This is a genomic window from Trichococcus collinsii, assembly GCF_900107505.1.
GTDB classification, from domain to species: Bacteria; Bacillota; Bacilli; order Lactobacillales; family Aerococcaceae; genus Trichococcus; species Trichococcus collinsii.
In genome coordinates, this window is the sequence record NZ_FNQH01000001.1 from 769,854 (window position 1) to 863,067 (window position 93,214).

General features: G+C 44.3%; 109 protein-coding genes, 6 tRNA genes, 1 pseudogene, 1 riboswitch and 1 other annotated feature. Of the genes and pseudogenes, 23 read left to right on the forward strand and 93 right to left on the reverse strand.

Annotation, left to right across the window (positions count from 1 at the left end):
* Positions 1-56: 56 nt before the first annotated feature.
* On the reverse strand, positions 57-596 hold the full coding sequence (locus BLV66_RS03790; protein ID WP_086986810.1) for an ATPase, T2SS/T4P/T4SS family: 540 nt from the start codon (positions 594-596) through the stop codon (positions 57-59).
* Positions 597-762: 166 nt separating this feature from the next.
* Between BLV66_RS03790 and BLV66_RS03795 the strand changes: the two genes are divergently transcribed.
* Entirely contained in the window at positions 763-1,653 is an 891-nt protein-coding gene (locus BLV66_RS03795) for a YitT family protein (protein WP_245826708.1), read from the forward strand.
* Positions 1,654-1,759: 106 nt separating this feature from the next.
* Here BLV66_RS03795 and BLV66_RS03800 read toward each other — a convergent pair whose 3' ends face one another.
* The 4 genes from BLV66_RS03800 to BLV66_RS03815 form a co-directional block, all read right to left on the reverse strand.
* Positions 1,760-2,056, reverse strand: a complete 297-nt coding sequence (locus BLV66_RS03800) for a hypothetical protein (protein WP_086986812.1) — start codon at positions 2,054-2,056, stop codon at positions 1,760-1,762.
* A gap of 45 nt (positions 2,057-2,101) precedes the next feature.
* A complete protein-coding gene (locus BLV66_RS03805) occupies positions 2,102-2,611 on the reverse strand; it encodes a DJ-1/PfpI family protein (protein WP_086986813.1) in 510 nt (169 codons plus the stop codon).
* Positions 2,612-2,860: 249 nt separating this feature from the next.
* Positions 2,861-3,598, reverse strand: coding sequence for a YebC/PmpR family DNA-binding transcriptional regulator (locus BLV66_RS03810; RefSeq protein ID WP_086986814.1), 738 nt, complete (start codon positions 3,596-3,598; stop codon positions 2,861-2,863).
* Between the two features lie 66 nt (positions 3,599-3,664).
* Positions 3,665-4,162 (reverse strand): VanZ family protein, encoded by a 498-nt coding sequence (locus BLV66_RS03815; protein ID WP_086986815.1) that lies wholly within the window; start codon positions 4,160-4,162, stop codon positions 3,665-3,667.
* A gap of 108 nt (positions 4,163-4,270) precedes the next feature.
* Here BLV66_RS03815 and BLV66_RS03820 point away from each other — a divergent pair, with 108 nt between their 5' ends.
* A complete protein-coding gene (locus tag BLV66_RS03820) occupies positions 4,271-6,079 on the forward strand; it encodes a M3 family oligoendopeptidase (protein WP_086986816.1) in 1,809 nt (602 codons plus the stop codon).
* A 52-nt stretch (positions 6,080-6,131) separates the two neighbouring features.
* On the opposite strand, the gene BLV66_RS03825 is transcribed toward BLV66_RS03820, so the two are convergent.
* A complete protein-coding gene (locus tag BLV66_RS03825; RefSeq protein ID WP_086986817.1) occupies positions 6,132-7,031 on the reverse strand; it encodes a diacylglycerol/lipid kinase family protein in 900 nt (299 codons plus the stop codon).
* A 173-nt stretch (positions 7,032-7,204) separates the two neighbouring features.
* Here BLV66_RS03825 and trhO point away from each other — a divergent pair, with 173 nt between their 5' ends.
* Positions 7,205-8,185 carry an oxygen-dependent tRNA uridine(34) hydroxylase TrhO gene (gene trhO / locus BLV66_RS03830; protein WP_086986818.1) on the forward strand — a complete coding sequence of 327 codons (981 nt, stop codon included), beginning with the start codon at positions 7,205-7,207 and terminating at the stop codon, positions 8,183-8,185.
* Positions 8,186-8,329: 144 nt separating this feature from the next.
* Entirely contained in the window at positions 8,330-11,083 is a 2,754-nt protein-coding gene (locus tag BLV66_RS03835) for a transglycosylase domain-containing protein (RefSeq protein ID WP_086986819.1), read from the forward strand.
* Between the two features lie 172 nt (positions 11,084-11,255).
* Here BLV66_RS03835 and ccpA read toward each other — a convergent pair whose 3' ends face one another.
* A complete protein-coding gene (gene ccpA, locus BLV66_RS03845; protein WP_086986821.1) occupies positions 11,256-12,266 on the reverse strand; it encodes a catabolite control protein A in 1,011 nt (336 codons plus the stop codon).
* 226 nt (positions 12,267-12,492) lie between these two features.
* Between ccpA and BLV66_RS03850 the strand changes: the two genes are divergently transcribed.
* Positions 12,493-13,602, forward strand: coding sequence for a M24 family metallopeptidase (locus BLV66_RS03850; RefSeq protein ID WP_086986822.1), 1,110 nt, complete (start codon positions 12,493-12,495; stop codon positions 13,600-13,602).
* A 91-nt stretch (positions 13,603-13,693) separates the two neighbouring features.
* Here BLV66_RS03850 and BLV66_RS03855 read toward each other — a convergent pair whose 3' ends face one another.
* Both BLV66_RS03855 and BLV66_RS03860 read right to left on the reverse strand, forming a co-directional pair.
* Entirely contained in the window at positions 13,694-14,158 is a 465-nt protein-coding gene (locus tag BLV66_RS03855; protein WP_176974118.1) for a YtxH domain-containing protein, read from the reverse strand.
* Positions 14,159-14,198: 40 nt separating this feature from the next.
* Entirely contained in the window at positions 14,199-14,672 is a 474-nt protein-coding gene (locus BLV66_RS03860) for a DUF948 domain-containing protein (protein WP_086986824.1), read from the reverse strand.
* A 268-nt stretch (positions 14,673-14,940) separates the two neighbouring features.
* On the opposite strand from BLV66_RS03860, the gene BLV66_RS03865 reads away from it, so the two are divergent.
* Positions 14,941-15,846 (forward strand): mechanosensitive ion channel family protein, encoded by a 906-nt coding sequence (locus tag BLV66_RS03865; RefSeq protein ID WP_093114547.1) that lies wholly within the window; start codon positions 14,941-14,943, stop codon positions 15,844-15,846.
* A gap of 90 nt (positions 15,847-15,936) precedes the next feature.
* Here BLV66_RS03865 and cbpB read toward each other — a convergent pair whose 3' ends face one another.
* The 4 genes from cbpB to racE all read right to left on the reverse strand — a co-directional run bounded on the left by cbpB (position 15,937) and on the right by racE (position 18,488).
* Complete coding sequence (cbpB, locus tag BLV66_RS03870) at positions 15,937-16,437, reverse strand: cyclic-di-AMP-binding protein CbpB (protein ID WP_086986826.1); 501 nt, start codon at positions 16,435-16,437, stop codon at positions 15,937-15,939.
* A gap of 67 nt (positions 16,438-16,504) precedes the next feature.
* A complete protein-coding gene (locus BLV66_RS03875; protein WP_086986827.1) occupies positions 16,505-17,023 on the reverse strand; it encodes a metallophosphoesterase in 519 nt (172 codons plus the stop codon).
* On the reverse strand, positions 17,024-17,647 hold the full coding sequence (locus tag BLV66_RS03880; protein ID WP_245826709.1) for an XTP/dITP diphosphatase: 624 nt from the start codon (positions 17,645-17,647) through the stop codon (positions 17,024-17,026).
* A gap of 19 nt (positions 17,648-17,666) precedes the next feature.
* Positions 17,667-18,488, reverse strand: a complete 822-nt coding sequence (gene racE, locus BLV66_RS03885; protein WP_086986829.1) for a glutamate racemase — start codon at positions 18,486-18,488, stop codon at positions 17,667-17,669.
* A gap of 213 nt (positions 18,489-18,701) precedes the next feature.
* Here racE and BLV66_RS03890 point away from each other — a divergent pair, with 213 nt between their 5' ends.
* The gene (locus BLV66_RS03890; protein WP_086986830.1) at positions 18,702-19,010 is read left to right on the forward strand and encodes a P-II family nitrogen regulator; all 309 of its coding nucleotides are present in this window, start codon (positions 18,702-18,704) and stop codon (positions 19,008-19,010) included.
* 618 nt (positions 19,011-19,628) lie between these two features.
* Positions 19,629-20,054, forward strand: a complete 426-nt coding sequence (locus BLV66_RS03895; protein WP_086986831.1) for a YslB family protein — start codon at positions 19,629-19,631, stop codon at positions 20,052-20,054.
* A gap of 74 nt (positions 20,055-20,128) precedes the next feature.
* On the opposite strand, the gene trxA is transcribed toward BLV66_RS03895, so the two are convergent.
* From trxA to BLV66_RS03915, 4 genes are all read right to left on the reverse strand, one after another.
* Complete coding sequence (gene trxA, locus BLV66_RS03900; protein WP_086986832.1) at positions 20,129-20,440, reverse strand: thioredoxin; 312 nt, start codon at positions 20,438-20,440, stop codon at positions 20,129-20,131.
* Between the two features lie 75 nt (positions 20,441-20,515).
* On the reverse strand, positions 20,516-22,891 hold the full coding sequence (locus BLV66_RS03905; protein ID WP_086986833.1) for an endonuclease MutS2: 2,376 nt from the start codon (positions 22,889-22,891) through the stop codon (positions 20,516-20,518).
* An 83-nt stretch (positions 22,892-22,974) separates the two neighbouring features.
* A complete protein-coding gene (locus BLV66_RS03910; RefSeq protein WP_086986834.1) occupies positions 22,975-23,520 on the reverse strand; it encodes a CvpA family protein in 546 nt (181 codons plus the stop codon).
* A gap of 29 nt (positions 23,521-23,549) precedes the next feature.
* Complete coding sequence (locus BLV66_RS03915) at positions 23,550-24,323, reverse strand: cell division protein ZapA (RefSeq protein ID WP_086986835.1); 774 nt, start codon at positions 24,321-24,323, stop codon at positions 23,550-23,552.
* Between the two features lie 221 nt (positions 24,324-24,544).
* Here BLV66_RS03915 and rnhC point away from each other — a divergent pair, with 221 nt between their 5' ends.
* A complete protein-coding gene (rnhC, locus tag BLV66_RS03920; protein WP_086986836.1) occupies positions 24,545-25,495 on the forward strand; it encodes a ribonuclease HIII in 951 nt (316 codons plus the stop codon).
* Positions 25,496-25,606: 111 nt separating this feature from the next.
* Here rnhC and pheT read toward each other — a convergent pair whose 3' ends face one another.
* The 5 genes from pheT to BLV66_RS03945 form a co-directional block, all read right to left on the reverse strand.
* On the reverse strand, positions 25,607-28,021 hold the full coding sequence (gene pheT / locus BLV66_RS03925; RefSeq protein WP_086986837.1) for a phenylalanine--tRNA ligase subunit beta: 2,415 nt from the start codon (positions 28,019-28,021) through the stop codon (positions 25,607-25,609).
* A gap of 4 nt (positions 28,022-28,025) precedes the next feature.
* A complete protein-coding gene (gene pheS, locus BLV66_RS03930) occupies positions 28,026-29,072 on the reverse strand; it encodes a phenylalanine--tRNA ligase subunit alpha (RefSeq protein ID WP_086986838.1) in 1,047 nt (348 codons plus the stop codon).
* A gap of 329 nt (positions 29,073-29,401) precedes the next feature.
* A complete protein-coding gene (locus BLV66_RS03935; protein ID WP_086986970.1) occupies positions 29,402-29,716 on the reverse strand; it encodes a winged helix-turn-helix transcriptional regulator in 315 nt (104 codons plus the stop codon).
* A 336-nt stretch (positions 29,717-30,052) separates the two neighbouring features.
* Entirely contained in the window at positions 30,053-30,811 is a 759-nt protein-coding gene (locus tag BLV66_RS03940) for a TrmH family RNA methyltransferase (RefSeq protein WP_086986839.1), read from the reverse strand.
* 117 nt (positions 30,812-30,928) lie between these two features.
* Complete coding sequence (locus BLV66_RS03945; RefSeq protein WP_245826710.1) at positions 30,929-32,233, reverse strand: murein hydrolase activator EnvC family protein; 1,305 nt, start codon at positions 32,231-32,233, stop codon at positions 30,929-30,931.
* A gap of 250 nt (positions 32,234-32,483) precedes the next feature.
* On the opposite strand from BLV66_RS03945, the gene BLV66_RS03950 reads away from it, so the two are divergent.
* A complete protein-coding gene (locus tag BLV66_RS03950) occupies positions 32,484-32,663 on the forward strand; it encodes a YjzC family protein (protein WP_086986840.1) in 180 nt (59 codons plus the stop codon).
* A 112-nt stretch (positions 32,664-32,775) separates the two neighbouring features.
* Here the strand turns inward: BLV66_RS03950 and BLV66_RS03955 are convergent, their stop codons facing one another.
* Positions 32,776-33,207 carry a GatB/YqeY domain-containing protein gene (locus BLV66_RS03955; protein ID WP_086986841.1) on the reverse strand — a complete coding sequence of 144 codons (432 nt, stop codon included), beginning with the start codon at positions 33,205-33,207 and terminating at the stop codon, positions 32,776-32,778.
* A gap of 268 nt (positions 33,208-33,475) precedes the next feature.
* Between BLV66_RS03955 and BLV66_RS03960 the strand changes: the two genes are divergently transcribed.
* The 3 genes from BLV66_RS03960 to BLV66_RS03970 all read left to right on the forward strand — a co-directional run bounded on the left by BLV66_RS03960 (position 33,476) and on the right by BLV66_RS03970 (position 35,380).
* Positions 33,476-34,222 carry a YwaF family protein gene (locus BLV66_RS03960; protein ID WP_086986842.1) on the forward strand — a complete coding sequence of 249 codons (747 nt, stop codon included), beginning with the start codon at positions 33,476-33,478 and terminating at the stop codon, positions 34,220-34,222.
* A 300-nt stretch (positions 34,223-34,522) separates the two neighbouring features.
* Positions 34,523-34,711, forward strand: a complete 189-nt coding sequence (locus BLV66_RS03965; protein ID WP_086986843.1) for a hypothetical protein — start codon at positions 34,523-34,525, stop codon at positions 34,709-34,711.
* Between the two features lie 33 nt (positions 34,712-34,744).
* Positions 34,745-35,380, forward strand: a complete 636-nt coding sequence (locus BLV66_RS03970) for a hypothetical protein (RefSeq protein WP_086986844.1) — start codon at positions 34,745-34,747, stop codon at positions 35,378-35,380.
* Positions 35,381-35,852: 472 nt separating this feature from the next.
* Here the strand turns inward: BLV66_RS03970 and BLV66_RS03975 are convergent, their stop codons facing one another.
* The 55 genes and pseudogenes from BLV66_RS03975 to BLV66_RS04205 form a co-directional block, all read right to left on the reverse strand.
* Positions 35,853-36,677 (reverse strand): DUF3037 domain-containing protein, encoded by an 825-nt coding sequence (locus BLV66_RS03975; protein WP_086986845.1) that lies wholly within the window; start codon positions 36,675-36,677, stop codon positions 35,853-35,855.
* On the reverse strand, positions 36,670-37,467 hold the full coding sequence (locus BLV66_RS03980; RefSeq protein WP_086986846.1) for a HipA family kinase: 798 nt from the start codon (positions 37,465-37,467) through the stop codon (positions 36,670-36,672). The genes BLV66_RS03975 and BLV66_RS03980 overlap by 8 nt, the downstream gene beginning before the upstream one ends.
* Before the next feature lie 184 nt (positions 37,468-37,651).
* Positions 37,652-38,821 carry a peptidoglycan recognition protein family protein gene (locus BLV66_RS03985; RefSeq protein ID WP_086986847.1) on the reverse strand — a complete coding sequence of 390 codons (1,170 nt, stop codon included), beginning with the start codon at positions 38,819-38,821 and terminating at the stop codon, positions 37,652-37,654.
* A gap of 1 nt (position 38,822) precedes the next feature.
* Positions 38,823-39,065 (reverse strand): holin, encoded by a 243-nt coding sequence (locus BLV66_RS03990; protein WP_086986848.1) that lies wholly within the window; start codon positions 39,063-39,065, stop codon positions 38,823-38,825.
* A complete protein-coding gene (locus BLV66_RS03995; protein WP_086986849.1) occupies positions 39,055-39,393 on the reverse strand; it encodes a hypothetical protein in 339 nt (112 codons plus the stop codon). The genes BLV66_RS03990 and BLV66_RS03995 overlap by 11 nt, the downstream gene beginning before the upstream one ends.
* A gap of 72 nt (positions 39,394-39,465) precedes the next feature.
* A complete protein-coding gene (locus BLV66_RS04000) occupies positions 39,466-39,654 on the reverse strand; it encodes a hypothetical protein (protein WP_086986850.1) in 189 nt (62 codons plus the stop codon).
* Positions 39,655-39,894: 240 nt separating this feature from the next.
* A complete protein-coding gene (locus tag BLV66_RS15895) occupies positions 39,895-40,122 on the reverse strand; it encodes a helix-turn-helix domain-containing protein (protein WP_176974119.1) in 228 nt (75 codons plus the stop codon).
* Positions 40,123-40,487: 365 nt separating this feature from the next.
* A complete protein-coding gene (locus BLV66_RS15530; protein WP_176974071.1) occupies positions 40,488-40,631 on the reverse strand; it encodes a hypothetical protein in 144 nt (47 codons plus the stop codon).
* A gap of 10 nt (positions 40,632-40,641) precedes the next feature.
* Positions 40,642-40,989 carry a hypothetical protein gene (locus BLV66_RS04010; protein WP_086986852.1) on the reverse strand — a complete coding sequence of 116 codons (348 nt, stop codon included), beginning with the start codon at positions 40,987-40,989 and terminating at the stop codon, positions 40,642-40,644.
* A gap of 12 nt (positions 40,990-41,001) precedes the next feature.
* A complete protein-coding gene (locus BLV66_RS04015; RefSeq protein WP_086986853.1) occupies positions 41,002-44,313 on the reverse strand; it encodes a BppU family phage baseplate upper protein in 3,312 nt (1,103 codons plus the stop codon).
* Between the two features lie 12 nt (positions 44,314-44,325).
* Positions 44,326-45,189 carry a hypothetical protein gene (locus BLV66_RS04020; protein WP_086986854.1) on the reverse strand — a complete coding sequence of 288 codons (864 nt, stop codon included), beginning with the start codon at positions 45,187-45,189 and terminating at the stop codon, positions 44,326-44,328.
* Positions 45,190-46,170, reverse strand: a complete 981-nt coding sequence (locus BLV66_RS04025; protein ID WP_086986855.1) for a Gp37-like protein — start codon at positions 46,168-46,170, stop codon at positions 45,190-45,192.
* Complete coding sequence (locus tag BLV66_RS04030) at positions 46,161-46,952, reverse strand: phage tail family protein (RefSeq protein ID WP_086986856.1); 792 nt, start codon at positions 46,950-46,952, stop codon at positions 46,161-46,163. Before BLV66_RS04030 ends, BLV66_RS04025 begins: the two co-directional genes overlap by 10 nt.
* A 41-nt stretch (positions 46,953-46,993) precedes the next feature.
* Positions 46,994-50,290 (reverse strand): phage tail tape measure protein, encoded by a 3,297-nt coding sequence (locus BLV66_RS04035; RefSeq protein ID WP_086986857.1) that lies wholly within the window; start codon positions 50,288-50,290, stop codon positions 46,994-46,996.
* 21 nt (positions 50,291-50,311) lie between these two features.
* The gene (gpGT, locus tag BLV66_RS15535) at positions 50,312-50,449 is read right to left on the reverse strand and encodes a phage tail assembly chaperone GT (RefSeq protein ID WP_176974120.1); all 138 of its coding nucleotides are present in this window, start codon (positions 50,447-50,449) and stop codon (positions 50,312-50,314) included.
* 47 nt (positions 50,450-50,496) lie between these two features.
* The gene (gene gpG, locus BLV66_RS04040) at positions 50,497-50,847 is read right to left on the reverse strand and encodes a phage tail assembly chaperone G (RefSeq protein ID WP_086986858.1); all 351 of its coding nucleotides are present in this window, start codon (positions 50,845-50,847) and stop codon (positions 50,497-50,499) included.
* 250 nt (positions 50,848-51,097) lie between these two features.
* A pseudogene (locus tag BLV66_RS04045) lies at positions 51,098-51,973 on the reverse strand (hypothetical protein); the annotation flags it as partial.
* 12 nt (positions 51,974-51,985) lie between these two features.
* Positions 51,986-52,627: a major tail protein gene (locus tag BLV66_RS04050; protein WP_086986860.1), complete on the reverse strand. Its 642-nt coding sequence runs from the start codon at positions 52,625-52,627 to the stop codon at positions 51,986-51,988.
* Between the two features lie 17 nt (positions 52,628-52,644).
* A complete protein-coding gene (locus BLV66_RS04055) occupies positions 52,645-53,025 on the reverse strand; it encodes a gp17 family tail completion protein (protein WP_086986861.1) in 381 nt (126 codons plus the stop codon).
* Positions 53,025-53,417 carry a hypothetical protein gene (locus BLV66_RS04060; protein WP_086986862.1) on the reverse strand — a complete coding sequence of 131 codons (393 nt, stop codon included), beginning with the start codon at positions 53,415-53,417 and terminating at the stop codon, positions 53,025-53,027. Before BLV66_RS04060 ends, BLV66_RS04055 begins: the two co-directional genes overlap by 1 nt.
* Positions 53,417-53,785: a phage head-tail adapter protein gene (locus BLV66_RS04065; RefSeq protein WP_086986863.1), complete on the reverse strand. Its 369-nt coding sequence runs from the start codon at positions 53,783-53,785 to the stop codon at positions 53,417-53,419. Before BLV66_RS04065 ends, BLV66_RS04060 begins: the two co-directional genes overlap by 1 nt.
* Positions 53,782-54,090: a phage gp6-like head-tail connector protein gene (locus BLV66_RS04070; protein WP_218131790.1), complete on the reverse strand. Its 309-nt coding sequence runs from the start codon at positions 54,088-54,090 to the stop codon at positions 53,782-53,784. Before BLV66_RS04070 ends, BLV66_RS04065 begins: the two co-directional genes overlap by 4 nt.
* Positions 54,091-54,106: 16 nt before the next feature.
* The gene (locus tag BLV66_RS04075; RefSeq protein WP_086986864.1) at positions 54,107-55,303 is read right to left on the reverse strand and encodes a phage major capsid protein; all 1,197 of its coding nucleotides are present in this window, start codon (positions 55,301-55,303) and stop codon (positions 54,107-54,109) included.
* Between the two features lie 18 nt (positions 55,304-55,321).
* Positions 55,322-55,993, reverse strand: a complete 672-nt coding sequence (locus tag BLV66_RS04080) for a head maturation protease, ClpP-related (protein WP_176974121.1) — start codon at positions 55,991-55,993, stop codon at positions 55,322-55,324.
* Entirely contained in the window at positions 55,977-57,116 is a 1,140-nt protein-coding gene (locus tag BLV66_RS04085; protein ID WP_218131791.1) for a phage portal protein, read from the reverse strand. Before BLV66_RS04085 ends, BLV66_RS04080 begins: the two co-directional genes overlap by 17 nt.
* 25 nt (positions 57,117-57,141) lie before the next feature.
* Positions 57,142-58,863, reverse strand: coding sequence for a terminase TerL endonuclease subunit (locus BLV66_RS04090; RefSeq protein WP_086986866.1), 1,722 nt, complete (start codon positions 58,861-58,863; stop codon positions 57,142-57,144).
* A 1-nt stretch (position 58,864) separates the two neighbouring features.
* The gene (locus BLV66_RS04095) at positions 58,865-59,407 is read right to left on the reverse strand and encodes a helix-turn-helix domain-containing protein (protein WP_245826711.1); all 543 of its coding nucleotides are present in this window, start codon (positions 59,405-59,407) and stop codon (positions 58,865-58,867) included.
* Between the two features lie 165 nt (positions 59,408-59,572).
* Positions 59,573-59,890: an HNH endonuclease gene (locus tag BLV66_RS04100; RefSeq protein WP_086986868.1), complete on the reverse strand. Its 318-nt coding sequence runs from the start codon at positions 59,888-59,890 to the stop codon at positions 59,573-59,575.
* 383 nt (positions 59,891-60,273) lie between these two features.
* A complete protein-coding gene (locus BLV66_RS04105; RefSeq protein ID WP_086986869.1) occupies positions 60,274-60,624 on the reverse strand; it encodes a hypothetical protein in 351 nt (116 codons plus the stop codon).
* 66 nt (positions 60,625-60,690) lie between these two features.
* Entirely contained in the window at positions 60,691-60,876 is a 186-nt protein-coding gene (locus tag BLV66_RS04110; protein WP_143033093.1) for a hypothetical protein, read from the reverse strand.
* A gap of 18 nt (positions 60,877-60,894) precedes the next feature.
* Positions 60,895-61,203 (reverse strand): MazG-like family protein, encoded by a 309-nt coding sequence (locus BLV66_RS04115; RefSeq protein ID WP_086986871.1) that lies wholly within the window; start codon positions 61,201-61,203, stop codon positions 60,895-60,897.
* The gene (locus tag BLV66_RS04120) at positions 61,200-61,445 is read right to left on the reverse strand and encodes a hypothetical protein (RefSeq protein WP_086986872.1); all 246 of its coding nucleotides are present in this window, start codon (positions 61,443-61,445) and stop codon (positions 61,200-61,202) included. The genes BLV66_RS04115 and BLV66_RS04120 overlap by 4 nt, the downstream gene beginning before the upstream one ends.
* A gap of 12 nt (positions 61,446-61,457) precedes the next feature.
* Entirely contained in the window at positions 61,458-61,646 is a 189-nt protein-coding gene (locus tag BLV66_RS04125) for a hypothetical protein (RefSeq protein WP_086986873.1), read from the reverse strand.
* 107 nt (positions 61,647-61,753) lie between these two features.
* Complete coding sequence (locus tag BLV66_RS04130; protein ID WP_086986874.1) at positions 61,754-62,089, reverse strand: hypothetical protein; 336 nt, start codon at positions 62,087-62,089, stop codon at positions 61,754-61,756.
* 11 nt (positions 62,090-62,100) lie between these two features.
* On the reverse strand, positions 62,101-62,853 hold the full coding sequence (locus BLV66_RS04135; protein ID WP_176974122.1) for a hypothetical protein: 753 nt from the start codon (positions 62,851-62,853) through the stop codon (positions 62,101-62,103).
* Positions 62,854-62,870: 17 nt separating this feature from the next.
* A complete protein-coding gene (locus BLV66_RS15540) occupies positions 62,871-63,047 on the reverse strand; it encodes a hypothetical protein (RefSeq protein ID WP_176974123.1) in 177 nt (58 codons plus the stop codon).
* Between the two features lie 246 nt (positions 63,048-63,293).
* Positions 63,294-63,818 (reverse strand): single-stranded DNA-binding protein, encoded by a 525-nt coding sequence (ssb, locus tag BLV66_RS04140; protein ID WP_086986875.1) that lies wholly within the window; start codon positions 63,816-63,818, stop codon positions 63,294-63,296.
* The gene (locus tag BLV66_RS04145) at positions 63,815-64,027 is read right to left on the reverse strand and encodes a hypothetical protein (protein ID WP_086986876.1); all 213 of its coding nucleotides are present in this window, start codon (positions 64,025-64,027) and stop codon (positions 63,815-63,817) included. The genes ssb and BLV66_RS04145 overlap by 4 nt, the downstream gene beginning before the upstream one ends.
* On the reverse strand, positions 64,024-64,191 hold the full coding sequence (locus BLV66_RS15545) for a hypothetical protein (RefSeq protein WP_176974124.1): 168 nt from the start codon (positions 64,189-64,191) through the stop codon (positions 64,024-64,026). Before BLV66_RS15545 ends, BLV66_RS04145 begins: the two co-directional genes overlap by 4 nt.
* Positions 64,175-64,513 (reverse strand): hypothetical protein, encoded by a 339-nt coding sequence (locus tag BLV66_RS04150; protein WP_086986877.1) that lies wholly within the window; start codon positions 64,511-64,513, stop codon positions 64,175-64,177. Before BLV66_RS04150 ends, BLV66_RS15545 begins: the two co-directional genes overlap by 17 nt.
* Positions 64,503-64,673 carry a hypothetical protein gene (locus BLV66_RS15550; protein ID WP_176974125.1) on the reverse strand — a complete coding sequence of 57 codons (171 nt, stop codon included), beginning with the start codon at positions 64,671-64,673 and terminating at the stop codon, positions 64,503-64,505. Before BLV66_RS15550 ends, BLV66_RS04150 begins: the two co-directional genes overlap by 11 nt.
* Positions 64,674-64,693: 20 nt before the next feature.
* On the reverse strand, positions 64,694-64,888 hold the full coding sequence (locus BLV66_RS04155) for a hypothetical protein (protein ID WP_086986878.1): 195 nt from the start codon (positions 64,886-64,888) through the stop codon (positions 64,694-64,696).
* Between the two features lie 102 nt (positions 64,889-64,990).
* Positions 64,991-65,185 carry a hypothetical protein gene (locus tag BLV66_RS04160; protein ID WP_086986879.1) on the reverse strand — a complete coding sequence of 65 codons (195 nt, stop codon included), beginning with the start codon at positions 65,183-65,185 and terminating at the stop codon, positions 64,991-64,993.
* Entirely contained in the window at positions 65,182-65,985 is an 804-nt protein-coding gene (locus BLV66_RS04165; RefSeq protein ID WP_086986880.1) for a hypothetical protein, read from the reverse strand. The genes BLV66_RS04160 and BLV66_RS04165 overlap by 4 nt, the downstream gene beginning before the upstream one ends.
* Complete coding sequence (locus BLV66_RS15555; protein WP_176974126.1) at positions 65,951-66,124, reverse strand: hypothetical protein; 174 nt, start codon at positions 66,122-66,124, stop codon at positions 65,951-65,953. The genes BLV66_RS04165 and BLV66_RS15555 overlap by 35 nt, the downstream gene beginning before the upstream one ends.
* Positions 66,117-66,284, reverse strand: a complete 168-nt coding sequence (locus tag BLV66_RS15560; protein ID WP_176974127.1) for a hypothetical protein — start codon at positions 66,282-66,284, stop codon at positions 66,117-66,119. The genes BLV66_RS15555 and BLV66_RS15560 overlap by 8 nt, the downstream gene beginning before the upstream one ends.
* A gap of 5 nt (positions 66,285-66,289) precedes the next feature.
* Positions 66,290-67,081 carry a putative HNHc nuclease gene (locus BLV66_RS04170; RefSeq protein ID WP_086986881.1) on the reverse strand — a complete coding sequence of 264 codons (792 nt, stop codon included), beginning with the start codon at positions 67,079-67,081 and terminating at the stop codon, positions 66,290-66,292.
* Positions 67,078-67,986, reverse strand: a complete 909-nt coding sequence (locus BLV66_RS04175; protein WP_086986882.1) for a phage replisome organizer N-terminal domain-containing protein — start codon at positions 67,984-67,986, stop codon at positions 67,078-67,080. The genes BLV66_RS04170 and BLV66_RS04175 overlap by 4 nt, the downstream gene beginning before the upstream one ends.
* A gap of 69 nt (positions 67,987-68,055) precedes the next feature.
* A complete protein-coding gene (locus BLV66_RS04180; RefSeq protein WP_086986883.1) occupies positions 68,056-68,313 on the reverse strand; it encodes a hypothetical protein in 258 nt (85 codons plus the stop codon).
* Entirely contained in the window at positions 68,313-68,585 is a 273-nt protein-coding gene (locus tag BLV66_RS04185; protein WP_086986884.1) for a hypothetical protein, read from the reverse strand. Before BLV66_RS04185 ends, BLV66_RS04180 begins: the two co-directional genes overlap by 1 nt.
* A complete protein-coding gene (locus BLV66_RS04190; protein ID WP_086986885.1) occupies positions 68,566-68,817 on the reverse strand; it encodes a hypothetical protein in 252 nt (83 codons plus the stop codon). Before BLV66_RS04190 ends, BLV66_RS04185 begins: the two co-directional genes overlap by 20 nt.
* Entirely contained in the window at positions 68,804-69,076 is a 273-nt protein-coding gene (locus tag BLV66_RS04195; protein ID WP_086986886.1) for a hypothetical protein, read from the reverse strand. Before BLV66_RS04195 ends, BLV66_RS04190 begins: the two co-directional genes overlap by 14 nt.
* A 13-nt stretch (positions 69,077-69,089) precedes the next feature.
* Entirely contained in the window at positions 69,090-69,215 is a 126-nt protein-coding gene (locus BLV66_RS15740; protein WP_256327592.1) for a hypothetical protein, read from the reverse strand.
* A 38-nt stretch (positions 69,216-69,253) separates the two neighbouring features.
* The gene (locus tag BLV66_RS04200; protein ID WP_086986887.1) at positions 69,254-69,547 is read right to left on the reverse strand and encodes a helix-turn-helix domain-containing protein; all 294 of its coding nucleotides are present in this window, start codon (positions 69,545-69,547) and stop codon (positions 69,254-69,256) included.
* A gap of 5 nt (positions 69,548-69,552) precedes the next feature.
* A complete protein-coding gene (locus BLV66_RS04205; RefSeq protein WP_086986888.1) occupies positions 69,553-69,744 on the reverse strand; it encodes a helix-turn-helix domain-containing protein in 192 nt (63 codons plus the stop codon).
* Positions 69,745-69,910: 166 nt separating this feature from the next.
* Between BLV66_RS04205 and BLV66_RS04210 the strand changes: the two genes are divergently transcribed.
* Entirely contained in the window at positions 69,911-70,261 is a 351-nt protein-coding gene (locus tag BLV66_RS04210; RefSeq protein ID WP_086986889.1) for a hypothetical protein, read from the forward strand.
* A gap of 42 nt (positions 70,262-70,303) precedes the next feature.
* On the opposite strand, the gene BLV66_RS04215 is transcribed toward BLV66_RS04210, so the two are convergent.
* Entirely contained in the window at positions 70,304-71,074 is a 771-nt protein-coding gene (locus tag BLV66_RS04215) for a Rha family transcriptional regulator (RefSeq protein ID WP_086986890.1), read from the reverse strand.
* Between the two features lie 61 nt (positions 71,075-71,135).
* Between BLV66_RS04215 and BLV66_RS04220 the strand changes: the two genes are divergently transcribed.
* Entirely contained in the window at positions 71,136-71,600 is a 465-nt protein-coding gene (locus BLV66_RS04220) for a DUF2321 domain-containing protein (protein ID WP_086986891.1), read from the forward strand.
* A gap of 166 nt (positions 71,601-71,766) precedes the next feature.
* Here BLV66_RS04220 and BLV66_RS04225 read toward each other — a convergent pair whose 3' ends face one another.
* Complete coding sequence (locus tag BLV66_RS04225; protein ID WP_086986892.1) at positions 71,767-71,994, reverse strand: helix-turn-helix transcriptional regulator; 228 nt, start codon at positions 71,992-71,994, stop codon at positions 71,767-71,769.
* Positions 71,995-72,137: 143 nt separating this feature from the next.
* On the opposite strand from BLV66_RS04225, the gene BLV66_RS04230 reads away from it, so the two are divergent.
* From BLV66_RS04230 to BLV66_RS04240, 3 genes are all read left to right on the forward strand, one after another.
* A complete protein-coding gene (locus BLV66_RS04230; RefSeq protein ID WP_086986893.1) occupies positions 72,138-72,773 on the forward strand; it encodes a LexA family protein in 636 nt (211 codons plus the stop codon).
* Positions 72,774-72,811: 38 nt separating this feature from the next.
* Entirely contained in the window at positions 72,812-73,480 is a 669-nt protein-coding gene (locus tag BLV66_RS04235) for a hypothetical protein (protein WP_086986894.1), read from the forward strand.
* Positions 73,481-73,552: 72 nt separating this feature from the next.
* Complete coding sequence (locus tag BLV66_RS04240; protein ID WP_086986895.1) at positions 73,553-74,227, forward strand: hypothetical protein; 675 nt, start codon at positions 73,553-73,555, stop codon at positions 74,225-74,227.
* On the opposite strand, the gene BLV66_RS04245 is transcribed toward BLV66_RS04240, so the two are convergent.
* On the reverse strand, positions 74,205-75,014 hold the full coding sequence (locus BLV66_RS04245; RefSeq protein ID WP_086986896.1) for a hypothetical protein: 810 nt from the start codon (positions 75,012-75,014) through the stop codon (positions 74,205-74,207). The two genes, BLV66_RS04240 and BLV66_RS04245, sit on opposite strands and share 23 nt — an antisense overlap.
* A 177-nt stretch (positions 75,015-75,191) precedes the next feature.
* Here BLV66_RS04245 and BLV66_RS04250 point away from each other — a divergent pair, with 177 nt between their 5' ends.
* Entirely contained in the window at positions 75,192-76,352 is a 1,161-nt protein-coding gene (locus BLV66_RS04250) for a tyrosine-type recombinase/integrase (protein WP_176974128.1), read from the forward strand.
* A 174-nt stretch (positions 76,353-76,526) separates the two neighbouring features.
* Here the strand turns inward: BLV66_RS04250 and pepV are convergent, their stop codons facing one another.
* The 3 genes from pepV to BLV66_RS04265 form a co-directional block, all read right to left on the reverse strand.
* On the reverse strand, positions 76,527-77,930 hold the full coding sequence (gene pepV / locus BLV66_RS04255; protein ID WP_086986898.1) for a dipeptidase PepV: 1,404 nt from the start codon (positions 77,928-77,930) through the stop codon (positions 76,527-76,529).
* 101 nt (positions 77,931-78,031) lie between these two features.
* Entirely contained in the window at positions 78,032-78,775 is a 744-nt protein-coding gene (locus BLV66_RS04260) for a pseudouridine synthase (RefSeq protein ID WP_086986899.1), read from the reverse strand.
* 60 nt (positions 78,776-78,835) lie between these two features.
* Positions 78,836-80,494: a putative polysaccharide biosynthesis protein gene (locus BLV66_RS04265; protein WP_176974129.1), complete on the reverse strand. Its 1,659-nt coding sequence runs from the start codon at positions 80,492-80,494 to the stop codon at positions 78,836-78,838.
* Between the two features lie 327 nt (positions 80,495-80,821).
* Between BLV66_RS04265 and BLV66_RS04270 the strand changes: the two genes are divergently transcribed.
* A complete protein-coding gene (locus tag BLV66_RS04270) occupies positions 80,822-82,231 on the forward strand; it encodes a LysM peptidoglycan-binding domain-containing protein (protein ID WP_176974130.1) in 1,410 nt (469 codons plus the stop codon).
* A 95-nt stretch (positions 82,232-82,326) separates the two neighbouring features.
* Here BLV66_RS04270 and leuS read toward each other — a convergent pair whose 3' ends face one another.
* Positions 82,327-84,741, reverse strand: coding sequence for a leucine--tRNA ligase (gene leuS, locus BLV66_RS04275; RefSeq protein ID WP_086986901.1), 2,415 nt, complete (start codon positions 84,739-84,741; stop codon positions 82,327-82,329).
* An 89-nt stretch (positions 84,742-84,830) separates the two neighbouring features.
* Positions 84,831-85,037: a binding site (T-box leader), on the reverse strand.
* Positions 85,038-85,125: 88 nt separating this feature from the next.
* Positions 85,126-88,236, reverse strand: a complete 3,111-nt coding sequence (locus BLV66_RS04280; RefSeq protein WP_281251194.1) for a LysM peptidoglycan-binding domain-containing protein — start codon at positions 88,234-88,236, stop codon at positions 85,126-85,128.
* 324 nt (positions 88,237-88,560) lie between these two features.
* Here BLV66_RS04280 and mnmL point away from each other — a divergent pair, with 324 nt between their 5' ends.
* Positions 88,561-89,553 (forward strand): tRNA modification radical SAM protein MnmL/YtqA, encoded by a 993-nt coding sequence (mnmL, locus tag BLV66_RS04285; RefSeq protein ID WP_245826713.1) that lies wholly within the window; start codon positions 88,561-88,563, stop codon positions 89,551-89,553.
* Positions 89,522-90,103, forward strand: coding sequence for a tRNA 5-(aminomethyl)-2-thiouridylate-methyltransferase MnmM (mnmM, locus tag BLV66_RS04290; RefSeq protein ID WP_086986904.1), 582 nt, complete (start codon positions 89,522-89,524; stop codon positions 90,101-90,103). The genes mnmL and mnmM overlap by 32 nt, the downstream gene beginning before the upstream one ends.
* A 53-nt stretch (positions 90,104-90,156) precedes the next feature.
* On the opposite strand, the gene metK is transcribed toward mnmM, so the two are convergent.
* Positions 90,157-91,353, reverse strand: coding sequence for a methionine adenosyltransferase (gene metK, locus BLV66_RS04295; RefSeq protein WP_086986905.1), 1,197 nt, complete (start codon positions 91,351-91,353; stop codon positions 90,157-90,159).
* Positions 91,351-91,427: riboswitch (SMK box riboswitch) on the reverse strand. It overlaps the preceding gene by 3 nt.
* A gap of 235 nt (positions 91,428-91,662) precedes the next feature.
* Here metK and BLV66_RS04300 point away from each other — a divergent pair.
* Complete coding sequence (locus BLV66_RS04300) at positions 91,663-92,469, forward strand: hypothetical protein (RefSeq protein ID WP_086986906.1); 807 nt, start codon at positions 91,663-91,665, stop codon at positions 92,467-92,469.
* A gap of 96 nt (positions 92,470-92,565) precedes the next feature.
* Here BLV66_RS04300 and BLV66_RS04305 read toward each other — a convergent pair.
* From BLV66_RS04305 to BLV66_RS04330, 6 genes are all read right to left on the reverse strand, one after another.
* Positions 92,566-92,637 (reverse strand) — tRNA-Glu (locus tag BLV66_RS04305).
* Positions 92,638-92,662: 25 nt separating this feature from the next.
* Positions 92,663-92,735: transfer RNA gene (locus tag BLV66_RS04310), tRNA-Val, on the reverse strand.
* A 46-nt stretch (positions 92,736-92,781) separates the two neighbouring features.
* A tRNA-Ile gene (locus tag BLV66_RS04315) sits at positions 92,782-92,855 on the reverse strand.
* Positions 92,856-92,923: 68 nt separating this feature from the next.
* Positions 92,924-92,996, reverse strand: a tRNA-Met gene (locus BLV66_RS04320).
* A gap of 32 nt (positions 92,997-93,028) precedes the next feature.
* Positions 93,029-93,100 (reverse strand) — tRNA-Glu (locus BLV66_RS04325).
* 26 nt (positions 93,101-93,126) lie between these two features.
* A tRNA-Ser gene (locus BLV66_RS04330) sits at positions 93,127-93,214 on the reverse strand.

Consider the following 93,214-nt stretch of genomic DNA (forward strand, 5'->3'; position numbering starts at 1 on the left):
ACTCTGCCCCTTTTCTGCCCCTTAACACTTTGATTATCATCCTAGGTGTTGTCATATCAACGGACGCGCCCAAAAACAAATACTTCCATCGTAATGATCTGCAGCGGTTCATCGGCATATTTTCTGCGCAACAAATGATAGATGGTGGTCGTTTTGCCGGAGCCGGTAGGACCGGAAAACAGCACCAGCCCGCTCTTGTGGTCCAACAGTTCGAGCAACTCCGCCTCTTGGGCCGGAAAAAATGCATGCAAACTCGGCTCTGAACCCGGATTGGCATACAGCATGCGGATGACGAGCGACTCTTGGTAGCGGAAATTGGCGATGGTGGACAGCCTCAGTTCAATTTTTTTGCCGTTCAGCCGGTACCTGACAGCTCCGGATTGTGGTTTTCGCCTTTCTCCCACATTCATGTTCGAAAGAAATTTGAAATAGGAAATCAGTCGTTCACCCTTTTCGATTGTATACTCGGATACTTTCGACAATCCGGTACTTACCCGGAAAAAGAGTTCATAATGGTCTTCGTAAGGGAGCAGATGGATATCGGAAACACCCAGCCGCATCGCATCCGCCAATAGGCTCTCTGCTTTTTCTTCCATATCATCACCTCATTTCTATTTTGCCGTCACTTATAGCTTCTGCGAAATCCTCCCGTCTGCTCTTTATCCGACGGGAAACTTAGTATAAAATATGTTATATTGGCTTAAATAGCGGTCTCATAAGCAAAAACATAGAAGACCACTCAATACAATGGAGGTGAATTGTTTGAAAAAGAACGTTGCTGGATCGATTTTTTTGATTACGATCGGAACATTTCTGTTCGCGGTGGGCATCAATATGTTTTCCGTTGCGAATCATCTTGGCGAGGGTGGTGTGACTGGTATTAGTTTGTTGGCCTTTTATACGATGGATATCCCTGTAGCCATCACGAGTTTCGTTTTGAACGCCATCATCCTGGTCATTGGATTCCGCTTTTTGGAAAAATCGACCATGAGACTGACGCTTCTGGCCACGCTATTGATGTCGGTGTTTCTCTATCTGACGGCGGTTTGGCGCTACCCGATGGAAACAATCATTCTGGCACCGCTTTGCTCCGGATTTTTGGTTGGGACAGGCTTGGGCCTTGTGATGCAGGCGGGCGGTTCCACGGCCGGGACCGACATCATCGCTTTGATTTTCAATAAATATCTCGGTTGGAGCACTAGTGTCGCACTGGTCGTATTGGACCTACTCGTCGTCGGACCTTCCATTTTCGTTATCGGCCTTGAGAATGTCGTTTTGACTGTCGTGCATCTCTATGTGCAAACGAAAGTGCTGGATTTCATTCTGGAAGGGTTCAATCCGAAGAAGCAGGTCTTGATCATCTCGGAGCGGCATCAGGAAATCGCTGAGGCAATCGATAAAAAAATCGGCCGCGGTATGACCTTTTTGGAAGGGGAAGGCTATTACTCCAAAAGTCAGAAGAAGGTAATTTTAATTGTCGTCAATAGACAACAGTTGATGCCTCTCAACCGGATTGTGACGGCCATCGATCCGAAGGCTTTCTTCACCATTAGTGAAGCTCAAAGCGTCATCGGCGAAGGATTTTCGTATTTGATTTCGGATGAGCATTATCAACAAAAAATCAACGACTTCATCGACGAGCAGTCGGAATGATCACAAAAAAACTGCATAAAAAAAGATCGGTGAGGACATTTTGAATGGTCCCTTTCCGATCTTTTTCGTTTTGAACGATATCTTGTTTTAAAAAAAGTTTACCTTGTCAGGAAAGCAGAAAAACGACGGTCTTCATGATGTCCATTTTTTCCACCGCAGCGGTGTAGTTCAATCTGGCAACCTTCAGGTTCTGTTCTTCCTCGCGCATAACGGCAAGGTTCTCATCCGAATTATCTTTGATCCATTCGCCTTTCACATCCGCAAGGGCGATTTCCTGCAGCTCGACTGCTTTCTTCGCTTCTAGCAACTCGAACTTCAGCAATCCGTACTTCCTTTCTAGGTCCTGCATTTTGACGGGATCCTTTTCCTTCAACAGCTCGATTCTGGCTTTCAGCTCTTCCATATCCCTTGCCGCCTCCAATTCCTCACCAACAGCCGTGTTTCCGCTTTAGCCCGCTAAAAACTTGCAGATTTCCAGCCCAAACTGTTTTGCTTGATCCGGACCGCTAGCAGTGATGAGATTGCCGTCCACTGTCACACCCGACTCAGAATAAAATGCCCCTTTGGCTTCGATAGCTGCTATCTCGGATTCGAAAACAGTCGCATTCTTCTTTTTCAGCAAACCGGCGTTCGCTAAGATGACCGGTGCGATGCAGATGGCTGCAACCATTTTGCCTTGTCCATTCATCGCCTGCGCCAACATCCAAGCGTGCGGATCGTCAAAGAAAACGCGGCTTCCTTTTCCCCCAATGAACACCACTCCATCAAAAATGGTCGTATCGACATCCTCAACCAATAGATCTGACTGCGCAATCCCGCCATGCACACCCATACAAGTCCCGGTCTTGTGGCTGGCGATCCACATCTCATGTCCGCATTTTGCAACTTCTTCCTGAGTTATGAATAATTCTTCATCGCGGAAGTCCTCAGGTGCAATCACAAATATTACTTTTGCCATACGGCTATTCCCCCATTCGTTGTTTATCCCGATCGGATAATGATAGTTACTCTTTAAGAGCCGTGATCGAAAAGTCCAAGGAAAACTCGACTTTGGCTACCTAAATTATACTACAAGCCAGACGAGAAAGCGATTTCAGGACCAGAATTGGCGCTTCGAGGTACCCCGGCAGCATCCGAAGAAAAAACCGGTTGCCCTTCATAGTCATTTGACAAAGAAGGGCAACCGGTTTTGATTTTCTGCAAAATATTATTCTTCGTCGTCCAAATCAGCGTTGTGGAATACTTCGGAGACGTCATCATCTTCTTCCAGCTTTTCCAGCATCGTTCTGAATTGCGTTTCTTTATCTGCTGCGATAGCCGACAAAGTTTGCGGAACCATCGTGACTTCCGCTTCGGCCAGCATGTAGCCTTCTGCCTTCAATGCTTCACAAACCGCATCAAATTCGGTAGGATCTGTGTAAATCTCGAATACTTCATCGCTCGTCTGCAACTCTTCCCCGCCGGCTTCCAACACGCTCATCAACATCGTGTCTTCATCCACTTCCAAGTCTTCGCGCTCAATTGCGATATAACCTTTGCGGTCGAACATGTAGCTGACCGAACCGGATTCTCCCAAAGATCCTCCGTTTTTGTTGAAAGCGACTCTGATGTTTGTGGCGGTGCGGTTGCGGTTGTCGGTCAAAGCATGGACCAAAACAGCCACACCGTTAGGGCCGTAGCCTTCATAAGTGATTTCTTCATAGTTTTCGCCTTCTCCAGCAGATGTTGCTTTTTTGATGGCGCGTGTGATGTTGTCGTTCGGCATGTTCGCCGCTTTCGCTTTATCGATGATCATGCGCAGGCTCGGGTTAGATGAGGGATCCGGACCGCTGTTTTTTGCAGCCATATAAATTTCTTTCGATAATCTCTGGAAAATTTTACCTCGTTTTTGATCTGCAGCGCCTTTTGCGCCTTTGATTTTACTCCATTTTGAATGTCCTGACATTCAGATCCCTCTTCTCATCTATTAATTTACTCAATCATTTTATCAAAAGTAACCGCTTATGGCAATTCACTTTCTGCCTTTTCTGGCTGTCAGGAAGAACCAACCCGCGATTATCGCCAAAATTGCTCCTGTGCTTGCCAAAACAACGTCTTCTTTCATCGCAAATGTCGGAGACACAAACGACTGGTGAAATTCATCTGCAGCCGCATAACTGACGGAAAGCAACAGCGCCACAATTATTGGCGTAAATGCATCCCGCATCTTACCGGAAAGTCCGCCGTACCAAAGGTAAGCCAAGATTGAATAGGAAAGGAACAACCAGATTTTGCTGCCGAAGAATCCCAAAAAACCGAAATAGCCCAATGCCTCCATGCTGATCAACTGCTCCCCGTATCGGAAGGTGAACGTTGCGAAAAAGCCGGAGAGTGGTTGCGACTGCAGAAGATTCGAAATTATATTCGGTAAAGTATAAAAATCTTGTTGGAAAGTGGCGCGATAATAGAGATAACCCATAATCAAAACTGCTCCCACTATGTATGAATTGCTCTTCTGTTCTCTTTGCATGTAGTTTTTTCCTTCCCTAATGAGAATTCCTTATTTATTTTTGGTGAAAATGGATATAATGTATTTATGGCATTAAGTTAGACAATTCAGCCTGAGAGGATGAAAAACATGAAATATAGCCTTAACTGGGATCTGGACTCATTTTTTGAAGGCGGAAGTTCTTCACTCGCACTCCAAGAAAAGATACAATCTATTCAAGCCGGATTGAAGGATTTTGGATCCGCTGCAAACGCTTGGGATCCTGAACAAGATAAACCGGAATATCCTGTTTTTCAGGATTTGCTTCATTACGAAGAACTGTACGCAAAAGCCTTGATGCAATGCAACAGCTACATAACGGGTATCCAATCAGCCGATGTCTCGGATTTGAATGCGAGCGCAATCCACGCGCGAATAATTCAATTGTACAGCAAATTAACGATTATTCAAACGACACTGAAGAAAAAAGTAACCGGAATCAAGGGAAACGATTGGGATCTATTGGTGGAAAAACCCGCCTTTTCAACACTTGCATTCGCCCTGTCGGAATGGCGCCAACAAGGCAGCCGACTTTTATCAGACGGGGAAGAAGCCTTGCTGGCAACTTTACGTGTCGATGGTTTCAATGGTTGGAGCGCGCACTATGACACGCTCGTATCCTTCATCAAAATTCCCTTTGAGGAAGTTGACGGAAATTTGAGTGAACTGTCCGCCGGCCAAGCAATGAACCGGATGTATGCCGACCCCGATCCGAGCGTGCGCGAAAAAATTTTCGTCGAATGGGAAAAAGCTTGGGGATCCCTTGCGCCTGCATTCGCCGATACACTGAATCACCTGCAAGGATTCCGTTTGGCGGATTTTGAGGCGCACCAGGATAAGGATTTCTTGGCGGAGCCTTTGCGTTACAACCGTATAAAACGCGAGACCTTGGATACGATGTGGCAAGCCATCAGCGCGAACAAACAGCCTTTCCTTTCTTTTCTGGACCGCAAAGCCGCCCTGATGGGCAAGGATAAATTGGCTTGGTATGATGTCGATGCCCCTGTTTCGCTCGGCAGTTTCCAATCAAAAACCTTCAGCTTCGACGAAGCAGTCGATTACATCATCGAACACTTTGCCTCCTTCGGTCCCAAACTGGCTGACTTTTCCTTGGAGGCCGTCAAGAACCGATGGATTGAAGCCGAAAACCGATCCGGGAAAAGACCTGGCGGCTATTGCGAAGATTATCCGGAATCGAAAGAATCGCGCATTTTCATGACCTTTACGGGTTCTGCAAGCGATATGAGTACATTGGCCCATGAACTTGGTCATGCCTTCCATTCCCACGTGATGCGCGACCTGCCTGATCTGAACACGCGCTACGCCATGAACGTTGCCGAAACGGCATCGACTTTTGCGGAAACAATCATCAGCGCTGCTACTGTCAGGGAAGCAAACAGCGATGAAGAAAAAATTTCCTTGCTCAATACGAAGCTCGAAAATGCGACGGCCATGTTCCTGAATATCCATGCCCGTTATCTTTTTGAAAAATCATTCTACACCGAAAGGATGAACGGCTTTGTCACGGCAGAACGTTTGTCCGGTCTGATGGAGGCTGCCCAGAAGGAGGCTTACCAAGAGAATTTGAGTGACTATCACCCCCTATTCTGGGCGAGCAAGCTGCATTTTTTCATCGATGATGTACCATTCTACAACTTCCCTTACACGTTTGGCTTCCTGTTCAGTCTTGGTATTTACGCACAATCGCTGAAGCAGACCGATAATTTTGAAGAAACCTACATTTCACTGCTGCGGGATACCGGATCTATGACGACGGAAGAGCTGGTGATGAAGCATCTTGCTGCCGATATCACGCAACCGGAGTTCTGGAACCAAGGCTTGGAGATCATGGCGGGAGACGTGGAAGAATTTCTGCGTTTGACCGAAAAATACATCTGAGGACAAAACAAATCCCTACGACCTTAATTACATCGGTCGTAGGGATTTGTTTTTATACAAAGGCTGCCGGCCCGTAAACTTTGATGAAGGAAGGCAGTATCTCGATTTTTAGCGGAAATGAAGGGCCTTTATCACCGTCGACATTGGTGATCAAACTGTCGCTATCTTCAAGAGCGATAGTGGCCTGTTTGAATGATTTGTAGATGACAGAATCTGAATTTTTGATTTCGCCTCTGATGATTTTCGGCAATAATTTCATCGAGTCCAGCAGGTTAAACCCCTTGAAAACAACCATTCTAATCTTGCCGTCATCGACTTTTGCTTGTGGCATGAAACTTTCAAAGCTGGCGATTGAATTTGTCAGAGCAATCAGAATGAGTGGCGATTCCTGTGTAAAGGTCTCTCCATCCACTGTAATGCGGAAGCGATGCATGGTCTGTTTCGCTAATGCTTTTCCACCTTCTATGAAATAAGCCAGCGGACCATATTTTGTTTTTTCTTCTGCGCTGACCCCTTCGACAGCCTCGGGGATCGCACCAGCAGCGACATTCGACACAAAATAGCGATCATTGACCTTGCCGATGTCCAGATCGATCAAGGCTGCATTCTCCAACATTGCGATAGCCTGTTCCGGTTCCAAAGGGATACCAATCGCTCTTGCAAGGTCATTTACAGTACCTAATGGAACAAACCCGAAAGATACGGTTTTCCCGGCATACGCCAACCCATTAATGGTTTCATTGACTGTTCCATCACCACCCATGCAGAAAACCGCGTTATGGCCGTGGTTTGCCGCTTCATATGCAAACTGTTCGGCATCTCCCTGTTTTTTGGTGTCTTTGACGGTGACCTCTTCAAACATTTCGCTCAACTGCGCCCGCATCAAGTCCAAATAGCCAGTAGCTTGTTCGCCGCCGGACGACGGATTTACGATCAGTGTACAAATGCCCATATTACTATCCCTCGCTTTCTTAAAATGTCCACTGTAAGTTTAGCATGCAACATCTCCCCTATAAAGCGTGACGTTCTTTTTTCGTCACTGAGCATATTCTTGGCTTTCCGCTTACAAAATGTGTATAATTTCATAACGTTCGAAGTAAAGCACATTGAATTAGGGGGAGCAGTATGACAAAAGAATATCGTGTCCTACTCTATTATAAATATACACCGATAGAGGATGCAGAAACATTCGCGCAAGAACATCTACGATTCTGCAAAGAAATCGGCTTAAAAGGAAGAATTTTGGTCGCACCAGAAGGCATCAACGGAACCGTTTCTGGGACGATTAAGCAGACGCAAGCGTACATTGAGCACATGAACGCTGATTTCCGCTTCAACGACATCACCTACAAAATTGATGAGACGGACGGCCATGCGTTCAAAAAGATGTTTGTCCGTCCTCGCCAGGAAATCGTATCGCTACACCTAGGAGGAGACGACCTTGATCCAAACGAAATGACTGGCGCATACTTGTCCCCGGAAGCGTTCCGTGAAGCTATCCTTGACGAAAACACAGTCGTCATCGATGCCCGCAACGACTACGAGTTCGACCTTGGCCACTTCCGCGGCGCTGTCCGTCCCGATATAGAAAACTTCCGCGAATTGCCGCAATGGATTCGCGAAAACAAAGAAAAATTCATGGAAAAACGCGTCGTGACCTATTGCACCGGCGGAATCCGCTGCGAAAAATTCTCGGGATGGCTCGTCAAGGAAGGTTTTAAAGATGTCGGTCAGCTGCATGGCGGGATCGCAACCTACGGGAAAGACGAAACGGTCAAAGGCGATCTATGGGATGGAAAAATGTATGTATTTGATGAACGCATAGGTGTTAATATCAATCGCATCGAACATGTCGTAGTCGGAAAAGACTGGTTCGACGGAACGCCATGCGAACGCTACGCGAATTGCGCCAATCCAAGTTGCAACCGTAGAATGCTGTGTTCCGAGGATAATGAACACAAATATATGCGCAGCTGCTCGCATGAATGCCGCGTTCACCAGCCGAATTATTATGTTCAGCGCAATCAATTGACGGAGTCTGACTTGGCGGAGCGCTTGGCCGCAATCGGAGAGACATTAGAGCGTTCAATCGCACCAACAGCATAATAGCAACTGAATCAGCCAGGAGACTATTCCTTGCTGATTTTTTGGTTTCCTCCGACTTAGTGATTGTTCATGCTATGTAATAGTCAGGGCAAAGCTTTTTTGTTATACTGATAAGTGACCACCTGAAAAGGAAAGAGGGAATATATGAACAATCCAGATGGAAATAAAGCAGAAAAATGGCTGAAAAAGACCGGCGATTTTTTTAAACGTCTTGGGCAATCGATAAACGGTAGCCTCCAGCGGATTTTCACAAAAGAAAATGCTGCAAAAACAAAGGATAAAGCCTTGCTTTGGGAGCAAAAAACTCACAAACGTATAGATCAAAGCAAAGTAACTTTTCGTAGAATGAAACGGAAACTGGAAACGGAAACAAACGTGAAACCTCTTCTTTCAAAAGGAGCGTTCGGTTTCAATGTTTTTTTTGGTGTTATCCGGAACATTTCAACCGGAATCATATTATTGGTGCTCCTGTTGGGCATATTTGGCGGTGGCGTAGGATTGGGGTACTTTGCCAATTTGATTTCAAAAGAGACTGCTCCTACATACGAAAGCATGGCGGAAGACATCGGTAATGTTGAACTTGTTTCCACTATGTACTACGCAAACACCGAAGCCATTTCAGAAATACGGACCGACTTGGTCAGGACCACTATCGGATCGGAAAGCATCTCTCCGATCATCAAAGAAGCGCTCATTGCAACGGAAGACGAAAATTTTTATGAGCATAATGGGATTGTGCCGAAGGCAATTTTGAGGGCGCTAGTGACTGAGTTGACCGGATTCGGTAGCCAAAGCGGTGGTTCTACCCTGACACAACAACTCGTCAAACAGCAGATATTGACGAATGAGGTAACCTTTTCCCGCAAAGCTAATGAAATTTTATTGGCTTTGCGGCTAGAGAATTTCTTTACAAAGGATGAAATCCTGACAGCTTACCTGAACGTCTCACCTTTTGGACGAAACAGCAGCGGTTCCAATATCGCAGGAATAGAGGAAGCCGCCAACGGCATATTTGGCGTCCACGCAGCCGATGTTTCCTTGGCCCAGGCTGCATTCTTGGTGGGGATTCCGCAGAATCCTTATACCTACACCCCTTTCACGCAATATGGCGAAAGAAAGGAAGATTTGACTGCAGCCTTGAACCGCAAAAATACAGTGCTTTTCCGGATGCTCAGCGAAGGCTACATCACGCAGGAAGAATATGATGCTGCAATCGCATACGACATAACCCAAGATTTCGTAGCTGCCCATGCTACGCAAGAGGACAGGAACAGTTACCTCTATCAAGCCGTCGAACGTGAGGCGATCCTCGTGCTGATGGAGCAGGCAGCTGCCGGGAATGACCTTACCTTGGAGGATCTGGAAGCGGACACCGAACTGTACAACGAATATTACGCTAATGCGGACAACACGTTACGTTTGTCAGGCTACAATGTGTACAGCACAATCGACAAAGACATCTACAATGGAATGCAGGAAGTCGCATCAGATTACGGGCAAATTTTGGGAGAAACATTCGTGGATACTTATGTTGATGCAGATGGGGTTACGCAGGAAGTTACTGAGCTTGCCCAAACAGGTAGTGTATTGATCGAGAACCAGACCGGGAAAATCATTGGGTTCATTGGAGGCCGTGATTTCTCGGTCAATCAAGTGGACCACGTTTTCAGTACCAACCGCTCCCCTGGCTCCACAATCAAGCCGTTGCTTGTCTATGCACCGGCAATCGAACAAAACCTGATCTACCCTGCTTCGATGGTGCCTGATACAAAAATTAGCATCAAACAGCCCGATGGCACACTATGGGAGCCTACAAACTTTGGCGACACCATTTCCAATACTTATATGACCGCTCGCCAAGCGCTATACCAATCAAAAAACAACCCCACAATCAAGCTCTATGTCGCTATGAACGACAAAGGGATGAATCCTGGGCAATATTTGGAAAAAATGGGCATCACCTCGATCGACGAATCAGAATACGGCAATCCATCCTTGGCGATCGGAGCAACAAATGATGGCCCTACCGTTTTGGAACAAACCAGCGCATTCACGACCTTCGCAACCGGAGGCGAGCATATTTCGCCTTATCTGATCGAAACGATTACGGACAAGCACGGGGACGTCGTTTATCAGCACGAGTCCGAAGCGACTGAGGTTTTCTCGCAAGACACCGCTTATCTGACTTTGGACATTCTGCGCGATGTCATAACCGATGGTACAGGTCGGTCGATAAACAATTATCTCAATTTCAGCGCTGATTGGGCCGGAAAGACCGGAACATCGGAAGCTAACCGCGACATCTGGTTCATCGCCAGCACCCCTACCATCACGCTTAGTTCTTGGATGGGTTATGACAATTACAAAGGGGAACATGTCTTTTATGACCCTAACAATCAAGGACTTCCGACCGGGCGAAATCTGAATTACTGGTCCCAGATCGCCAACAAGATCTATAGTATCAATCCGGGCATTCTCGGCACTGATCAGACACATCAGCAACCGGAAGGGATTGTCGAAAAATCAGTACTGGCTGAAACAGGAACGTTGGCGGGAACCGTTTCGTTTGCGAACGGATTGTCCGTCACCCTTAACGGCAGTACAAGGACTGATCTGTTCAAAGCTGATGATTTACCGAAAACAATCTCCTACTATTTCTCTCCCGGCGCTACAGATAAAGACCTGGAAGACTTTTGGGACAACTATCTGGCTGAAGCAACAGCAAGGCGCAATGCGGCCGCAGCATCGTCTGCTTCAGCGGCAAACCGAAATAACGCTGCAGATAATGCTGCTGAAGAAGAGGCACCTGCCGATCCGGAGACCGACGCTCCAATTGAAGAAACAGAAACTGAAGCAGAATCCCCGCAGACTGAAGAAACGCCTGCAACTGAAGAATAAGCTAATGGCTGTCCCAATCGGGGCAGCTTTTTCATTTGCTGTTCCCTACTTACTTGGTCTGTCGAAACAACAGTACTTCCAGCCAATCCTTTTCTGTAAGGGACAGAAAAAAGCCCCACATCTATTTCGGATGCAAGGCTTTTTGGGCTTGATTGTCTTTCGGACGGACCGATTACTTTTTAGGTAATGTTGTTCCTCTGTTGACGATTTTGTAAGGAAGGATGATGGATTTTTCATCAATCTCTTCTTTGTTCATGATTTTAGTCAACAAACGCATCGCAACAGCGCCGATATCATACAGCGGCAACATGATGGACGTCAATTTTGGACGCGCCATTTCAGTAATGCGGGAATTGTTGCTGGCAGTGACTTCAAACTCCTCAGGGACGTTGACACCTGCATTGATGATAGCATTTAGTAGGCCGATGGCAAGTTCATCACCAGCTACATATGCTGCATCCACTCCGGCTTCAAGTAATTGTTCAGCCAATAGTTCCCCATTTTGAAGAGTCGGCTCGCATTCAAAGACCAGAGCCTCATCAAAAGCAATATTTGCATTGACCAAAGCATTCTTGTATCCCTTCAGGCGATGCTGACCATTGATTGGATTGGAAAGCGATGCTGATACGAAAGCAATATTCTTCTTGCCGTTCGCAATCATGTTCGCTACAACTTCTTCGGTTGCGCCGATGTAATCGATATTGACGCTTCCAACTTGTTGTTCAGGATCGATTGTTCCCGCCAGAACGACTGGCGTTTTGGAACGAGAGAATTCTGCGCGCAACTCATCTGTGATCTTGTTTCCCATGTAGATGACGCCATCCACTTGTTTAGCAAGTAAGGTGTTCAATACTTGAATTTCTTTCTGGTCATTCTGATCAGAGTTCGCTAAAATGATATTATATTTGTACATTGTTGCGATATCATCGATTCCGCGTGCCAAAGATGCGAAGAATAAGTTAGTGACATCAGGGACAATAACCCCTACTGTAGTTGTTTTCTTGCTTGCCAAACCACGGGCAACAGCATTCGGTCTGTAATCCAAACGTTCAATGACTTCCAATACCTTTTTCCTTGTGGATGGTTTTACGTTGGGATTACCGTTCACTACGCGGGAAACAGTTGCCATGGAGACATTTGCTTCGCGAGCGACATCGTAAATTGTAATCGTTTGTTTTTCCATTTATGTTGCTCCTTATCTCAATTGTTTTCAATTTTTTATTTTCCATTATTCAACATAATGTTGTAAATATTGATTGTTTTACAAGCTTATAAAGAATTTACCATTGTTTCATGAGATATGCAAGCGTTTTATAAAAGTTTTCATGAAAATTTCACATTGCAATTATCAAAAATCGAACCCTCATTATATGCTATAATACTAAAGAAAGGAAGGTGTCATATTAAAAATGCCTTTAAACTCCATTATCAATTTAATGAAAAAACAAGATATCGATATCGTGTTTCTTAATGACCCTAAAAATGTCTTTTACGTTTCTTCATACAAAAGCGATCCACATGAAAGGATTTTGGCGGCCATTTTATTTAAGGATGCAAAACCCCTGCTGTTTGTCCCTGCGCTGGAAGAAAATGATGCGCGGAATACCGCTGCTGATTTTGATGTGGTCAGCTACATGGATACGCAAGATCCTTGGACTGTGCTGGCAACCAGTATAAAAGAGCGTCATTCGCCGCTATCGGACTGGTCCATCGAAAAAGATTTCTTGACTGTTGAACGCATGGAAGCTTTGCAGACAAATTTCCCGACAGCAACTTTTGAGCATAACATCAGCGAAACGCTTCAAAAAATGCGCCTGATCAAGACGGAACATGAGCTAAGCTTCATGAAGGAAGCGGGCCAATGGGCTGACGAAGCACTCAAAATAGGCGCTAATACGCTACGCGAGGGCATCACTGAACTGGAAGTCGTAGCAGAAATTGAATACCAACTGAAAAAAAGAGGCGTAGCCGAAATGAGTTTCACCACCATGGTGCTGTTCGGCGAAAATGCAGCCAGTCCTCACGGGGTTCCCGGCGACACCAAGCTCAAGCTAAACCAGTTTGTGCTGTTCGATCTGGGAACCATGCACGAGGGCTATGCCAGTGATGTGACACGCACGCTCTTCTTTGGTGACAAGCCATCTGTGCACCAACAAGAGCTCTACGATTTGGTGTTGGCGGCCCATGATGCAGCGATGGCTGCAGTTCGCCCTGGCATAACCGCAGGCGAATTGGATGCCACAGCGCGGAAGATTATTGCGGATGCGGGCTACGGCCGCTACTTCAACCATCGTCTGGGTCACGGTTTAGGTCAAGGCGTACATGAATACCCATCCATCATGGAAGGCAATGAAATGGTTCTCACTGAAAGCATGTGTTTTTCCATCGAGCCAGGCATCTATATCGAAGGGGATATCGGGGTCAGAGTCGAGGATTGCGGATTTGTGAGTGCGGATGGCTTTGAATCCTTCACGCATACGCCCACTGGCATCGACGCCTATTCAAAACTAACCAATTAGTTGGTTACACTTGCACAGCGGAATAACTCCTCAAATGATACAATATAACACACAAAAAAACAGGCAGCATGCCTGTTTTTTTGTGTTGCTTTTAGATATTTTCCACGCTGTCTTTGACTTCTTCAACTTTTTCTTCCACTGCGGCTTTTTTCTCTTCCGTAACAGCTGCAGCTTCTTCTTTGCCTTCCTCAGCGATAACGGATGCAAACTCTTTCACATCAGTGGCTTTCTCTTTGATTTCGTCCTTCACTTTCTTTAAATCATCACCGACATGTTTGGTCGTTTCCGTGAATTGCGTTTTGATGGAAGAAGTGGTGTCTTTCAAGTTGATTTTAATGTCTTCCGAAGTTTCTTTGGCAACATCCATGAACTCATTGCCCTTCTCAACAGCGATGTCTGCGTAATCACGTGCGGTATCAAGCAGATTATTGACTTCCTCAGTGATGTCATCACGCAATTCTTTACCTGGTTTTGGCGCAAACAATAGTGCAGTTATAGCTGCTGCTGCCCCACCGATGATTGCCCCTAATACAAATCCGCCTTTATTTTTTGTCATAATATTCATTCTCCTTTTTGTTTATGATTTGGTTGGCTCTTTAGTAAGTTTTGAACTTTGTGTCCTTCGTGTCCTTCGTTTCTTTCTTCGCTTGCCGTTGGCGGGCAATTGCCATTGCCGTCCGCCCAAGCTTTCCGACAGTAGAGGAACCCGATGTGCTTTTTACGCCTTTTCCTCCGCCTTTAAGTGATACTGCCAAATTTCTGGTTGATTGGTTAACATCGGAAACGGTCACACCCAAATCGCCGATTGCGGTGAATAAGGGATCTGTCTTGCTGATTTTTCCGTTCAGGTCGTCCACCAACGTGTTGGCTTTATTCAGTAAGCCTTCAACTTCGATTGACAAGTGATCGACATCTTTTGTGATGACCGCCAGGCTTTTATTGGCTTCCTGGGTAACTTTTTCAACTTCGCCTAAGATGTCAGTGACTTTTCTCAATGCCAAGATGATGAAAACCACCAATACCGCAAAAGCTAGTGCAGCAATCAAAGCTGCAATTTCACCATATCCCATTATTTGTACTCACTCCTTCTTAATTCATACTAACATCTGTCAAAGCATTGTACGAATTTTTATAAGATTTATTTCATTTATAATAAAATGATACCATAGACATTTCCGATATGCTATTGAAACCCCTTTAGATAATGCCAAATCGGCTGTAAATGGATTTCTCCGCTTTAGACATGCTTTCTTCAAAGAAACGTAATCCTATCTTCATTTTCATAAACCTTGTAATTTGATACAATGGAAACAGCTGTTTTAGAAATGAGGGATATAAATGATTGATGCAAGTATACAAGACAGTGCTCTTGCACAAGATTTAATAGAGGAAGTGGTAACGAATCCAAACATTTTTGTCAAATGGTGGAACAGCATCGCCTGGGAAGAGATTGTGGGCCTGTTTATTTCGAAAGGCATAACCCTGATTTTTTTGTTGCTCATCTTTTTTGCTTTGAAACGTTTATCCAATTACGTGTTGCACCGGACTTTCGAAAAACAAATCTTGACCAAACATATCACGCAGAATCGCGCTACCACCATCTATAAAATAGCTGAAAATGGTTTGCGTTATCTTCTGTTTTTCTTTTTGACCTACGGAGTCCTTTCCATTATGGGTGTTCCGATCGCTACATTGGTTGCCGGTGCTGGTCTTGCGGGTCTGGCTATCAGTCTGGGCGCACAACAGTTCATCAATGATATCGTCAATGGATTCTTTATTATCCTGGAATCCCAATTTGATGTCGGCGATCATGTTGTCATCGGCGGAATCGATGGCACTGTCGTAAACGTAGGACTACGGACGACCCAAATCAAGAGTTTTGATGGAACATTGCATTTTTTGCCGAACCATACCATAACGACCATCAGCAATTTGTCGCGAAATGATATGCGGGCAATGATTGATATTCTCTTGTATCCGGATACCGATTTCGATACCGTCGATCAGGTCATCCATGCCGTCAACGAGAGGATTGTTCCTGAACATCCGGAGATCGTCAAAGGTCCGAATGTTGTCGGCATTACCGATAAAGGGAATGGCCAACTTGCCTATCGGGTGGTTTTTTATACATTGAATGGGCAGCAGTTCACCATTCAAAACCTGTTCCTGGGAAGCTACCGCTCAGCCCTGTTGGAAGCTGGCATCCAAATTCCGGCTATGCCGTACACCGCGCCGAAAGCATAAGCTGCTTAACAAAAAAGTGCGCATCGCCAAATGATTTGGCGATGCGCACTTTTTTTGTTGTGGGGTGGGTGCTGAAGGAGACAGCCACATCTATCTTTCGGATACCACTTCTTCCTTCTCCTCGATTTTCTCAAATTTATAGAGGCGATGGAGGCCGTGTACCAAGTGATTCACTCTTGTCAGAATTTCTTTACGCGTGATGATGCCGATAAACTTGCCGTCATCTTCGGTAACGCAAAGGAAATTGTAATCGATCAGATAGTTCAGGATATCCTCAAGGTCAGTCCATGGATGGATGGTCTGTACATTACTGTCCATCACATCTTCCACTTTGAGTGTTTCCATTTTGTCATAGCGGATCGCATCGATTTCCGTGATGGCCTTGATGATCATCGGTATGGAAATCAGTCCTTTGATGCGGGACTTCGAATCCAAAACGGGAATGACAGAATACTTCACTTGGGACAGTACTAAAAATGCATGGTTCAGGTTATTCGAAGAATGCACATTGGCGACATTTTCGCCAAGGATCATCAGATCCCCGCACGCGTCATTGTCCAGTAATAACCCGGCTACTTCGCTACTAATCATTTTAAATTCCTCCTAAAAGGTATTCATCCGGCGTCTGAGACGTCAGTGCCACCTTTATTGCATGTGATCAAAGCATTTGAAATTGTTTGTTCAGGTCGACCATCTCCTGATGGCGATCATTGTAATAGGTCACTGTGACAGAATGAACATCTATTGTGACGATGCAATAGGTCTTTTCAGTCAGTGTGCCTCGCGGTTGGCTGATGCTGCCCGGATTGATGAACAGGATGCCCTCTTCTTGTTCCGCTTTGGCGATGTGGGTATGTCCATAAAATACCAAGGAAGCGTTCGCTTGCTTGGCTGCTACTTTCAAACCGGCTACGGAGCCTCTCACAGAATGACGGTGCCCGTGCACCACCAGCACATTTTTGTCGCCGGCCTGGAATCGGTATTCGTCGTTCATTTGATAATCATAATCGCAATTACCCATCACGGTGGACATGATCCCCCAGATTAGATCGGAACTGCTCAATTCCGAATCGCCGCAGTGGACAAAATGATCCACCCGATTTGCATACCGCAAGGCCAATTCGTTCAGAATATCTTTATTGCCGTGGCTGTCGCTGACTGCAAGTATTTTTATCATCTAATCTGCTTCCTTTTCCAGCCAGGCAGCCCAACTCTTTTCCAGATTTTTCAAGGCGTTGGCGCGGTGACTGATCTGATTTTTTTCAACATCGCTCAATTCCGCCATCGTCTTGCCTAACTGAGGCAAATAAAACAATGGGTCATAGCCGAAACCATTGTCTCCGCTCGGAAACTCGGCGATTTCGCCCGCGACATCTCCTTCGACAACCAGACTCTCCCGATGCGGATTTGCCAACACCAGAGTGCAATGGAAGTGTGCTTTTCTGGACGGGTTCTTCTGGGATCCCAGCATCGCAAGAACCTTTGCATTATTGGCGGCGTCACTTTTCATTCCACCGGCGAAACGAGCTGAAAACACACCTGGTTGGCCATCTAATGCATCGATGCAGATACCTGAATCGTCCGCCAAGACTGTCATGCCCAACAATCGAGCGATCGTCTCAGCTTTCTTCCGCGCATTGGCTTCAAACGTATAACCGGTTTCCTCAACATCCTCTATCTCGGGATAATCCAACAAAGTCACGACTTCATAGCCTTTCGGTTCGAAAAGTACCGCGAAATCCCTGGCTTTCCCCGGATTTTTGGTTGCTATCACTATTTTCTTTTTTTCAGTTGCGTTCATTCTATCCCTCATTTCTCAATCATTTTCCGGTCAAATTGGCCAGGTCAACTTTTCCAACAGTAAAATTGCTCTGGCCGAGCCAATTTTCTGCAATATCCGAGAATAGTTTGGGCGAACCCGTCGTATAAAAATGGTACTCCGACGGTTCCTTGTTGTGCGAGCTTTCAGCCAAGTGGAAATAATCCAACAGCGTACTCACTTCAGAAACCGTTTCAGCACCGGAATCGATAAGGGTCACCTGAGGCCCCATCACATTTTGGATGAGCGGTGTCAAAAGCGGATAATGCGTGCACCCTAGAATCAAGGTATCGATGCATTCCTTCAGTAAGGGGGTCAACGTTTCCGCAACTACTTTTTTGGCGATTGAGCCGTTGTATTGGTTGCTTTCCACAAGCGGCACAAATTTGGGGCAGCTCATGCTGATGACAGAAATGCCCTTGTCTTTGTCTTTAATCGTTTTTTTGTAAACATCGCTGTTGATGGTGCCTTTTGTGCCGATCACGGCAATGCGTTCATTTTTCGAATGTTTGATGGCCGCGCGGCTGCCGGGATTGATGACGCCGATCACCGGAATGTCAACGCGCTCTCGGATGATGTCCAAGGCAGCGGCGGTCGCTGTGTTGCAGGCGATCACCAGCATTTTGATATCTTTCTTCAGCAGAAACTGTGTCATTTCCCATGTGTATTGAATCACTTCTTCTTTGGGCCTTGGTCCATAGGGGCATCTGGCGGAATCCCCCAGATAATAAATGGATTCATTGGGAAGTTGTTTCATTGCTTGTTTCACGACGGTCAAGCCGCCGACACCAGAGTCAATAAAACCGATTGCTTTTTTGCTCATGCAGTAACTTCCTTTATTTGTTTTCGTATCTCTATTTTACCTTAAGATGCACTGTTTTGGTGAAAATGAGGCAAATTTCATCCGAAATTGCTTCTCTTTTACGGAAACTAGGGTTTCTTTTTCCCATGGCCACTGCCGATTATTGGCCGTTCAAAAATATCTATGCTACAATTGGCTCAATTTCAATAATCAGGAAAAGGAGTGAACACACAGATGAGTTATCAATCAATCGTAACCGTAGTCGACAAAGGAATGATCGATCGCGTATTCGAGAGCGCGCGCTCCGAAGAGTCCTACTGCGGCACTATCATTGCCGGCCGCGGATCCGGAATGCACGAGAACAAGAAGCTGTTCAATTTGGCTTTGGAACCGGAAAAGGAAATTCTACTGGTATTGACCCAGGAAGAACATTCCGAACAAATCATCAACCAAATCGAGGAAGCGGTAAACATAACTGCACCCGGGAACGGCATTCTTTTTGGGCTAAACATCAATAGAGTGCATGGTATTAGGTCTGAATAAGAAAAGCGGAGCGGGTTCATTCACCCCTGAAAGAATTTTAGGGAATCGTTCCGTATGAGCATCGCAGAGCGCAATATGCTGAGAGACTTCCTGCGTCAGCAGTTTAGTCGAACAGTATCCTTGGCTCGCAGAAACAATGGGTTCCTTTATCCTTTCCGAAGGGGTAATCCGTGAAGTTAGCCATCACTATTGGATGCCTGGAATATTTTCCAACTTGTAAATCACCCATGGTGATGCACTTTCCCATTTGAAATATCGTATACTTTACTACTTAATCACAAACGAAACTCGTTATATCGCGTAATGCGGTATAACGAGTTTTCATTTCAAGTATAGATGGAGAAGCCTGTTCAGCTATTCAGCAAACGGCGTTGCTCCTCTTCTTTTTTCCAGTCCGAGATATATTTGAAGACCGGAATCAATAGCAGCAGCAATCCCAAAGCTTTCTTAGCATTCCACATAAGCATCTTCCTTTCAAGTTGAGTATTGGATTTCTTAACCCTATTATGCCTGATGTTGAAAAAAAACGCCATTGATAGGCATCGCCGAAAAATAGGCTCTAGTCACTATTTAAAATACGTGTATAATGAAGTGTACAATTAAGGGGGGGAAAATCAATTGAATCCTGAAAATGAAAATGCCCGTATTATCGATAACGAACACTTCTCCTATTTATTGATAAGGGATTACCTTCTGGGAAACATCCTTGGTGAACATACCAATGAAATATTGTATTGGGCCGGAAAAGATTTGGCTCGGCAGTTCCCGTTAAAAAGTCAGGTAGATCTGTATGAAGCGATGATTTACTGCGGTTTCGGACAGCTGGAACTACTCAAAAAAGAAAAAAATGCGCAACAATACCGTCTGGATAGTGATTTGGTCACTGTCCGCACCCAAAACGATCAGGCCTCCTTTCAACTGGAAGCTGGATTTTTGGCACAACAGATCCAGATGACGACCGGTCTCCCCTGTGAAGCTAAAGCAGAAATCATAGTCGGAAAAGACAAGAAAAAAGAAGTCATCATCACACTGTTCGTTGAATGAATAGGAATACCCAAAGAAAAAAGAGTTGCCGAAAATCCTGAAATACCAGGACTCCGGCAACTCTTTCTTATTGTTTAGATATATTTTTCAAGCGTTTCTTCAAGCATTTCTTTTGCATGGTAGCCGACTAATTTTTCTACGACTTGGCCATCTTTTTTTACCAACAATGTTGGGATTCCCATGATGCCGAATTGGCTTGGCGTTTGCGGATTAGCATCCACATCCATTTTAGCGAAGATTACTTTGTCGCCGATTTCTGCATCCAATTCATCGATGATTGGTGATTGCATGCGGCAAGGTCCGCACCAAGTTGCCCAGAAGTCCACCAACACGACCCCATTTTTTGTTTCTGTCTCAAAATTTGCATCTGTTAATATTTTCACCATTGTATTTACTCCCTTCAAATTCTTTCTTTATGTTCCAATTATAGCAGAGGTTTTGCTCAGTACCAATCAATCTGCTCAGCCGCGGAACGTTACAATCGTCGCACCGTTTCCCCCAGCGTTCATCGCTGCATACTCGTAGGACAACACTTGCGGGTGACGCTTCAACAAATCCCCCACTCCTTTGCGGAGGGCGCCTGTCCCTTTTCCGTGAACGATTGTTACTTGCGGATAGCCGGCCAATAAAGCGGCATCCAAATACTGATCGACTTCAGCCAAGGCTTCTTCATAGCGTTGGCCTCTGAGATCAAGCTGCGTCGAAACATGACTGGATGAAGCCGATTTGACAGTGGCGATCTGCCGTTGCCTGCTTTGTTGTTGTGGCTCTTCTTTGATCAGTCTGAGGTCCGATTCCGGCAATTTCATCTTCATGATCCCCATTTGTACGACCCATTCGGCATTGCCTTTCTTTTCAACGAGCGTGCCCCGCTGGCCATACGTCTCCGTCATGACTTCATCGCCGGGTTTGAACATTTTTTTCTCTTTTTCTTTGCGCAGCACTTTGTTTTTGACCAAAGATTCCTCTTGGCGCAGATCGTTGAATTGTTTACGCAGATCAATCAGTTCGTGTTCTTTGATGCTGCCGGAAGTCCCCATGTTCAGCTGCATTTCGCGGATTTCCTGCAACAGCAATTCCGCTTCTTCTTTCGCAGTCTCGACCAACTTGTTGGCCTCTTTTTTGGCATCTTCGATGACTTTTTCCTTATTGGTTTCCAGCTTTTCGTTGGCGCGCTTCAGATCCGCCAACAACTTGTCGGATTCTTCCAACTGTGCTTGGAGCTGCAAGGATTCTTTTTCGGTGACGCGTCTCTTCTGTTCCAGATCCGCGATCATCTCGTTCAAGTTTTGACTGTCCACGTCAATGAAACTGCGCGCCTGATCGATGATGCTTGGCTTAAGCCCAAGTCGCTTTGAGATATCGAAGGCATTACTTCGCCCGGGAACGCCTATCTGCAGACGGTAAGTCGGAGCCAACGTCTCTCCGTTGAATTCCATGCTGGCATTGATCGTGCCGGAGCGATTGTAACCGTAGGCCTTCAGTTCTGGGTAATGGGTGGTGGCCATGACATAGCTGCCGATGCCGCCGATGTAATCCAAAATCGAAATGGCCAACGAAGCCCCCTCTTGCGGGTCCGTTCCGGAACCTAACTCATCCAAGAGCACGAGACTTTTGTCATCGATCTGATTAAGGATCGAAACGATATTGGTCATATGCGAAGAGAACGTACTCAGGCTCTGTTCGATCGACTGTTCATCGCCGATGTCCGCAAAAATTTCCGTGAAAATGCCGATTTGGCTATCCTCATCCGCCGGTATCTGAAGCCCGGATTGGCCCATCATCTGGATGATCCCAAGTGTCTTCAGCATGATCGTCTTACCGCCCGTATTCGGACCGGTAATGACGATTGCTTGGTACGCTTCGCCGAGTATCAGATCGTTCGCGACAACGTCATTCTGATCGATAAGCGGGTGTCTGGCTTTCCAAATGGCGATATGGTTCTCTTTGCTGATGATTGGGCGTGTCGCTTTCAGAGAATCAGCATAGCGCGCTTTTGCGTTGATGAAATCCAGAGTCGCCAACACTTCACTATTCCCGTATAATTCCTGCGTAAATGGCTCGATTTCCATCGATAATTCATACAGGATTCGCTCGATCTCCGCTTTCTCTTGTGCCGCCAGCTGGCGTAGATGATTATTCAGATCCAGGATGGCTTGTGGCTCGATGTAAAGCGTCTGACCCGTTGAGCTTTGATCGTGGACAATCCCGCCGAACTGATTGCGGTATTCTATCTTGACCGGAATCACAAAACGGTCATTACGGATGGTGATAATGGCATCACTGAGGTAGGACGCTTTGTTGCCTCTAATTATATCATCCAGTTTGGTACGGATATTCTGTTCGCCCTGCTTGATTCCTGTGCGGATCCCTTTCAATGCCGGTGAGGCATCGTTCTGAATTGTGCCGTCATCGTAAATGGTTGCCTGGATCTTTCTTGTGATTTCAGGTAATACGACCAGCCTGTCCACCAGTTCATCCAGTACAAAGAAGGTAATCTCATTATCATCGAACCATTGGAAGAATTGGATAATTTCTCGTGTAGTCGACAAAACCCGACCGATTTCGGCGATTTCTTTTCCGTTCAGTGTTCCGCCTATCTCAAGTCGCTTAAGATGGCTGCGGATGGACTTCAGCCTTGGCATCGGAATCCCGCCCTTCAGGCGCAACACCTTTCTCCCGTCTTCCGTTTCATTTTGCAATGCAACGACTTTTTCCGGATCAGTTTCGGGCCGCAATGCCTGAATCTCATCTTTTCCTTGGTCGGTTGCGGCAAAATTCTGGAGTTGTTGTTTTATTTTTTCGAACTCTAATGTTTTACTTATTTTATTATTCATCTTATTCTCCTAAAAAGTGCTTCTCCAAAAAAACGGGACGATATAGCACACTATAAAGTCCCTTCCGTTAACTTAACATTCTGTTACTGAATGATGCCGATCCACCAGTCGTAGATCAACCGTGAGAAATATGGCGTTTCGGATACCATCCAAGCCGCAAGATCACTTTCGACATAAAGTTGTTGGATGAAATCCAGCGGAATCATCGATGCGAGTGTCAGCAACAGGAAGATCCCGATGTATTGCATCAGGAATCCGAGTATGCCGCCGCCCAGCTCATTCAGCTGTTTGATGATCGGGAAGAATGCCAAAGAGTTCAGCATGCTCCCGATAAATCTCGTGACAAGCCAACCTGCGAATAACAACAGGATGAATGCCAATCCATTATAAAACGCCTGATCCAGGACAAAGGATACCTGTTCAGAGTAAAATATCAGTTCTTTGCCGAACTCTACGGATGGGTACGGAACCAACAAATCGATTTTTTCCGCAACGACGGCATAGTATTCTCTAGCGACCAAGAAAGAAATGAAATATCCTACGGTGTAGACAACCTGCAGAATAAGTCCTCTTCTGACGCCAGTATAGATTCCCCACAATAATGAGAGCACTATTATCAACGTAAGCATTATTTCACCTGATTTCTATAGTCTTTTTTCTACTTTTTCCCATCATGTTCTTGATTTTTAGTGTAAGGGGGAATGGCATTCTCAGCATTCCTGTTGACACCCAATGCCGAACGCACTTGCGTCCTGTGTTGAGCCCGTTTCAACGCTGCCTCGGAAGCGGTTATCGTCTTCGTCAATTTTGAATTGGATTTTCTGGCCGGCAGGTCGTTAGCTTCACGGGCAGCTTGCTGCAGTTCACTGATTGTCGCTGGCATAGCAGTCACGGTTTGGCTCTCGTTATCGCGCTTTTTCCCAGCAAAATTAGCCACTGCCTTCTTTGTTGGAGCATTCCCTGTGATCTTTTCAGGCGTTACAACGGCTGCTGCTTCGATTTTTCTTGCTGTTTTAGGAGCTTTCTCCTCCGCAAGAGGAACGGCTTCTGTATTTTGTTTGACGTCGGCAACCATTTGGTTGTGGGGCGCCTCGGCTGAAGATATCTCTGCTTCGGCCTGTTCTATTTTGTCAATGGGAGCAGCTTGTACAACAACGCTTTGGCTTTCCTGTAAAGCTTTCTCGAGTGCCGCCACTTTCAACAGCAACTCTTCAATCGCCAATTGTTTCGTGATCTGATCGGAAATGGCATTCACGGCTACGAGAATGCCGCGCTCCTCCCGTCCAAGCGCCGGAGCTGCCTGTTTGATCTGTTCCAACTGCGCATTGACCAATTCCGATACCGCAGTCAAATGCTCAGGTGCTTTATTGCCCACAATCGTATAGGTCTTTCCTGCTATGATTGTTTTAAATCTTCTTTTGTTTTCCGTCATATTCAAAGACCTCCATTAAAAAACTGTCTAATATATTTTAACATAAATCTTGCAGAATGCAGTATAAACCTCTTCCTGTTCGCAAACCTGCCCATTTTGTCGAAAATATCAGTTCATTCCCATCACATTTCACCATCAAGAATTGCCTCTCCTGTGATAGAATAAAGGATGCTACGATTAAGAAGTTGTATAGAAAAATTAAATAGAGCAAGGATGAGAATATGTCGAATGTCGTATTGAAATCAACGACGAGCCAACTGAAAAAGATGGCCGTCTTTTATCAAGATTATGCTGTGAAACCAGTGCCCCACAGCCTTTTCACAGCAAAAAAGAATCAAACCACCATCACTGGTTACAATTCTGGAAAAGTGTTGTTCCAAGGCCAGAATGCTGAAAGTGAAGCGGCACAGTGGCAAGCGGCAAGCGATAATGTTGGAGATCAAAAAAATCCTGTTGCAAAAATGGGTATTAACAAAGAAGCCCCCAGTAAAATCGGTCTTCCTTCAGGCTTTTCCGGCTGGTCCGTCATCGGCAGCGACGAAGTCGGCAACGGCAGCTATTTCGGCCCATTGACGGTCTGCGCGGTCTACGCGTCTGCCGAACAATTGCCCTTGCTGAAAAGCATGGGGGTCCAAGACTCAAAAGCGCTGACCGATGTCCGCATCATCATGATCGCAAAGCAATTATTGAAGTGTGTCCCTCATAGCGTCATCAACTTGATGCCCGAAAAATACAATGAAGTCCAGCCGACGATGTCCCAAGGGAAAATGAAGGCTTTGCTCCACAACCAAGTCCTCGATCAACTGTTGAAGAAAATTGCTCCGGAAAAGCCGCAAGCGATCCTGGTCGATCAGTTTGAATTGCCTTCGACGTATTTCAAGCATATCGCCGATCAAAAAGTGCAAGTGAAGGAGAACATTCATTTTCAGACTAAAGGCGAATCCCACCATCTAGCGGTGGCTGCGGCTTCCATCATCGCTCGCTACTACTTCCTGAAGACATTGGTGGACATGACCGTAGCCTCCGGTTATCCTATCCCTTCAGGCGCTGGCGCCAACGTCGACCTGATTGCTGCGGAAATGTACCGTGAGGGCGGCCTGGAACTGCTGGACAAATACACGAAGCTTCACTTCGCCAATACCCAAAAAGCCATCCGACTGGCGAACAGATAATAACAAAAGCGGAACGGTTTCGTGAGGCTAGCCTATACAAAAAACGATTCGCCGCATAAACGGCGAATCGTTTTTTTAGTGTTGTTCAGTAAAAGGAAGCCCACTGATCCCTTAACGGATCGCAGCTCCGCATTCGGTTTCCAGAGCCGCAACCAATTTGGTGAAGGCTTTGTTGATGTCTTCATCGACAAGCGTCGCTTCAGGGTTCAGGAATGACATGGAATAAGCAACCGACTTCTTGCCGTCCTCGATGCCTTTGCCTTGATAGATGTCGAACAGATGGACATCCTTCAGGAATTTTCCGCCGTTTTCCTTGATAGTCTTGACAATCTGTTGGTGTGTGACGGTTTCATCCACCAACAAAGCTACATCGCGGCTCACGCCAGGGAATTTAGGGATCGGCTGTTGCGTGATCACTTCCTTCGGTGCGGCGATGATCGCTTCGAAATCGATTTCGAAAGCATATGTTTCCTTCAGGTCATAGGCATTTGCCGTTGCCGGATGTACTTGGCCGACATAACCGATATAGGCATCGCCCAGATAGACGGCAGCTGTTCTGCCTGGATGCATCCATTTCAGGTCTTTGGCAGCTTCAAAACGGATCTGATCGCTCAGACCCATCGTCTCGAAATACCCATCCAATACTCCTTTGGCGTGGTAAAAGTTGACGGGTTCTGCAGCCAGTTGCCAATCTTTTTGGTAGGCCATTCCTGTCATCACGCCGGCCAAACGTTCTGCCTCAATCGGCAAAACGCGATCAGCTGACGGGAAGAACACCCGGCCAATTTCGTAAAATTGGATATCCGTGTTCTTACGGGCAGCGTTGTAAGCGGCATTGTCCAGCAGCGTACTCAACAAGTTCATCCGCAGTGTGCTGCGATCTTCGCTCATCGGCCATGCCAAACGGATGCCTTCCTTGTCTTCGACTGCGTATTCTCTCGCTTTTTCAGCGGTAGTCAAGACATAGCTGATGTTCTGGGTCAGTCCTGCACCTTCCATAAATCTTCTGGTGATGCGCATCGTGTGTTGTTTAGGCGTCAATGCAGTAGGCAAAGCTGGTGTGATCGGCAATGTTTCCGGCAAATTGTCATATCCGTAGATACGTGCGACTTCTTCCAGGATGTCCGCATAAATGGAAATATCCCACCTTCTCGGCGGTACAGCAACGGTGAAAGTTTCGCCGTCAAACGTTGATGCAAATCCCAACTGATTGAAAATGGCAGTCACTTCATCGCTGGAAATGGCAGTCCCTAACGAACGGTTGATTTTTTCCAAAGTGATGACCACTTCCGTATCCTTCACTTCTACCGTATCAACGGAAGCCGTACCGGCAACAATTGTGCCTCCTGCCAACTCACGGATGAGTTCAGCGGCATGTTGTCCGGCTGTGCGGATTGTCGCTACGTTAATACCTTTTTCGAAACGGGAACTGGATTCGCTGCGCAAGTTGAACTTCCCTGCTGTTTTGCGGATCAAAACCGGGTTGAACAATGCCGCTTCCAATGCGACAGTCACGGTTTCATCGGTGATTTCTGAATCCAGACCACCCATGACGCCCGCCAATGCAATCGGCGCAGTGCCGTTCGTGATGACGATGTTATCTATGTCCAACGTTCTTTCGACCCCATCCAGCGTCGTCATCGTTTCGTTCGCTTTGGCACGGCGGACGATGATTTCCTTGGAACCGATTTGGTCATAATCGAAAGCATGCAGCGGCTGGCCGTATTCCAACAGGATATAATTCGTGATGTCGACTACGTTGTTAATCGGACGGATGCCGCCGTTCATCAATTTGTTCTGCAGCCAAAGCGGACTTTCCTCGATTTTTACGTCTTTGATCACTTGGATATGGTAGGCAGGTGCATCGTCCGTGTCCTCAACGGAAACTTTGATGTAATCCGCAACAGAACCTGTTTTTTCAGAGACAGGAGCCTCCGGGAATTTCAGAGCTTTGTTGTAGATTGCTGCGACTTCATAGGCGGATCCGCGCATGCTTAAAGCATCGGCACGGTTCGGCGTGATGTCGATGTCCAGGATTGCATCATCCAGATCCAACAAGTCAACAACTTCCGTTCCGGGAACTGCTTCAGCAGGCAGGACAAAAATCCCATCCGCATATTTTTTGGAAACAACACTTTCAGAGTAGCCCAATTCAGCCAACGAACAGATCATTCCATTCGATTCCTGGCCGCGCATCTTGCCCTTTTTGATTTTTGCATTGCCCGTGATCCGCGCGCCATGCAAAGCCACGATTATTTTCTGACCGGCAGCCACATTTGGCGCGCCGCAGACAATCTGGATCGGTTCCTCAGCCCCGATATTCACTTGGCAGACATGCAGATGGTCCGAATCAGGATGGTCGACCACGGACAATGTTTCACCGACAACGATTTTCGACAAGCCTTTGCCAGGATAGACGACGTCGTCCACCTCGATACCCGTGCGGGACATTTTTTCAGCCAATTCTTCAGGTGTTACATCAGATAAATCTAAATACTCTTTTAACCATTTATAGGAAACTTTCATTATGTTACTCCTTTACATCGAATTGACTTAAGAATCGGATATCATTTTGGTAGAAATGACGGATATCATCAACACCATATTTCAACATCGCTACACGTTCTTGGCCTAGACCAAATGCGAACCCAGAGTACTTCGTTGAGTCAATCCCAGACATTTCTAAAACATTGGGATGGACAATACCTGAACCCAATATTTCGATCCAACCGGTTTGCTTGCAAACATTGCAGCCGGATCCGCCGCATTTGAAGCAGCTAACATCGACTTCGACAGATGGTTCCGTGAACGGGAAGTAGCTTGGACGCAAACGAATTTCGCGTTCTTCTCCGAACAATTTTTTGGCGAAGACGGCAAGTGTGCCTTTCAAATCAGCCAAAGTGATGTTCTCGCCGATGACCAACCCTTCAATCTGATGGAATTGGTGTGAATGGGTCGCGTCATCGCTGTCGCGGCGGTAAACTTTCCCCGGGCTGATCATCTTCAATGGTCCTTTGGAAAAGTCATGTTTCTCCATCGTGCGCGCTTGTACCGGTGACGTATGCGTTCGCAATAACAATTCATCGGTAATGTAGAAAGTGTCTTGCATATCGCGGGCAGGATGATCCTTCGGAAGATTCATCTTTTCGAAATTGTAGCTGTCCTGTTCCACCTCTGGACCGTCCACGATCTTGTAACCCATGCCCAAAAACAAATCCTCGATTTCTTCGTTGATCTGCGTCAAGACGTGTGTTGTACCTTGCGCGATTTTCTTGCCTGGCAAGGTGACATCAATCGTTTCAGCTGCTATTTCGGCTTCCATTTTTTTGATTTCCAGCGCATCTTTTTTGGCTTGGATGGAGGCCTCGATATCGTCACGCAGTTCATTTGCCAAGGTTCCGATGACGGGACGCTCTTCAGGGCTTAAATCCTTCATCCCTCTCAAAGCTTCTGTAATCGGCCCTTTTTTCCCCAAATAGGAAATGCGGACTTGATTCAATGCCTGCAGATCCTCGGCAGATTCGACTTGCTGTAAGGCATCTATACGTAATGTTTGTAATTTTGCTTTCAATTCCATGTTCTGTCCCCTTTTCATAAAAAATGCAAAAAAATCCCATCCCTGGTAAGGGACGAGATTTTCGTGGTACCACCCTTGTTTCGCTGCAAGCAACGACACTTCATTTGTTTAACGGTAATAAACCGGAACTTTATTCATTGCACGGGGCAAATCCCAAAGTCAGCTCGGGGAGTGAAAAAACACAATCGGCTTCTATAAAGGCTTGCAGTCAATGGCCATTATTCCCTGAAAAAAGCTGCAGATCGTGAAGGTTCCCTTCAACGCTTTTCATATTCATTTTACTTACTTTGCCAGTTTACCCGGAAATGCCGTTTCCGTCAAGTTCAGATTCAGACCCAAGCATCCGACCAATTTTGAATTTCCAGCATCACATTGTTCAAAGCTTTCCCTTTTTCGGACAATCCGTACATCACTTTGATTGCCGCCGCAGGATTTTCGGTTCTTACCACAATTTTTTCATCTTCCAGCTCTTTTAAGCGTTCAACTAATACTCGATCACTGACATTAGGTATCTGCACGGCCAATTCCTTGAATCGTTTATCTCCATCCATCAAGACTTCGATGATTAAGCCGGTCCATTTTTTCCCTAAAATAGAGAATGTTTTTTCAAACTTTGGACAAATACATTTTTTTACTTCCAGCATTTCATTCACAGCCTTCACCTCTTTGACCTATTATAAACACCCTCATTTCCCCTGTCAAAGGGAATGTGCCTTTTGTCACAAAATGTTTACAAAAAATAAGCATCCTGTTTCGCAATTCGCATTACCTGAAGAAGTCCCTCAGAAAAATACTTATAGCCGCCAGTTCATTCCATCCGAATAAGAAAATAATCACGAATGATGTGCGTGAAGAATTCCACAGCTAGCATGCAAGCGTACAAAAAGTTCATGTCTGTTTCCTATAATAGGATAGGAATTTCACAAAGGCAATACTTTTTCACATTTAATTGAAAATATAACGTTTTTTTATGCATTTCTTCAGCCAACGAAGTGATAAAGCAGAATGCCTGCCGCAACTGCGACATTCAGAGACTCCGCTTCACCGAAAATCGGAATATACAGATTTTGATCCGTCAGTTCCAATACTTTTTTTGAAACGCCATTTCCTTCGTTACCGAGCACCAACGCAACTGCACCAGTCGGGGAAACGGTCCGGTAATCGACAGCCGCTTCATTCAGTTCGGTTCCATAGACCGGGATACCGTTGCTCTTCATTTCGGGGATCAACTCTTGCAGATCGCCACGATAAATAGGCAGATGGAAATGACTTCCTTGCATAGAACGTAGCACTTTGTCATTGTAGAGATCCACCGATCCCTCCCCTAAAATGACCCCTGTATACCCGGCAGCATCCGCAGTTCGGATAATGGTGCCGACATTTCCTGGATCCTGAACCTGATCCAAAAGGATGTATTTGCCTCTGTATTCCAAAATCGGAGCGGTTTCGGGAATCCGGACGATCGCAACGACTCCTTGCGGCGTCTCGGTCTGGGCCAAGCTGGCGAGGATTTCCTGGGAAACGATGATGATGTCCCTCTCCTCAATCTGCAAATCCGACTGTTGGTGAAAGGTTTCTGTCATCAAGACTTCTTGGATATGCGCATCTGCTTTGATGGCCTCCTTCAAAAGATGGGTTCCCTCGATCAAATAAGCCCCCGCCTCTTTCCGGCCTTTAGCGGTCTGCAGTTTTTTCCACTGTTTTACTTTTTGATTTTTCATCGATGCTATCTTTTCCATTTTGTAACTCCTCAGTTCAACATATGCCTTATTATACTTCATTTATAATGCCTTTTTCATCTAAAGGTAGAAAAAAAGAGACTGGGGACTCCCAATCTCTTCGAAATGTTAATTATATTAGCCACCAATATAGTTCAGTGGATCTACTAGGCCACCATTTTCATGAACTTCAAAATGGAGATGAACCCCGGTTGAATCACCTGTTGTACCCATTATTCCAATTTGTTGACCTTGACTGACGGTTTGTCCAGGCGCGACCAATAATCCTGGTTGCATATGTGCATATAATGTTTCAACGGTCACACCATTGATTGTACCATGGTTGATTACTACATAATAACCAAAGCTAGCGTGATACGTTGCTGTTACAACAGTCCCGGATTGTGCAGCAGAAATGGCTCCACTGCCCGCGATATCTTGCCCTCTATGCAGTTCAGAGCCACCGGTGATCGGTGAAAGACGATATCCGAACGGGGATGAGTAGTACCCACTTGCTGGTTTTATGAAACCACTTGAGTTTACAGTATAACTGCTGGATGCAGTTGTAGTTGGTGCTGCTGATGCAGTCAAATTGTTAGCTGCCGTTGCTGCTGCTGCAATTGCTGCAGCTTCAGATGCTGCTTGTTCGGCTGCCGCTCTTTCTGCTGCAATTCTTACTTCTTCAGCTGCCATGTCATTGCTGATGGTTTCTGTTTGTGCAGCCAAGTCAGCTTTGGTTGTTTCCAAGCCATTTTTCTCGGCTTCAGTCAACTCGTAGTTCTCGATGACTTGCGCGATTTGGACGTCGATTTCAGTTTTTTGGGCTACGACATTATTTTTTGAAATCAGAATGTCTTGTCTCAATGCTTCAGCAGCAAGTTTTTCATCTTCAACAGCCACTTTGCTGTCTTCAACTTTCTGCTGATCCGCTTCCTGTTGTTCCACAATATCCTTATTGGCAGTCACAATTTTTGAAACGACCGTGATTTTTCCGACCAAGTCAGAAAAATTCTCTGAAGACAACAACATTGAAGCTATATCCGTAACGCCCGCATCTGTTTGAATGTAACGAGCCTGTGTATTTAATTTTTCGGTTCTTTGGTCAATGACAACCTGTAATGCTTCGATTTCAGCTTGCAATTCCAAAATTTTTGATTCGATATCAGCTAATTTTTGCTCTTGAGCCTCTAATCGGTTCATCAATTCATCCAATTGCGATTGAAGTTCATTTACCTTTGTTTCCAAATTTGATTTTTCGGATTCCAAAGTATTCAATGAATTTGATTTTTCTTCAATCTGAGATTGAATCGTATTCGTTTCTAATTGCAAAGCATCTTTTTGTTGTTGCAACTCTTCCAACGTAGCCGCTTGAGCAGTAAATCCACCTGCAATCGGACTAAGCAATAAGATTGATGTGAACAACGCGATATGTTTTTTTCCCAATTATACTTCTCCTCCTGTTTCTTCTACGAGATGAAGTATATCAAAATTAAAATACCATTGCATGATAGAAATATGACAATTGTATTTCAATTTGTTACGACAGGCGGAAATCCTGAAATGTTGATCATATTTACACAATCCCTTCCGAAGACAGTCAGCATTTGATTGTTCGCGCTTCCAACGATATACTTAAGCTGTACCAAGCCCTACCTCCGCCTTCGCGTTTACAGGAAAGAAAGGAGCAAAAAGCATGAAAATCGATCAAAAAAATTTACACAAACCAGGCACGGATAATCTTCCTCCTGGCATCTACAAAGAAGTCGGCCCTCGAGGGGGCAAAATCACCGGCAGCAAAGAAGTACACATCGTCGAAGGACACAGACTTCCCCCTACAAACAAAGCCGGAAACAAATGGATCAAAAAAGACTGATTGTTCGCTTGTAACTGATCACTTGAACGATTCTGGGCGGAGGAACTTTGGTTTTCACTTCATAAAAGGACCGTGCAGCTTAAGCCGCACAGTCCTTTTATTGTCTCAAGTATTATTTCGCCAACAGTTCTTTGATGATTTTGGACACGAGCGCTTTGTCGGCTTTTCCGTCTAGTACCTGCATCGCGAATTTCATCGCATCCTTTAATGACATTTCGGCTATGCCGTTTTCAGCCAAAAAGAAACGGACTTCTCTTTCATCCATCATTTTAGGAACGTAAGCCTCCAGAATGGCCAATTTCTTCTGGTTCTCCTCAATCAGATCCGCGCGTTCGGCTTGCTTTGCAAATGCGATCGCTTCATTGGTCTTTTTGATGTCCTTCAGAAAAACATGGATTTCCTCTGCTTCGGTCATGGCACGTTTGTTGTCGATCAAGAAAGAATCATACTCCGTTTTAATGAGACGCAGGACATCCGCCTTCAATGTGTCTTTGTCTTTTCTAGCTTGGAGGAAATCCTTGTTAACTTTTTCTTTCAATGTCATAATTGCAGATCTCCCATCGATTCTTTGGTAGGGCTGCCTAATTAGTTATTCGCAGAAAAGGCCAACCTTCATACCTCATTTTAAGGAAAAGAAGCGGAATTGGCAAATTTCTGCTACCCGTTCCGGATATTGGATGGATTGTATGCCTGAATAACACAATGAAAACAGGTGCTACAGATGGCGCATAACCATCATGCGCGGTAAAATTAGGGTGAACAGGATACTCTTCAGGAAATACTAGCATTCATTCGCGGAAGAGGGTTTAAGTATGTCTTACTTTTGGACCTTTGAATCAGATTTGCCAAACGGGATAGGCGTGGAAACATTCAGCTTAGCTCATATTATTGTCCTTTTCCTATCTTTTATCATCATCTTTTTGGTAATCCAGCTCTATCGCAAACAGGCTGATTTTGGCCGAAGAAATATTAAAATGACGATAGCGACCTTACTGGTTATGCTTTATTTTTCGCGCTGGATTTGGTGTGCCTTTTTCAGTAATTTTTCTTTCTTTTTGAGCCATCTGCTTCCCCTTCACCTTTGTAGCGTCTCTGCAATAATTGGGATATCCGCTGTTTTTTCAGATAATCGGCTGCTGAAAGAATTCTTGTATGGACTTAGTTTTCCGGGCGGATTGGTTGCCATGACAAACCCTAATCTGGGGCCTTACCCTCTCTTTAGTTTTTTTTTCGTCGAATACACTTTGACCCACCTATTACTGATCTTGCTTCCTTTGCTTTTTGTGTTCGGCGACGGATTTCGTCCGGCTATCAAAACCTTACCATATTCCATCTACTTGGCAGCGCCTTTCATCGGCACTGCATTCTGGGTCAACCAATCAGTCGGCAGCAATTATATGTTCTTGAACCGTATAGAAAAAGGAACGATACTAGTACTTTTCGACAAATGGCTAGGAACGCCCGGATATCTGATTGCAGTCCTCGGATCAATCGTCATCGTCTGGGCTATCCTTTACGCGCCATGGGAAATTTCCAGAAGACAGAATTTTCCGAGATGACGAGTCGGACTTAGATGGGTAAATAAAAAAACAGAAATGCTGATTCAACAGCATTTCTGTTTTTTTTTACGCTATGCAGTTATAAAACTGGTTATTTCAGGAGCTCGTACATGGCTAGTCTTGAAAACCACTGATAAATTAAGCTTTCCAGCATGAAAAAGAAAAATATCCCGGGAAAATCCCGAGTTGCAAAAGTCCGGGCAGGGCTTTTTTTCTTCCTATAATATTACTTTTAAACGGTTGCATAAAATTATAGGCAAAGTTCGCTTACTTTGCTACTATTGTTCTAGGAGGTGTCCGATGATCCCATTACATTTAATACAAATCTTATTGGCTTTAGAAGGATTTGATAATGAAGAATTTATCCCTGCGAGAAATAGCATTAAAGCTGTAGCCCAATTTTTCGATCAAAATCCAGAGCAATTGAAGAAGGCGGAAATGCTGCGTGATATGACTGATGAAGAAATACCGAGATACTTATTAAATTAAATTATTAACGATTGAAATGAAGGAGATTTTGTTATGAGTGATTTCGATGAAAAATTGACCTCTAAAGAAAAAATGGAATCTGTAGTCGAGGCAGGTATAGGATTAATACCTTATGTTGGGGGTGCGATATCCAGTTTATATTATGGAAATAAACAAGAACTGCGATTTAAAAGGATTGAATCCTTTTTACAAACTGTTTCAGATGAAGTAGGAAGGCATGGAATAAGACTACTAGATATTGAACAACATGATAAATATAAGTTAATTTCTATTATTGAAGAAACTATTGAGAAAATAGAAAATGAAACAAGAGAAGAAAAGATTCAAATGTTCAAAAACTATTTTATAAATAATTTAACCCACCCAGTTCAAGAGCAGTTTGATGAAAAAAGATTCTTTTTGGACACTTTAGATACCATGAGTTTATTAGAATGCGAATTACTTAAGATCCTACAAACACAACAATCCGCTTGCTTAGTAAATCAATTTAGTAAACCAGATGTAGATCAGTATGCAATTGTTGGAGCAGTAGGAAGACTAAAAACTTTTGGTTATATAAAGGCTACGTCTGGTCAAATGCATATAGGTGGTGGAATTGATAATTCCTTGAATGAATTTATTAGTATTAGTACATTTGGGCAATCTTTTTGTAATTTCTGCTTTGGATAAACATATTTCTACAAAAGCACCCCTACCTCATGAACAAGTAGGGGTGTTTTTTATGCACTTTTTTCTCAATCGTTGTGGCCTTTGATTCGTAAACCTGAAGCAATTGTACAAGGCGGAAACGCTACGAGAGCTGACTGATGAAGAGTTACGAATGTATTCAGATAACATATAATTAATCTGCCCCAGCTGGTCTATCTGGTTTTTTTAACATGTCCGGGTATACTTCGGACGGGTTCTTTTCTACAATCAAAAATGAGACTGATTCTCCTTGGGGGATAAAAACCAGCCTCACTTAATAGATACGCATTTTGTTGTATTTCATTTTATATGAGTATTAAAACTTAGATATTATTTCCGCTATATCTCTTCGGATGGACATGAGGCTATACTATAGAAATTATTTTGTGTCGTGATGTAAATGATGTTATACACTTATTTCATTAAAAATAAAGTGTTAGCTGAAAATAAGAGATTAAGATAGGCCATTGTTTGTTAAATATTCAGCATAATCAGATATTGTTTGAAGGTGTATATTAATACCCTCATCCCTTAATCCGTTAATTTTACTGTTTAATAAATGGGTATACTCTGGAAAATTATCTTCGTTATTTACAATTATCTTTATATTCTTTTTTATTAAAATAGATTTATTATCATTTATATCATACAGTAACCCTTTAATATACCCATAAAGAAGACTGGATTGCTTATAATCGAAAGATAAGGCTTTAATGTAGGTGTCCTGATATGAATAATCAAAAATTGGATTTCCTACAAAATCAGTTAACTCAGTATTTTCTAAATAATCTTTAAAATGGTATATTTTATATTGTTTTTTGATTAATCGTCTAACATCATCAGTAGAAATTCGTTTGCCTTTTGGTTTCTCATAATAGAGATAAGTTGATTTTAAGTCTTCAATATCTTTTTGTATTTCGTAAGGCGAACTTGTTAACATTTTTATTGAATCGAAGTGAATTTCATTCACATAATATTTTATTCTTTCTCGTAAAAACTCACTTGAATTTATATCATCAAAACGATTATTAAAATTATCTTCATACAAATCATCAAAATTAAATTCATATTGAAGTGATTCAAACATCATATCAAAATAGGAAGAATCGTACTCATCATCAAAATTTGCGATTCTTCGTTTGTCTTTTATTTTTATAAATGAACTATATTCAAAACCAGGATTAGGACAATGAATAACAATCCCAACATTTATAGTTTCCTGCCTTACTAAATCTGGTGTATATTTGCAAACAGCGTAATATAAGTCTAGTTTATTCATTGTCCATTTCTCCTTTCCAAAAATTAAAATGAGGTTTTATTTTTTTTAAAACACTGTCAATGTTGTTCACTTGCATTTGTACTACTTCAAATGATAATTCAATTTCCCGGGAAGTTATACCCCATTCATCGGGAACAGCACAAATTTTTTTGCGAATTTCTTCTAAATCTAAATTGTGAATTTTATTTTGTATTGTGTGAAATGGGCTGTGTCCATCTACATAATGTGATAAGTACTTATAGATTTGGCCATTCATTTCGGGTACTATTTGAGGGCCTTCAGATAGTAAATTTTGTAAACAAGTTGCATCCCAAACTAATCCATTTATAAATATGTGAGAATGATCTATAGCTAGAACCCGTTTAGTTTTTTGATCATAGTACAAGTTCCCGGGATTGATACTTCTGTCATTATTAAGAATTATCTGATCGAATAAAATAATTCCTGGAATATCCTGATGGTTTTCAACTCTTTTTAATATAGATGGATTAATATTGCAATTCCCACGTCTATACTCACTTGCTATACATTGACAAGGCCTGGAGTTTTTAATTTTTATAGCTTCATTTCTATTAATAAAATCAGAATTAAAATCAAGCAATATTTGTTTAGGCATTGGAATATCTAACGCTTGACCAATTTGATAGGCTACGTATTCATTAAATAAACCCTTACCATTCATAGAATCATTCAGATACTTTATTACGTAATACTTACCGTCTTCAGCCTCAGCAATTGAGGGTCTTGTAACTCCGTTCTCTATTTCTCTGATATGGTTTACTAAATGCACCGACTCGCCTCCGCCCAAATGTCATTAACAAGTAATATACCAAATTAATTCACTTTTGTTAACATATTTTATTAATATTTCATTTGGTGGGTACTTTGAACAATACATAGTTCTATTGTGTAAGTCAAACGTTTAGCGCATTTATGAGATAAAAATATTTAAAATTACCCTTTAAAACACGATTTCACTTAGAATATGTTTTCTCAATAGAAGCACCCTTTGACTCATCATAACGTATCGCCACACGGCCAACGCTACCGTCTAGATCTACAACAATCAGCCCCTGCCCTTTATCTCCTAGAATCAAACAAGAACATGTCTCTTCAATCGCGATTACATTGCCGGCCTTGTATGGTCCATTTTCCGGATAAACAATCCAGGTCTCTCCTGCAGGCAAGTATAGCGTGGAGGATACGACAACAGGCTCTCTTTCGACAGCACGTTTATCAATCCACCCCAGGCTAGTGTTGATGTACTCTCCTGATGCGTCTTCTTCAACCGCCGGTATCGTTTTGCCAATAAACGCGTCCGTTGTGCCCCAATTTACGAAGCCTGGTTCGCCCCATGGTCGGGAGTCGATCGAATAGCCGCCGGCCTTCACGATGACATTATAGCTGACTGGCACGCGTGCAGGAACGTCAATCAAAGCCCTCTTGTCAATCCAACCTACTTTCACACCGTTGGCATATTCCCCGCTGCCGTTTTCCTCATAAATCGAAATCACGTTTCCAATGATATTATCTGTTTTGCCCCAATTAACCAGACCAGGCTCGCCCCAGGGCTTGCTGTCAATCGAGTAACCGGGATAGGCAATCATCTTGTTATAAGTCACCGGGACGCGCATAGGCGCAATTGGTTCTGATGCTGCGGCTGCAGATTTCCCCAACCTCGCGCGGAATGCATCCATTTGTTCTTTCGAGTAACCAGGACAAGCGGAGTTGTTATACACTTCCCAATGACCTTTGACCTTGCTTGCTGGGACGTTGAGATCAGCCATAATCTTACGTGTCAGCCATTCCCTGGCATCGATTTGAGCCTGAGAGTAGTCCGTACCGCTACCGGCCTCGACACTGATATGCACGCAGTAGCCGTTATTATTATATACGCCCCATGTGATGCGCTCATAATCGTAGTTTTGCCAGATATTCCCATCGGCATCGATATAGAAGTGATAACCGCCGCGGTCCCATCCGAGAGTGTTCTTCCAGTATTCTTCGTGACCAGTGATAAATTTGCGAACGGAGCGGGCGACTGCAGAATAGTGCCATACGATGGTTGTAATTGCTGACCGGTTGCGTTCTTTGCTCTGGCCGCCTAAAGCGGATGCGCGTCTGTCGTTGATTGTATAAGCCATTTTATTTACCCTCCTTCAGCGTCTTCGTAGCTGCATCCCACATGCCTGATGCAGATGCCCCATACAGCAATCCCTCGAATGCATTGACAAAGATATCACTCTTGTAGATAAAGCCGTACAATGCGCCGAATAGCGCCCCAAAAACTACAGCTACAAATGCCAAGTACTTGCTTTCCAAACCCGCTCGTTTTGCCATTTCCACGGCAATCATGGTAATCGGTGCGATAAAAATATTAAATTCCATTTTCTTTATCCCCTTTCAGGATGGCGTTCTCAATCTTCAACTCGTCATTTTCTTCCCGCAGCATTTCGACTTCATCCTCTAACTTCTCGACAATCACCTTGTACCCATTGATGTCCTTGACGTACTTGTTTTCAATGTCCTTGATCTGCGTTTTTAATTGCTTTACTTCATCACTTAGAGCGTCTACTTGTTCCTTATAAAAAGTAAAAAGCTTAGTGATATTCTCTGTATATTGTTGCTCTACTGATCCATTTGTCTGTTTATTCGCGACCGAATAAGTGACCATGCCGGTGACAACACTTGCGATTATTGCGGATATCCACTCCATTGCCCACGCTCCATCTTCAAATTTAAAGCAAAAGAAAAGGATTACCTTAAAAAGGTAATCCTAGCTTCTTCATCAGACGTCCAGCAGCACATCTTCTATAACTTCCATTCCGGTTTTCTCAATTGTCCTTGTTCGATTCGTCAGAAAACTTTTTTTCTTCCCATCTGAAGCAAGAAAAGTATCAATTGTCTTAACATCATAGTACTCAGGAAATTCTTCCATAATACCGTAATGTACATGGTTCAATAAAATTGCTCGCATTTAATCACCACCTTCACCCAATGATGAGCCAAATATAACCCTTAGAAGAAAAAATGCAAGCATTTCTTTATTTTTTGCAACTATCAGTGAAGGTAAAAATCATTACAATCCCTTTATCAGGGGTCAAAGGCTCATTTAATTACAAGATTCAAACTATAAAAAGGCTGCCCCGAGGGACAACCTTTCAAAGCAATCTTCTTTACTACTATAAATTGTTGCTTTAAATATAAATTTTTAATCCTATTTTATAGTTGATTCTTTCTTATTTTTCATATAATCAAAAATTGATTGTTCGTTAATGAACCAGTGACCACTCGCCTTTATAGCTTTTATTTTATTTTTATTAATTAGATTTCTTACGGTTGAAACCCTGACACTTAATATTTCAGATGCTTTTCCAGTGGATATAGTGTAATATATTTTTTCAACGTCAAACGCTTGTACGGGTAGTTTCGCAGCTAAATCCAAAGTAGGTACTTTAGAATTATCTTCGTTATTTATGGATTCCTCATTTAATTTTTTTTTGCAATATAATTAGAATTATCCCTCGCATTTACAATCATTCTCTGCTTTTGGCTACTATTTTTCATGTCATATCTAAAACTCATAATGCTATAATCTCCTTTTTAGAAGATTATAGCATATGTCACTTGTACTTATTCAGGACATAAAAAGTAAAGCTCAATAAAATCACTGAAAATATTTTTGTAATAGCAATGGAAGAACAGATCATACATGCTGCAAATATTAAAAATGCAACTGGAAGTATGATCCATTCTTCTAGTCCTTTGTAATATTCAATTAGCTTTTTCACAATAAATAGCCTCCATTCTTTATACTTGAGACGTAGCCAAAATCATTGCCTTTTCTTCATCGGTGATTCGTCTTTTTGTGACTTGCACTGTAAGATACGCCTCATCAATTTTCCCCATAATCCACATATTTAATAAAAATCCATACATATTACTGATCTCCATTTCTTTTCTCCTATTCCATCATTAAATCTAAAATTGCCATTTCCGCCATTGCTAATCTGTCTTCTACTGTTGGTTGAGATGTAATTGGCTCCGGAGCAACGCCGCCTTCGACCCATTCCGTTCCTGCCCACCTTGGCAAATAAAAACCTTGTGGCACTTCGACATCGATGTATTGCGGATCAAGTTGCGTGTTTCCTTCTTCATCAAGCAGCGGTTTTTCAGCCACTCGAATCTCGGTTGCGCCGTCTTCCAACGTGATTTCTTTCTGAATTGTTTTCATCAAAAAAGGATGGCTTTCAAAAAGCACATCCTCCAAAAAGTTGCCTGTTGTGGTGTCTATTTTCCTGAATAGTTTCATTGTGAACCTCCTTTATACTGTCGGGATACGTATAGGTTCGATATTTACTTTAATTAATGATCCAGCCGAATAATAGACTGACCCCGAAGTGTCGACAAACATATATCCTGCAGCACCGTTAGCGCTAACCGGGAATGACATAGTTTGTGCGGGCCTATATCCGGTTGGTAACGTAAACATCGATGTGCCTAAGGTTGTACCGTTAAGTCTACCTCGAAATTCGATTACACCGAATTCGTTCTTTCGGTACCCTACCGCAAATCCAGGCTCGACAGTCCACCCATTAACCAAAGTAGGAGTAATCCAAGCTTCCTGAGTCTTGTTAGCTTTCTCCTGATACAAAGTCTCGATAGTCTGGACAGGTTTCACACCGTCGAACCAAGAGTTAGGGAAACGAGCCATCAGTCTGTCCATCTCAGCCAAAGTAGGTTCTTTTCCTGCGCCGAATGCTGCGGTTAGGTCTATAACTAGTGCGTATTTAATTTGGAATTGTGTCCAAGCGGATGTTCTTAAGTCTACAGTCTTAAGTTCGACACCTCCTGTACCGGTGGCTGTTGAGATTACAGATAGTTCCTCGAAATTATTTCCTCCAGAATGGAACTTGTCGGCAGCAGTGATCGCGGTACCAGCCATTCGCAACTTAACCAATGCTGAGTCGGATTTGACACCCATCCTACCGTAGTATTTTCGACCAGAAATGACGTTAAAAACCTGAGTAAATGCTCCGGTGGCAGAAGCTGTAGCGAGTACCGTTTGAATATTACCCGCTACACTTACTGGTATTGCCCCATAAATAGCCCATGCATCCGCAAGATTAGGAGTAGTGGTACTCAATGCCATGTCACCGTTCGCCAACATATTCCTCGCTTCAAACTCAGTACGAGCATCCAACGCCATAAGTTTGCTCAAGGACGCCTTAGCTTGGAATAAGTTCTTCGTCCCGTCAAACCATGAGTTCTCAAACTTAGCCATGATAGCGTCCATTTGCTCGACAGTTGGTTCGTTGCCGGCTCCGAAGGTGGCGGTTAGGTCTATTGTCAGCAGATTCTGTAGTTCCATTACCTTCCCAGTAGCCGTCGCAAGATCTACATAAGAATGCATTGGACTGACAAACGGAGACCCTACATCTACAGAAGAAAATGTGACAATTCCAGCTATGTTATACCACTGATTGAGTACCGGATTCGGTGTAGAAGGCATACCTAGGGCACTTGCAAACCCGCCTCCAGATACAGACATGTCTATAAAGCAGTTTAGAGCGGTACAAAGACTATTTGTGACTCGCGCCTTATACCTTATGTACATTTTCCTACCGGGTGACGCAACAATGTTTAATAGCTGAACTGGCTTAACTCTTGGATTAATAGAACTTCCACTACCGACTACGGATAGGATATTTGAAGCAGCGGATATTGTTGCATTGGATCCAACCCAACCATTAGTTCCATTACTAAACTCTCCATTAGTAATTTCATTCTTACCATCCATAACCGCCCCAGCATCAATCGCAATTTGCTTCTCGATCGCGGTTCTTGCGGCGAATAAATTCTTCGTACCGTCGAACCATGAGTTGGTGAATCTAGCAAGTAGTCTATCCATCTCTGCTGCGGTCGGCTCTTTACCTGCTCCGAAAGTGGCTGTTAGATCAATTAGGACCACATTATCTAAATAACTTATAGCATTTAGAGCAGTTGCGGAATCTACATAGAATGTCCTGAATATAAACAAACCTACTCCGGTAACCTCAGACTTGAATGTGGCAGATACGACATTACTCGTTGATACTTTAGTGATCGAGGTAACCAGACGTTCTCCACCACTGGCATATGAAACATTTGCACTTACCGGAACAGTTCCAGAATATGATAAATCATACTTTAAATAATATTTGTTATTATTTACTAAGGTAAGGCTCCGTCTAGCGTCTGGATTTACCCCTGCACCATCCCCCACAATTTTCAACTTACCGTTTTCAGCCGAGATGGTAGATCGAAAGCTACTCCAACTTGAAATACCTTCGGTAAAGCCCCCATTGGGTACTATATTAGTTGCATCGAGGCTAGTATCGGTCTCAACATCTACAACACGAGCATTAAACCCAGCTACGGTAGCACTATCAATATCCGCCCTAGCGTGGTCAGTATCTGCACGAGTATGGTCGGTTCCTGCCAACGTGTGGTCAGATGCTGCGGTCGTATGATCCGTTCCCGCTAACGTATGATCATTGACAGCCGTCGTATGGTCAGTTCCAGCACGAGAATGATCTGCTGTATAGCCTGTCGCTCTTGCTTCTTCTGCGTCATTGAAGATTGTGGTTCTGCCTGCTTCTGAAGCGTTGAAAGTTGTAGTTCTTCCAGCCTCCGAAATTCCAAACGCTTCGGAGCGGCTTGTCTGTGCTGCGTTAAAATCTGTTGTTCTTTGAGCCTGAGACGCATCAAATGCACCATGGTCCGCTACTGATATGCTATGATCGCTGATTGCGGTAGTATGATCCGTGCCAGCACGATTATGATCATTAGCGTAGCCCTCTGACCTCGCTTCTTCTGCTAGATTAAAAGCAATCGTTCTGCCAGCCTCGGATCCGTTGAATGTTATTACTCGGCCCGCTTCGGACTCCCCGAAGGTTGTAGTTCTTTCGTATTCGCTTAATTCAAAGCTTTCGCCTCGCGCAGCTTCTCCGCTCTCTGCAGCCGCTTCGCGGGCGTTTTCATTCACGGTGAAGGTATTGCTTCTTCCGGTTTCGGATGCGTTGAAGCCCGTTGTTCTGGCCGCCTCACTAGCATCGAATGCATTTGTTCGGTCAGTCTGAGATTCCGCAAATTCATCGGCGCGCGCATCGTTATCCGCAACCCATTCCTCCGCTCTCTGAGATTGAGCTGTTCCAAAATCAATTTGAGCCTGCAGCAACCATTCCTCAGCACCATCCACAAGCGTATCCAGGGTATCTACTGCGTACTCAACGAGCGGTACACTTGCATCCAAACTGGTGTCAATTTTAAATTTATGCCCGGCGCGCGTAAATTTAGCGCCACCTTTAGTGATGATGATGTCCGCCCGAACTACACCTGCATGCTTGTTTTCCGTTCCTTTTAAGGTATAGCTAAAAACAGACTCTGTTAATTCTAAACTTCGCTCAATATGGCTGCTATCCGCAAATTTGAGATGCACGATGGCCGTTGCGCCTTCCAACTCAGGTTCGTCTGTTACTGCAAATCTGAGGTTAATGCTGGATTCGTCACCTGTGTACGCCACATCGTAATTCGATTGGATTATTGGAGTGGTGCCATACATTGCTACGCTAAAGTCAATGTCTTTTAATGTCATTTTATCACCTACCTATTTCCATTTTCCGTGGGCTTCATAGTGCACACCAATGTAATTTTGCGAACTCGACGCGAACTCGACAAACGCATGGCCAAAAAAGTTATTCGTGTTTGTTCCGTTTAGATGAGCGCTTGCTCGATAATCCTGGAAACCTCCGGAACCGTCGTACATGGAAGCTGTCAATACGACTCCCTTCAGGGGATATAAGCAAGAAACTGGCAAGCCCTTTGTAAAAGGCGCTGTGCTACCAGTTCCGAAAGTTCCGGACAATGGAATCAATCCCCAGAACTCAACATCTCCATTGCCGTATTTGGTATAATATCCATCTATTTCGTTTCCGCCACTTTCTACAATTGTTCTGTTTTCAATAGCAGCAGCAAGCGAAGCGGCGTTTCCGATCAGACTAGCAACTGCTTCTATTGTCGTGATCGTGACACCGTCTAGCTTCACCCTGAATAAAGCTTCCTGGCACGTTACGCCGGCCGCGTTGACATCCTGCTGCACGAGTGTCGGATCAACGGGAATTCCGCTTGTTGACGTCCCTTTGATAATTTTAAACTGCAATGTATCAATTCCAACGCCACCGCCACTCTTTACCAACTCAGCGACTACGAGATCATTTCTTTTTTGGCCGGCCGTACCACTGTCAATTGTCAAGTTGGCAGTGGTTCCTGGTTCAACCGCCAGTAGGAAGCCGCGAAGCGAGTAGATCCCGCTATTCAACTGTACGCTGTTATCGCTGATTTTGGTGCAAGCCAGGTTATTAAACCGGTCCAGTATGCCAGAAGATCCGATCATCGCATGAAAGGCTGCAGCCATATTTTCAGCTGATACGTCAGCAGTATCCGAGTTTTTGATTAATCCCTTTTGAGCCATTTACTCACCCGCCTTGTAGTTTATTTTTCTGCCGTTTTTATCAATTTTTAATATCTTTTGGGTTATTGGCTTGCTAATCGTTAGGCCGGTAACTTTATCACGGCCACCAACGACGTCGCCCAATTTGAAATCTATTTCGATTTCATCCAGATTAATTCCAATAGATTCTACAGGAGAACTTTCAATCAATTTATCCGTTGCGCTGCTAGTTAGTTCTTCTAATGATTCGGCATTAGGGTAATCAAGCACAAACTGTTTATCATTCGAACCTGCAGGTTGTATCGTTGTAGTGATCGTCCCATCATCCAAGCGCCAAAGCTCTACCACTTCCCTTTCAGCCAACTCGCCTCTACCTAATGCAATCACATGGTTATAAGCCTCTCCGTAAGCGACAGACGATTCAAGTGGCGCTTCGTACTCCTGCGATAGTTCCGTGTCTGTGTAATCGACGGAAGATACAGCCGACAGCACAACCTGCGTTCCGTCAAAAATAATTTCCAGGCGGGCCCCATACTGCTGCAGCATCGAATGGATCGCCGCCAAAAGATTAGTGTATCTGAAGGAACCACTAACGGTCATGCCGGAATCAGCTGTACTGATGGCGAATAAAGGTCCAAGAGACGATCCGACAAGTGCAGCTATAGCTTGATTGGCCTCCATCGCCGTGATCGCTTTATATGCTTGTCCAGCAGGAGGAGAAATTATTTTTCTGGCCAACATACCACGCCAGGTAGGCCCTCCTACTTTCACAGTCGTCCCAACGTGATTGACATCTTCCACCATGCCGCCCCACTCCGTGCCAATTTCATATAGATAATGCCCTTTTATCATCGGGTACTTTTCCCACACGGCCTCTTCCACTTGCAACTCAAAATCATTGTCAGCATATTTAAATCCCAAACCACTGACCGCCTCATACTGGTCAAACTCAGTTAGTGACTGGATTTCCTCTATATTCGCTTTCGCATGAATCAACTCCACAGCGGTTCGCTCCTTTCGTAAAAAATGGTTATCTCAATCGCGAAATCTCCGTTATAGGACAGGATATTTTCACCCGGCTTAATCGGTTCGAATACGGATTCTGTTTTATTACGCAAATTAAACGCATTCACGATTTCCCCACTATTCGTCACCTTTATGACAGTTTTGGTCCTCTGATCAATTTCATATCTTTCGCCAGACAATAAAGTACCGTTCACGCGATAAGTATTTTCTCCGATGATAAATTCAGGATTTGAACACGGTCCAAAAACGGATATCTTCATCGGGCACGAAACGTAGTGATCAACAAGCAATTGGCGGCTTCCGTTACCGGCCGTGAACCCTAATGGGAATGCGGTCGGAAACTTAAACCCTATTTCGCTGCCGTCTGTAAAAGTGAGAAAATCGTGCCTCTCTTCCGAAATCCAGATGGGTTGCTCAGCGAGGATGTCCAACGTAACCAAAAACATAGTCCCTGCATGCAGCCTATCGACCGATTTGCTGGAGACTATATAGCAATTGATATACTGTTCATTCACAAATAACTTACCTGGCAATGCGGAAAAAACATCCCGCTCAAACAAACGGTTCATTTCGTTCAGCAGTTCGTGGGCCTGTTCCTCTGTATTTCCGACAACATTAACCGTTAGTTGATACTTTGTGGCATCACGATAAAAACGTCCCAACTTAGACCCTTTTCCGCTAGACAAAGCCGTCAACGAGTAATTATGCTGACGGCTGAAAAAGTCCGTCTCATCATAAAAAATTGGAGATTCCGACATATTCAGTTCTCCACCTGATCCAATATATTTAATTTCTAATTTCAAATGAGCTCACTCACCAATCTGCCGAATGACCGTTTATCAATTTCGACTTTAATATCAGCGACCAACAAAGCGTTGATGACCGCGCCCGCTACAGCGTTCCCAAGTTCGTTATAATCGATCGTATCGCCACCGCCGCTAAAGCCACCACCATCAGAAACATTGCCATTTTTTTCAATGGCCTTCGCTTGAGTCGTTTTGCCGAAACTGGCAATCAGCCGTTGCGCTTCCGTACTACCTTTTGCCCCTGTCGCAAAATGGGGGATATCCATTTTAAACCGCTGAATACTCGGCCATACTTTCGTCCCTTGCGGCAAGTTTGGATAAAGAGTATCAGTAGAAGGAGATACTCCGAAAAGGCCGCTAGGGGTCAGGAATGGTTCTGCTCGTCCACCATCACCAAGTACAGCCGGTCCGCCGCTATGCGAGTCAGTTCCCGTAGCGTATCCGACGCCCTGTGCGCCTGTAGGACTCGTTGCGGTGTATACTCGATTCTCAGCAACGTTTATATAGACCTGTTCGTCAGGGATGTTATATAGTCGTTGTTGCAGATCAGCAATAGCTTGCAAAGCAGGGGATACATCAATGTTTATTGTTTTTGCGGGAATGCCTGTGCGATTGTAATAATCCAAAGCCCATTGTAAAGCGCCGACTTTAGCCTCTACACTACCTAAGGAGTTAATCTGGGAGGAGGCACTTTCTGACAAAGCACCAGATTGTTCGAGTGACGCAATGGCAACTTCAGATACCATGTTTCGCATGTTCTGACCTAGTGCGTCTTGACCTTCAGCAATTTCTGTCATGCTCTTACCGCTATTTGTGGCTAGGGTTGTGTAACTGGTAATCATACTACCAACTTCTTCAGCAGTCAGTTCACGGCTTTCTCTGGAAGCAGTAGCTATAATATCGTTGATTTCAGCGTTTGCATTCTGCGTTGTCTGGATAAGTATTGCGTAGTGAATGCCGTTCTCTTCCGTTCTGCGTTGATACTCGGCCGTTGTAATCATCCCACCAGCGAGCATGCCCTCAATGCTAGCTTGCTCTGCGTCACGTTGAGCAGTAAGACTGGTTACGATTTCTTCTGTTACTGCGTTGTTGGCATTGATTGTTGCGTTCGCTAGTTCTGCTGTCATTAGCTTGCCCTCTGTGAATGTGTGCAAGACTTCAGCCATAGCGTTACCGATTGTCAAAGAGTGATTGTTGTAACTAGCTTCCACTTCAGCGATTTGATCGTCTGACATTTTGAGTTCTTTTAACTTGTCCTTTATGCCGTCAACGTTACGTGCAAGTGGTTCGTTGAACGACTTGAAGAACTCGTCATTGAACTCGTATCCACCATTCCACAAATCATCTATTGCACTTGTGACAAGAGTGTTCTGTTCTTTCAGCCGTGCCGTTTCTTCAGCAAGCGTTAAACCAGTTCCTTTAATTGCGCCTTGAATCTGTTCTTGGGAACTGACCATGTCGTTTGTCCCTTTGGAAACAGCGTCAAACCACTCTTGGTATTTACCTTTCGTATCTTCTACAGATTGCTCATGGTTCTTTTGATCTTTTGTCATTTCATTGTAAATCAGCGTACCGACACCTGTGGCAGCTAAGACTACAGCACCTATTCCAAGTACCCACGGATTTGTAAACAAAGCTGCAGCCCCGCCTGTTGTAGCGGCTGTTCCAGATATCGTTTCTAAAGCACCCGTAACCCCTTGCTTTCCAAGACCACTCGTAACCTTAGGTATCCAACTGACCATACTGCCTAGGCCACCAACCACTCCCGCCAAGATTTTAACAAGTGGGCCTGCGACAGCCGATGTCATTGTCCACTTGACAATATTTTCTTGCATAAGAGGGTCCAATTCGTTCCAGGAATCTGTTAGGGTGGTAACGGCTTCTTCTATGAGAGGTAAAGCTTTCTCACCTACCTCGAGCAAAATGTCACCAAGAGGAACAAGCGTATCGGCCATATCGCGAAACATGGACTGAAACTTTTGTGATTGAGTTTGTTCTAGTGTATCGACTACTGTCTGAGCGGCGCCGTTTACTTCTCCGTATTGCTCGGTCACGGTGCCAAGGGCCTCCACTACCTTTACCCCGGCATCTTCACCGATTGAGCCCCAAAGCATTGACAAGGCATTCGCTTTCTCTTGAGGGTCCTGAATACTGGCTAAATTCTGGGACATTCTCCGGAACAAATCATCGTTCGACTCTCCCGAAGCCTCCCAGGTGTCATAGATTTCTTTCCAGCTTCCGCCCATATCTTCGATAGCGGTCTTCACCGTTCCATCACTAACACGGATCCCGAACTCTTTCACTAGGTCATTCACTTTGTCCAGGTTGTAAGCTCCGGCATCAAGGCCCGCTTGAAGTGTATTAAACATTTCTTGCGCGGAATAGCCGTTTTGCTCCCATAGTGGCGCGTATTCCGCTAGATTATCGCCGAGTTCGTCTGTCTTGTTCAGGCCCTTCTGCGCGCCTGTTACCATGTAATCAAAAGCTTCGTATGCGGTCATTCCGTAGGTTTCCATTAACGCATTGATACCGCGAAGACTTTCGACCTGGTCCATACCAAGTGATTCTTCTAAAGCGATGGCCATCTTAGTGACGTTCCCCAAATCTTCATCTGCAATACCCGTCAACTGACCTTTTACATTTAGCAGTGCGGTAGATACACCGTCTAGTGACTCTCCCCAACCATCTTTAAATACATCATTCGCAATACCAGCGACCTTTGCCGCTTCTTCTGCAGTACCGCCCATATTGACCTGTATTTTAGCCTGGGCATCATCAAAAAGTTTTGCGCTTGCGACAGCCGCTGCACCTAAAGCGATCACCGCAGGAGTGACGGTCCTTGTTAATCCATCACCTAACTGGTTCGCTTTTTCGGATATTCCCGTAAGTCCATTCCCGAACTTAGTAAAAATCGAATGCGAAACTTTCATTTCTCGGTTTACGCTGTCGGTATATTTAGCCAAGTTCATAAGGCTCGCGGATTCTTTATTAAAAGCGGTTGCCGCAGCATCGGCTTCTTTTGAGCCTTCACCGTGAACCTTGACCATCTTTTCATAAGACTGTCTCGCGCCTTCGACCTTTGCCTTTTGGATTTCGAGTTTTTTATTCAGCCCATCCAACTGTGTTTGATACTTCTTCATTGAGGTGTCGCCCTTGTCAAAAGCGGAGAGGTTCGCTTTCATCTCACTATTCACAAGGGCTAGTTTTTTATTCAGATCTTTGAGTCCACTCTCGACTTTAACGCTGTCGAGGTCAAGCCCAATGGAAAGACCTTCTATTCTTTCAGGCATCTCTATCCTCCTTCCTACTCACTACCCGCCAAATGCAGCGATGAGCGATCGTTTGCGTTCAGGCTTGCAATCTTCACGAAGCACATCAATCAGGAAGCTATACGGCATAGCCAGAACCGTATTAATGCCTTTCCCCTGTTTGATCAGTTCCAAAATCATTTTGTCCAGGCTTTCCTTTTGTCTTTCCGGAGTAAAGTCTTCGTCTTCTAAAGACTGTCCAGGTACTTTTTTGCCTCTTCGGTCTGTTCCCCTCTTGCAACAAAAAGGACTTGCATAAACAGTTCGTTGATCGCTCCCGGACCATGCAAACCATTGAACAGATCGTCACGAGTGAATTGATTTTTATAAACCTTTTCGGAAACGAAAGTCAGCACATTATCAATCATGTCTTTTTCAGCGTCGCCAGTCTTACGAGAACTCAAATCAGCCATCACGTCGATTGCTTCGTACACAACACTCAGTGGAATAAAAACCGGTGTTACATATTTCTTCGTTACGATTTCGCCCTCTTTTACCTCTAAAATAAGCTCAATCATGTTTCGTTTTAAATTAGCCATTTTTTTCCTCCTGTACAGAAAAAAAGGCGAGTATAAATTACTCGCCTTCTTCGCTTACCTTTTCGATAAAAGGCCTTCCTGCTTTATTTTTATTTGTGCTCAGCTCTTCGATACGTTTTTCGGAAATCTTTTTATTGGCTGGTCTCGGATAACCGTCACCAGCTATGTACGGCTTGCTTTTATCCTGCAAATCAGCGAACGATTCGATTACTATGTATTTTGCCACTTGACTCACCTCTTTGTTTGTCTCCTCAATAGCTTTCACATATTCATAGGAGGCTTTATCTTTATCGACGAAACTAAAATCATCTTTCAATGGACTGCGCTTGACGTACTGGCCCTTAAAAAATAAACCTTTCTTGTCATCCGTGACGCCGGCATTGTGCAGCATCTTCGTCTCTTGGTATCTCCGGATCGGATCGTTTGGCCAACAGAAATCCAGTTCGCTATCTACGTTCACGGTTTTTTCAAAGTGATAGACATTCCAAAGTTGAGCCCACATCTCTGCGGTCCATTTTTGGATTGGGACATAACCAGGATCATTTTTACTGATGTACTCAGCTTCTACATCTGACAAAAATTTGCACAATTTTACGGAGTCCTCATAAACCTTTTCCCAATATTCGTAGGTCGGATTCTTGATGATCCATTGCGCCCCGCCGTGCGGCTTATTTGCTCTAATTAGCGCGGGGTCTACCTTGATTGTTTCGCACATGCGGTCAAACAAATCTGCGCCCTTGCTGTCGATATATTCCAATCCGATATACCCTTTGCAGTCGGATGTATACCAGGCATTTTCAGTCGGATTCAGTTCAGGCATTTGCCTGAATAGTACGTCGCTGTCAAAATAAAAATAAACGTCATTCTCGCGCGCTCTATCCTCTTCCAGATACTTCATCCAAAGAAAAGGTTTAACGCTAGGAATGTACGTTTTTTCGCGTTCTGCATCGTTGTAAACGTGTACTTCTACATCATATGTCTCTTCAAAATATTTAGGCATGCCACTATCCCACTGCGCGAACAGCAGGACAATGTCATTGATGCCTAGTTTTTTTAGACGGGTAATACAAACTTCCAATTCCCACTCAAATCTCTTGATCGCTGGTTGGCATAGGATGTACTTCATATCCTTATCCTACTAGACGCCAGTAGTCGTTGTTGTGGTCTCTTCTTCGGTGGTCGTCGTGGTAGTCACTGGATATGGAACGCCGAAGATAGCCAAGAAGATGGCGTCACGTTTAGTGGTTGCCGCAGCATCATCAGCGCCAACGACAACAGATTTTTGTTTATCAAACCCTGTAACAGCACGATCCATAAACTCAGCACTGATTGCGTCTTGGCTAAATGTAGTATTTCCTTGTTTACTTGTTCCCTTGATGCTTGTTTTTAGGAACTTTCCTTTAGGCAATCCAACGTATTCTGTAGACCCATCTTCATATGTTTTAGCAAAAATAACCGCAACATACGGAGGGTTATCTGCTGATCCGTGCGCTGATAATCCGCCAGAACTCGTTTCCAATCCAAGCAAGGCGTTTTTGTCTGTTTCCGGGATTTTGTGGAAATTCCCACTTACGCCTACAGCTCCATGCGATACACCTAATTCAGCGACTTTATTATCCCCGTATGCTCTTGTAATTTCGGAAGACATCGCAACTTCGATATCCTGTAGAAACTCAACCCGTTCAGGTGCTGCCGCTACAATGCCGGTTCCGCCTGCAGTCAAAATACCGTAGTGAAATTCATCCACACCGGTAGCTGATAAATATTTCTTTTCTGTCATTTAAGTATCTCTCCTTTTTATAAATCGTCTCTGTAAAACTTGCCCAAATATCTGCGGCCGTCTCGATAAATCTGAACATCTTTGTCGTATTCATCCACGCCGGAGCCGCTTTGATAAAAGCCAGCCATCTTCATGACAAGCTGAATGCGATTACCAAGCAGATCTTTGTCAGCTCTTGTCTTCGCCCACACATCAATCTGGATTAAATGTGTTTCCGTCATCCAATCGTTATCGGCGTAGTCATCAGGGACCGGAGGCCTCAATGGATCGATGACGACATAAGGCTTCGTCACATCAGCGGTATCGGGATAAACATAATACTTAATCCTTGTCTCAACCTTAGCAGCAATCAACGGATCGGAACTGAGTGCTTCAGATATTCTTTTCAGTGCATCCATCACAACTCACTCTCCATCACTTTCTTGATAACTCTTTTATAAGCTTTCTTTCCACCTTCAAGCGATGCCGCAACCTTCCCTTTTCCTGCCGGGTTCGGATTTTTGATTGTTCCCCACTCATTGATGTGGATAAGGCGGTACCGGTCATCCGGACCAACCCAATGGATTTCCCTTCTTCTGCCAGCTGCGCTCACCATCGGCTCGGATATCGTTATTTCTTTGATAGACGCCCCTGTGTCTTTAAAAGATTGGAAATTTTGTGCCAACTCTTTTTTGATGACTTCGCCACCTTCCAACAAAGCGTGGTCCGTAATCTCCTGCATTCTCGCTTGTCCGTAACGAGACTGAAGCGCTTCTTGAAGTGCTGGTAATCCAGTAATTTTAACAGCCATTAGACGTTCACCTCCGCTATAATTTTTACAAAATCACGCGATTGCAAAGCCGGCTGAACCTGTTTTATTCTGTACGCAACACTTTCGTACTCTGCTGCATAAATTTTCAGGAGGTGTTTGTTGGTTGGAACATAGACTTTATATGGATCCCTAATACTGATTGTAAGATCCGATAGTGTACCGTTGTACTTGGCCAACTCCAAATCCCGCATCCAAACTTCATCGATTTTAGCAAATGAGACGAAGAGCGTTTTTTTCACCTCTTCGCCAGCTTCCGGCCCTTCGACTGGTTCATATTCATAGAATTCTACCTTTGTCCTAAAATCCCCACTGGTTATGCGTGGAGGAGTGTATGTCTTGGAAATCACTCTGCAACCACCTCGTCACCGTTCTCATCTACTTGGATGGCAGATAACGCCTTTTCCATCCCAAGAGCATTGATTTGACTTTGAAAATTCGTGTTAAAAAATTCGAGAGCGTCATTATAGACATAACGCGCTCTCTCGAAAACCAATTCCCGAAACACGAGGTGCGAAGAAATGTTGAACTCTCCGCACTTTATAATCAGATCTTGTTCTGACGCCTCTAAAATGCACTGCAGGTTATCATCTTCATAATTCCCAATGCGCATCCGATCCTTGAATTCCGTTATGATTTGATCTGTAATAGCCAATTAAATCAGCTCCTTATCAGACACCTGTTGTTGTCGTAGTTGTCGCCGGGGCTGTCGTTGTCGTAGTTGTCAGCGGAGCAAATTGGATATCCAAGTCATACAGCAATGCGGCCTTGTTATCTTTCGGTTCTCCGTTAGCAAACTGTTTCAGTGTGTACAATGTAGCGTCTTCAATCGCCAAAGTTTGGTCGAATTTTTTAACTTTAATACCGCCGGCCAAACGCGCTTTGTAGCGTCCTTTTACAAAGAATAATGCTTTTCCTACAGCGATTTCTTCAGATGGTACAGCCTTGATGTTGTATGGAAGAGCCGTCACCCATTGTCCATTAGCGGTTTGGATCGTGTTACGCATCTGCACTGCGATTTCGTCAACCGGATTTACTACCATGACGATTTTGTTGTTTACTTTTAGCGATTTACCTTTTGCATCGACAGACAATGCTTTGACGACGTTGTACAATTCGCCTGCTACTACTTCACCATATTGCGAAGGCGCAAATGTCAATGTACCGCTTGATGTTTTGGCAGTCACCGCCCCTGTTTCGGGATCCACGTTCTTCGTCAAACCGACTGGTTGTTTAGCGACTGTACCGCCACCGTTAACAAATCCAAATTCCAAGCCGAAAGAATACGATTCAGAAAGCAAAGTACGAACATAGCGTTCAATCCAAATTGGGCCAAGCTCTTCGATATCGGTAGGGATTGCAGCGAATGCGGTCAGTTTCAATTGGCCCACTGTGGATTCGGAGAATGCAGATGATACTTGCCCGGCGATACCGCCAAACAAATCTCCCCATGCGTATGCCTTAGTAGGATCTGCATCAATATAGCGCGTCACTGCTCCAAGATTTTCCAGTCCGATTTCAGCCAACAAAGGATGCTCTTGCACAAGGTCTTCAAACACGCGTTCTTGTGTTGTGACAGGCAGAATGGAATCATCAGAGAACCCACCGCTATTCGCTACTGTGGCAAAGAATTTAGTTTCTTCCGACGTCAAAACGTTTTGTCCGCGTTGTTGCAAAATGCTACGATCCAACATTTCGTTATTCACTTGGCTGGATACAGCTTTCACGATTTCATTTTGCATTACTTCCAGGTAATTTTGATAAGCGGATGTCTGCTCCGCCTCAGTGCTTTCAGGGTTGGATAATACTGCGGATAATTTCGCTTTTGCTTCCGCGAATAATTCTGTTTTGTTAAATTTAATAGTCATTTAAATTTTCCTCCGTTTTTATAAGTTTAGTAATGCAGCGATACGGTTTACTTTATTCTCTTTCGGTTCTGCAGGTGGTTCCGCTGGATCTGGTGGCGGTGGTGCATGTTCTGCTGCGTCTGTAATGCTGGTTGCTAAGCCATAAGCTAAAGCCTCTTCTGCAGTCAACCAAGATTCGTCTGCCAGCAATTCACCAAGTTTTTCGCGAGTGTCGGTAAAGTGAGTGAGATATGTTTCTTGGATAGACGTATTCGCCTTGTCCATTTCATCCGCCAGTTTTCGAAAGTCTTCTGCATTTCCTGCAGCAATGGTCCAGGGGTTGTGGATCATTAGTTGCGCATCTTTTGGCATGATGATTTCATCACCTGCCATAGCGATCAACGATCCGCCGCTTGCGGCAATGCCATCGACATACGTGATGACTTTCTCAGGCCGGCGCATTAAATAGTTTTTGATTGCTATTGACTCAAACATGTCTCCGCCGTATGAATTGATGAAAACTTCAATCGTGTCTGCAGACTTTCCGGCTAAAGCAGAAACGACACCGTCTAAACTAATCCCAGACCAGGAGTAGTATTGACCGATGTCGCCATATAGCAGCAATTGAATTTTTTCTTCTGATTCAGCTTCGATGGAAATCCTTGTCTGAATCGGGTTTTTCTTTTTTAAGGAATTAAGTTTTTTGCTCACTATCTTCTTTCCCCTCCTCCATATAATTTTTTGTGATGTAGAATTTATCGAACTCTTCTCCTTCTGGAGTGTCAAATCCTGCTTCTCCTCTGATTTCTCTTCGGTTGAAGGTTCCAGAAGAAACTAGTTTGTCGATAGCAACTGCCAAATCAAAAATACTCTCATACGAAGCAATTTTAACTTCAATTAAGCTTCCGGAAAGATATTCTTTCATCGTGAAGAATTTACTGTTGCATTCATCACGAATCTTCTTCAGCATCGGCTTCACCGTGAATACTGTATAGCTTTTCGTGATCTCCTTTACGCCTGCCAGGTCGCCGTGCAAAAGACCTGCTGGGATCCCGATAGCCATCGCAATCTGATTCAAAAATCCATTCGTCACTTTATTGATTTCATCCACACTTTGATTACCCGTGCCGCTGGCATGCTCCTTATAACCAAATCCAGGTTGCTCCGGAACAACGGCCACATCTGTGTTTTTTCTAATTGATTTATAAAGTTTGTCGATATAAGCCTGTAACTTCGCCATTTTCTCTGCATCTTTGGCAACAGAACTATCAATGCTAACAGTCGACCTGATTTGATTCTTTCGTTTTTGGGCACCCAGAACGCTTGAAAATAGATCTGCATAATCTTTATAAAGACCATCTATCAACGGTTGCAGGTTTTTATTTGCGTAGCGCATATGCAAGACTTCAGACTGCTTAAAGACGCGCTTGAACGTATAATCACCAATAGTGACATCCGTAAACGTATCTTCATATACCGCATATTCATTATGCGTAAAATCATCCGCAATCAATAGGTCTTCGTCGTCTGACTGAATGATCAGCACTTCGTTGTCGTAAATCATATTAATAATGACTTGCTCCCAAAATTCAGTAGCACTTTGATTTTTGTTTGGGCGGACATTCATTTTGTAATACAGCTCATCTTTAACATAGACACCGTCTGCTTTCACCCGGAACTCTGATTGACTTATCGTCCTGGCCAAAAAATTCGCACAGGTTTCAACTGCCAAATGTTTCATGTGAATGCGCGTTGATGCGGAAACGAAAAATTCGGTATCAAACATAAACGAAAGTTCTGAATTCCTTTTAAATATTGCATCCAAAAATCCCAAGTTATTTTCTCACCTCCTTTAAAATTTAAAAATCTATATCATCTAAAACGAATGCAGATTGCTCATCCAGTTCTGTCGCGCGATACATAGCATGAACAAGAGCTTGAAATCCATCTGTCTTTCGCTTCACCGCTTCTTTTTTCAGGAATATCTTCCCGACACTCGTTTCTTTTACAAAAACGTTATTCGTATACCAGCGCATCATGTCATCGTCCGCGAAAATTATTTTGTTATTCGCAAACGCGTCTTCGATTCTGGACGCTATCAAAGGATGTATAGCTTGCGGCCTCCGGATCGATTCGACTTCGAAACCTTCAGCTTCTAGTAAAGGTCTCAATATATCGAGTTTGTAGTTGTCGGCGATAATTTTGTTTCCACCGTACATCTCCCGGGCCATCACAAACCAATCCACAATGTGTTGCGGATTCAGTGAAGGTTCGTCAATGACCGTTAAAACGCCGTCCCCTTCCCATTTCTTGATAGGGGCTTTCTTTTCCCCGCCCGACTGATTTGCGCTATTGGAATAGCCATAATGCACATCGACGAAATTTTTGATAACAAAGCTATGTTGCAAGAATGCATAATCTAAATCTTGTTTAAATAAAGCGCCACAACTGGCAAAGTCACGCACACTCCCATAGTCAAGCGAATATAGGGGCGTCAATCCATCTAACTCAAAATACGGTCGACGTGTAGCATCCAGCTCCCCCTTCGAAGCAACGGAGTGTTCCGTGTCTCCCTCGATAACATTCATCCGCTTTGTAACAAATGCAGGGCGCTTAGAAGGGGAATAATTTAATTCGGTATACTCTTTTTTCATAGTCCGAATCAAACGCTTTGCACGTTTCGTCAAAGGTTCCTGCAGGGAAGGATTCGCCTTCGGCCACAATGTCGGATCATCCATCTCTTCAATATCATCAAGCTCGTTGATGAACGGGAAAATGCCATTGAAATCCTCTTCACCATTTAAAATAGCCTCGCACCTGGCGTACTTTTCATCAAAGTAACCGCCACGCACGAAACCTTTTGTCCCAATATAAAACTGTCTTCCCCATTGTGTCTTACCAATACCGCCTCCGAGAACGTCTGGGATGGAGCTGTCCTCCATTTCATGAAATTCATCGTAGATGATACAGCCCTCGCGTCCGCCATCAAGCGTTGAAGAGTTAGCTGCAACAAAGATAATTTCCGATTGTGTTTCCAGCGATGTGATCCGCGATTTGTAACCTTCGAACTCTCCATATTCCTCATTAGGATGGGCTTCTTTGTACTCTGTCGGCGGATTAGCATTCAAAGCTTCATTGCCGCGTTTTGTTATTATTAAGCGAACATCGCTAAAAGAACGCTTTGCCTGCTTTTCAGAGTTGGCCACAAGCGTTATGTCGTAATTATCAACACCATGCAAACTACTTATAAAGTAATGAGACAACGTCGAAACAAAACCATTCTTTCCGGCCCCTCGTCCAACAACGATAACGAACTCATCAAAAACAACCTCGTCATCTTCCACCCGAAACAGGAAAATAAAAGGAACAATAAACTTTTCCCAATCGTCCAGCTCGAAATACCAGGTCTCTGAAAAATCGATATAGTCCTCTATCTTCTGATCATCGAAATAATAAATATCATCATATGGCAGAATATCTCTTTCAAGAAACTCTAAAAGCTGTAGGTTTTTGTTGCATAATACATATCTTCCCGATTTCCATTTTTCGTAATAGGCATCAACATACTTCGAGTACAACATATCATCGACCTAATAGTTTGCTGCGCTGATTTTTTTTAGGCGCGCCATCTTTTGGCAGCAGTTCTGTCAATTGCCGAATAACGTTCTGATAGGTCTTATCGCGATTGTCGTAGTTTTCAACTATCGGCCTTTTCCGGTCATACGGCGTTTGCGTTTCCGATTGGCTAAATTTTTCGTATTCGCCATTTTCCAAAATATCTTTCCAATTATCGTCGAGCAGGACACGTAGTCTGGCAGCCTGTTTGATCAAGCCTTCTACAAGTTGGAATTGATGGTCCGGAATACCCTTGAAAATATTGCAAAGACGGACTTCTTCGATTTCGACACGGTTTTCCATTTCTTCGATACGATCGTTCAGCAGATGGAATAGTGAGACGCCTAAGGTTTTCGCTATGGCTGTCAACTTTTCCAATGACGGAGAATTTTTTCCCGTCTCGATCCGCGAATAATAATTTTCTGAAATGCCAGACTTCTGTGCTGCTTCGCTCTGAGTCATTCCCTGGTTTAACCTCAGGGCGCGCATTCTATTTCCGATTGTATCCATCACATCAACTCCTTTCATTTTGTAGTTGAAGACGAGGGGGGGAGGGGGTCCCATAACGATGGCGCAGTCGCGAAGTTGACCCTATGCACCGTTTTTCCATATTTGCTAAAACCCTGATTTTTTCCGACCGGGGGGTGTTACTGATCAGAAATATTCCCGTGAATTTCACCAACATTCATCGTGAGCCCATTTATTTGGCTTTTTTTGGAAGAAACGCCCTTCCTTCTTGTTGTGGCACCTGATGCATAGTGTTTCCAGATTCGAATGGACCAACGCAAGCTCCGGATATTCTTCCAGACTTTTGATATGGTCAACGTCAAGCGTCTTCTGTTTGTCTGGCTTCATCTCCGAAACAAATACTCTGCCTTGTCTTTTACACTCTTGGCACTCATAGTTGTCACGCTTAAGAATGTAAGCCCTCGTCTCTCGCCAGGCTTTGGATGCATAGAATACTTTGCGCTTGGCTAAAGTCCTGTAGTCCATACGTGATTGCCATCAACTCCTTTGCTGTTACTATCTTTCCGATAGCTTGGAAGATGTTGGATCACCATTCCTTTCTTCTGCAAGCAGAGCTCTCATGATATCGCCCCTTGTCTATGACTATGTATTCATGCGATCGATACCAGCTGCATATCTCGCACGTTTCATCATCACAATTTGTTCCCGTGCGCGTGATCTAATACCCTGCGTTCGAGTAGTTATCAGCACACCTGTTACACAAATACCGGTTGTCATCCACTTTCACGCCAACACCAACCTTTCGACAATAGAAAAAGAGCATCCGCGTGCGGCTGCTCTTCAGTGATCTTCACAATATATAATAATATAACTTATTCAATATGCATAAACCTACATGATAAGTTATATCAGTTTATACTTTCTATCAATTTGATTGTGTTGACAACACTGGCATGCTTGTTGACGATATGTTGATAGCTGTACCCTAATTCGTTGGCAATTTCTTTTAATGTTTTACCATCAATGTACTTCATTTTCAGGATGATGTTATCCAATCCTCTGAAATGGCCAACCATTATAATTAGTGCTTCTTCTGCCAGTTCTTTTTCTCCAAGGAAGCACTTAAGTCTTTCGATTTCTGATTCAAGATGTGATGCCCTGGAATCTCTTGTGATTCTTACGTTTGACAGGTCCCCTCCGATTAGCCACCTGTCTAGCTCAGTCTCGGACTTTTCAATCTTCCACCTGAGCGTTTCCATCTCCTCTTTTAAATCCTGGTATTCTTTGAGCCACTGATATTTAATAGTGCATCGCCGCCCTTTCGCCTACATTTTGACCTGCTTCTCGAATTCCGCTCTAGACATTTGACCGATATAAACAAGGCTCATAGCGTCTATTTCCCACGGCTCTGCATCTCTATCCATCCCAAACCATCGGAAGTTGATGGAATAGATAGGTTTAGCCGGATGCTTCCCACTCAACGTTTCAAACCAGTACAGCACTTCATCCATACGCAGCACCATCTTTTCTTAGTTTATTAAGTCGGCTTCCTTAACGAAAATTCCATTGATCATTTCACCTTTGCGGTCTTTGATTTCTGCATAAGCTCCTGCTATGCACTCTCCAACGCTTAGCCCTAACTGTAGCGATAGGATCGTGAGGACAACATACATGTCCCCTATGGAGTCTTTTACTTGCTCTGGCTTGTCTTTTGCCAATCCCTGGCATAGTTCCCCGTACTCCTCACCTAGCTTAAGCATCTGCTTTGCTGGGTCAGCTGCATCCAACCCTCTTTCTCTTGCCCATTCTTCGATTAATGCCGTTAGCGCTGTAATCATTTGCTATTCTCCTTTTCTCTAACACTATTTAATTTTTCATTGATTTCTTGCTCTTCATCCCATTTTGCTTCCAGGCCCATATAGCCTGACCGCTTGTAGAGTTTCCCGTCTTCCAACTTGTACTGCTTTCCGATAGGTCTATCAGTGCATCCACAAATGATGATCTTTGTCGGACGATCCTCTATGTAAAAAAGGTCATAACCTTCACTTTTCAAATGTTCGATTGCTTCCTCTTGCGTCATACTTTAGCCCCCTTAGTGTCCTGCATTAACCAATTCGATATGATCCGTTGCTATGTCCAGTTGAAACTTCGCATCATGCAGCTCTTGTTTGAGTCCTATGGCTGCATCCTGGTATTCCGCTTGCTGCAGGTTATTCACGCCCATCAGCAATGCGATTAATACGGCAAACAGAATCATGATGACTGATTTCTCGTATTTCATTACAGACCCCGCCTTTCTTTCCCCGTCTGCGACTATTAGAACCTTTTCGACTAAATTATCCATCCTGACATTAAAAGTCGTCAGAATGGAAATATAGCCGTTATTTTTTAAACGATGTCCCCTCTTAATTCTTTCAGCATCCAGATCAATTCATTCAATACCAGGCGCCGCTTCTGAGGTGTGGCTCTATCTGTTAGTTCGATTGTTTTCGCTTTGATCATGCCGTCCAGACCCGCCCGGAGACTCAGTCCGCTTGCTACTGCTCTCATAAGGGCTTGCTTTTCCGTCAGGTTAATATCCAGAAGGTTCTTCGTTTTCAGGTGATTGTATAGCGCCCGATCTTCCGGATAGGAATTTTTCTTAATGGCTCTCATTGCGCTTTGCGTGCTGTCATCGGTGATTTCCATATTAATCTTCATGATGGATTCGCGGCTCTCTCTCATAGGCAGCCACCTTACGCCAAAATCGTGATGTTTTTGACGGCTTCATCACCCTGCTCAACGATCAGGTTATTATGCAAGTACTCAGCTATAGCTGTTTTGGCAGCCGCTCTCCAGATACCGCCATCCGCTTCAAACAATGCGCATCCAGGAGCATCGTTGATTCGGAAGACAAATTTACTTTCCGGTTGGTCCACTTCTTGGAACGTTCTGTACGGCTTCAACGTTACCGGGTTCGGCGCTTTCGCGAGTTGCAGTGTAGACACGCCTGTTTTTATAGTCGTTACCTGAGATATGCCGTTATCGGCTATCTCGGCCCCTTTATCAATCTTGATGGCAGATGCGTAATTAAGCACTACCTCGGAATCCCCATTCGGAATAAAATTCGATTGCATCATGATATTGAATGATTCCACATCCATGAAGTGCTTGTATCTTATTTCAGGCGTGATGGCTTTCGCCACCGCCAGCACCCGGCGTTTACTTTGGTCGTCCAGCTCCGTTTTGACTTCGACGGTATCGTGATCCGTTACGTGAATGAGCAGGTTTTTGTACGTCCCAATTTCATCCAACTGCTTCATGATGTATCCTACCAGACTTGTGAGCGAGGAGAGCTTCAAGGATTCCGGATAGCGGCGCGGATCCAACTCTCGCATATCATGCGCTTTTGCGTCGTACCATTCCTTGCCTTCGTATCCCATTACAATCTTTTCTTGGCCATCCTTCAGTTCGACTGCATAGCTTAATGCTTCTTTTAAGTTTTCCATTTATCTTCACCTATCCCTTATTTGATTTTTCTTGCATTGAAATCGATTACTGCGCCGCCTTCTATTTCATCGACAGGAACGCCAATATCCGTCTTGAGCGTGCTGTCGTTTGCGTCAAAGAACATTTGCCCTGGTGCTCTTGATTTGAGTTCCGCCGCCTGGATGTAACCTGCATCATTTCGGCCGGCCATCATAAGCGTTGATACGCTCTCGGACGGTTGAATCTTGCTCTTGACGGTTACGTTCGTTTCGATTACCTGCCGCGTCGAGTCTGAGGAAAATTCGATATCGATGATTAATTTACGTGTTGGCTTAAATGACGTGTTAACGTCCAGGATGTTGGCAACGATCTTCCGGACTTACTGGTCAATCTTTTCTTGTACTGCTCCATCAGCAAGCTCGCTGATATTAAAATCTATGTTATTCATGCTTTATCCCTCCTAGAATGGTAGATCGTCATCATTGATGTTTATGGATTCACCATGACTGCTGAACGGATCCGGTGTGTTGTTGAATTCGTCAAACGAATTGTATTTATAATTCCCTGTTTTGGATGCATCCACAGATTCATTGCTTTGCTGTTGATTCTGTTGCGGCGGTGCCTGGTTCTGGTAGGTATTCTCCCGCGGCCGCTGCTCAGTGACTTGTTTTGATTCAAGGAGCGTGAAGTTTTCGACGACTACCTCTGTGATGTAGACCCTCACGCCTTGTTGATTATCGTAATTGCGTGTTTGTATTCTTCCGGTTATGCCAACTAATGAGCCTTTTCTGGTGAAATTCGCCATGTTTTCGGCTGATTTTCTCCAAATAACGCAATTTATGAAATCCGACTTTTTCTCACCGCTTTGATCAGTAAAGTTCCGGTTCACCGCCAGTATGAAAGTTCCGACCGCTGTTCCTGATCCGGTGTATTTTAGATCGATGTCCTTAGTCAGACGGCCGACAAGTACGACGTTATTAATCATCCTATTTCCTCCAATTCTGCCCAGAAGCACTTCCCTGAGCTTAACGGGATCTTCTTGTATAACTTCCCTTTATCCAACTTAAACAGGTAAATGGCCCCCAGGAACTCCGCGTAAAGTGTGTACGCCTTGCGGAACAACTTTCTTCTTTCCACTTTTGCTACTGAGTAGCCCAAACCTTCAACGAATACGATTGCTTCACCCAATTTCATTTATCTATCTCCTCTGTATAGTGGATTTGAATTTTTTTCCTAAGCGTTAAAGCATTCCTCTGCATTTGATCTTCTGAAAATTGGAATGTTGTTTTAAATTTTGCGCCGTCTGGATCTATGTACTCGTATAACCAGTAATATTTCAACTCAACGTGTTCCATCATCCGCTTTACCCCATTTCGCCAGTAGCTTTTCAATGTCAGTTGCTGATTTGTTATTCCAACTTATTTCCGGAATGTCGGTGTTTTTGATAATCTCAGCTGGCATGGATTCGATGTCGTTGAAATCTTTTTCCCGATATCCCCAGCATCCATCGTCCATATATTTCTTTGGCTTCATGGAGAAAATGACTAACCAGGCATCCGAATGATTGGCGTTCTCTTCGTCCCGCACTACATAGCGGAATCCTTTTTCATACTTAAACTTCAGCCATGCCATAACCTCATCGCGGCTTTTTTCTCTGAAGAACTCACTTTCACCGATCATCGTTCGCCTCTAATTCTGCAACTCGATGCCGTATTTCCGAGAACAACGCGCCTAGCTTAAACATTGCATCGTTTTCTGATAGCGTGTCCCATTGGTTTAAACACTTTTGAAGGAACTCCTTTTCTGTTTCATCGCCATGAAAGTAAACAAATCCATTCATTTCGCACTCCCCCTTCTTATTTATTGGCGTTTCCAGTTTAAGCTGCGTAGGAATGAGTAAAATTCTTCATCCTCATCCGTTTCGCAAGGCCCATCGTATAGGTCACCAGATTCCGGCTCTTCCAGTTTGTACGGACGCAATCTTGTTGCATCCATTATTTCTATTTCTTCCGGAGTCATAGGACGCCATTTGTAACCTGTATAGATTTGTTTCAAGGCTTATACCTCCTCTTTTTGTCGATATAGTGCTGCAGCTCTCCGATCAGAAGTCCAGCTGTACCGATTGCAGCGATGATGATTAATTCAGCGGTACTCATGTCAAAATATCCATGTTTTCGTAGCAGTATATTCAAACGGTATGCCGATGATGACCTTCACTTCGTTTTTGAAGAATATAATTGCCCGGTTTCTTTCAACTACAATTTCTTCGATGTTTTCGCCTGCGACTTCCCTACCAACTTCATATGTTTCTTTTTTTCCGTTCGGATAATGTACCGTTATTTCTTTTATCATCTGCATCCAGCCTCCTCTTTTTGCTCATCCTTGAAAGGCACGCCGTTTTTGAATGTGTAACCCATCCTTTCGGCCTTCCCCCTCACGCCCGCCTCGCTACGGTCCAGAATGAACGCTATTTCGATAAAGCTGTGGCCCTTCTGCATCATCGTTTCAAGTGTATCTATTTCTCCTGCAGTGTATTTGTTGTGGTTCGGCAGGTAGCTAGGCCGTAATTTGATACCTTCCATGCCAAGCCGCCTTTTGATTGCTCCGTGTGTCCGCTGCAGGATCCTGCTCATCTTCGGATAGGTCATATCCGGCTCTTTGGCCAGACTGATCAGCTTATTGATGTCCCCGGGAGTCCACGGCGTATTATGCGGCTTCGGCACCAGACGCTTCTTGTTAAAATCAGCTATCCTTTTTTCGTTAGCCCAATCAGGCTCAACTCCGAGCGCGTATTTATCGAACCTGGAGAAATCGATCATCTGTCGGTTCTTGTCGGCCCATTCCCAGAAATCCGCATATCCTATGTACAAGACGCGCCGCTCTTTCGCTAGCCGTTTCTTTTTTGCCGGGAAATTATATTTATCAATCCAGTTTGATATTAGGTGATAATCGACCCCGAGCTCCTTCGATAGCCGGCTGATTGTGATGCCGTCCATGTGAGTCAGCGGATCTCCCAGATTCAATAGCCGGGCCTTGTTTACGATTCCGCTATATGTTCTGTCTAGGTTGGATGCGATTCTTTGCGTCGCCATCTTTCCCCAACTTTCTTCTAGGTATTCAAGCTCCCCTTCTGTCCATTTCTTTCCTCTCATGCATCTCACCGCCTTTGCAGGTCTCGAAGCTAACGACCTTTATGTCTTCTTGTTTTGCATATTTCAGTGCCTCAGTCGTGCTGTCGAATATGCCGACAACCTTGTTTCTTATGGAGTCAGTCATGATTACTTTAGCCATTTGCTGCCACCGCCCCTTTATAAAGAGACATGTATTTCCAAGCGAGATTAGCAAGTTCCTCCGAATCCTCAACGGTAGTTGCGAATGGAACTTCTGATTCGTACCTATCCCAGAAATCATTGATTGCTGCTTTGGCTTTTTTCAACTCATCTACGTCCATAACAATTACCCCCTGTATTCCAGTTTCTTGTATTGTTCTTCGTTCATCAGCACTCCCACAACATGATGCCGCCTCATAAATGTTTCTTGCCCGCCGTTGTGCAGCTCTCCATGATGCTTCCGGCACAGGGCCATCATGTTATGTTTTGAGTGGTCCACCTTCCTGCGGTTCCGGCCGAATCCGATTGCATCCACATGATGGACCTCTCCATCTTTCCCGCAGATGACACACTTCCGGATCCACAAGCATTTGATCAGATACGGTTTCATGTCGTCCAGGTAATGCGACGGTGCCTCAGCCAGTCCGATATCATTATCTAAGCAAAAGTCCACTATGTAGCTGATGAACTGACTTGCCAGGGACACAGAACAATTTTTGGCCAACTCCGATGTGCTAAAATATGGCAGCCCTTTGGCGTGGATGAATTCCAGTTTCCGATGTTCCCGCACCTGGTCTATGTTATCTCCTGTGTAGCGTGCAATATCCCGGCACAATGCGTTAATGAACTTCCTTTGCGGCGCGGTGATTACCCGGTTGTCGAATAGTCTGAATTCGCCGAACAGATCGCCATTCGCATCCACCAATTTGTCAAAAAGATATTCTGGTATGGATGCATCCATGCGTATGATCATTTCTGTTTGGCCATAGGCGTTTACCCTTCTGGCCAGAACTTCGGCAAGTCGGTTTACGCTGCCATCATCATTGGTTTGAGTCAGTTTGGATGCATCTTCGGCCATTTCCTTTTCGACTTTGACCAGGATCTTGTCGATGTGCTTTTTCCGTTTACGTTTATTCATCCAACATTCTTCCCGGAGGATTTCAGTTTGGAGATGCGTTCAGCGATTGTTTCGGCCACTTCCGGCGCTACAGGCGTTTCAGTTTCATTACGCGGTTCGTCCACCCAATCAGGCATGACCTCTTTCTTTGGCTGCCTGCCGTGCTGCATTTGTTTCTGATGGCCGACAGATTCGGCTTCCGCATCAGCTATTGTCTTGATGCCTTTTGACGCCCAGGTCTTCATCATCGTTTGGGCATATTTATAAGGAGCGCCGCTGAAGGCCGCTTTCTTTAGAGCCATGATGACAAGCTCCTCGTTCAAATCGTTTATCCAAAACTCCAAATCCTGCATGATGATTGGTGTTGGCATTCCGAAATTTTGTTGAAATAGCAGATGGACGTCGCCGCCGCTTGGTTTTTCTTTCTCTGTCTCTATCTCTATCTTTAACTCTCTCTCTATCTCTATCTCTATCTCTGGTGGATTTTTGTCGGACATTTGTCCACCCTTTTGTCCAGTCTCTTGTCCATCAGAAAGTAGGATAGTTTTCTCTTTTTCGATGCGCGTGCGGTACTCCCGTTTGCGGTCCGCCTCGGTACTAGAACGTCCGATGAATGTCTGGATGTCGCTCATGAACATGACGCCATTCTCAAGCACTTCAATCAGGCCCAGATCATCAAACAATTTCACCGCCCTCTCAACGTCTCCGATACTGTGACGCGTTACCTTCGAAAGCATTTCCGCATTATATGGGATTCGCTCCGTAAGCATCAGTTTGCCTTCGTTCTTTAGGCTCCGGAGGTACAGCTTCAGAAGGATGTTCGAATACTTGTACCCGTCCGGCAGACCTTCCAGCACGATCATGGCGTCGCTATCGAAGAAGTCCGCTTTTAATTTGAGATAGTAATATTTCTTGTTATCGCTCACTTTGCTCACCTGCTGTCTGTGATATAATTGGTGTGTAATTTGTTTTAGTTACAGGCTGATGTTCGCGCATCAGCTTTTTTTGTACCATGATTTAAACCTGCGGTGATACTCGGCTTCCGCATCAGCAAGCTTGATTTTTACTTTCGTATCCAGCAGCGGATAGTGGTCCATTTCCAGGAACGTTCCATCCACCAGATTAACTTGCAGGACAGGAACCGATCTCCCGTCGATTATTTCCCATATACGGGCCAAGTTCGGATCCGATCTACTTTGTTTATTCGAAAGGCCGCGCCGGGCAGATATTTCTGATAATAGATACAGGCTCATCAGACCACCCTTTCCGGAATTTTTAAGTTACCAGTGATTAGTCGCATTTCAAGAACGGTTGCATCCAGATACTGATCATTTATTTCCTTAAGATCCGATTGCTTTTTATTAAGACGACCAGCTGTCAACAGGATCTGCTTCTGCGACCGATACACGTATACCCGGTAACTATCCGTGGCATCGTGCTCAACGATGATCATGGCAAGCAGATTATCCCTAACGAATGCTTTGGCCAGTTTATTTGGGTACCGCTCACTTAGATATGTTTTCATCTTGCTCACTCCTTCCACCTACGTTAGGATCTCCCCAAAACTTCTCGATGCCTCCGATTATTACTCCTTTGGCCTGTTCATCCGTAAGCCCAAGCTTCAAACATTCAGCCCTCAGGTTATTTGCGATCAAAACTGAAACGTATGAGAGTTCTTCAATATTTCCGCTCATGCTTATCCGGTGGTTACCTGTTCCGTAATCAAGTTCGCATTTCACAAAGCTAAATTTCCTCATTCTTTTCACCACCTTTCAGCATCAATGATGCTTGCACTGTTAAATCGATATCGTAACAGCGCTTAACGAAGCCAATGTACGGATAAACAAATTCTGATCTGTCATGTACTTCAGTTCGATCTGACTTCAAACCGTCAAAACAGTCCAGATAGTCATCAACCTTTTCAAGCGAATCTGTTGTGAGCAAAATATTAACGTTTGCGCCCATCCTCATTGCATCCAGGACAGCCTTTTCTTTTTCGTTTACTGTCTCTCTCATGGTTTTATCCCCCTTAAAACATCAGCCCTAATTCAATCCCACCAGCTATGCCGAAGAATAGTAATGCGATACTAACTACAATTGTCGTTCCGATAAAACTCACCAACCTATCCTCAAATTCATCAGTGAATATCTTCATGTGTATTCCTCCTGTGATGCGCCCTGCCCGGCCGTTTCTCAGTTATATTTGGTGTTTTTTTGAATCCATTTCTCCACTGCCTTCTTCGGATAAAGCCGCTCCCCGCCTCGTTCGCAGTATGGGAATCCAGGTTGATATAAGTAATACTTGTCCGCCGTATCAACGGAACAGTTCAGAATTCGCTTGGATACTTCTTTGCGGTTTAGTAGCTCTTCATCGAACAAGCTTTCTTCAACGCTTTCCTTCACGATCGGAAGGGTCACGTCTTGGATTTTTGCAGCCATCCACTGGAAGAATTCCTCTGTGGTTTGGCCATCGAAGTGTATTTCCATGTTGATCACTCCTTTCTGAATACGTCTAAGCTGACTTCCAGCGCATCAGCTATCTTGCACACCAGTTCGAAGCTGGGCTTCTTAATTCGGCCGTGCTTCAAGTCCGATACGGTGCCGGAATGAACCTTCATGCGTTTAGCCAGCTGCTCCTGGTTCAAATTCTTCTCATTCAATATTCTTTCGATGATATCCCACATGCTCGCACCTCCCTAAGTACTATATGTTGTGTCTGATTGTGTTGCATCCCCCATACATATCGTGTATATTATTTATAGGAATCTTTATCGCTTCAAACTAATGCATATTATCTTTAACCTTTTTGAATTCACTTTCTTGTAAAAAAAACGAAAATGAGGTAATTACATGGATTTAAGTACATTTCTCCCAACGTTGGTAACGGCTAGCATCCCTGCAGTCATTGCTTATTTAACAGCTTCCAAACAAGCTAGTTCTAAATTGAAAGAATTAGATAAAAATACAAAATTAGAGCTTGCCAAAATTGAAATTACACATAAATCTGAGTTAGAAAAAATGCAATTAGAATATGAGTTAAAACTAAAAGAACAAGAGAATAATTCTCAAAATGAATTTGCACTTGGTATCTTGTCTGGAAAATTTGATATAAGCGGGATTTCTGAGAGTCTAGATGAATTATCCAAGGTTAGTCAGAAAGCTAACAAATTGAAAACCTCAAATTTTGTAAAGAATAAATAGTGATGCTACACAATTTCTAATTTCTTGTATCTTCCATCTTTTTCACCCATCTAATTCCAAATCCATTAGCGCTATAATCCCGCGTCTTTCAAGCAACTCATGAATGAACAGCCTTCCTTTTTGCGTCCACTTCGTCTGCATCTGCGTATCGGGTTCTCCGTTGCTTCGAATGATATTAATCGTGTTCGACTTGGTGTAACCGTTGTTCATGTGATGTATGTACAGGATCCATTGATTGCCAACCTTACGCTGTACTCGCTCCTCGTGCAGGACTTTGTTTAGCTCCCTGGCTGACAAGCCATAGTCTGCAGCAATCTGCGTCACCGTAAGCAAGCCCTTCGATTGGAGAATTTTGTCCAGATATCCGATTTTCGGTTCATACTCTGCAATGAGTTGCGCCTGCACTTCAGCTGTTTCAATCAGCTTCTGCTTTTCTTTCTGCTCCTCAATCCATGCCTGGGCTCTCGCAATCGGATCTTCAATCATATATGAGTTTTTCGGCTGTGCTGTTTCCATTTCATTGAATTTCTTGACGTATCTCGCAGTGAACAGCACGCCCTTCTTGCCAGTGAGCTTATTGGCCACCATCTCGCACCCTTGTTTCGTGATTAGGTAGCAAGGACGCGGCTGATTATTCAAATCATGATAAGTGGATTCTATGAAGAAATCGCCCGACGCAATTTTGCTTTCGGCTAAATAACTGATGTATGTACGAATATCTCTAAGTAATTCTGTATGTCTTTTTTCAACCATTGTTGCGACTTCCTTTGAATCAATCGCTGCAGCTTTATTTAATAGTTGTAAATCATTCATTTTGGTCCCTTCTTTCTTTTTTTTGATCCCTTTGAGATAATGGCTCAAAGGAGGTGAAAAAATGGCAAATTATTATACTGGGTTTATTTGTAATAATGGGCATGTGCGTTCTTCTTATGGTGAATGCAGCGAAACATTTTGCCCGGAGTGCGGATCTGAAGTGCTCCATCAATGTCCAAGCTGCAACACCTTAATTCGTGGAATTAAGAATGATGATTTTTCGTCTTTTTACAAGTACAAACGCCCAAATTATTGTTTTAAATGCTCCAAACCTTTACCTTGGACAGAGAAGATTCTGGAAAATTCAGTTGAGTTATTATCTTTAGATACACAACTTGACAGCGAAACAAAGGCTCTTATTAAAAACGCACTTCCAGATTTATTAGTTGAAACACCAACAACAAATGTCGCAATCGCAAAATACCAGACGTATATGAGTGGGGCTTCTAAAATTGTGAAAGACGGAATGAGAAATTTACTTGTTGATGTACTCAGCGAAACGGTTAAAAAGTCTCTTTTTGGTTAGGCCTTCCGCACCATTGGCAATAATTGTCCGACGTTTCGATGACACCACCACAGAAGTTGCACCTTTTGTGGTGGTGCTTTTTGGTTATTAACAAATAAAGTTTGATCAGATGTTTCCTTAGTTCTTTTAGCAATCTATCTTCCTCCTATGCTGATCTTCGTTCATGCTATTGCTCCTCTCTTTTGTCACCATTTTGGTGCTTCTTAGGAAAAAAAATAGAGTCTATACTTTTATCTAAAAGCTTCGACAGTGCGAACATCTCGTCTTGAGTAAATTCGCTTTTCCCTTTTTCCTTATTACGATAGGACAATGTTGATATTCCAAGGTATTTTGCTATTTCTTCTTGGGTCATCCTCAATTTGTCCTTTCTCATCGCGTATAGCCTCGATTGCATTTATCTCACCTCCATGACCAAATATTAGCACCATTTCGGTTACATGTAAATAGTTTTTTATCTAAAAAGACAAAAATGTTTCCAAAACGGTGATTAAATGATATTCTTAAATCATCAAAAATTAATTTTATGGAGGTGAGCAAATGGAACTGAATAAGTTTATCGGTGGACGGATTAAACATTTTCGAGAATCTAGAAATATGACTCAAGATGAATTGGCCGAGATGTTAAGAACTACGCGGCAATCTATAAGTAGATACGAAAATGGCGAACGAAAAGCGAATCAGGATTTATTATTCGAACTTGCATCCATATTCAAAGTTTCGTTAGATGATTTTTTTCCAGCAAGAAACTTGTATGAACAAACAAACATAACTAAAGTCACTCCGGAGAATATGGTCGCAATACCAGTTATCGGTACAATCGCATGCGGTGATCCAATATTGGCCGACGAAAATATCATAGGGTATCGGTATCATTTGAAGGACAGGCTACCAAAAGGACAGACGTTCTACTTAACAGCCAAAGGAGATAGCATGGAGCCAAAGATTCCGGATGGATCAGATGTATTGATAAGAATGCAAGATGATGTCGAGGACGGAGAAATAGCTGCCGTTTTGGTTAATGGAGATTGCGAAGCCACGCTTAAACGCGTTAAAAAACAAGGTAACATCGTTATGTTGATAGCTGAGAATAGCGCATATGCGCCGTATATCATAACAAAGGAAAATCCTGCAAAAATTCTTGGAAAAGCTGTTGGTGTGAGTTTTGATTTATGATGGTCAAACACACATAAATATACTTTGGAGGTCATTGAATGAGTAAATTGAGGAAATTAGCATTATTAGGGATTGCTTCTTTGGGATTGGCTGCTTGCGGATCAGAGAATGTTGCAGAGGATAATCAAGAACAAGCATCTTCTTCAACTTCCGTCGCTTCGGAAAGTTCCGCTGTCGCCGAAAGTACAAGCGAAATCGACCCGATGTTAGTTACCAACGGGCCAATGATGAAGGTTGGGCAATATGTGAATGACCCTGCCTATGGAAAGCTTTCTTTGGCTAAGATTACAATTCCAGAAATAAGGTCAGAGGTGTCCAGCGGAATATTTTTAACAATCCACTCAGTAAAACTTATTAATTTCGAAAATATACCTGATAGCAGCGCCTATGATGCAAGTACCTACATAGGAATTAGCGGCAAACAAGGATATGACCTTCAGGTTGTTTATACGGTGGAAAATGAGACAGACAGTAAAATTGGCCATACGCCTTTAAGCAAACTAGTTTTATCTGACGGTGAACAAATAACGAGGGGAATTTTCGTGGATGAAACGATGTCATTAGAGCCTCATAGCAAAGCATCTAATCAAATCGCTCATGTAGCAATACCAAGCCAAGATATTACTTCTGTCTCACTGTATCTGGAACCAACCTACGAATCACCGTATGTGAACATCGATGCAATACCGGTTGACGTGGCTTTTTAAAACAAAAAAAACCCCACTCCCCTACTTTGGACGTCAATGGAGTGAGAGAGGTCAATTAATTGGAGGAAAAGAATGAAGTCACTAACCGTAAGAACCTGTGTAAATTTCTCAATTACCGAAAATTTACCATTAATCAAAGCCGGACAGCCTGTTGGTAATATAGCCCCAACAGGTAGAAGTTTTGATTTGGGTGGACGAATTTATAATGTTTACACATGTAATTACTATGTAACCATTAATGATACTATAATGATTGAAGATAGAATTGAGGGAGGATTTACGACAGTAGAACATTATAAAAAATCCACTTCCTTTGAAGCATACTATTCTGCAAACGACCAATTGCTTTTTGTAGAAGCACCAACAGCAATCGCAAAAACATTTTTGAGCTTACTACAAAGTCAATACCGAGAAAAGGTAAACACAATAGTCTATGATTTTGACTTTGGGAAAATTGGTGAATATAAAAATAATGCAAAAGCTATTTTCTTTGCAGTTAATGATGATTCAATTGACAACAAAGTATTTTGGGGAAATGGTGTAGATCAAGATACCGAGGCCATAGCAGCGATAGACAATTCTCAAGCAACATATCTTTTGGTTGAAATGGATATAATTCAAAGAGCGCGAACAATTGGTTTTTCTAAAAAAGGTGCAGTTGTAATATACAATGTACCAAATGATTTAAATTTAGAAAACCCTTATTTACAATTAGCCTATAATGCTATACAGTTGGTTTCAATTTAAATTCTATTGAAGATAGAGCTATATAATCTTTAAGAATTTTAGCCAACGTGTCTTTTCCCTCAGTATGAATTTCCAACTTTTTATTGTAAATGTGGATTTGGGCATCCTCCTCTTGAAATTTCAGCTCAAATTTAATGCTTTCAGGCTTTCCTAAGTGTTTAATAGTAAGTCTGTAAAAGGGGTTAAATTTTGAAAAAATAATTTCTACAGAATATAAAGGGTTCGTACGTTTTGTATTTGGATTTGGGTAAAAAACGAATTTTTTAGAGAAAATTTCAATAAAAGAAAGAAAATTCACATGTTCTTTCTTTGAGTCGTTATAAGAACTTGTCGAACTATATTTTAATCTCAGTTGTTTATAATCAGTCCGTATATCCAAAAATAAGTCAATATTTCTTTCATAGCCTAAGTAATCAAACCCGAAAGAAGCGTTATTTTCGTGAATAACAAGTTTTGTTATCTTAGAACCTTTGAATGAGTTTTTCAAATCACTAGTAAATTCTTTAACCATGACTCTAAAGTCAAAATCTGTATTAGTTAAAAATTTACATGATCCTGTCCAAGAAACTGTCTCACCCTGAAACCATGCAAGAATTTTATGCCAGAGAATAAAAGCAACATCCCAATTATTATAAATAAATTGAACGTATGAAGTTACTATACCAAAAATTGGTACTGCTAAAGTTAGCCATAGTGGAAATTTCTCTGTATCAGTAAATATTAGGGAAATTGCTATAATCATACCCACAGTAGCAGTTATTAGACTAGCTACTTTTATCTTTGTCATAAGAAATACCCCCTTCTAAAAAACACCACTCTCCCCGACCAAGACGAAAGTGGTGTTTATCGAAAAAGCGCCTTGATTCAAGGTCTTTTTGTGTACAGTCATTTTAACACATGAAAGGAGTTGGTGCCAGATTTCCTTATGCAGCGCCCTGCCCGGCAAGCGGAAGGAGAAACTACAATGACAAAAAGAATAAAGACAAATTACCCGAACATATACAAGTACGAAACGAAAAAAGGAATACGATATCAGGTGCGGCGCTCGTATGTGATCAATGGCGTTCCTGGTGAATTCGATAAATCCGGATTCAAAACGATAATGGCCGCCCGTGCAAAGTTACGAGAGATCGAAGAATTCATTGAGAAAGAAGAATTCGGAATGCTCAGCAATCCCAATATCACACTGGACGAATACTATCAGAAATATAAAGAAAAGCGGGTCGCCCGAAAAGAATGGACGGCCGACTCTCTTTCCAGCCTCGACAACCACTTCCGGAATCATCTGTCGAACCGCTTTGGCCAGACACCCCTGAAAAAAATCGATCGGCACAGCTATGAACTCTATCTGAATGAGATGCTGCACGATGAAGAGCTTGCTGAAGAATCCGTCAAGACCTATCACCATCTGATGTGCGCGATTCTGAATGATGCCGTGCGTTGTGGCATCCTGGAGCGCAACCGGCTCTCTTACGTAAAGATTCGCAAGGAAGGCGCCAAGCCGAAAACGAAGAACATCGATATCGCGAACTACAATCTGTTTATGGATAAAGCGAAAGAAATTCTGACGAAACAGAATTATGCGATGCTCTACCTCACGACTTTTGGCCTAAGACGCGGTGAAATCATGGGACTGACACAAAAGAACGTGGTTTTCCGGCCAGATGGGACGTTCATCAGGGTTTTACTAACCCGCACGTTAAAACGCCCTGACGGGAAAGGAACGAAGACTCCGAGCAGTGAACGCATGATCGCTTTGAACGAGGAAGCGGCCGCTCTTCTGGAATACTGCATCCAGGAAGCACGAGATATCAAGGCGGACTTCGGACAGATCCTGAATCAAGATGATTTTATCTTCTTGAATCCGCAACGAGGCGTCCCCTTCTGCGTTACCCACTTGAACCGCATTATGTCATGCGTCTCTGAAGAAAGCGGCGTGAAGGCAAGCCCACATATGATGCGGCATACCTTTACCACACAAGCGTCCCTAGCAGGCGTGAACGGAAGAGCATTGGCGGATTACCTTGGACACAAAAAAACCTCCATGACGGATCATTATACTCACGCCACAGAGGAAGGTAGCCAAAAGGTCATTCAGATCGCAAGTACCCGGATGCATGGCTAGATAACAACAAAAAAGCACTCGGGATTTTTTCCGAAATGGCTCAAAAAATCCCGGATAAATCCCGAGTGCGCATATTTCCGACTCGTTTCAAACAAATTTCAAAAAATGGAAAACGCTGATTTAAAAGCTTTTCAGCACATTTTTAAATATAACTAAAACGATGAAAGGTCAACATTATTTCAAGAGCTCGTACATGGCATCCGCGTAGATGGCGGTAGCGCGGAAAAGATCATCCAGAGCGATAAATTCGTTCGCCTGATGCATCGTATCGATGCTGTCGGGGAACATCGCACCATAGGCAACGCCGCGTTCCAACAGACGTCCGTAGGTTCCGCCGCCGATGGATTGTTCATGCCCTTTCAAGCCTGTATGTTTCTCGTAGACAGCCAACAACGTTTTTACCAACGGATCGTCAGCCGGCACGTAATGCGGCAATTTTCCGTGTCCACCTTTTGCGATCGTCACGCCATAAGCAGCCAAGGCAGCTTCCAACTTAATTTCGATGCCTTCTTCGGAAACGCCTTGCGGGTAACGGAAGTTAAGTGCCACTTCGCCGCCGGTTGTCGGTGTGAAGGTGAAAATGCCGGCATTCATGGTCAATTCCCCCATGACCGAATCCGTGTAAGCCAAGTTCAATTTCTTTGCATCATGCTGCAGATGGATGCGGTCCGCGATCAATTCAAGGAATGTAGCCGCTTGTCCGCCAAAGTTGAATTTGTTCAGGAAAGTGGCAAGATACGTGCCCGCGTTCACGCCGGCAGCCGGATTCATGCCATGAGCAGCTTTACCGATCAATTCGATTGTTACTTGTTCGCCATCTACAGAAATCGTTCCTTTGACTGGATTATTTTCAAGGAAAGCAGCGAATGCCTGCTCAACCCTGTCAGCCTCAGGGCTGCTGAATACGGCAGTAGCATCCTGAGGGACCATGTTTTCGCGCAGTCCGGCGTCAAAACTCAACAACGTATTCTTACCGCCTTTGTTGTCACCCCTGAATTGGACCATGAAAGTCTGCATGCCTTTTTCACCATTGATGATCGGGAATTCAGCATCAGGAGAAAAACCAAAATCCGGAATCCGTTCATTTTCAAGATAGTGGTCCATGCATTTCCAACCGCTCTCTTCATCCGTACCGATGATGACGCGGACCTTTTTGGCAATAGGCAATTTCAGGTCGCGGATGATCTTCAACGCATAGTAGGCAGCCATTGTAGGCCCCTTGTCATCGCTGGATCCGCGGGCGTAGATGCGATCATCGATGATGACAGGAACGAAAGGATCCGTATCCCAGCCGGTTCCGGTAGGCACAACATCGACGTGGCCGAATACGCCCATCAATTCTTCGCCTTCGCCGAATTCGATATGTCCGGCCAGATTGCCGACATTTTTCGTGGTGAAACCGTCGCGTTCGCCGATAGCCAAGAAGGCCTCAAGAGCTTCTTTTGGGCCTGGTCCGACTGGGGCATCTGGGGTTATTTTCGAATCGTCCCGCACACTGTCGATCCGCAATAATGTGAATAAATCCTCAAGCAGTTCCGTTTTTCTGACTTCCACTTCTTTTTTCCAATTGATTTCCATACGCACACATCCTAACTTAAAATATCATGCTATCATCATATCATTTTTGGCAAAATAACCAAATAAAAGCTTGGTATTTAGGCCCAACAATCCGCAATTTCTTAGCCTTTTTTAATCGACTCCGGCAGATGTTCCCGCAATGCTGCAAGTTCCTCGTCACGCAGCGGACGGTAGTCCCCTTTTGCCAATTGCTCGTCCAAATGCAAGGGCCCCATTGTCAATCGTTTCAGGAAGGTAACCTCTTTTCCGCAGGCCAGCACCATCCGTTTCACTTGATGGAACTTCCCTTCTTTGATTGTGATCTCAACCTCTGAGCAATCCTTTTCTTCATCATAGCGCAAGAGCTCCAGTTTTGCCGGCAGGCAACGGTAGCCATCTTCCAGTATGAGCCCATCAGAAAAGGCTTTTTGGTCTTCTTCCGTCATCCGACCGGCAACTTTCGCGAAGTAGACCTTGTCCACATGCCGTTTAGGCGACAGCAGGAAATGCGCCAACTGGCCGTCGTTCGTCAGCAGCAACAGTCCTTCCGTATCTTTATCCAGTCGACCGACTGGAAAGAGTTCTTGCTGATGGAGTTCGAAAGCCAACAGGTCGATGACCGTCTTTTGGTGATTATCCTCCGTCGCACTGAGGACGCCCTGTGGTTTGTTCATCATCAGGTAAATATATTCCTGATAGCTGACAGGATCGCCCCCGACCAGAATAGCGTCCTTTTCGCTGTCCACTTTGGCTTCGGCTTTTGTTTCAACTTTTCCGTTCACCGTCACCAGTTTCTTTTTCAATAACACTTTGACTTCTTTTCTGGATCCGAATCCGGAATTCGACAGCAGTTTGTCCAAACGCATATTTTTCTCCCTTATAAACCAAAAAGCACCCACTAAGGCTGCTTTTCGGTTTTGTTTATTTTATTTGATGCGCATTTTTCTGCGCAGGCCGTTCGCTTTGGCGCCCAAAATGTCATCAGCGATGCGCAATTTCAGGGTGAGGAACAAGTAGACGAAGCCTCCAACTGCCGCTACTATGGCGACAACCACAAGTGCCATCAACTTGCGATCAATCGGAATGACCAACATGCTGGCTTTCAAGGCAATGAACGCGCAGGCCGTCATGACCAAGGCGACTGCCAAAATTTTCCCAGTTTTTCTCAACGTGTCAACCAGCCCGAAATGGGTCAGGTGATAGATTTTCCATCCGCTCAAGAGCACCGTGACGATGAATCCAATCGTCGTCGCAACCAGGGCGCCTGCCGTATCGAACAAAGCCAACATCGGATACTGCATGACCACTTTAACCGCCAATCCAACCAACAGATAGGCGATCATTGTCTTATGTCGGCTCAAAGACTGCAAAATCGATCCGAGAACCGTGAACAGCCCTAAAACGATGCTCATCAAAGCCGATACCGCCAATAGCGTAGGACCTACCGGATGGAGCGGATAGAACACGTTGTAGATTGGTTCCGAAACAATCATCATCCCCAATGATGCCGGAAGCATGATAAAAGCGAACAGTTGGATTATCTCCCTCACCTGGCTCTGCAGCACACGGAAGTTTCCTTTCGTGAACTCGGCGGCAATCAGAGGCACCGCGGCTGTGGCCATCCCGACCGCCAATGAAACGATGATCATGATCAGTTTGTCGGCATTGAAACTGAACAGTCCAAAAAGATCTTCGATTTCCTTACCTGTGTAACTCGTCAAGTTCTCCATCATTGGTTTGAATGTCACCTGATCGATCAGCTTGGCGAAAGTTATGCCTGAGCCAATCAGGATGAACGGGATCGATTCCTGCAGCATGCTCTTGATGGCCGCAGTCGTCTGGATGTTGCTGGAAGGTTCACTGTTGGCGATCAATGGCTGATATTCGGCCATTTTCCTTTTGTAATAAAAAAGCAAGATGATGGTTGCAACGATCGCTCCCACCAACGCAGCGAAAGTGGAATGCGCAACAGCTGTGGCGATGCTGCCATCCATAAGTTGCATCACAATGTAAGTGGCGCCCAGAATGTAGATTACCCTGCCGACCTGTTCGAACACTTGCGAAATCGCTGAAGGCACCATATCCTGATAGCCTTGGAAAAAACCGCGCATCAAGCTCATGCCTGGTACCAACAATAAAGCTGGTGCCAACGCCCGGATTACCAATGCTCCGTCTTCAGGTGAAGCGGCCGGGCTGTTCTCAGCAATCATCGGTGCCAACCCGTACATCAATGCGGCACTGACGGCTCCCGTCAAAATCATGAAGAACATGCTCTTCTTGAAGATGTCGATCCCGGTGCGGTATTGATTTTTTGCATTGTATTGAGCTACCTGCTTGGACATCGCTGCAGGGAAGCCTGCTATCCCGATCGAAAGGAACAGCTGATAAGGTGTGTAGCCTATCGAATAAAGGGCATTAGCCGTATTGGCCGCATCCGTCGAGCCCATCAAGGCATTCCATGGGATAATGTAGAGAGCGCCGATCAAGCGGGAAAAAATACTCCCGAAAGTCATCCAAAAAGTACCCTGCACCATCTTATTGTTGGTTGTTTCATTTTCTTCGTTGATTTTTCTATCTGTTGACATTTGCAACCTGCTTTCTTCCCGATGAATGAAAGATAATAATACCATCACTCAAGTATTTTACCAAAAATCCGTTTTTTTTCAATCTATAGCAGTCTTATTTTGCAAAATCCTAATAATTTCAGAATAATCCCTGACATCTCCAGGCTAATCGCCTATTACTTTGCGTACGTTTTCATACCATCGTTTTATCGTTTATGGTAAAATGTAAGTGTGCAAAAGAACCAGACCAATCCATTTTTTTGCCAAAACCACATTCATAGGCACTTGATTTTTAACGCTACCACGTCATCCGTGTCGCACAGGCTACAATAGAAAAGAGGAATAAAAATGAACACCTCAAGAAAGGGGTTCAGACATTTATTCGGAGTCATCCTTTCGCTCCTGCTTTTCTTCACCTTTTCGGCAACACCCGCTTTGGCTGCTACCTCGCAGATTATTTACCAAGGCTCAACATCCAATAAGGTTGTTGCCTTAACGTTTGATGATGGATCGGATGGATACTACGTCCAATCAATTCTGAACACATTATCAGCCAATAATGTAAAAGCCACATTCTTCCTCACTGGTCAAGGTGCTGAAAATCATCCGCAGGCAATCAAGAATATTGTCGCAGCTGGCCATGATATCGGAAACCACTCCTATAATCATCCGGATTTCACAACCGTATCGACAACCGAGATGACAAACCAACTCAACCAAACCGAAACAATCATCACAAACCTCACCGGTAAGAGCACAAAACCATTCTTCCGCGCTCCTTTCGGATCCTATAACAGTACCGTCCTGCAAACTGTCGGAAACGCCGGCTATACTTACACATTCCAGTGGACTATAGACTCGCTCGACTGGACAGGAAATTCCGCCACTGACATCTATAACCGCGTCATCAACAACGTCGTACCGGGAGCCATCGTATTGATGCATGCCGGATACGGCGCCAACGGGACGAATGCCGCATTGCCGAACATGATCAACCAGCTGCGTGCAATGGGTTACTCGTTTGTGACCCTTTCTCAACTTATGAACACCGCAAGCACGCCGGGGACAGGTTCAGGAACCAACTACACCGTTCAAGCTGGTGACACACTTTATGCAATTGCCTTGCGCTATGGTGTGACGGTACAAGCGATCGTAAATGTAAATGGCATCACCAACGCCAACCTGATCCGCGTCGGACAAGTTTTGACGATTCCGGGAACAGGCACGCCGACAACTCCGACGACTCCGACAACCGGAACGTCCTATACAGTCAAAGCCGGCGATACCCTGTATGCCATCGCCTTGCGCTATGGTGTGACGGTACAAGCGATTGTTAATGCAAATGGCATCACCAACGCCAACCTGATCCGCGTCGGACAAGTTTTGACGATTCCTGGCACGAGCACGCCGACAACTCCGACGACTCCGACGACAGGAACAACTTACACAGTCGTAGCCGGGGATACGCTCTATGCCATCGCCTTACGGTATGGCGTGACGGTCCAAGCAATCGTTACCGCCAATAACATCGCCAACGCCAATCTGATCAGTATCGGCCAAGTATTGACGATACCTGGTACCGGAACGCCGACGACTCCAACTACGCCGACAACCGGAACGTCCTATACAGTCAAAGCCGGAGACACTTTATATGCGATTGCGCTTCGTTATGGCGTAACCATCACGCAAATTGTGAACGCTAACGGCATAACCAATCCGAATCTTATCCGTGTCGGCCAAGTGTTGATCATCCCTTAAGTATGTTCGCAAAAGCCGATTTAAAAGAACACACATAATAAAGAGAACGCACACCCCGTCAGAGTTGGGGTGTGCGTTCTCTTTATTATTTTAGATTAATTCGCTACAATATTGACCAATCTACCTGGGATGGCGATGGTTTTTCTGACGGTTTTGCCTTCGATGCCTTCTTTGATGACACTGTTTTCCAATGCCAATGCGATCATGTCATCATTGGAAATATCGGAGGGAACCATTTCTTTTGTTTTCACTTTACCATTGATCTGGAAAACGACTTCGATCTCGTCTTCGACAAGGAAAGATTCATCATAAGTTGGCCATGCAACGTAGGAAATGCCTTCCGGTTTGCCCAGTTTCACCCAAAGCTCTTCACCGAAGTGAGGCGCGACCGGCGCAAGCAATTGAACAAATCCAGTGACGTATTCGAACGGCAATGCGTCCACTTTGTAGGCTTCATTGATGAAGATCATCATCTGTGAGATTGCCGTATTGAAATGCAGATTATCGTAATCCTCGGTTACCTTCTTGACTGTCTGATGGTAAACCTTGTCCAATTCATGCGTATTGATGGTTGTGATGCGGTCCCGCATCTTGTCATTTTCATCCAAAAGCAGGCGCCAAATGCGATCCAGGAACTTGCGGCTGCCTTCTATGCCGCCTTCACTCCATGTCGACGATGCATCCAACGGCCCCATGAACATTTCGTACATGCGGAGTGTATCTGCGCCATATCTTTCCACGATGTCATCCGGGTTGACGACATTCCCTTTGGATTTGGACATTTTTTCATTGTTTTCGCCCAAGATCATGCCTTGGTTGTACAATTTTTGGAACGGCTCTTTCGTCGGAACGATGCCAATATCGTAAAGGAATTTATGCCAGAAGCGCGCATACAGCAGATGAAGCACCGCATGTTCAGCACCACCGATATAAAGATCGACGTTCTGCCAATAGTCCAGTCTTTCTTTTGAAGCAAGGTCGTTGCGGTTATGCGGATCCATGAAGCGCAGGAAGTACCATGAGCTGCCTGCCCATTGCGGCATTGTGTTGGTTTCGCGTCTGCCTTTCATGCCGGTAACAGGATCGACAACATTGACCCACTCAGCGATGACGGCAAGCGGGGATTCCCCAGTGCCGCTCGGTTTCACCTGATCGGTCTTCGGCAACAGCAACGGCAGTTCATTCTCGGGAACCGTTGTCGATGTGCCATCTTCCCAGTGGATGACTGGAATCGGTTCGCCCCAATATCTCTGTCTCGAGAACAACCAATCGCGCAGACGATAGGAAATAACTTTTTCGCCCAGTCCGTTTTCGGACAGCCATTCGTTCATTTTCGCGATCCCTGTCGCTTTATCCAAACCGTTCAGGAAATCGGAATTGATGTGCACGCCATCTTCCGTATAGGCTTCCTCTTCGACGTTTCCGCCTTCAAGGACTGGGATGATTTCCAATTCGAATTTTTTGGCAAATTCATAGTCGCGGGTGTCATGGGCAGGAACAGCCATGATGGCGCCGGTTCCGTATGTCGCCAAAACATAATCGGCGATCCAGATTGGGATTTCTTTGCCGTTCACCGGATTGATCGCATATGCGCCAGTGAATACACCGGACTTCTCTTTTGCAAGCTCAGTACGGTCAAGATCGCTCTTCAGTGAAATGGAATCGATGTAAGCTTCAACGGCTTCGGCTTGTTGCCCGGACATGATTTCCTTCACCAATGGCAATTCAGGCGCCATAACCGCATAGGTAGCACCGTACAACGTGTCCGGTCTGGTCGTGAAGACCGTGAAGTCTTTATCCGTATCTTTGATCTTGAAAATGACGTTCGAACCTTCCGAACGTCCGATCCAGTTCCGTTGCATCTCTTTGATGCTTTCAGGCCAGTCCACCAATTCAAGATCATCAAGCAGGCGTTCTGCATAAGCAGTGATTTTCAGCATCCATTGTCTCATCGGTTTACGGTAGACCGGATGGCCGCCACGTTCGCTGACGCCGTCGACGACTTCTTCATTGGCAAGTACGGTGCCAAGCGCCGGACACCAGTTGACGGAAACTTCCGCCTCATAGGCCAAACCTTGTTCGTACAATTTTGTGAAGATCCATTGCGTCCATTTGTAGTAGCTTGGATCCGTGGTATTGATTTCGCGGCTCCAGTCATAACTGAATCCCAATGATTGGATCTGACGCTTGAAAGTCTTGATGTTAAGCTCGGTAAAATCAGCCGGATCGTTACCGGTGTCCAAAGCATATTGCTCAGCCGGCAATCCGAAAGCATCCCAACCCATCGGATGCAATACGTTAAATCCTTGTGCGCGTTTTGCGCGGGCAACGATATCCGTCGCCGTGTAGCCTTCCGGATGGCCTACATGCAAGCCTTGGCCGGATGGGTAAGGGAACATATCCAATACATAATATTTTGGTTTCCCGCCCTCTTCGGTCGTTTTGAAGGTGCGGTTGTCTGCCCAATATTTTTGCCATTTTTTCTCGATCGTTTTATGCGTATAACCCATTTCCAGCAACATCCTTTTCTTTTCATTCATCCAAACAGGTGATTGGCCATAAAAAAAGTCCTATAAGCAGCGTCCATCACTGGTTCTGCCTATAGGACGAGTTTTTCGTGGTACCACCTATATTGAATGTCTTTGCATTCCTTATCATGCCTGTAACGCAGCGATGCGGTCCCGCTTACTGATGCTTTCGGCGGAACAACTCAAAGGCGAGTTCAAAAGGCTCTTTGTGCATTTTCACCACCCATGCACTCTCTTCAAAAAAGCTGCTCTCTACTATTCCTTCTCTATGTCTGTTTCAGTTATGAATTGATTCATCTGCTATTTTAACAAATAAAACTCATTTCATCAAGACTTGATGCCTGCAATAGTCATTCGGCTGATGACTTAGAAAGTGATGACTTGGCCGACATAAATGACGTTGGACGTAATATCATTCGCTTCAATCAAAGCCGCTAAGCTAACATCATTTTTCTTGGCGATACTGTATAAAGTATCACCTTTTTGGACGGTGTATGTATTGGCGGATGCCGCAGGAGCACTTGGAGTTGGTGCTGAAACCTGCGTTGCAGTCACTTTCAACGATTGGTTCACGAAAATGATATCCGTGTTGAGATTATTCCAAGTTTTCAGGTCAGCAACCGAAACGCCATTTGCGGAAGCAATCTTGTAAAGAGTGTCGCCTTTTTGGACTGTGTACACTTTGTTCGTGACAATCGGAACGGAAGGTGTTGTTACAGTCGGCGTCGTTACGACTGTAGAAGTATTCCCGGTCGTAACCGTAGTCTTCACTTTCAATGATTGCCCAGGATAAATATAATCAGAACTCAGGTTGTTCAGTGTTTTTAGTCCTGCAACTGTCAGACCGTTCGCATTCGCGATTTTCCAGAGTGTATCGCCAGATGCCACCGTGATTGTGCTCGTCGTGGACGTTGACGGTGCTGTTGTCGTCGGCTGTGTAACTGTCGGTGCTGTGACGGTTGCGCTCTTAAGCGTCAACACTTGACCTGGCACAATGACATCAGAGCTAAGACTGTTCAATGCTTTCAGTGCCGCTACACTCAAACCGTTGGCGTTCGCGATTTTCCAAAGCGTATCGCCGGACGCGACCGTAATCGTGCTTGCTGTAGAAGGCGCTGTTGGTGTGGTCGGTTGCGTCACACTGGGTGTTGTCGTAGTTTGTTTAAGCAACAATGTTTGGCCGGGAACAATAACGTCACTCGTCAGATTGTTCAGGGACTTCAGTTCGGATACGCTCAATCCGTTCGCATTCGCGATTTTCCAAAGCGTGTCGCCAGATGCTACCGTTACTTTTCCGGTTGTTGTTCCTGGTGTCCCAGTCGGAGTTGTCGGTGTGGTTGGTGTTACCGAAGCCGCACTCTTCAAAAGCAAGACTTGGCCTGTCAGAATCTCATCACTAGTCAAGTTATTCAATGATTTTAATTCCGCAACCGACATGCCGTTTGCGGTCGCAAGTTTCCACAGAGTATCTCCAGACACGACAACGACACTACTGCCGTTCGATGGTGTTGTTGTTGGTGTGGATGGCGTTGTCACTCCAGGTGTCACCGTTGTCCCATTGATGTAGTTCACCGGATTGACGACGGTCCCGTTTTCTTGCACTTCGAAATGCAGATGGACGCCTGTCGAGCTGCCGGTAGTTCCCATCACGCCAATTTTTTGCCCTTGGCTGACGGTCTGTCCTACAGATACAGAAAGCCCGGATTGCATATGCGCATACAGCGTTTTGATGGTCACGCCATTTATTTTGCCGTGGTTAATGACGACGTAATTGCCGTAGCTGTAGTGATAAGTGGCGACTTCCACAACGCCTGCTTGCGACGCGGAAATATTGCCGCTTCCAGCAAGATCGATGCCCCGGTGGAATTCCAACGCGCCATTGATGGGAGACGTACGATATCCGAAAGGAGATGATATGTATCCGCTGGCTGGTTTAATGAAAGCTCCTGTTATAGTGGTTCCCGTAGTACCCGTATTCGTTCCGGTAGTTGGCATGGTAGTGCCTGTCGAAGTGGCGGTTGTTTTCAAAAGCTGACCTGGGTATATCGCATCGGACGTCAGACTGTTTGCGTTCTTCAATGCGGCGACGGTCATGCTGTTTGCGTTCGCGATCGACCACAGTGTGTCGCCTGATTTAACGGTATATGATTGGGCAGTCGTTTGCCCCGTGTTGTTGTTTGATCCGTTTTCTGTTGCACCCGGAGTAGTCGTTGTCGCCTTGCCCAACAATAACTTCTGGCCTACGTAAATGGTATCTCCCGTCAGCGTATTCAAGCTCTTCAATTCACTGACCGTCAAGCCTTTTGCGTTCGCAATTTTATAAAGAGTATCGCCAGCGATTACCGTATAAGACGCAGTAGTCGTATTTGATGGCGTTTCAGTCGGTGTAGTTGGTGACGTTGTTTCTTCATCCACGTCTTCCGCTGGCGTCTCATCTTCGACTACAACACTATTAGGCAGCACTAGTCGATCCCCTATATAAATCATATTGGAATTCAATTTATTCAGCGTCAACAGATCGACCAATGCAATCCCATATTTTTTAGCGATAGCGTATAACGTGTCACCGGATTGGACAACATGAACTGCAGTGCCCGCTTGAACCGGAGTATCCGGAGTTGTTGGTGTTTCCGGTGTTTCAACGTCTTCTGTATCTTCAGCAGGTACACCCGGTGTCTCTTGTTCCGTAGTATCTTTATCGGGATTCTCCGGAAGCTCTACAGGCGGCAGTTCAGGCGTTTCAGTCGGCGTTTCGAAGTCGACATTACCCGCATCCGGAACTTCAACCTCATCGTCAACAACAGGTTGATAGTTGTCATATTGATCCAAACCGTACTGCGCAATAATTCTGTTCAATTTGGTGCTGTAGGCCGTATCCGTCGCATAGCGGCCGGTCAAGTAAGCCGTTGCGTCCTGATAAGTGGCTGCATTGCTCTTCCAAGCACCCGCATAATAAGTCGGATTCCAACTGGTCCCGTTTGACAAAAGATTTGCATAGTCCTGCAGGGATTCCGCATAGGAAGGATACTTTCTGAATTCAGCGTTGATTGGATAGTAATTCTGCCCACCACTGTCTTCCAATGTCCCCATGTTGACCGATTCTCCGTCATAATTCCCTTTGATTCCGAATAAATTATAGTTAGGAGCCTTCGATAAAGCACTTGTACCCCATCCGCTTTCCAGAATGGCTTGGGCCATCATTACGGAGGCGTAGAGATCATTTTGCGCAGCGATTACGGTTGCGGACGGGATGATCTGGTTCAAAAAGGGATTAGTGGAATATACTTTTGTATCCGTTGTTCCAAGTGTAGTCGACTCTGCTGCCAAAGCCAGTTGGACCGGCTTCACAACAGTTGTCATAAAGAAGGATGTGCTCAACACCGCTACGCTGCGTTTCAATTTTTTATTCGTGGTGATAAAAGAATTGATCAGTTGTTCTTTCTTCTTTTGGTTGATGCGTTCGTTTCTGGATAACACCAAAATATACCACTCCCTGTGTCTATAATACTGCCTAAGTGGCAGCGAAAAACATCTTAATTTATAAAAATGATGAAGGATAATTTAAATTTCTTTTAAGAAAATCATCCAATATGTCTATTATATGTTTCTTTCCCAAATTTTTGAATGGCTATCATAACCATATTTAATATTTAACAATTGAAATAATTCTGTAACAATCCTTTCCAACACTTAAAAGTAAGCCCTTTCCATCTTTGGATTACCTTTAAATATAACACAAGCCGTCGAATAGTCTACTGACTGGACAAAAATCATGATAAAATGGTTGATGAGGTGAAAGTATTGACAAATCAATTTTTATACAGTGATACAAATAAACGTTACCATACATGGAATTACCATCTGCAACAACACTTTGGCGAAAAGATTTTCAAAGTCGCCATCGACGGCGGTTTTGATTGCCCGAACCGTGATGGCACTGTCGCACACGGCGGTTGCACCTTCTGCACTGTTTCCGGATCCGGCGATTTTGCCCAAGACCGGATCGACCCGCTGCCTGTCCAATTACGCAAAGGCATCGATATGATGCACAATAAATGGCCCAATGTAAAGAGTTACATTGCCTATTTCCAGAACTTCACTAATACGCACGCTCCGGTGGATACTCTGCGCCATCGTTATGAACAGGTTGTCAATGAGCAAGGCGTGGTTGGCATCATGATCGCGACACGTCCAGATTGCCTGCCGCCGGAAACGATCGCATATTTGGCGGAACTGAACAAGCGTTACTATATTTGGGTGGAATTGGGACTTCAGACCATTCATGAAGAAACAAGCAAGATCATCAACCGCGCACATTCTTATGACACCTATTTGAAAGCAGTCGAAGAACTTCGTGCGCATAATATCCCAGTATGCACCCATCTCATCAATGGGCTTCCGGGAGAAACCCATGATATGATGATGGAAAGCGTCAACCGTGTCATGCTGGATTCGGATATCCAAGGCATCAAGATTCATTTGCTTCATTTGATGAAAAACACCAAAATGCTTCGGGACTATCATCAAGGCAGGCTAAGGTTATTGGAGAAAGACGAATATGTTGAACTCGTATGCGATCAACTGGAAGTCATTCCGCAAGAAATCGTCATCCACCGCATCACTGGTGACGCACCGCGAGATACCCTTGTCGGTCCGATGTGGAGCCTTAAAAAATGGGAAGTGCTGAATGCAATCGACCATGAGCTGGAACGCCGTAATACCTATCAAGGAATCTACAATATCAGAAATAAGGGTGAGGAACATGTTGTTGTCCGCAGTGGACTTCAGTCATAAACTACTTAAAGAAACAGTCAATAAGGGAGATATCGTCATCGATGCCACTGTAGGGAATGGGAGTGATACGGTCCTCTTGGCGACGTTGGTCGGCGCGGCAGGAAAAGTGATCGGTTTTGACATCCAGAAACAAGCCATCGAAAATACGAAACAAAAACTATTGTTGGCTGGCTTGACAGATCAGGTCACCCTCCTTCACCAAGGACACGAAACACTCGCGGATGTTTTAGCCGATCATGCTGATGTCGGCGGTGCCATCTTCAACTTGGGCTACCTACATGGAGCCGACAAAACGGTCACTACCCAAAAGGATACGACCATAACTGCGGTCAGCGCTTTGTTGCCTAAGCTGCGGATCGGCAGCTACATCCTTTTGGTCGTATACAGTGCTCATCCGGGCGGCATGGAGGAGAAAAAGGCTCTGCTTGATTACGTCAGCGGTTTGAATCAAGCATTATTCAAGGTCCTGCACTACGGCTTCATCAACCAGATCAATGAGCCACCGATTTTGATTGCCATCGAGAAAAAGAAAGCACCGTATATGAAATAGAAATAAGCACAAAAAAACTGCAAAAACGAGTTGCAGTTTTTTTGTGCTTATTATTATTTGCCAGCTTGGACATACGAAAGCAAAGCATCAGTTTTGTCCGTCTTCTCCCAGGTGAAGTCAGCATCAGCACGGCCAAAATGTCCGTATGCTGCTGTCTTTTTGAAGATAGGACGACGCAGATCCAACATTTGGATGATACCCGCTGGTGTCAAATTGAAGTTTTTGCGTACCGCTTCAATCAAAGTAGCTTCTGGATATTCGCTTGTACCGAACGTGTCGATCGCAATCGATACAGGTTCAGCAACGCCGATCGCATATGCCAATTGGATTTCGCATTTTGTAGCTAAACCAGCCGCAACAATGTTCTTAGCGATGTAACGGGCCGCATAACTTGCGGAACGGTCAACTTTTGTAGCATCCTTACCTGAGAAAGCTCCGCCACCATGACGCGCATATCCACCATAAGTGTCCACGATGATTTTTCTTCCTGTCAGACCGGAATCACCTTTAGGCCCGCCGATAACGAAGCGTCCTGTAGGATTGATGAAGTATTTAGTGTCAGCATCCAATAAAGCGTCGTCGATAACCGCATGGATGACATGCTCCAAAATATCTTTTTTCAATTGTTCCAACGTAACATTTTCATCATGTTGCGTGCTCAAAACGATTGTATCTACACGTTTCGGTTTGCCGTTCTCATCGTATTCCACGGTAACTTGCGTTTTCCCGTCTGGTCTTAAGTATTCCAAAGTACCGTCTTTGCGAACTTCAGACAGACGTTTCGCTAGCTTATGACTAAGCGAGATAGGTAAAGGCATCAATTCTTCCGTTTCGTTGATCGCAAAACCGAACATCAACCCTTGGTCTCCTGCCCCGATTTCATTGTAGTCCGTAGTCACTAGCTCTCTGCGTTCCAATGATTCGTTGACGCCGATTGCGATATCGTCGGATTGTTCGTCCAAAGATACCATTACAGCTAAATTATCCGCATCAAAACCAAATTTACCACGTGTGTAACCAATTTCAGTTACAGTATCGCGGACAATCTGTTGAATGTTTACGTATGCGCTTGTCGTGATTTCACCAAAGACAACTACTAGTCCTGTTGTGACAATCGTTTCGCAAGCAACACGCGCATGTGGATCAGCAGCCAACAGTGTATCCAAAATTGCATCGCTGATCTGATCAGCGATTTTATCCGGATGACCTTCCGTTACTGACTCTGAAGTAAATAATCTTTTTTCTACCATTTTTCATTCCCCCATTTTTTTGGTTACAAGGCGTCTTCACATATTGTGAATCCTATCGGGATATTGCAATTAGCCTCTGAAAAGCAACATACCCAATATACGCTATCATCATCAAAAAAGCAACAAAAAATAAGAGAATTTCATCTTAGTGCCACGGATTGTGCTCACTAAATACACATCAAAACTTTTCTGGGTCGCTTTTGACTCTTAAGTAGCTTGACATCACAATGACGTTAACCTATGATGAATTTGCGCAATATGCATGAGATGATACACTAACAGTACCAATTAATGAAGAAGGAAGAGATTATGCTGACAATCAAGAAACAATTCATGCACCTGATGAACCACACCTTTTTAGCGATGCTGACAGCCCCTTTGACGCTGCTTCTTTTCGGAGCATGGAGAGGAATGACATTCAACGGACCCAACTATCTACTACTTTTCATGCTTTATCTATTTCTGATGTTTACCCATGCCCTCGAACGGCTTTTTTCAAAAAGTGAACAAGCCGGTACAAAACTTCCCTATAGAATGATACTGTTTTTCGTTATCCTTTCAATCGGATCGTTGATCATCATTTTCTCTTTATCGAATGTGATCCTGGCTGCCATTCTTTTGTTGTATATTTTTTATTCGATCTTACAATTTTATCCGTACAGCATGACAAACACTTTTTACGAGATACTGCTGAGACCGTTCTTTAAGATACTGATTCTATCATCTGTATCCTTTTTTTCGCAAGCAAACTTTATCCCACTTCAGCTGCAATACGAATTGCTTCCGTTGATCCTGTTCCATATCTTTGGTTTGATACAGATACAAATCAAAAATACCACGGGAAGCGATCAGCCAATGACTTACTATCAACAACTGCTTCTGAAGCACTCAAAATCTTTGAAAATGACTTCCTTCATGCTAGCCTATGCAACAGCAATCTTTCAAATAATTAATCTCAGTAGCTCGCTCTGGGCCATCAGCTTATTCGTATTGTCCACCCTACTGGTCTTTCCTTTATTCAAAAGAAGATTTCAAGCCACACTCAGAATTGAACAATATCTGACTAACTATAGTTTTCTTTTCACGCTGAGTTATTTCTTACTGTTTTTGGTCTAAATAGAAAAAACAGGCAACTGCACCCATCTATTCGACGGGTGCAGTTGCCTGTTTACGTTTAAGAAAAAAGCACTCAAAAGAGTGCTTTGCAATGGATGATCCGTACGGGAATCGAACCCGTGTTACCGCCGTGAAAGGGCGGTGTCTTAACCGCTTGACCAACGGACCATAAAGTTGAAAATAAATAATGCAATGGAGGTTGACGGGATCGAACCGCCGACATTCTGCTTGTAAGGCAGACGCTCTCCCAGCTGAGCTAAGCCCCCATATTGCTATGGGTATTTAATTTTATCAGGATTCCGGTTAAGGAAATGGGCCTAAATGGACTCGAACCATCGACCTCACGCTTATCAGGCGTGCGCTCTAACCAGCTGAGCTATAGGCCCTACAAAAGCGCATGACGCGAATCGGATTCGCGATAGTAGAATCTTCATTCAACTGAAATCAGAATCAATTGCGGGGACAGGACTTGAACCTGTGACCTCCGGGTTATGAGCCCGGCGAGCTGCCAACTGCTCCACCCCGCGATAATTTTATTATGGCCTAAAGGTCATGGCAATGATCCGTACGGGAATCGAACCCGTGTTACCGCCGTGAAAGGGCGGTGTCTTAACCGCTTGACCAACGGACCATGTTTTAATTTTTTTGATAAAGCTACGGAGAAGGAGGGATTTGAACCCTCGCGCCGCGTTAACGACCTACACCCTTAGCAGGGGCGCCTCTTCAGCCACTTGAGTACTTCCCC

Bases quoted from the DNA above. Each gene is read 5' to 3' on its own strand.
- BLV66_RS03790 (WP_086986810.1), bottom strand. From the start codon at position 596: ATGGAAGAAAAAGCAGAGAGCCTATTGGCGGATGCGATGCGGCTGGGT.
- BLV66_RS03800 (WP_086986812.1), bottom strand. From the start codon at position 2,056: ATGGAAGAGCTGAAAGCCAGAATCGAGCTGTTGAAGGAAAAGGATCCC.
- BLV66_RS03805 (WP_086986813.1), bottom strand. From the start codon at position 2,611: ATGGCAAAAGTAATATTTGTGATTGCACCTGAGGACTTCCGCGATGAA.
- BLV66_RS03810 (WP_086986814.1), bottom strand. From the start codon at position 3,598: ATGTCAGGACATTCAAAATGGAGTAAAATCAAAGGCGCAAAAGGCGCT.
- BLV66_RS03815 (WP_086986815.1), bottom strand. From the start codon at position 4,162: ATGCAAAGAGAACAGAAGAGCAATTCATACATAGTGGGAGCAGTTTTG.
- BLV66_RS03820 (WP_086986816.1), top strand. From the start codon at position 4,271: ATGAAATATAGCCTTAACTGGGATCTGGACTCATTTTTTGAAGGCGGA.
- BLV66_RS03825 (WP_086986817.1), bottom strand. From the start codon at position 7,031: ATGGGCATTTGTACACTGATCGTAAATCCGTCGTCCGGCGGCGAACAA.
- trhO (WP_086986818.1), top strand. From the start codon at position 7,205: ATGACAAAAGAATATCGTGTCCTACTCTATTATAAATATACACCGATA.
- BLV66_RS03835 (WP_086986819.1), top strand. From the start codon at position 8,330: ATGAACAATCCAGATGGAAATAAAGCAGAAAAATGGCTGAAAAAGACC.
- ccpA (WP_086986821.1), bottom strand. From the start codon at position 12,266: ATGGAAAAACAAACGATTACAATTTACGATGTCGCTCGCGAAGCAAAT.
- BLV66_RS03850 (WP_086986822.1), top strand. From the start codon at position 12,493: ATGCCTTTAAACTCCATTATCAATTTAATGAAAAAACAAGATATCGAT.
- BLV66_RS03855 (WP_176974118.1), bottom strand. From the start codon at position 14,158: ATGACAAAAAATAAAGGCGGATTTGTATTAGGGGCAATCATCGGTGGG.
- BLV66_RS03860 (WP_086986824.1), bottom strand. From the start codon at position 14,672: ATGGGATATGGTGAAATTGCAGCTTTGATTGCTGCACTAGCTTTTGCG.
- BLV66_RS03865 (WP_093114547.1), top strand. From the start codon at position 14,941: ATGATTGATGCAAGTATACAAGACAGTGCTCTTGCACAAGATTTAATA.
- cbpB (WP_086986826.1), bottom strand. From the start codon at position 16,437: ATGATTAGTAGCGAAGTAGCCGGGTTATTACTGGACAATGACGCGTGC.
- BLV66_RS03875 (WP_086986827.1), bottom strand. From the start codon at position 17,023: ATGATAAAAATACTTGCAGTCAGCGACAGCCACGGCAATAAAGATATT.
- BLV66_RS03880 (WP_245826709.1), bottom strand. From the start codon at position 17,647: ATGAACGCAACTGAAAAAAAGAAAATAGTGATAGCAACCAAAAATCCG.
- racE (WP_086986829.1), bottom strand. From the start codon at position 18,488: ATGAGCAAAAAAGCAATCGGTTTTATTGACTCTGGTGTCGGCGGCTTG.
- BLV66_RS03890 (WP_086986830.1), top strand. From the start codon at position 18,702: ATGAGTTATCAATCAATCGTAACCGTAGTCGACAAAGGAATGATCGAT.
- trxA (WP_086986832.1), bottom strand. From the start codon at position 20,440: ATGGTGAAAATATTAACAGATGCAAATTTTGAGACAGAAACAAAAAAT.
- BLV66_RS03905 (WP_086986833.1), bottom strand. From the start codon at position 22,891: ATGAATAATAAAATAAGTAAAACATTAGAGTTCGAAAAAATAAAACAA.
- BLV66_RS03910 (WP_086986834.1), bottom strand. From the start codon at position 23,520: ATGCTTACGTTGATAATAGTGCTCTCATTATTGTGGGGAATCTATACT.
- BLV66_RS03915 (WP_086986835.1), bottom strand. From the start codon at position 24,323: ATGACGGAAAACAAAAGAAGATTTAAAACAATCATAGCAGGAAAGACC.
- rnhC (WP_086986836.1), top strand. From the start codon at position 24,545: ATGTCGAATGTCGTATTGAAATCAACGACGAGCCAACTGAAAAAGATG.
- pheT (WP_086986837.1), bottom strand. From the start codon at position 28,021: ATGAAAGTTTCCTATAAATGGTTAAAAGAGTATTTAGATTTATCTGAT.
- pheS (WP_086986838.1), bottom strand. From the start codon at position 29,072: ATGGAATTGAAAGCAAAATTACAAACATTACGTATAGATGCCTTACAG.
- BLV66_RS03935 (WP_086986970.1), bottom strand. From the start codon at position 29,716: ATGCTGGAAGTAAAAAAATGTATTTGTCCAAAGTTTGAAAAAACATTC.
- BLV66_RS03940 (WP_086986839.1), bottom strand. From the start codon at position 30,811: ATGGAAAAGATAGCATCGATGAAAAATCAAAAAGTAAAACAGTGGAAA.
- BLV66_RS03950 (WP_086986840.1), top strand. From the start codon at position 32,484: ATGAAAATCGATCAAAAAAATTTACACAAACCAGGCACGGATAATCTT.
- BLV66_RS03955 (WP_086986841.1), bottom strand. From the start codon at position 33,207: ATGACATTGAAAGAAAAAGTTAACAAGGATTTCCTCCAAGCTAGAAAA.
- BLV66_RS03960 (WP_086986842.1), top strand. From the start codon at position 33,476: ATGTCTTACTTTTGGACCTTTGAATCAGATTTGCCAAACGGGATAGGC.
- BLV66_RS03965 (WP_086986843.1), top strand. From the start codon at position 34,523: ATGATCCCATTACATTTAATACAAATCTTATTGGCTTTAGAAGGATTT.
- BLV66_RS03970 (WP_086986844.1), top strand. From the start codon at position 34,745: ATGAGTGATTTCGATGAAAAATTGACCTCTAAAGAAAAAATGGAATCT.
- BLV66_RS03975 (WP_086986845.1), bottom strand. From the start codon at position 36,677: ATGAATAAACTAGACTTATATTACGCTGTTTGCAAATATACACCAGAT.
- BLV66_RS03985 (WP_086986847.1), bottom strand. From the start codon at position 38,821: ATGGCTTATACAATCAACGACAGACGCGCATCCGCTTTAGGCGGCCAG.
- BLV66_RS03990 (WP_086986848.1), bottom strand. From the start codon at position 39,065: ATGGAATTTAATATTTTTATCGCACCGATTACCATGATTGCCGTGGAA.
- BLV66_RS03995 (WP_086986849.1), bottom strand. From the start codon at position 39,393: ATGGAGTGGATATCCGCAATAATCGCAAGTGTTGTCACCGGCATGGTC.
- BLV66_RS04000 (WP_086986850.1), bottom strand. From the start codon at position 39,654: ATGCGAGCAATTTTATTGAACCATGTACATTACGGTATTATGGAAGAA.
- BLV66_RS15530 (WP_176974071.1), bottom strand. From the start codon at position 40,631: ATGGAGATCAGTAATATGTATGGATTTTTATTAAATATGTGGATTATG.
- BLV66_RS04010 (WP_086986852.1), bottom strand. From the start codon at position 40,989: ATGAAACTATTCAGGAAAATAGACACCACAACAGGCAACTTTTTGGAG.
- BLV66_RS04015 (WP_086986853.1), bottom strand. From the start codon at position 44,313: ATGACATTAAAAGACATTGACTTTAGCGTAGCAATGTATGGCACCACT.
- BLV66_RS04020 (WP_086986854.1), bottom strand. From the start codon at position 45,189: ATGGCTCAAAAGGGATTAATCAAAAACTCGGATACTGCTGACGTATCA.
- BLV66_RS04030 (WP_086986856.1), bottom strand. From the start codon at position 46,952: ATGTCGGAATCTCCAATTTTTTATGATGAGACGGACTTTTTCAGCCGT.
- BLV66_RS04035 (WP_086986857.1), bottom strand. From the start codon at position 50,290: ATGCCTGAAAGAATAGAAGGTCTTTCCATTGGGCTTGACCTCGACAGC.
- gpGT (WP_176974120.1), bottom strand. From the start codon at position 50,449: ATGATTTTGGAACTGATCAAACAGGGGAAAGGCATTAATACGGTTCTG.
- gpG (WP_086986858.1), bottom strand. From the start codon at position 50,847: ATGGCTAATTTAAAACGAAACATGATTGAGCTTATTTTAGAGGTAAAA.
- BLV66_RS04050 (WP_086986860.1), bottom strand. From the start codon at position 52,627: ATGACAGAAAAGAAATATTTATCAGCTACCGGTGTGGATGAATTTCAC.
- BLV66_RS04055 (WP_086986861.1), bottom strand. From the start codon at position 53,025: ATGGATGCACTGAAAAGAATATCTGAAGCACTCAGTTCCGATCCGTTG.
- BLV66_RS04060 (WP_086986862.1), bottom strand. From the start codon at position 53,417: ATGGCTGTTAAAATTACTGGATTACCAGCACTTCAAGAAGCGCTTCAG.
- BLV66_RS04075 (WP_086986864.1), bottom strand. From the start codon at position 55,303: ATGACTATTAAATTTAACAAAACAGAATTATTCGCGGAAGCAAAAGCG.
- BLV66_RS04090 (WP_086986866.1), bottom strand. From the start codon at position 58,863: ATGTTGTACTCGAAGTATGTTGATGCCTATTACGAAAAATGGAAATCG.
- BLV66_RS04095 (WP_245826711.1), bottom strand. From the start codon at position 59,407: ATGGATACAATCGGAAATAGAATGCGCGCCCTGAGGTTAAACCAGGGA.
- BLV66_RS04100 (WP_086986868.1), bottom strand. From the start codon at position 59,890: ATGGACTACAGGACTTTAGCCAAGCGCAAAGTATTCTATGCATCCAAA.
- BLV66_RS04105 (WP_086986869.1), bottom strand. From the start codon at position 60,624: ATGGAAACGCTCAGGTGGAAGATTGAAAAGTCCGAGACTGAGCTAGAC.
- BLV66_RS04110 (WP_143033093.1), bottom strand. From the start codon at position 60,876: ATGGATGAAGTGCTGTACTGGTTTGAAACGTTGAGTGGGAAGCATCCG.
- BLV66_RS04115 (WP_086986871.1), bottom strand. From the start codon at position 61,203: ATGATTACAGCGCTAACGGCATTAATCGAAGAATGGGCAAGAGAAAGA.
- BLV66_RS04120 (WP_086986872.1), bottom strand. From the start codon at position 61,445: ATGACGCAAGAGGAAGCAATCGAACATTTGAAAAGTGAAGGTTATGAC.
- BLV66_RS04125 (WP_086986873.1), bottom strand. From the start codon at position 61,646: ATGAAATACGAGAAATCAGTCATCATGATTCTGTTTGCCGTATTAATC.
- BLV66_RS04130 (WP_086986874.1), bottom strand. From the start codon at position 62,089: ATGAGAGAGAGCCGCGAATCCATCATGAAGATTAATATGGAAATCACC.
- BLV66_RS04135 (WP_176974122.1), bottom strand. From the start codon at position 62,853: ATGGAAAACTTAAAAGAAGCATTAAGCTATGCAGTCGAACTGAAGGAT.
- BLV66_RS15540 (WP_176974123.1), bottom strand. From the start codon at position 63,047: ATGATGGCCGGCCGAAATGATGCAGGTTACATCCAGGCGGCGGAACTC.
- ssb (WP_086986875.1), bottom strand. From the start codon at position 63,818: ATGATTAATAACGTCGTACTTGTCGGCCGTCTGACTAAGGACATCGAT.
- BLV66_RS04145 (WP_086986876.1), bottom strand. From the start codon at position 64,027: ATGAAATTGGGTGAAGCAATCGTATTCGTTGAAGGTTTGGGCTACTCA.
- BLV66_RS15545 (WP_176974124.1), bottom strand. From the start codon at position 64,191: ATGATGGAACACGTTGAGTTGAAATATTACTGGTTATACGAGTACATA.
- BLV66_RS04150 (WP_086986877.1), bottom strand. From the start codon at position 64,513: ATGATCGGTGAAAGTGAGTTCTTCAGAGAAAAAAGCCGCGATGAGGTT.
- BLV66_RS15550 (WP_176974125.1), bottom strand. From the start codon at position 64,673: ATGAATGGATTTGTTTACTTTCATGGCGATGAAACAGAAAAGGAGTTC.
- BLV66_RS04160 (WP_086986879.1), bottom strand. From the start codon at position 65,185: ATGATAAAAGAAATAACGGTACATTATCCGAACGGAAAAAAAGAAACA.
- BLV66_RS04165 (WP_086986880.1), bottom strand. From the start codon at position 65,985: ATGAGAGGAAAGAAATGGACAGAAGGGGAGCTTGAATACCTAGAAGAA.
- BLV66_RS15555 (WP_176974126.1), bottom strand. From the start codon at position 66,124: ATGGCTAAAGTAATCATGACTGACTCCATAAGAAACAAGGTTGTCGGC.
- BLV66_RS15560 (WP_176974127.1), bottom strand. From the start codon at position 66,284: ATGGACGTAGATGAGTTGAAAAAAGCCAAAGCAGCAATCAATGATTTC.
- BLV66_RS04170 (WP_086986881.1), bottom strand. From the start codon at position 67,081: ATGAATAAACGTAAACGGAAAAAGCACATCGACAAGATCCTGGTCAAA.
- BLV66_RS04180 (WP_086986883.1), bottom strand. From the start codon at position 68,313: ATGAGCCTGTATCTATTATCAGAAATATCTGCCCGGCGCGGCCTTTCG.
- BLV66_RS04185 (WP_086986884.1), bottom strand. From the start codon at position 68,585: ATGAAAACATATCTAAGTGAGCGGTACCCAAATAAACTGGCCAAAGCA.
- BLV66_RS04190 (WP_086986885.1), bottom strand. From the start codon at position 68,817: ATGAGGAAATTTAGCTTTGTGAAATGCGAACTTGATTACGGAACAGGT.
- BLV66_RS04195 (WP_086986886.1), bottom strand. From the start codon at position 69,076: ATGAGAGAGACAGTAAACGAAAAAGAAAAGGCTGTCCTGGATGCAATG.
- BLV66_RS15740 (WP_256327592.1), bottom strand. From the start codon at position 69,215: ATGAAGATATTCACTGATGAATTTGAGGATAGGTTGGTGAGTTTTATC.
- BLV66_RS04200 (WP_086986887.1), bottom strand. From the start codon at position 69,547: ATGGAAATACACTTCGATGGCCAAACCACAGAGGAATTCTTCCAGTGG.
- BLV66_RS04205 (WP_086986888.1), bottom strand. From the start codon at position 69,744: ATGTGGGATATCATCGAAAGAATATTGAATGAGAAGAATTTGAACCAG.
- BLV66_RS04210 (WP_086986889.1), top strand. From the start codon at position 69,911: ATGGATTTAAGTACATTTCTCCCAACGTTGGTAACGGCTAGCATCCCT.
- BLV66_RS04215 (WP_086986890.1), bottom strand. From the start codon at position 71,074: ATGAATGATTTACAACTATTAAATAAAGCTGCAGCGATTGATTCAAAG.
- BLV66_RS04220 (WP_086986891.1), top strand. From the start codon at position 71,136: ATGGCAAATTATTATACTGGGTTTATTTGTAATAATGGGCATGTGCGT.
- BLV66_RS04225 (WP_086986892.1), bottom strand. From the start codon at position 71,994: ATGCAATCGAGGCTATACGCGATGAGAAAGGACAAATTGAGGATGACC.
- BLV66_RS04230 (WP_086986893.1), top strand. From the start codon at position 72,138: ATGGAACTGAATAAGTTTATCGGTGGACGGATTAAACATTTTCGAGAA.
- BLV66_RS04235 (WP_086986894.1), top strand. From the start codon at position 72,812: ATGAGTAAATTGAGGAAATTAGCATTATTAGGGATTGCTTCTTTGGGA.
- BLV66_RS04240 (WP_086986895.1), top strand. From the start codon at position 73,553: ATGAAGTCACTAACCGTAAGAACCTGTGTAAATTTCTCAATTACCGAA.
- BLV66_RS04245 (WP_086986896.1), bottom strand. From the start codon at position 75,014: ATGACAAAGATAAAAGTAGCTAGTCTAATAACTGCTACTGTGGGTATG.
- BLV66_RS04250 (WP_176974128.1), top strand. From the start codon at position 75,192: ATGACAAAAAGAATAAAGACAAATTACCCGAACATATACAAGTACGAA.
- pepV (WP_086986898.1), bottom strand. From the start codon at position 77,930: ATGGAAATCAATTGGAAAAAAGAAGTGGAAGTCAGAAAAACGGAACTG.
- BLV66_RS04260 (WP_086986899.1), bottom strand. From the start codon at position 78,775: ATGCGTTTGGACAAACTGCTGTCGAATTCCGGATTCGGATCCAGAAAA.
- BLV66_RS04265 (WP_176974129.1), bottom strand. From the start codon at position 80,494: ATGTCAACAGATAGAAAAATCAACGAAGAAAATGAAACAACCAACAAT.
- BLV66_RS04270 (WP_176974130.1), top strand. From the start codon at position 80,822: ATGAACACCTCAAGAAAGGGGTTCAGACATTTATTCGGAGTCATCCTT.
- leuS (WP_086986901.1), bottom strand. From the start codon at position 84,741: ATGGGTTATACGCATAAAACGATCGAGAAAAAATGGCAAAAATATTGG.
- mnmM (WP_086986904.1), top strand. From the start codon at position 89,522: ATGTTGTTGTCCGCAGTGGACTTCAGTCATAAACTACTTAAAGAAACA.
- metK (WP_086986905.1), bottom strand. From the start codon at position 91,353: ATGGTAGAAAAAAGATTATTTACTTCAGAGTCAGTAACGGAAGGTCAT.
- BLV66_RS04300 (WP_086986906.1), top strand. From the start codon at position 91,663: ATGCTGACAATCAAGAAACAATTCATGCACCTGATGAACCACACCTTT.